Origin of the sequence: Streptomyces sp. LUP47B, assembly GCF_001746295.1 — a bacterium.
Lineage (GTDB): Bacteria > Actinomycetota > Actinomycetes > Streptomycetales > Streptomycetaceae > Streptomyces.
The window spans coordinates 456,160-571,502 of record NZ_MJAH01000002.1 but is presented as its reverse complement, the minus strand read 5'-3'; the positions used below and the strand labels follow the sequence as shown (position 1 = coordinate 571,502).

Sequence of the window (115,343 nt, the reverse complement as noted above, 5' to 3'; positions counted from 1 at the left end):
CGAAGGGCGGGTTCGGCTCTATGTCCCACAGGGTCAGGCCGCGCATCTCGGTCAGGCTGCGGCCCATCACCCGGGTCATGGCCTCGTTGGCCGACACCAGCCGGGCCTCACGGTCGTAGACCGCCACCGGCACGGGCAGCTGGGCGAGCGTGAGGTCCCACAGGGCCTCCGCGTCCGGTTCGACGGGTCCGGCCACATGCTCCGGGGCCGCGGGGGTCACCAGCCACGGCCGCCCGCCGTCGCCGTCCGCGAGCGGTGTCCCCGTCAGCCGTACGACGACCCGGCCGCCGTCCCGGTGCCGCAGCGCCACCTCGGTGGCCCAGCGCCGGCCGACGGCCACATGGCGCCGCGCGGACTCGGGCAGATCGGCCGCGAGCAGTCCGGCCGCAGGACGTCCTACGACCTCCTCGGCCTCGTATCCGAGCAGCTGCCGTGCCCCGGCGCTCCACACCGTGACCGTCCCGACCGCGTCGACGACGACCGCCAGGTCCTCGGGTACGCGTCCGTCCACGGTGCCTCCGGGTGTGCTGCCCCTGCTGTCCATGCCCCCAGCGTCGCGCCGCGCAGCTCCCCGCTCAAGCGATGACAGGAGGCACGCGAGGACAGGAGGCACACGGCGGCTCTGCCGTGCGGAGCCGCAGTCTTGCACGCTTGGCGGGGCTGGGAAACGGAACGGAGCGATCTGGGCACCCGGAGTGCGGAGTACAGGTGTGGAACCTGCTGACCGGCGAGCGGGTGGGGGCCGGGTGGGTGGACGCGAGCCGGACGGGGGTCGGGGGCCGGGTCGTACTCCTGTTCCCGCAGGCTCCACGGCGTCGGCCGTGGTGCCCGGCGGTTCAGCCCAGCGGGGTGTCGGCCCAGGGGAGGGACGCCGACGGGTCGTTGAAGGCCTCCGGGCGGGGCGGCTGGACCTCGTGGCAGGTGAAGCCGAGCCGGGTCAGGGCCCTGCTCACCTCGTTGGCGGTGAAGTCGCGGCGGTCCTGCCGGGTGATCACCTGGCCGACCTGCTTGACCGGGTAGACATGGCGGCCGACGGTCACACACGTGCCGGTGGCGGGTTCGGGCTGAACGCCCTCCATCGACCTCTCGACCTCGCTCATGGTCAGGTCGAAGGGAAAACGTGCGATGACGATGCGCATGGTGCCTCCACGGGGAGCGGTCGGGACGTGACGGTGAGAACGGCCAGGGTGCGGCCCTGTTCGTCTCCTTCTCGACGGGGACGCCGGTGGCGCGGCCACCGGACCCCGTCCGTGGGTCGTACGGCTATCGGCTGGTGGGGGTGGAGCGGCGGCGGCCCCGCGCGGGACGGCCGCTGCGGCTCCGCCCGGGGGCCCCGGAGCGCTTGGGCGGCTCGGCGGCGGCCGGGACCGGGAGGACGACGGGCACGCCGGAGGGAGTGCGGGCTCCGGTGATGCGGTTCAGTTCGGCCTCGCCCGGGCGGACCCGGGTGGTCTGCGCGGTGACGCCGGCGTCGGACATCAGACGGTCCACCGCGCGCCGCTGGTGCGGCAGGACCAGGGTGACGACGGTGCCGGACTCGCCGGCGCGGGCCGTACGGCCGCCGCGGTGCAGGTAGTCCTTGTGGTCGCCGGGCGGGTCGAAGTTGACGACGAGGTCGACGTCGTCGACGTGGATCCCGCGGGCCGCCACGTTGGTGGCCACCAGGACCGTCACCTGACCGTCCTTGAACTGGCCGAGGGTCCGGGTGCGCTGCGGCTGGGACTTGCCGCCGTGCAGCGCCGAGGCCCGTACACCCACCGACAGCAGGTGCTTGGCCAGCCGCTCCGCCGCGTGCTTGGTGTCCAGGAACATGATCACGCGGCCGTCGCGGGCGGCGATCTCGGTGGCGGTGGCGTGCTTGTCGTCGTCGCGGACGTGCAGGAGATGGTGCTCCATGGTGGTGACGGTGCCCGAGGACGGGTCGACCGAGTGGACCACCGGGTCGTGCAGATAGCGGCGCACCAGCAGGTCGATGTTGCGGTCGAGCGTGGCGGAGAACAGCATCCGCTGGCCGTCGGGACGGACCTGGTCGAGCAGGTAGGTGACCTGGGGCATGAAGCCCATGTCGGTCATCTGGTCGGCCTCGTCCAGGACGGTCATCGTCACCTGGCTCAGACTGCAGTCGCCGCGTTCGATGAGGTCCTTGAGCCGGCCGGGGGTCGCCACGAGGACCTCGGCGCCGGCCCGCAGCGCGGACGCCTGACGGCCGATCGACATGCCGCCGACGACGGTCGCCGCGCGCAGGCGCAGCGCCCGCGCGTAGGGGGTGAGCGCGTCGGTGACCTGCTGGGCCAGTTCGCGGGTCGGTACCAGGACCAGGGCGAGCGGATGCCGGGGCTCGGCACGCCGGCCGTCCAGGCGGGCCAGCAGGGGCAGACCGAAGGCGAGCGTCTTGCCCGAACCGGTGCGGCCACGGCCCAGGACGTCACGGCCGGCCAGGGAGTTCGGCAGGGTCGCCGCCTGGATCGGGAAGGGTGTGGTCACTCCCTCGGTGCGGAGCGCGGCCTGCAGGCGCTCGGGCAGGTCGAGGTCGGCGAACGCCTCCACCGCGGGCAGCGCCTCGGTGACGGTGGTGGGGAGCGTGAACTCGCCGCCGGGTGCGGCGGCCGGGCGTGAGCGCTGGTGGCTCGCGCCGCGGGAGGAGCGGAAACGGGACGTGTTGTTCCCGTTGTTTCCGGTGCTGTTCCCGGTGCGACGGGTGCGGTTCATGGGAGCGGAACCCTCCTCGATGCGTGCGGCACGTGTCGAGGAATTCCTCCGGGGCGCGGCGAAACCGCACGAGAATTCGCAAGAAAGAGCCGGGGAGAAACGAAGAATTCAGATTCTTCGGGACAATGGGACAGGGCCCGCACCCCAAGAGTGCGGGCCCCAGCCGTGAAGATACGCGTCAGCGTCAGGCGGGAACGATGTTCTCGGCCTGCGGGCCCTTCTGGCCCTGCGTGACGTCGAAGGTAACCTTCTGGCCTTCCTGAAGCTCGCGGAAGCCGGAGGTGGCGATGTTCGAGTAGTGCGCGAACACGTCGGCGCCGCCGCCGTCCTGCTCGATGAAGCCGAAGCCCTTTTCCGCGTTGAACCACTTCACGGTGCCAGATGCCATATTGAATCTCCCTAGGGGGCAGTGCCGGGACCCGCACTGTACGGACCCCGAGTCGCCGCGATGGACTCCCCTCCGGAAGACCGGAAAGACGCCGGGGAACTTCATAGAAATTCTCCGGAAACCAAAACTGCAACTTTTATCACGGTAACACACGGTAGGTAGGCGGATCTACGCCGCCCCGAATTCTGGTGGGGGCCGGGCTGAAAACTTCGACGCGCCCCGCACGTGAATCTGTTGCCGCCGTGACAGTTATTCGTCCGGCCGTCGACGCATCCGCTCGTTCAGACGGAGGGCCTCGGCGAGCCGGTCCTCCAGGGCGATGATGCGGCAGGCCGCCTCGACGGGGGTGCCCTGGTCGACGAGTTCACGGGCCCGGGCGGCGATACGCAACTGACCCTTGGAGTACCGGCGGTGACCGCCCTCCGAACGCAGCGGCGTGATCAGCTCCGCCTCACCGACGGCCCGGAGGAAGGCGGGGGTGATGCCGAGGATGTCGGCGGCCCGCCCCATCGTGTAGGCCGGGTAGTCGTCGTCATCGAGATTGCCGGCGGGAGAGGTCTCGGCGGGCATGGCACCTTCGTTTCGGGGGCGCGTCCAGGGGCCCGGCGGACTCGGCGCCGATGCGGTCCCCAGATGCTCACAGTGGTCACAACCCTAACGGCGGCGCACATGCATATGTGACGCCACCGGAGCAGACTTTTACGGCCCGCGGAAGACTTCGCGAGTGGCCTTGAGACGTGAGGTGATCCACAACGCATCTTCCGCAGGGGTGATCGCAGGTGCCTCCCTGTGTCCCCCGGCACCCGCGGAATGCCTACGCGCGCCTCCCGATGCGCGGCCGTCGGGGGCACGCACCGGGAGACGAGTGCCGCCGTCACGCCGTCACCGGCACGGCACCGTCCCGTACAGCCTCTGATCTGCTGGTTTCAGTACTCAGAGGTCACCGCAGACGGCTGAAACCGTAGTGAAGCCGTACTGAATCGCCTTGGCCCCACGCTCTGCGGCATGACGACGACGGACCATGAACTCGCGATCGCGGCCAACGGGCTGCGCAAGTCCTACGGGGACAAGACCGTCCTCGACGGCATCGACATCCGGGTGCCCGCCGGGACGGTCTTCGCGCTCCTCGGGCCGAACGGCGCGGGCAAGACCACGGTGGTCAACATCCTGTCCACGCTGATCTCGGCGGACGCCGGACAGGCCAGGGTCGGCGGCCACGACCTCACGGCCGAGGCCCAGGCGGTACGCGCCGCCATCGGGGTCACCGGACAGTTCTCCGCCGTGGACCGGCTGATCACCGGCGAGGAGAACATGCTCCTGATGGCGGACCTGCACCACCTCTCCAAGCGGGAGGGCCGAAGGGTCACCGCCGGACTGCTGGAACGCTTCGACCTCGCCGAGGCCGCGAAGAAGCCCGCGTCCACCTACTCCGGAGGCATGGCACGCCGTCTCGACATCGCCATGACCCTGGTCGGCGACCCGCGGATCATCTTCCTGGACGAGCCCACCACCGGCCTCGACCCGCGCAGCCGCCACACCATGTGGCAGATCATCCGCGAGCTGGTGTCGGGCGGTACGACCGTCCTCCTGACCACCCAGTACCTGGACGAGGCCGACCAGCTCGCCGACCGCATCGCGGTGCTCAACCACGGCAGACTCGTCGCCGAGGGCAGCGCCGAGGAGCTCAAGCGGCTCGTCCCCGGCGGTCACGTACGACTGCGCTTCTCCGACCCGCAGGCCTACGAACAGGCGGCGACCGCACTGCGTGAGGCCGGCCGCGACGACCAGGCCCTCGCCCTGCAGATCCCCAGCGACGGCAGCCAGCGCGAACTGCGGGCCGTACTCGACTGGCTGGACGCGGCCGGAGTCGAGGCCGACGAGCTGTCCGTGCACACCCCCGACCTGGACGACGTGTTCTTCGCCCTGACCGGCAGCGCCGACGTCACCGACCAGCCCAAGGAGACCGTCCGATGACCGCCCCCGCGGCTCCCGCCACCCACGCCCTGCGTGACCACGTCACGATGCTGCGGCGCAACCTCCTGCACGCCCGCCGCTACCCCTCCCTCACCCTGAACCTCCTGCTCACCCCGGTCATCCTGCTGCTGCTCTTCGTCTACGTCTTCGGTGACGTGATGAGCGCCGGCATCACCGGCGGCCCCGGGGACCGCTCCGAGTACATCGCCTACGTCGTCCCCGGCGTCCTGCTCATGACCGTCGGCGGGACCGCCATCGGCACCGCGGTGTCCGTGGCCTCCGACATGACCGAGGGCATCATCGCCCGGTTCCGCACCATGGCCATCTCCCGCGCCTCGGTGCTGATCGGGCATGTCGTCGGCAGTGTGATCCAGACCCTGATGGCGCTCGCGGTGGTGCTGGCCGTCGGGCTGGCCATCGGCTTCCGGCCCGACGCCACACCGGTGGAATGGCTCGCGGCGGCCGGACTGCTGACGCTGGTCAGTCTCGCGCTGATCTGGATCGCGGTCGGTATGGGACTGGTGAGCCCCAACGCCGAAGGGGCCAGCAACCTCGCCCTGCCCCTGATGGTGCTGCCGCTGCTGTCCAGCGCGTTCGTGCCGGTGGACGCCATGCCGGGGTGGTTCAGCTGGTTCGCCGAGTACCAGCCCTTCTCACCCGCCACCGAGACCCTGCGCGGACTGCTGCTGGGCAGCGCCATCGGCACGAAGAACGCGCTGCTCACCGTCGGCTGGTGTGTGGCCCTGACCGTGCTGGGCTACTTCTGGTCGAGGTCCCGCTTCACCCGCGAGCCGCGGACCTGACCAGTTCGCGCAGGGCCTCGGCCCGCAGCTCCTCCCGCCCCAGGGCGGCGTACGCCGTGCGGGCCTCGGCGTACGCCGCCCTGTCGGCGTTCTCCGCGGCCTGCCGGGACCGGGCGGCGGACAGGGTGGGGTACTCCCGCCCGACCAGCATCCGTTCCGCCAGCGCCACCAGCCGTACGGCCGCCGTGTCGCCCCGGGCCAGCCCGGCGAAGCCGAGGGCCAGCAGGACGGTGCCGTAGACCGGGAAGCCGGCCGGAGACCTGTCGTCGGAGTCGGCGGTCAGCATGACCAGCAGCCGTTCGCGCAGCTCGTCGGCGAGACCGGCCACCGGCTCCGGGCGGCCGTGCTGGACGTGGGCCGCGAGCGCGGCCGCGCACACCTCCAGGGACCACGGCTCCAGGAACGGGTCACCGGCGTGCAGCGGTACGGCCTCCCGGGTACGCGCCACCGCCTGGCGCCACAGCCCGAGCCCGGTCTCGGTCAGCCCCCGGGCCAGCGCGAGCTCCGCCCGGGAGGACAGGTCGGGGGTGTAGAGCTGCATGCCCTCCGGCTGCCGGTCCAGAGCGGCGAGCCCCAGCCAGTACTCGGCCTCGTCGACCTCCCCGCGCTGCAGACACGCCTGCACCAGACTCCAGCGCACGCCGATCGAGTCCCACCGGTCGCCGAACGCGTCGAGCGTGCCGAGCAGGGCGCGCAGATGGTCGTAGGCCTCCTCGGCCCGCCCGGACTGGAGACACAGCTGGCTGATCCGGCCGTGGGTGAGCAGCATCATGGACGGGTTGCGGAGCGGGCCCAGCGTGCCGGTCATCCGGCGGGCGCACTCCAGCGCGCGCTCCGGCTCGTGCTCGGACTCCCACACATAGCTGGCGACGCAGGTCGCGACGCCCGCCAGCAGGGGTTCCCCGGCGTCGCAGAGCTCCTGGAGCCGTGCGTAGTGCGGCGGATGCATGTCCGGTACCGCGTTCAGCACCACGTTCACCGCCCGCAGCAGGGTGTCGGGCGGGGCGGGCGGCAGTCGGCGCAGGGTCACGAACTGCCGTACGGCGCGGGTGCCCTGACCCATGACGAGACTGGCCGCGCACGCCGCCGCCGCGCTGCGGGCCGGCTCGACGTCCTCGGGGTTACCGGGGCCGGGGAGGAAGTGCGACAGCGGTCCGCCGGTCTCGGCGGCGAGGGCGGCGAGCCGGGCGTAGTGGGTCTCGGTGGCCCACAGGGAGGCGAGTACGGCGGTGACGGCCGCGGTGGCGGGACCGTCGGCGCGGGCCAGCGCGTGCCGCAGGGCCAGGACGAGGTTGTCCTGCTCGGCCCGGATGCGGATCCGGGCCGGCAACTGGTCGCCGGTGAACAGGACGTCGTGGTGGGCCCGGCCGAAGTCCCGTGCCCAGGCCAGGAACCGGCCGGTCACCGCCTCCGTCCCGCCGGCCTCGGCGAGGCGGGCGGCGCCGAACTCCCGCAGTGTCTCCAGCATCCCGAAGCGGACCCCGGACGGGCTGTCGTCCACCTTGAGCAGGGACTGACCGGCCAGTTGCTCCAGGAGGGCCAGCGCGTCGCCGGTGTCGCCGAGGACGTACCGCGCGGCCTCCTCGGTGAAGCCCCCGGGGAAGACGGACAGCGCCCGCAGCGCCGCCCGGCCCTCGGGTTCCAGCAGGTTCCAGCTCCACTCGACCACGGCCTGGAGCGTGCGGTGCCGCTCGGGCGTGTCCCGGGCCCCGCCCCGCAGCAGCGCGAAGCGGTCCCGGAGCCGGCGCGCGATGTCGGCCACGGACAGCACCCGCACCCGGGCCGCGGCCAGCTCCACGGCGAGCGGCAGTCCGTCCAGGTGCCGGCAGATCTCGGCCACCCGGTCGGCGGGCAGCTCCACACCGGGGCGGGCGGCCCGGGCCCGCTGCACGAAGAGCTCGGCCGAGGTGGCCGGGGACAGCTCCGGCAGGGCGTACACGGACTCGGAGGTGAGGCCGAGCGGGGCCCGGCCGGTGGCCAGGATCCGCAGCTCCTTCGACCGCGACACCAGTGCCTGTACGAGGTCGGCGGCGCCGGCGATCACCTGTTCGCAGTTGTCCAGCACCAGCAGCGCGGGCCCGGTGCCCAGCGCGGCGACGATGCCGCTCACCGCGTCCCCGGTGAACTGCCGCCCTTCCCCCGCCCCCACGGCGGAGGCCACCTCACCGGCCACGTCCTCGTCGGCGGTGACGCCGGCCAGCGCCACGAAGTGCACCACGGGCTGCTCGGCGGCCCGGCTCACCGCGTGGGACAGGCGGGTCTTGCCCAGCCCGCCGGCTCCGACGACGGTGACCACCCTGGCCTCCCGCAGCAGCCCGGCCACCGCGGCGACATCGCTGTCCCGGCCCAGCAGGGGGTTGGGTTCGTGCGGCACGCCATGGCGGACGCGGGGTGTGTCGGCGCTCAGCAACTCCCGGTGCAGGGCCCTCAGTTCATCCCCCGGATCAGTACCGAGTTCCTCGCGCACCCCTCGCCGGTAGGTGTCGTACCGGGCCAGCGCGGCGGCTCGCCCGGCGGTCGCGGCCTCGCAGCGCAGCAGCTCGGCGAGCACCTCCTCGTCCCGGGGCGCCTCGCGGGCCAGCTCGGCGAGCGGCGCGAGCGCCTCCTCCCGTCGTCCCAGCCGGGCGAGCGAGAGCGCGCGGGAACGCACCAGAGCCCGGAAGACCCGCACCCGACCGGTCCGCAGCGCCACCACCGGATCGTGCAGATCCTCGCCCGCTCCGGCGCCCACGCTCCCGTCCCACAGCTCCAGCCCCGCCTCGGCCTGTCTGAGAGCGCCCTCGTGATCCCCGCCCCGCGCCCGCTCGGCGCTCGCCACCTCGTGCAGCGCCAGCGCGGAACTGTCGACCTGCCGCTCCTCAAGCGCCAGCCGGTATCCCGTGGGCGTGCTCACGACCAGGTCGGCCCCGACCTGCGCCCTGAGCCGCGACACCAGCACCTGCACCGCCTTGGCGGGCCGCTCGGGGCGTTCCTCCGGCCACAGCCCCTCCGCCAGCCGCCCCGTGCTGCAGCCGGTCCGCAGATCCTGCGCGAGCAGGGCGAGCAGGCCGCGCAGTCGGGGTGCGGTGATCTCCCGCCCGCGATGGGCGACCCGGGACAGCAGGACCAACTCGGTCGTCACCCCCGAAGGTTAGCCAGCACGGTGTCACCGGCATGAATCGGAACGCCGCCGACCGGTGTTCGATTGTTGGCGTCATGCCATACCCTGCATCTTCGGTGAGCCGGGCTTCTCAGGGGGGACACAGGAACCCGGACCGCGATCCTTCCCTCTTCCTCAGTCGGGCGGGCGGTTTTCTGACGAGCATCTAGTGAAATTGGCCGAAATTGATACAAATGCCACCGCAGATTGATTCGCGGGCGAGACTCTGGGCCGTGGCGGCTGTCGTGGCCCTCGGGTTCTTCGTCGCGCTGGAACTCGCCGCGCGTCACTACGATCTGCCGGGACCGCTCACCACTCAGGCGCGAGAGCTGATATGCCCGCCCAAGTCAGGCCCCATGCTGTACGCCGGCCTGGCCCTGATGATGGTGGTGCTCACCTGGCGGCAACGGTTCGTCGTGACGGGTGCCGCGGTCGGTATCGACCTCGCCTTCGCGGTGGTCCGGTGGATCTTCGACGTCAAGGTGACCCACGGCCACCCCTTCGGCAACGGCGCGCTGTGGGTGCTCCTGGGCTGCGCGGTCTTCGCCGTCGTCCGCCGCACCGGCCGGGAACGCGTCCTGCTGCTGAAGGGCGTCGGGCTGGGCCTGCTGCTGGTGGCCGGCCGCAAGACCGGTGACACCTGGCTCCTCATCACCGCGAAGAGCCGGCCGGAGGTACTGGACCCGTATCTGGCGAACGCCGACCACGCCCTGGGCAACCCGTCGTGGCTCATGGGCCGGCTCGTCACGGCCACCGGAGCGATCGGGTTCAACTTCCTCGACACCATCTACGGCCAGCTCGCGGTGGCCGCGGTGGTCGTCGCGCTGTACCAACTGCGCAACGTGGCGGCGGAGCGCCGCTTCCCGCGCCACCACCTGGTGCGCACCTTCCTGCTGATCGGCCTGCTCGGACCGGCCATCTACATGATCTTCCCGGTGGTCGGCCCGGTCTTCGCGTACGGCACAGGCACCGACCACTGGGCGTCGATAGCCCTGTGGTCGCCGCAGATACCGAGCGACGGGCACTGGGCGGTGGCGAACCTGTGGCCGCAGACACCGCCACCGATATCCGCCCCGCACTCCATACCGTTCGACAAGGTCACCCCCCGCAACTGCATGCCCAGCCTGCACACGGCGTGGGCCACCGCGATCTTCATCCATTCCCGCACGGGCCCCCGCCTGCTGCGCTACGCGGGCACCTTCTGGCTGATCGCCACCCTCTGCGCCACGCTGGGCTTCGGCTACCACTACGGCGTGGACCTCGTCGCCGGCGTGGTGTTCACCCTCACCATCGAGGCGGGACTGCGCTCGTTCGACCGCGGCTGGGACCGGCCGGGGCTCCGGCTGACCGCCTACGGCGCGACGGTCTTCGTCGCACTCCTGCTGTCGTACCGCTTCCTTCCGGTACGCATGGCCGAGTACCCCTGGCTGGCCGGACCGCTTCTCCTGCTGGCGATGGCCTCGGTGATCTACGGCTATGTCCGCACCGTCGCCCGCCGGGAACCGGCGACCGCGCCGGCGCGCCAGCCACAGCCGCAGCCCGAACTGCTCTGAACCGCCGCGTGCGCCCGGGTCAGCCGCCCGATCAGCCGCCCACCCGCTCGATCCACTCGCTGCTGCCCAGCGGATAGTCGTAGCCCGGGCGGCCCGCATCGGCGCTGGTCCGAAACGGCCTGCCGGCGTTGTCCAGGTGGACGGTGCCGCTGCGGTCACCGCTGGACCAGTCCAGGCTGAGGTCCCAGCGGACGTCGTGCGCCTTGGTGTGGGCGGTGACGTAGAAGACCTCCGGGTCGGACTCGCTGACCTTGTACGGGAAGTCGCGCTGGCCGTTCTTGACGGTGACGGTGGGACTGCCGTTGTCCAGGTCGACGTCGAACGTCTTGGTGCCGACACCGCCGCCGCAGCCGACACCCATCGAGTAGTCGTTCCAGGCGAGCGGCGCACCCTTGGTGAGGACGCGGACGTGCAGGGAGTTCAGGACGACGGTGTCCTCACCGGTGCCCTGCACGGTGAGCGCGACCCGCTGCTCGCCGGAGGAGACCGCCCCGTAGGCGGCGGACCAGCGCGGCGCGTTCTCCTCGTTCGCCGGCGGGCCGACCTGCTCGGGGTCGCTGTCGACGAGGAAGTGCTGGCTGCACGGGTCCTCGTAGACATAGGGGCGGACGGCGACGGCGAGGGGGACGGCCGAGGTGGGCCGGTTCGCGCCCCGCGTGCCGTCGCCCTTCGAGGTGCCGGACCCGGCGTCTGCCGAAGCGGCCGTCCCGGTGGGGGAGGCGGAGGCCGATGCGGACGGCTTGTGTCCGCTTCCGCTCGGGGACGGGGTGGTGGAGGGCTGCGCGGGCTCGCCGACGTCCAGGGTGCCGGTGACCGTCGGCGCCGTGGTGTCCCCGGCGCGGACGTACGTCGGACGCAGGGCATAGGCGACGGTACCCAGCGCGGCGACCAGCGCGACGGCGGCGATCACCGCGGTACGGCGACGACGGAGCCACGAGGGACGACGAGCCTGCACGGCCACGCCCGTCGTATCGATGACAACCGGCTCAGTGTTCTCGCCCCCGGCCTCGCCCTGTCCGTCGTCCGCCGTACCGTCCGAACCGGCTTCCTGGACAGGCTCCCGCGTCGCGCCCTGATCCGCCTTGCGCCCACGTGCCGCGTCGGCCAGGATCCAGCGCCGGTGCAGCTCCACCAACTCCTGCGGTGTGGCCCGGCAGACCCTCGCGAGGCGCTCCACCGGGGCGTACTCGACCGGCACCGCGGTGCCGTTGCAGTAGCGGTGCAGCGTCGACGTACTCATGTGCAGACGTTTGGCGAGCGTCCCGTAACTCAGCCCCGACCGGTCCTTGAGTTCCCGCAGCAGCTGCGCGAACTCCTCCGTCCGCTCGGTCCCCGTTTCCTCCGACACCCGTTCCCCTCAACCCCCCGCGTCCCAGTCACGCATTCCAGGGTCACTGAATTCCCCCTGGTCAGAGCCCGTTTCGGCGTTCCAGTGTCCCCAACTGCCCGCTGAACGTGGCGGTCGGGACGGATCACCTCACAAGCTTCGGTCATCCAATCACCACCGCCACCGGAACACCGAAGGGGCACCACACATGTCCAGCCTCCGCACCTCCCGCACCCGTCTCGTCGCGGCCGCCGCCACCGCCGTCCTCGCCACGCTCTCGCTGAGCGCCTGCAACGACGGGACGGGCGCCCAGGACGAGGGCAGCGGGTCGAGCACGAGCCCTTCGTCCGCGACCTCCTCCCCGACCACGGCCTCCGACTCCCCCGCCTCCTCGGGTTCCTCGGGCTCCTCGGCCGGCAAGGCCCCCTCGGCCGCCACGGACTCCTCGGGCGGCGGGTCGGCAGGCGGCGCCGCGACGACGGCGGCGCACACCGCTGCTTCGAAGGCGCCCGTCTCCTCCGGCCGGCCGGTCACCTGCGAGGGCTCCACCACGAAGACGGTCGCGGCCCCGCTGACCCGTCCCGTGAACCACATGCTGCTCACGGTGACCAACACCGGCAGCAAGAGCTGCTACCTGTACGGCTACCCGGTCGTCCGCTTCGGCGAGGCCCAGTCGGTGCCCCCGGTCATCGAGGACTCGCAGCCGCAGGCGGTCGTCACGCTCAAGCCCGGCGAGTCCGGCTACGCCTCCGTGAACCTGTCCGCCACCGACGGCAGCGGCGCGAACGGCTACACCGCGAAGTCCCTGACCGTCTACTTCCAGGGCCGCTCCGGCAACGGGAGCGTCGGCGCGGGCGCCCACCCGCCGCTGCCCGCGAAGGGCATCTACGTCGACGACTCGCTCAAGGTCACCTACTGGCAGCAGTCGATGGACGACGCCGTGAGCTGGTGACACCACCCGGGCGCCCGGCCGCCCTGGATCTCTTACGAGAGTCTGACGCGGACCGCGTTCCCTACAGGCACACCGTTCCCGCTGGCCACTCTGGTGTCGTTCGCAGCCGCGGACGACACCGCACGGACACCGAGGAACGGACATGGGCATGGACTCCGGCAGGCACGGCGACATGGACAACGGCCACATCGAGCACCGCCGCACGAGCCGGTCCTCCGGCACCCGCAGGGGGCACCGCGGACGTTCCAGGACTCGGCGCGTCGTGATCGGCGGTGGCGCTCTCGCGCTCGCCGGGGCGGCCACCGTGGCCGTGTCCCTGGCCTCCGCCAGTCAGTACTCCGGGAAGGCCGCCGGGGCCGATCACGCTGTCTTCGTCCAGGGCAACGAGCTGGCCGGCAACACCATCCACGTGTTCAAACGGGGCGACGACGGCAAGCTCGAACGCGCGGCGGACTACACGACCGGCGGCAAGGGCGGCGACCAGGTGGACGCCCCCACCGACTCGCTCGCCTCCCAGGGCTCACTCGTCTACGACGACCGCTCGGGGATGCTGCTGGCGGTCAACGCCGGCAGCGGCACGGTGACCTCGTTCCGCGTCGAGGGACAGCGGCTCGGCGAGCGGAAGGTCGTGAGCTCCGGCGGACGGTTCCCGTCGAGCATCGCGGTGCACGGCAGGATCGCGTACGTCATGAACGCGGGCGGCGCGGGCAGCGTCCAGGGCTTCAGGATCACCGGCGGCGGACTTCAGCCGCTGCCCGGCTCCCACCGCTCACTGGGGCTGAACAACAAGGACATACCGCGCTTCGACACCTCTCCGGGCGAGGTCGAGTTCACCCCCGACGGACGGAACCTGGTGGTCACCACCAAGGGCAACAACACCGTCGAGGTGTTCCCGATGAAGCGGAACGGTCTCCCGGCCGTCGCCGCACCGGTGGTCAACAAGTCGGCAGGCGGTGTCCCGTTCGCGATCAGCTTCGACCGGAGCGGGAAGCGGATGCTGGTCGCCGAGGCCGAGAAGTCCACGGTCACCACCTACCAGGTGGGGCGCGACGGCAGGCTGAAGGTCCTTCAGCGGCCCCTGGCCAGCGGTCAGGAGGTGCTGTGCTGGCTGGAGCGGGCGGGCGACTTCTTCTACGGCGGCAACACCGGCAACTCCACCGTCACCGGCTACCGCATGGACGGACACGGCAAGCTCTCCCTGACCGACAAGGTGGGCATCGCCACCCCGCCGTCGAGCAAGTCGCAGGGGGTGATCGACCTGGCCGTCACCAGGGACGCGAGGTTCGTCTACGTCCAGAACGCCACCTCCGGCACCGTCGACGGCTTCCGCGTCGAGACCGACGGCGCCCTCACCAAGGTGACGACGGCAACGGGCCTGCCGGCCTTCGGCGAGTCGGGGATGGAGGGGATCGCCGCCTTCTGAACCGCGGTGCGCGGCGGGCCGTATCGCGTCCGTCGGTCAGCCCGAACCCGGCCCGGAACTGTCGGCCGCCGCGTTCGCGGCGCGGCGGTACTCGGCGTTGATGCGCTGAGCTTCCTCGAGCTGGTCCTCGAGGATGACGATGCGGCACGCGGCCTCGATCGGGGTTCCCCTGTCGACCAGCTCGCGGGCGCGGGCCGCGATCCGCAGCTGGTAGCGGGAGTACCGGCGGTGTCCGCCCTCCGAGCGCAGCGGAGTGATCAGACGGGCCTCGCCGATGGCTCGGAGGAAGCCTGGTGTGGTGCCGAGCATCTCGGCGGCCCGGCCCATGGTGTACGCCGGGTAGTCGTCGTCGTCCAGGCGGTTGCCCAGGGGAATATCTGCTGCCATGTCACCTCGTTGTACAACGCGTCGAGGGGCCCTGATGCCGTACGGCACCAGGGCCCCGAAGGGAATTCAACACCATCTGTCGGCCCTCATGCTGCGCCGACCTTCGGTTTCCGCTACCCGGCCCGATGACGGGAGGGGTGCGGGGATCGCGGCTGCGTGACCGGGGACCACCATCCAATCCGGGGTCTTGCGGTACCCGGACCGAGTCTTTCGGGCCGGGCGATCCTGATGGCGTCTGCTCCTCCGTCCTTGCTCCGAACCAATGCTGAACAGGTACTGCGTACTGCGGTACTGCTACCCGCCAGTTCATGTCTGCGGGTCTTGCTCGACCTTGGCTACGAGAAAAACAGTAACCGTGCCGACGGCCAATGTCTACTCTGACAAGAGGAGATTTTGGCGTTCGAGTGACGCAGACATCCTGAGGCAGGCGATACGACAGTGGGGCCCTTGCCGACACGTGTCGGCAAGGGCCCCACTGGGAGCTGAGAGAGAGGACGTCCTAGGCGGCGGAACCGAAGCCGGTCCGTCGCGGTCCGCCGCGGCGTGCCGCTTCGCCCGCGGGGCGGCCCTGGCCGGACTGGCTCCGGCGGCCGCGACGGCCCCGGGACGAGGACGCGGAGGACGCGCCGCGGGGGCGTTCCGGCTGCGGCGCGGCGATGACGACCGGGACCCCGGACGGGGCCTGGGCGCCGGTGATGCGGCTCAGCTCTGCCTCGCCCGAACGCACCTGGGCGATCTGCGGGGTGATCCCCGCCGAAGCCATCAGCCGGCTCATGTCGCGGCGCTGGTTCGGAGTGACCAGGGTGACGACGCTGCCGGACTCGCCGGCGCGGGCCGTACGGCCGCCGCGGTGCAGGTAGTCCTTGTGGTCGGTGGGCGGGTCGACGTTGACGACGAGGTCGAGGTTGTCGACGTGGATGCCGCGCGCCGCGACGTTGGTCGCCACCAGCACGTTGACGTGCCCGGACTTGAACTGCGTCAGGGTGCGGGTGCGCTGCGGCTGGGACTTGCCGCCGTGCAGGGCCGCCGCGCGGACACCGCTGCTGAGCAGGTGCTTGGTCAGCCGGTCCACCGCGTGCTTGGTGTCGAGGAACATGATCACCCGGCCGTCGCGTGCCGCGATCTCGGTGGTCGTCCGGTGCTTGTCCGCGTCGTGCACATGCAGGACGTGGTGCTCCATCGTGGTGACCGCGCCGGCCGAGGGGTCGACCGAGTGGACGACGGGGTCGTGCAGGTAGCTGCGCACCAGCCGGTCGACGTTGCGGTCCAGGGTGGCCGAGAAGAGCATGCGCTGGCCGCCGGGGCGGACCTGGTCGAGCAGGGCGGTGACCTGGGGCATGAAGCCCATGTCGGCCATCTGGTCGGCCTCGTCGAGGACCGTGATGGCCACCTGGTCAAGGCGGCAGTCGCCCCGGTCGATGAGGTCCTTCAGTCGCCCGGGCGTCGCGACGACCATCTCGGCCCCGGCCCGCAGCGCGCCGGCCTGCCTGCCGATGGACATCCCGCCGACGACGGTGGCCAGCCGCAGGCTCACGGAGCGGGCGTACGGAGTGAGCGCGTCGGTGACCTGCTGGGCGAGCTCGCGGGTGGGGACGAGGACCAGGGCGAGCGGCTGTCGCGGCTCGGCACGGCGTCCCGCCGTACGGGCCAGTGCGGCGAGGCCGAAGGCGAGGGTCTTGCCCGAGCCGGTGCGGCCGCGGCCGAGGACGTCACGGCCGGCCAGGGAGTTGGGCAGGGTCGCCGCCTGGATCGGGAACGGTACGGTCACGCCTTCCTGGGCCAGCGTGGCCAACAGCCGTGCGGGCATGTCGAGATCGGCGAACGCCTCGACGGGGGGCAGCCCGGGCGTGATCGTCCTGGGCGGCGCGAACTCGCCCGACACGGCCTGCCGATTTCCGTGCGGCTTGGAACGGCGCGGGCCGGCGGAGCGGCCACGGGTGGGAGTAGTGCGTGTGCGATTCATGCGAAACCTTCCTTGATACGGCGCGTATCAAGGAATTCCCGCAGCCGATGAGCGGCGCAGAGAATCGCGAGAACGAGCCGAAGGCGATGTGTGATGCGCCCTGAAAAATGCCGCGAGCTGGGGCCCGCACCGCACGGTGCGGGCCCCAGCTGCGAAGTATGCGCTGCGGTGCCGGTGTCAGGCGTTGACGATGTTCTCGGCCGTCGGGCCCTTCTGGCCCTGAGCGATGTCGAAGGACACCTTCTGGCCTTCCTGCAGCTCGCGGAAGCCCTGGGCGGAGATGTTCGAGTAGTGGGCGAAGACGTCGGGGCCGCCGCCGTCCTGCTCGATGAAGCCGAAGCCCTTTTCCGCGTTGAACCACTTCACGGTGCCAGTAGCCATGTCATTTCTCCTTCGGAGGCGGTTTCGGAAATTCACCCTGTGTGAATCTCCGTGTCGCCGTGCTGATTAGCCCGTCGGAAAAAACCTTCTGGCAACCACACCTGCAACTGAGATCGACACTAGCACGGGGGGTCGGACCTGCGGTTTCACTGATTCTGAATCCGACCGCTGTTCGAGGAATACTCGCCGGGCCCCGTCTCTATTTCTCACACCACGGGCACAGATATTGCTCTGCGTGCACGAGTGTTCCGGCCGTGCGCCTGTCTCCACAGCCCTGTGACCTCCTGGGACGCGAGATGCCCGGCCGTCACCGGCGTCGGCGGCCGGTGCGCCCGGCAGGACGAAAGTCACATCGGGTCGAGGCCGGTCAGGGCGTCCAGTTCGGCGGCGTAGAGCAGCGCGGGGTCGAATCCCATCCCGTTGAAGTGGCCGGCGAGTTCCAGCGACAGGGTGCCGTGCAGCCGGGTCCAGAAGGTCAGGGCCCGGTGGAGGGTGGCGGCGGGGGCGGGGTGGCCGTCCGCCCAGTCCCGGTGGTCATCCAGGTGGGTGTCGAACGGTGTCGCCGGGCCGTTCGACGGCAGCGCGGTGAAGGCGTCCAGGATCGTCGCCATGATCTCGGACGCGATCGCGGTGATGTCGTCCGGCGCGTGATAGCCCGGGACGGGCGTGCCGTAGATGAGGAAGTAGCGCTGGGGATCCTCCAGGGCCCATGCCCGCAGGGTGTGAGCCAGCACGGTCACGTCGGCGCCGGAGCGGGAGGCGGCGCGGAAGGTGTCGGCGAGGCTGCGGTACGCGTCCCTGACGAGCTCGGTGATCAGCTCGTCACGGCCCGCGTAGTACCGGTACAGCGCCGGTCCGCTCATGCCCAGCTGCTTGGCGATCGCGTTGAGGGAGAGCGCGGACGCGCCCGCCGTGGCGATCTGCTCCCACGCGCGGTCCTTGATCTCCGTACGCACCTGGGCGCGGTAGCGCTCGCGCGGTGTCTTCGCCTCCGTGTTCACCATGGTTAGAGGTTATCACTGAAGTTATTGACACTTCCAAGCTCGGGCGGTTATAACTTCTAACGAACGCGAAGCCGAGTAACCCAGCGTCTCTGTGGAGGTCGTCATGAACACCGAAGAACTCGTCGAGGTCGTCCTGCCGGGCAAGGTCGACCCCCAGGGGCTGCAGATCCGGCACGGAGCCGTCCCCACCGCCGGGCCCGGCCAGGTCGTGATCCGGATGGAGGCGACCGGTGTCTCCTTCGCCGAGCAGCAGATGCGGCGCGGCCGCTACTACGACCAGCCGCCGTTCCCGTTCGTGCCCGGCTACGACCTCGTCGGCACGGTCCTGGCGACCGGCGAGGGCGTGGCGCCGGACCTGGCCGGCACCCGGGTCGCCGCGCTGGTGAAGGTCGGCGGCTGGGCCAGCCATGTGCTCGTGGACGCGGCGGACGTGGTTCCGGTGCCCGAGGGGATCGGTGCGGCGGAGGCGGAGACCCTCGTCGTCAACGGCATCACCGCCTGGCAGATGCTGCACCGCAAGGCCCGCGTCCGCCCCGGGCAGACCGTCGTCGTGTACGGCGCCAACGGCGGTGTCGGATCGGTCCTGGTCCAGCTCGCCCGGGCCGCGGGCGCCCATGTGATCGGTACGGCGTCCCCGCGCCACCACGAGGCCCTGCGGGAACAGGGAGTCGTCCCGGTCGACTACCGCGCCCGCGACCTCGCCGCGCGGATCCGCGAACTCGCCCCGCACGGCGTACACGCCGTCTTCGACCACGTCGGCGGCCGCGGCCTCGTGGACTCCTGGCGGCTCCTGGCCCCCGGCGGCACGCTCGTCTCGTACGGCAGCGCGACCACCCTTGACGCCGAGGGCTCCAAGCAGTGGCCCGTACTGAAGCTCCTGGGCCGGGTGTGGCTGTGGAACGCGCTGCCCAACCGCCGGCGTGCCTACTTCTTCAACGTGTGGGCCGGCCGGGCCCTGGCCAGGAACCGGTTCCGGTCCCGGCTCCGCGCCGACCTCACCCAGGTCTTCGCCGCCCTCCAGCGCGGCGAGGTCACCGCCCGGATCGCGGCCCGACTGCCGCTCGCCGAGGCCGCCGACGCCCTGCGGCTGGCCGAGTCCGGCACCGTCGCCGGAAAGATCGTCCTCAACCCGTAGCGAGCAGGCGCATACCCGGACCGACCATCGCAACGAGGGGAACACCATGTCCATCAGGCTTCGCACGCTCGCGGTCTCGCTCGCCGTCGTCGGCGTCCTCACCAGCACCGTCCCGGTCGCGCAAGCGGCCCACCAGGGCGGGCCTCCCCGGTGCGGCGGACGCGGCGTCGACGCCGACGCCCGGATCCGCTACCGGTCCGACGTCGTGATCAAGGCGCCGCTGAGCACCGTGTGGAAGCTCCAGACGGACGTCGAACGCTGGCCGTCCTGGCAGCCCCCGGTGCTCACGGCCGAGCGTCTCGACCCCGGCCGGCTGGAGAAGGGGTCGCGGTTCCGGTGGACGACCCCGGTGCCGGCCACCCCCACGACCCCCGCCACCACACTCGGCATCACCTCCACGGTCCGCGAACTCCGGCACCACGACTGCATCCTGTGGAGCGGACCCGCGATCGGGGAGGGGCTGAGCATCGACGAGGGGGTGCACCTGTGGACCTTCAGGAAGGTCAGGGGCGGTGTGCACGTCCACACCGAGGAGACCTGGACCGGCACTCAGGTCGAAGCGGACGTCCCCACCGCGACCGCGGCCCTCGGCGCGGGTCTGGAGGCGTGGCTGCGCGACCTGAAGTCCACCGCGGAGGCCGGGCTCACGAGCCGGCCGTGACACGCCGTCGGATGGCTCATCCAGCATGTTCCCGACCTTTCGGGTCATAACGTACCGGATATGATGAGATTTCATATCTCCCGCCTGGCATGCGCCGCGGCGATCATCGGGGCCGTGTTCGGGGCCGCCCCGCCCGTCGCCGCCGACCAGATGACCCACGTGGTCTTTCCCGGACAGTCGATCCAGCGGGCGGTGGACGCCGCCGAGCCGGGAGACACCGTTCTCCTGGCCCCCGGCACCTATCGCGAGAGCGTCGTGGTGAGCACCCCCGGGATCACCCTGACCGGCTTGGGCCGCAGCACCGTCATCGAGCCGGACACGAAGCAGACCGGCAAGTGTGCCGAGGCCGGCAACGGCATCTGCGTGCTCGGGACGAAGGCCCGCGACGTCGAGGGCGTCACCATCGCCTCCCTCACCGTGACCGGCTTCACCGGGAGCGGCGTGTTCGCCATGGCGACCGACGGGCTGACCGTGCGGCACGTGACCGCGGTGAAGAACGGGGTGTGGGGCATCGCCCAGGAGCGTTCCACCCACGGGGTGTTCAAGAGGAACACCGCCCGGGACAACGGTGACGCCGGTCTGTTCCTCGCGAACACGATCAAGGAGGAGGCGGGCGCCGCGGACACCGGGGGAACCGTGGTCGAACACAACCGCCTGGAGGGCAACCGGATCGGCGTCACCGTCCGGCGCCTGAGGAACCTCACCGTCGCGGACAATTACCTCACCGGCAACTGCGCGGGTGTCTTCGTCGTGGGCGACGAGAACAAGCCGAAGGCCGGCGCACTGACCGTGCGCGACAACACCATCGAGAAAAACAACAAGTCCTGCCCGAAGACGGCACGCCTGGACGCGCTGCAGGGCTCCGGCATCGTGCTGACCGGTGCCGAGGACACCCTGGTGACGGGCAACCGCATCACCGGCAACGTCGGTACGTCCCCGCTGTCGGGCGGCATCGTCCTGTTCAAGAGCTTCGTGGGCACCACCAGCGAGCGGAACCGGATCGCCGACAACGTGCTCGAGGGCAACGCCCCGGCGGACCTCGTCAACACGGACACCACCGGCAAGGGCAACACCTTCGAAGGCAACACCTGTGGGGCGTCCCGGCCCGCGGGACTGTGCTGACCGGCCGTGGCCACTCATGAACTCGCAGAAGGAAGAGGGCACATGACAACCGCACAGACCGCCCCACCGCCGTCCATGCGGCTCAGGGAGCTCGTGTTCGGGGCGGCATGTGCGGCCGCCGTCCGCGCGGCCGCCCGGCTGGGTGTCGCCGACGCCCTCGACGACAGCCCATTGCCCGTGGAGGACCTCGCGGCCGCGGTGAAGACCGAGCCGAAGACCCTGCGACGGCTGCTGCGTGCGCTGTCCTGCTACGGCCTCTTCGCCGAGCAGCCGGACGGGACGTTCGCGCACACCGACATGTCCCGGCTGCTGCGCGAGGACGATCCGAACAGCCTGCGCGCCATCGCACTGTGGTGCACCGAGCCGTGGACCTGGGACGCGTGGCCGATGCTCGACGAGGCGGTGCGAACCGGCCGCAACGTCGTGCAGGACCTGTACGGCAAGGAGTTCTTCCAGTACCTCAACGAGGACGCCCCGGAATCGGCCGACGTCTTCAACCGCGCCATGACCACCTCCAGCGTGCAGTCCGCGCGGGACGTGGCACAGTTCCTCGACCTGTCGGGGAGCACCTCGGTCGCCGACATCGGGGGCGGTCAGGGGCATGTGGTGGCGAGCCTGCTGGAGAAGTATCCAGCGCTCCACGGCACCCTGCTCGACCTGCCGCGCGTGGTGGACAACGTCGACCCACGGCTGCGCGCGGGAGGGGCGCTCGCGGACCGGACGCGCCTGGTGCCCGGTGACTGCCGCGAGGCCGTCCCGGTCCGGGCCGACGTGTACATCATCAAGAACATCCTGGAGTGGGACGACGACAGCACGACCCGCGTCCTGCGCAACGTCATCGCGGCGGGCGGGCCGGGAGCGCGGGTGGTGGCCATCGAGAACCTCGTCGACGACTCGCCGTCGATGCGGTTCAGCACCGCGATGGACCTGTTGCTGCTCCTGAACGTCGGAGGGGCCAAGCACACCACCGAGAGCCTGACCGGCAGGCTGACGGAGGCGGGCCTGGTGATCGACGACATCCGCCCGGTCAACCCGTATCTGCACGCGTTCGACTGCACGATCCCCGCCTGACCCCGTCCCCGGACGGAACCGCCTGACCGACGCTCGCCGGGCACGCGAACAGTGCGTGCCCGGCGAGCGTCGTTCCGCGGTGCTCCGCGGCGGTTCAGGAGCCGGCGTCCCGCTCCCAGCGGTAGAAGCACCGCGCCATCGCGTCCTTCGGCGAACGCCAGGTCGCCGGGTCGTACGCGGTGACGTACGCCGACAGCCGTTCGCTGATGTCCCGGAACTCGGGGTGTCCGGCCGCCTTCGCGATGGCCGGCCCGGGGTCCCGCTCGGACTCGATGAGGTGCAGGTACACGTCGTCGAACTGGAAGAGACTGCGCCGGGCGACCCCGACGAGGTGCGGCAGTTCTCCCCGGTCCGACTCCTCGAACACCTTGGCGATGTCCAGGGCCGACTCCGGGGCCATCCGGGCGACGATCAGGGACTGATGCATCGTCATGTTCTCCGTCCCGCTCAGTCGGACATCATCGACACGGGCCGGCGCTCTCCGGCGGCCTGCTCGATGCGGTCCCGGATCAGCTCCATCTGCACCTTGGAGTTCCGGTTGATGTTGTCCGTCATCCAGGCGTCGTCGACCGGTGCGTCCGGCCTCATCGCGAAGTCCTGCGTCCACACCATCCGGGTGCCCTCGGGGACCTTCTCGTACTGCCACACGATGTTCATGTAGGCGAAGGGCCCGGTCTCGACACGGCGCGCCCGCACGGTGAGCGTGTCGCGGTCCGGTTCCCGCTCCGAGACCCAGCTCCACACCTTGCCGTCCTGGTCGGGATGCATGGTCAGCCGGAAGGTGGTCCGGTTGCCCTCCCGGGAGATGATCTCGGCCGAGGCGTACTCACTGAACAGCTGCGGCCAGCTCTCGACGTCGTTGGTCATGTCCCAGACGAGGTCCACCGGGGCCGCGATGGTGATGTCGTTCTGCGTGTGTCCTGCCATGTCAGGCTCCTGCCAGAAGCGCGCTGTTGACGAGTTCGAGGAACTGCCGGGGGCTCTTGCTCTTCTCCGCGTCGGGAGGCATCGGCGTGCCGTACCGGTTCTCCAGCTCGCCCACGATGCCGAGCAGACCGAGCGAGTCGAGGCCGAAGGTGTCGAAGCCGGACTCCTGCCGCTGCTGGAGCTCCTGCGGGGCGACGGTGATCCCGGCGGCCTTCTTCATGAGCTCGGCCAGCTCTTCCACGGTGATTCGGTCACTCATGCGGTTCCTCTCCTTGCTTGGTGTTGTGTGTGCGACGCCTCGCTAGGAGGCGTCGGCGGCGCCGCGCCGTAGCACCAGCGCCGCGTTCGACCCCATGAGTCCTCGGCTGAGGACCAGTGCCGTGCGCATCTCGCTGGCTCGCGCGCGGGCGGTGACGAGGTCGAGGTCGTGGCAGACGTCGAAGACGTTGGGGGTGGGCGGGATCAGACCGTGCTCCATCGCGAGCACCGCGGCGGCGACGTCCAGCAGGGGTGCCGCGCCGCAGGCCCGGCCGACGGCGGTCTTCGGCGCCGTGACGGGGACGCGGGTGCCGTGCCGGCCAAGCGCGTCCGCGATCGCCAGCGCCTCGGCACGGTCGGCCTCCGGGACACCGAGGGCGTCGGCGAAGACGACGTCGATCTCCTCGGGTGCGCACCCGGCCTCGTCGAGGGCGCCCCGGATCGCCTGGGCCAGTCCCTCCCGGGACTGCTCCCAGCGGGAGGCACCGGTGAACGTCGCCGCGTGTCCCGCCAGCGTGGCCCGCACCGGCACGCCCCGTTCCCGGGCCGAGCTCTCGGCCTCCACCACGACCATGGCACCGCCCTCGGCGGGCACGAATCCGCAGGCCGCGGTGGTGAACGGGCGGTAGGCGCGGTCCGGTTCGGCGACGGTGCTCAACTCGTCGTAGCCGAGCTGGCACACCATCGAGTAAGGGGCCAGCGGCGCCTCGGTCGCGCCGGCCACCATCACATCGGTGCCGCGCCGCACGGCCCGCGCCGCGTGCGCCAGGGCGTCCAGGCCGCCGGCCTCGTCGGAGGCGACCACCCCGCAGGGGCCCTTGAGGCCACGCCGGATGGAGATTTGCCCGGTGCTCGCGGCGTAGAACCAGGCGATGGACTGGTACGGCCCGACGAAGCGGCTGCCCTTGCCCCACAGTTGCTGCAGCTCGCGCTGGCCGAACTCGCCGCCGCCGGACCCGGCGGCGGTGACCACGCCCACGGAGAACGGCGCGGCGTCGGTGTCGGAGCGGCTGAGCCCGGCGTCCTCCAGCGCCATGTCGGCCGCGGCCATCGCGAAGTGCGTGAACCGGTCGGTCTGGACGAGGTAACGCTCCTCGATCGCCGCCGGCGGGTCGAAGTCCCGGATCTGTCCGGCCACCCGCAGCGGCAGGTGCTCGCACCCCTCGCGGGTGATCCGGTCCAGGACGACGACACCCTCACTGGTGGCCTTCCAGAAGGCCTCGGTGCTGTTTCCGTTGGGCGCGACCACGCCGATTCCGGTGACGGCCGCGCGCCGGGGATGCGCTGCGCTCATTCGGTCCTCCCTCTCGGCAGGGTCATGATCACCGCGGACTGGAAGCCGCCGAACCCACTGCCCACGGAGAGCACGCTGCGCAGTCTGCGCTCGCGAGCGACGCGCGGGACGTAGTCCAGGTCGCACTCGGGGTCCGGGGTCTCGTAGTTCGCGGTGGGCGGGACGACCTGGCGGGCCAGGGCCAGGGCGCAGGCGACGACCTCGATCGCCCCGATCGCGCCGAGGGAATGGCCCACCATGGACTTGATGGAGCTCATGGGCGTGTCATAGGCGTGCGAGCCCAGCGCCCGTTTGACCGCGGCCGTCTCGTGCCGGTCGTTCTGCTGGGTGCCCGACCCGTGCGCGTTGACGTAGTCGATCGCCGTGGCGTCGAGCCGGGCCTGGCCGAGGGTGTCCTCGATGGCCCGGGCCATTTCCAGGCCCTCACGGGTCAGACCGGTCATGTGGTAGGCGTTGCCGAAGGTGGCGTAGCCGCCTATCTCGCAGTACACGTGCGCGTCGCGGGCCCGGGCGTGTTCCAGCTCCTCCAGGACCAGTACCGCGCCGCCCTCGCCCATGACGAATCCGTTGCGGTGGGCGTCGAAGGGCCGTGAGGCGTGGGCCGGGTCGTCGTTGCTCGGGGAGGTGGCCTTGATCGCGTCGAAGCAGGCCATGGTGATCGGTGAGATCGGCGAGTCCGAGGCGCCGGCGATGCACACGTCGGCCCTGCCCTCCTCGATCGTGTGGAAGGCGTACCCGACCGCGTCGAGCCCCGAGGTGCAGCCCGTGGAGACGGTCTGCACCGGCCCGCGGGCCTCGAACCGCTCCGCCACCGCCGAGGCGAGGGTGCTGGGCGTGAACGCCCGGTGCAGATGCGGGCCGGCCTTGCGGTGATCCACGTCCCAGTGCTGCCCGCGGTCGCTGACCAGCACGTAGTCGTTCTCCAGCCGGGTGGTTCCGCCGACCGCGGTGCCGAGGGAGACGCCGACCCGCCACGGGTTCTCCCCGGCGAGGTCGAGACCGGAGTCACGTATCGCCTCGTCCCCGGCGACCAGGGCGAACTGGAGGTAGCGGTCGCTCCGGGCGATCTGCTCCGCGTCCAGCCCATGGGCCGCCGGGTCGAAGTCGCACTCGGCGGCGATCTGCGAACGCAACCCGGACGGGTCGAAGAACGTGATGCCGCGGGTCGCCGTACGACCGCTGGTCAGCAGATCCCAGAACGCCGGGACACCGATGCCGCCCGGGGCGACGATTCCTATGCCGGTGACCGCCACGCGCCTCCTCATGAGCGCATCCGGGATCGTTCGGCCGGCCCACCCGCACCCGCGTGGGCCGCTTCCGCCGGGATCGGCCTGCCCTCGGCGTCCTCGGTGTCGACGTGCCCGAGCGGCGGGCTCGGCGCCAGCGGGCCGAGGTGGAAGACCATGCGGGCCTCCACGTTGCCGACGTTGCGGAAGCGGTGCCGCATGTGGGACGGGATCAGGAGCCCCTGCTCGGGTTGGAGCGGGTGCGGCTCGCCGTCCAGGTCCACTTCGAGCTGTCCGCAGACGACGTAGATGAACTCCTCGGAGTACGGGTGGTAGTGCTCGGCGATGCGGTCGCCGGGCTGCACGATGGCCACGCCCATGAAACCGCTGGTGGAGCCGACCGTGGTGGGGGTGAGCATGGCGCGCAGATCGCCTCCGCGCCGGGTGTTGGGCTCGACCTCGCTGAGATCCACCACTCCGGGATGACGTTTGATCACGACGTTCCTCCGAACATGTGCTGCTTCGACATGAGGGCGTGGCCGGTCACGGCCCGATGGCGGCGAGTCAGGCGCCGGGCGCGCGGCGGTCGGTGACGAGATCCATGCGGGAGACCGCGAGGAGGTGAGCCGGGGTGCTGTCCTTCAGCGCCCGGCCGTCCAGTCCGAGGGGTTCGCCGTCGAGCAGAGCCGTCAGCTCGGCCGCCCGGCCGTGGTCCGTGAGACCGAGCACGGGACCGGGGTCGGAGTCGAGGGCGCCGCGTACGTCGACCAGTCGCATCACGACGTCGTCGCGCTGGAAGATCGTGCTGCGCAGCACCGGTCCCCGCGGGTCGTCCGCCGCCGCCTCGTCCTGCCGGGCGAGCAGCTCGGCCAGCCGCATACCGCACCCTTCACGGGCCGGGTAGTACAGCGCGTGCCGCTCGGCCTCCGGGCTCTCCTGACCGGTGGTCACATGGTGGACGGCGGGCAGCGCCGCGCGGGTGAAGAAGAGCCGGGCGGACTCGGGGTCGTCCAGGTCCCGGTCCTGCTCCAGATAGGGGTTGATGGCTTCCTCGACGGCCCGCACCTCGGGCTGCCGGGCGACGTGGCGCAGCGCGGCGAGCAGGTCGCCCCGCACCTCGATGGCCCGGACCACCCGGTTGCCGTGCATGAAGAGGGAGGTGCGGCACAGCCGGGTGGCGTCGTCGACCCGCGGCTCCGGTGAGGTGTAGCCGGCGAGGATCTTGGCGACGGTGTCCTCACTGCCCGGCTTGACCGTGAAGGTGAGGGCGTGACGGATCAGCCCGTCACCGATCCTGGGGGACGCCTGGAGCCGGCGCTCGCCGGGCCCGGTCGGCACCGCCGGGCCGCCCGTCTCGCGGACGATGTGGAAGCGCAGCGACCTGGTGTCCCGGACGCAACTGTGCAGCGGCTCCACCATCCGCACGTGCTCCTCGCTGTTCACCCAGGTGAGAAACGGTGGTGCGCTCTCCCACTCACTGGTGATGAGCCACTGGGAGGGGTTCTCGATGGACTGGCACAGCTGGTCGCTGACATGTCCGGGAACGGAGGCGACCTGGCTGCACAGGCTCTCGTACGCCTCGAGGAACTGCTGCTGGGCCCCGTCGTAGACGTCCACCAGCAGGACGACACGGAGCCTGGAGCCGTCGAACACGGACTGGGAGACCCGCTGTGACGCCTGCTGCTCAGGCGCTTTCGAAACACGGTCGGACGTGGTGGTCATCCTGGGTACATCTCCTTCGGGGGCAGAGGCGGACGAACGTCGTTCACGGGGGATGACGTCGGCGTTCCTCGATCGTCAGGCCGCCCCCGCAAGCGCGCGACTCGTATGCACCGTGGGGGTGACCGGCCGGCCCGGCGGCCGGTCGGGGCGGGCTCAGAGGAGGTGGGCGAAGACCACGAGGTTGTCCGTGTAGTCCCGGGCCGAACGGTCGTAGTCACCCGCACAGGTGATGAGCCGGACCTGGGCCGTGGCCGTGTCCTCGTAGACCCGCCGGCTGGGGAAGTGGCCCTTGTCGAACGTCTCCACGCTGTCGACCACGAAGGACGCTCTGCGCCCGTCGGCCCGGTCGACGTGGAAGACGTCGCCTTTCGCGAGTTCTCCGAGGTTCACGAAGACGGCCGCCGACGTCGCCGTGTCCACGTGCCCGGCGATGATCGCCGTGCCCGTCTCCCCGGGCGAGGCGCCCTTGGCGTGCCAGCCGACGAGGTTGGTGTCGTGGGCGGGCGGCGGCTCGAGACGGCCCGAGGGACCGATGGCGAGGTCCGTGAACGGCGCGTCGACCGAGATCTTCGGAATGAGCAGACGCACGGGCCTCGATCGCGGCAGATGCCGGCCGGCCGGCTGTCCGGCCGCCTGCCGGGGTGGCAGAGCCGAAGCGGAGACGGGTGCGGCCGGCGGCGGCGAGGCGTCGGACGACGACTCGTCGTGGCCGCCGAACAGTCCCGCGGCCAGCACCAGGATCGCCACGGCGCTCAGCATGATCCTGGTGTGGGATCCCTGCCCGGTCGGGGCGGGCTCCTCGTGGCCGGGATCGTCTGCGGGGGTAGGGGGAGGGGGAGGGACTGCCATCGGAGACCACCTCACCAGGGGACGGCAGCGGATCGGACGTACGGGGCACGGGGAGGGCCGGCCGGGCCGCCACGCGGCACGCGCGTGGCGGCCACAGCGGCTATCGCGTCCGGCATGGCTCAGGCCATGCTTCCGGCGACCTTCCTACGGCGTGTCGCGTACAGGCCGGTTCCGGCGACCGCCAGCACGGCGAGCCCGCCCGCGGTCATCGCCGGGGAGGCCAGCCCGCCGCCCCCGGTGTGCATGCCGCCGCTGGGCTTCTCGTGGCTGCCGCTCCAGCCGCCGCCGTCGTGCTTGCCGCCGGATTCCTGGCCGTGCTCGTCGCCCTTGTCCTTGTAGGTCTCCGGGTCGTACTTGGGGTCCTTGCTCTCCTTGCTGTAGGAGGAGTCCGACGAATCCCAGTCGTCCCCGGCCGCGTAGGCGCCGGAGGCGCCGAGAGCCAGGACGGCCGAGGCCGCCGCGGTGGTCAGGAGGATGCGAGCAGAGCGCATGTGACGTTCCTTCCGTCGGCGGCCGGGCAGCTGGTGCTTCGTCAGCTAAATGGGCCCTCCCCCGACGTGATCCACCGTCAGCCAGGTGCGTCCCCGCCACCACTCGGGGCGGTCACCCGGGTGAACGCGCCCGGATCGGACGGGAGTCAGACCGACCCCAGCAGCGTGGCCAGGACCTGGCGCAGCGCCGACTCGGCATCCGGGACAGGACCGGGCGACCGCCAGGCCACGAACCCGTCGGGCCTGACGAGTACGGCCCCCTCGGGCGTCGTTCCGTGGACGGCCGACCAGTCCGCGTCGCCCTCGGGAGTCAGCTCGGCACCGGAGCCGTCGCCCACCCGGTACGAGGTCAGCGGGACGGAGGTCTCCTCGGCGAGGCGGACGGCGGCCCGGTGCCAGCCACTTGGGTCGCCGGCAGCACTGAGCAGGACGAAGGACGTCTCGTAGAGGTCCAGGGTGGAGATCCGCTCACCCCGGTGCCGTACGGCCATGTGGGGCGCCCTGCTGCCGGGTGCGCCGGACAGGTCGAGGCGTTCGGGGACGACCGGAGTCGCCGGGTCGGCGCCGACGACGGCGCCCTGCGGATAGCGGTAGCCGAGGGCCACGTTGAGGATGCCGCGCTGTGGGCCACCGCCGCCGCCCGCGCCGGGCGAGGGGGCGAAACCGGGATGGCTGTGCTCGACCGACCGTGCGGCGGCGCGGGCGCTGGTCGCCTCCGCGACGGGGCGGCGCTCGGCGTCGTACGTGTCCAGCAGCGCCTCCCCGGCCCAGCCGCCGATCACCGCGGCGAGCTTCCAGGCGAGGTTGTGCGCGTCCTGGATACCGGTGTTGGAGCCGAACGCCCCGGTGGGGGACATCTCGTGGGCCGAGTCGCCGGCCAGGAAGACGCGTCCCGCGCGGTAGCTCCGGGCGACCCGTTGGGCGGCGTGCCAGGGGGCCCTGCCGGTGATCTGCACGTCGAGGTCGGCGACGCCGATCGCGCGGCGGATGTGTTCGACACACCGCTCGTCGGTGAAGTCCTCGAGCGTCTCGCCGCGTTCGGGGTGCCAGGGAGCGTGGAAGACCCAGTTCTCCCGGTTGTCCACGGGCAGCAGCGCACCGTCGGCCGCCGGGTCGGTCAGATAGCAGACGATGAAGCGGCGTTCGCCCACGACCTCGGCGAGGCCACGGGAGCGGAAGGTGATGCTGACGTTGCTGAACAGGTCGCCGGGACCGCTCTGGCCGATGCCCAGCTGCTCGCGGACGGGGCTGCGGGGACCGTCGGCGGCGACGAGGTAGTCCGCGAGGAAGGTGGTGTGCTCGCCGGTCTCCCGGCTCTTGACCACCGCGGTGACGCCGGAGGGCCCGCTCTCGAACGACAGCAGTTCGGTGGCGTACCGAAGGTCGCCGCCGAGCCGCCCGGCGTGTTCGAGCAGCACCGGCTCCAGGTCGTTCTGGCTGCACAGGCACCATGAGCTGGAGCTGAAGCGGGCCAGTCCGCCGCCCGGGTCGATGTCCCGGAAGAGCCACTCGCCCGCGTCGCCGACGAGGGTGGGTGTCTGCAGGATTCCGTGGTTGTCGGCCAGCGTGGCGGCGGCGTCCCGGATCCCCGTTTCCACGCCGGCCGTCCGGAACAGCTCCATCGTGCGGACGTTGTTGCCCCGTCCGCGGGGGTGGATGGAGGTGCCGGCGTGCCGTTCCACCAGTGTGTGCCGTACGCCCAATCGGCCCAGGAACAGCGAGGTCGACAGGCCGACGAGGGAACCGCCGACGATGAGGACCGGGACCCGGTGGGTCGTGTGGCCGGTCTGGACCTGTTTCTGGTTCATCACTCGCCTCCAGCGCGTCGTGTCCGCCGACTCGTCCGGATACGGCGGGGACCTTCATCCATGCCCCGCGACGCGCACGCGGGCCCAAGCTTCACCCGCTCAACACGCCGGGTTCGCCGACTCGGCAGAGTGCCGCTCGGCCGCTCGGCCCGCACCGGCGTACCGCCGCGTCAGTGTTTCGGCAGCACCGCCTCCGGATTGCCGTAGTAGGCGCCGGGCCCGTGTTTGCGGGTGTAGTGGCGCTCGAGCAGGTGGGCGGGTGGCGGTGCCGCCGGGGAGAGGGACAGGGTGTGGAGGGCGATGTCGGCGACGGCCTCGCAGATGATCGCGTGTTCCAGGGACTTGCGGGCGGTGGTGCCCCAGGTGAAGGGGCCGTGGTTCGCCACGAGGGCCGCGGGGACCTCGACTGCCTTCTGGTCCTCCTCCCCAAGGAGATCCACGATGACGACACCGGTGTTGTACTCGTAGTCCTTCGCGCATTGTTCGGGGGTGAGGTCGCGGGTGACGGGGATGGGGCCGTTGAAGGTGTCGGCGTGGGTGGTGCCGAGGACCGGTATGTCGCGGCGGGCCTGGGCGAAGGCGACCGCGTGGGTGGAGTGGGTGTGGGTGACGCCGCCGATGGAGGGGAAGGCGCGGTAGAGGCAGCGGTGGGTCTCGGTGTCGGTGGAGGGGCGTAGATCGCCGTCCACCACGGCGCCGTCGGACAGTCGGACCGTCACCAGGTCGTCGAGAGCGAGATCCTCGTAGGGAACCCCTGAGGGCTTGATGACGAAGACGCCCGCCTCGCGGTCGACTCCGCTCACGTTGCCCCAGGTCAGGGTCGCCAGGCCGACCTGGGGGATGGCGAGGTTCGCCTCCAGTACCTCCCGGCGCAGGCTCTCCGGGACAGTGGTGGTCATCGGTGTTCTCCTTCGTGCCGGTGAGAGGTCACAGGGCCTGGGCGAGGCGGTGGTAGGCGGCGTTCCAGCGGATTTCCTTGGCGAACTGGTCGGTGCTGGTGTGTTCGTCGATGGTGAGCAGTTCGACGCCGGTCATGGCGGCGTAGTCGGTCAGCGTCTCGACGTCGACGGCCGAGCTGAGCACGGTGTGGTGCGGGGCGCCGGCCAGCAGCCAGCTCTCGGCGGACTCCGCGAGTGAGGGGCGCGGTTTCCACACCGCCCGGGCCACGGGGAGGNAACTGGTCGGTGCTGGTGTGTTCGTCGATGGTGAGCAGTTCGACGCCGGTCATGGCGGCGTAGTCGGTCAGCGTCTCGACGTCGACGGCCGAGCTGAGCACGGTGTGGTGCGGGGCGCCGGCCAGCAGCCAGCTCTCGGCGGACTCCGCGAGTGAGGGGCGCGGTTTCCACACCGCCCGGGCCACGGGGAGGTGGGGCAGGGGTTCGCTGGGGCCGACGACGTCGACGGCGTTGGCGGTCAGTCGGAAGCGGTCGCCGAGGTCGCAGAGGCCGACGACCACGGCGGGGCCTTCGGCGGCGTCGAAGACCAGGCGGACCGGGTCCTCGCGGCCACCGATGGACAGCGGGTGGATCTCGCAGCGGGGCCGGGCGGCGGCCACCGAGGGGCAGACCTCCAGCATGTGCGCGCCGAGCACGCGCGGGGTGCCCGGGCCGAGGTGGTAGGTGTAGTCCTCCATGAACGTGGTGCCGCCGGGCCGGCCCTGGCCCATGACCTTCATCGTGCGCAGCAGTGCGGAGGTCTTCCAGTCGCCCTCGCCGCCGAAGCCGTAGCCGTCGGCCATCAGGCGCTGGACGGCCAGGCCGGGCAGCTGGCGCAGGCCGCCGAGGTCCTCGAAGTTGGTGGTGAAGGCGGTGAAGCCGCCCTCGGTGAGGAAGGTGCGCAGGCCCAGTTCCTGGCGGGCCGCGTACAGGAGGGAGTCGTGGCGGATCCCGCCGGGGCGCAGGGAGGGCACGACGTCGTACGACTCGACGTACTCGGCGGCGAGTTCGGCCGCCGCCTTGTCCTCCACGGCGTCCACGACGGCGACCAGGTCATTGACCGCGTAGGTGTTCACCGAGAAGCCGAACCGCAACTGCGCCTCGACCTTGTCGCCCTCGGTGACGGCGACGTCGCGCATGTTGTCGCCGAAGCGCGCCAGACGCAGCGTGCGCGCCGCCTGGCGGCCCGCGGCGGCTCTCGTCCAGGCGGCGACCCGCCGGATCACACGGGGATCGGTCGCGTGACCGGCGACGATCTTGCGGTCGATGCCGAGCCGGGACTCGATGTGGGCGAACTCGCGGTCGCCGTGGGCAGCCTGGTTGAGGTTCATGAAGTCCATGTCGATGCTCGACCAGGGCAGCGACAGGTTGTACTGGGTGTGCAGATGCAGCACGGGGCGGTCCAGCGCGCTCAGTCCCGCGATCCACATCTTGGCCGGGGAGAAGGTGTGCATCCACACGATCACGCCCACACACGTGTCCGAGGAGGAGGCCTCCTGGCACAGCCGGCGGATCGAGTCGGCGTCGGTGAGCACCGGTTTCCACACGATCCGCAGGGCGATCGGCTCTGCCGCGTCGAGTCGTTCGGCGATCTTCCGTGCCTGGTGGGCGACTTGGCTCAGGGTCTCCTCGCCGTACAGGCCCTGGCTTCCGGTGAGAAACCAGATCTCCTGGCCGGCGGACGGTATTTCGGGAGCGGTCATGACGGAGGTTCCTTTCGAAGGTGGCTACTGGGGAAGGGAGTTGGGGACGGTCATTCAGGCGGAGACCTCGGCTCGCAGACGCCGTAGCCGGTGCATGACCTCATTGGTGCCGCGGCCGAAGTAGTCGTGCAGGAGCCGGTATTCGGCGTAGAGGCGGTCGTAGGCCGCGGCGCGTTCCGGGTCCGGCTGGTAGACGCCGCGGTCGGCCTTGCCCATGGACCGGGCGGCCACCTGGATGTCGGGGTACGCCCCCGCAGCCACCGCGGCGTGCATCGCCGCACCGAGAGCGGGGCCCTGGGCGGAGCCGATGACGCCGAGGGGGCGGCGGGTGACGTCGGCGTAGATCTGCATGAGCAGGGCGTTCTTCGTCAGACCGCCGGCGATGATCAGCTCACCGACCGGCACCCCGGATGTCTCGAACGCCTCGATGATCGTGCGGGTGCCGAAGGCGGTGGCCTCCAGCAGCGCGCGGTAGACGTCCTCGGGCCGGGTCGACAGGGTCAGGCCGACCATCACACCGCTGAGGTCGTGGTCGACCAGGACGGAACGGTTGCCGCTGTGCCAGTCCAGCGCGATCAGCCCGTGCTCGCCCACCCGTTGTCCGGCCGCGAGAGCCGTCAGGTGTTCGTGCGCGTCACGGCCGAGGGCGGCGGCCTGTTCGGCGTACGCGGCGGGGAATCCGGTGCGTACGAACCAGCCGAAGATGTCGCCGACGCCGCTCTGTCCGGCCTCATAGCCCCACAGGCCCTTCAGGATGCCGCCGTCGACGACACCGCACATGCCGGGCACCGTCTCGTGGCGGTCGGAGCTCATCACATGGCAGGTCGAGGTGCCCATGATGGCGACCATCTGCCCCGGCTCCACCGCGCCCGCCGCGGGTGCCGTCACATGGGCGTCGACGTTGCCCACGCAGACCGCGATGCCCTCGGGCAGTCCGGTCCAGGCCGCCGCCTCGGCCGTCAACCCACCCGCCAGGCCGCCGAGTTGGCCGATCGGCTGCTCCAGTTTCTCCGTCACGAAGTCGGCGAAGCCGGGGTTGAGCGCCTCCAGGTAGGCGCGGGAGGGGTAGGCGCCGTCCTGGAGCTGACCCTTGTAGCCGGCGGTGCAGGCATTGCGGACGTACGTCCCGCACAGCCGCCAGACGATCCAGTCCGCCGCCTCCACCCACCGCTCCGTGCGGTCGTAGATCTCGGGGTCCTCCTCCAGCACCTGGAGGGCCTTGGCGAACTCCCACTCGGAGGAGATCTTCCCGCCGTACCGCGGGAGCCACGGCTCCTTCCGTTCGGCGGCCAGTGCGGTGATGCGGTCGGCCTGTGCCTGGGCCGCGTGGTGGCGCCACAGCTTGACGTAGGCGTGCGGGCGGGAGGCGTACCCGGGCAGCTCGCACAGGGGCGTGCCGTCGGCCAGGACCGGCAGCACCGTGCAGGCGGTGAAGTCCGTGCCGATGCCGATCACTTGATCAGGGCGTACACCGGCTGCCGCGAGCGCTGCCGGCACCGCGTGGCGGAGCACGTCGACGTAGTCCGACGGGACCTGGAGGGCCCAGTCCGGGGGCAGTCCCGTACCGTCCGGCAGTTCCCGGTCCAGGACCGCGTGCCGGTACGCGTGCTCGGCCGTCCCCAACTCCGCGCCGTCGCGCACACGGACCACCACGGCCCGTCCGGACAGCGTTCCGAAGTCGACTCCTACGACGCAGGGTTCGGGGTTCGTGGCTGTCTCTTGTCCGGCGTTCACCGGCGGCCTCCTCCACACTCAGGTGTTCGACATATCGATCTGCGTTCGGAGAAAAACGAGCGAAGGGTCCGCGAAGTCACCCACCGGCGCCCTAACTCCGGCTCCTGCCGAAGTAACGAGCGCGCGCCCGGTCGAGCAGGATGGCGACGCCGAGGACCGCTCCCTGGACGACCTGCTGGTCGTAGGGGCTGACCTTGAGGGCGAGCAGACCGTTGGTGATGAACTCCAGCAGGATCGCGCCCGCCGCGATCCCCGCGATACGGCCCTCACCGCCCGAGAGCGACATCCCGCCGACCACCGCGGCGGCGATCGCGGTCAGTTCCCAGCCGGCGCCGACCGAGGGGTCGGCCACGTTCATACGGCCGATCACCAGGATGCCGACCAGGCCGGCGAGGGCCGCGCTGGCGACGTAGGTGGAGGTGATCCGGCGGGCGGTCGGGATGCCGGCCAGCCGGGCGGCCTCCTTGTTGCCGCCGACCGCGTAGATCTGGCGGCCCACGTAGGTGCGCTCCAGGACGAACCAGGCGACGGCCGCCGCGCCGACGAAGAACAGGGCGGGGACCGGTATTTCGCCGAGGTAGTACTGGCTCAGGTTGCTGAACATCGGGTCGAGGTTGTTGATGGGCGAGCCGCTGGTGATCGCGAGTGCCGTGCCCTGCGCGACGGTGTAGGTGACCAGGGTGATCACGAAGGGCGGCACGTTGAGGCGGGTGACCATGATGCCGTGCCAGAGACCGACGCAGGCGGTGATCACCAGCGTGAGCAGGATCGCGAGGGGGGCGGGCAGGCCCTCGTTGACGTTCAGCCAGCCGGCCAGGATGCCGGCCAGACCGGCCAGCGCACCCACCGACAGGTCGATGCCACCGGTCAGGATGACCAGCGCCTCACCGATCGCGAGGATCCCGACCTGCGAGAGGTCACGGCCCATCACCTGGAGGTTGCCCACCGCGGTGTACGTCTCCGCGTTGGCGGCGATCGCCACGAACACCACCACGCAGGCGATGATCACGCCGGCCTCCGGGGAGGCGGCGAGTCTGCGGGCGAGGGTCGATGCGGCCGAACGGGAGCGCGGCGCGACCTCGTTCGGGGCGAGCGTGGTCTGCGCGCTCATGCTGTGGCTCCGTTCGTCACTTGGTGCTCATCGAGGGAATTCGCCGATCGGTGCTCATCGAGCGAGGTGGTGCCGGCCGCGGCCGTCATGATCCGCTCCTTGGTGGCGTCGGCCCGGTCGATGACCGTGACAACCCGCCCGTGGTTCATCACCGCGATGCGGTGGCAGATCCACAGCAGTTCCTCCAGCTCGGAGGAGGCGACCACGATCCCCATGCCCTGCTCGGCCGCGTGGTCGATCAGCTTGTAGATCTCCGCCTTCGCGCCCACGTCCACGCCACGGGTCGGCTCGTCGAGCAGCAGCAGGCGCGGTTCGGCGGCGAACGCCCGGCCGAAGATGGCGCGTTGCTGGTTGCCGCCGGACAGCGAGCCGATCGGCTGTTCCACCGACTGCATCCGCACGTTGACGTTCTCGGTGATCTTCCGTGCCTCGGCGCGTTCCCGGCCCGGTGCGAGCAGACCCCGGGTGCTGATCCGCTTGAGCACCGAGACGACGACGTTCGCCCGGATGGACGCGAACAGGACGAGCGACTGCTCCTTGCGGTCCTCGGGGATCAGCGCGATCCCGGCCGCCACGCCGTCGCCCGCGCCTCGCGGCCGGTAGGGCGTGCCGCCCAGCAGCATCCGGCCGCCGGTCGAGGGCTGTGCCCCGGCGATCGTGTGGACCAGGCGGCTGCGGCCCGAGCCCATCAGACCGGCCACGCCCAGGATCTCGCCCTCGCGTACGTCCAGGTCGACGGGTCCGAGGCCGTCCGCGGTCAGGCCCTCGGCCTGGAGCAGGACCGGGCTCGTCGCGGGCGGTGCCTTCGGTTCGCCCTGCGCGACCTCGCCGCCGACCATCTCCCGGATCAGTCGTTCCTCACTGGCCTCGGCGGGTTCGAGGTCGGCGACCAGCCTGCCGTTGCGCAGGACCAGGACACGGTCGCTGATCTCCCGCACCTCGTCGAGGCGGTGTCCGATGAACAGCACGGTGCCGCCGCGGTCGGCGAGTTGGCGGGCCAGGCCGAGCACCATCCGGGCCTCGACCGGCCCCAGTGAGGAGGTCGGCTCGTCCAGGATCAGCAGCTTGGGTTCGCGGCCCCAGGCCTTGGCGATCTCGATCATCTGGCGGGTCGGCACCGGAAGGGTGCGGACCTCCCGGTTCACCTCGATCGTCTCGGCGGACAGACCGATCTCCGCGAGCATCGCCTTCGCCTCGGCCCGCTGTGCCGTACGGTCCACCAGCAGCCGTCGCTTCGATTGCCGCGGGCGGCGGCCGAGGAGCAGGTTCTCGGCCACCGAGAGCTGTCCGACCAGCGGGAACTCCTGGGAGACCATGGCGATGCCGAGCTGTCCTGCGGCCTCGGTGGACCCGGCGGCGAGGGGCTCCCCGTCGATGAGGATCTCGCCGCCGTCCCGGTGCACCGATCCGGCGAGCGTGCCCATCAGCGTGGACTTCCCGGCGCCGTTCTCGCCGACCACACCGATCACCTGGCCGGCGTAGAGGTCGAGTTCGGGCAGGTCGAGGACGCGCACCGGTCCGTAGGACTTGTGCACCCCCCGCAGCCGCGCGGTGACCGCGCGGTCCGGGGTGATGTCCGGGACGTTCTTCGTGGCCGTCATGCTCAGCCGATCCCGAGCTGCGACTCGAGGGACTGGTACGCGCTCAGGTCGGACTTGGTGACCAGGCCCACGCCGGAGCTCAGGGTCGAACCGTCCTTCTCCAGGTACGGCTTGACGAGCGCCATCGTCTTGTCCTTGCCCAGCACCTTCTCCGCGGCCAGGATGTACGCCCCGGTGTAGCCCTGCTGGTACGGCATCTGCACGACGGTCCCGGAGATCACGCCGGACTTGATGAACTTCAGCGTCTGGGCGTCGGAGTCGTCGGAGACGATGTGCACGGTCGAGGTCTTTCCGGCCGAGGTGACGGCCTGGGCCAGCGCGGGACCGTCGTAGGAGTAGACGCCGTACAGGCCGTTGACGTCCGGGTTGTTGGCGAGGATGGTCTCCGCGTCCGAAGTCGCCGTGCTGGCCTGGAGGTTGTCGTTGACCTTCTGGGCTACCGTGATCTTGGTGCCCTTGAGCGCGGCCTCGAAGCCGGCGATGCGCTGGGTGGCGTTGGAGGCGGTGAGGGAGCCGACCAGGATCGCGACCTTGCCCTTGCCGCCGAGCACCTGCTTCATCGCGGTGCCCGCCTGGAAGCCGGCGGTGTAGTTCGGGGTGCCCAGGTAGAGCGAGGCGGCGTCGGTGCCCGGCAGCGGGGAGTCGATCGCGAGGACGCCGATGCCCTTCTGGACGTCGGTGTGGATGGTCCCCGCGGCCGACGTCGGGTCGATCGCCGAGATCGAGTAGCCGGTCACGCCCTGCGAACGCAGCGTCTCCAGCTCCGAGTTCTGCTCGGTCAGCTTGCCGCCGGGCGGGGCGAAGTAGGTGCACTTGCCCTTCGCGATGCCGAGGTCGGAGCAGCCCTTGAGGAAGCCGACCTGACCAGCCTTCCAGTAGTCGGCGGCCACGTTCACGACCATCGCGATGTCGACCTTGGACAGGTCCTTGCCGGCCAGCGCGGACTTCAGCGCCGCGTCGAGCTTGGCGAGGTTCGTCTGGTTGAAGGTGACCGAGCCGGCCAGCGTGACCGGGGCGGCGGCCTTGGTACCGGCCGAGCTGGACGCGTCGGAGCCGCCCGCGCTCTTGGAGCAGCCTGCGGCGGCGAGCGAGAGGAGCACGGCGGTCGCGGTGACCAGGGTGCGGGACCTTCTGGTGCGGAGCATGGGAATCAGCGCCCTTCTTGGCGTGTCTGGTTGGCGTGTCTGATTGATGTGTCTGATTGGCGTGTCTGGTTGGTGTCTTCGGGACGGGTGGGAACGCGGGGAACGCACACCTGTTCACGGGCATGCCGGTGCCGGGTGGGCGGAGCAGGTGGGGGCCACTTTGAAAGCGGTACGTGGCGGAGGGCGCCGTAGTCGCCGGGCGGGGGGCTCAGGGGGTGAGCGCGGCGAGGGCAGCGAGGGCGCCGGAATGCCTGAGGGAGCCTCAGGACCGGGGAGGAGCCGACCGCTCGGGGCGGTGGGCGGGGTGGAGCCGTCGTGCGTCGGGGACGTCAGGGCCGATCACTCATGGTCGGCACGGTGGCTGCCCGAACGGCACTCGGCTCACAACAGGGCTTGGTGATAAGCGTGTTAACACCGGAGCGGCGGCTAGCAGGGACGGGTCATGTGGGACTTTCCGTTCGGGGTCGCGGGCGGGTCGCCGAGGTCCGCACGACGAGGCTGGGCGGGATGACGATGTGGGGCCTCTCGCCGGATGCCGGGATCCCGGCGTCCGGATCACCGACGAGCTCGATCAGCGCCCGCAGGGCACGGCGGCCGAGTTCGTCGAAGTCCTGGCGGACGGTGGTAAGCGACGGGCCGAAGTACTCGGCCTCCGGCATGTCGTCGAAACCCACGACGCTGATGTCCTCGGGCACCCGGCGCCCTGCCTGCTGCAGGGCCCGCAGCAGACCGAGGGCCAGGTGGTCGTTGGCGCAGAACACCGCGGTGACCTCGGGGTCGGCGGCGATCCGACGGCCGTGCTCGTATCCGGTACGAGCCGTCCAGTCGGCGCCGGCCGACGGTTCGGGCACGGGAGCCCCGCGCTTCTCCAGGGTGGCGCGCCAGCCGGTCTCACGTTCCTGCGCGTCGAGCCAGGAACGCGGTCCGACCAGGTGGTGCACCGTGCGATGGCCGAGGTCGAGCAGGTAGGAGGTGGCCAGTTCGGCACCCGCCTCGTTGTCCACGGCGACCGAGACCAGCGCGGTGTGGGTGCCGCAGCCGACCGCGACGAGGGGCACGTCCGCCGGCACGTTGGCCAGTGCGCCCACCGCGGCGGTCTGCGGCGCGATGACGACGATCCCCGCCACGTTCTGGTCGCGCAGCCGGTCCACGGCGTCCAGCACCGAAGACCGGTCGAGTGAGCCAACTGCCGCCACGGTGACGAAGTACTCGTGCTCCCTGGCCGCCTGCTCGATGCCGTAGAGCATGCAAGCTGGGCCGTACAGCGTGGTGTTGAAGCTGATCACACCCAGGGTGCGGGTGCGGCGGGTCGCCAGGGTGCGGGCGGCGGCGTTGGGCCGGTAACCGAGCTCACGGACGGCGGCGAGCACGCGTTCCCGGGTGCGGGGCCGGACGTTGGGGTGGTCGTTGAGGACCCGGGAGACGGTCTGGTGCGAGACTCCCGCGATCCGGGCCACGTCCGCCATCACCGGTGCGCGATCGCCGTCCATGTCCCGCCTCCTCACACACCGTCGTGTTGTCGTCGATCAGCTGCTTCTCCGGTGGGAGCGGCAGCTGTTGAGCGAATTGTTAGCGCACACATTCTTCGGGGGCAAGGCAGCCCAGACCCCTCGATCACGGGTTTTCCGGTCTTCGACGCGCAGGCAAAGAGCCACGTGACCTGGAAGTTCCGTCCAGCCGGACGTCTCTTCCGGCATCACCGCCCGCCCGGGTAAACAGACGGCACAGCTTTTGTTTCCGCAGTCTTGACTGTTCGACCGTGTTGACCAGGTATTCATCGGGCCGTAAAAAGACGGTGCCACAAGAGCGGCCGTCCAGCTCGCCGACCGCGCGAGAACGGCACCCGCACCAGTCCCTCCACTCCGGACCGATGAACTGCCCTGACCAGCAGTGACACTCCCCACGACGCTGCTCGATCTGCAGATCTCCAGTCCGGCCCTCCCCCTCCCTCCCCCCTCCACCCTCCCCTCGCCCTCCGGTACGGCTGGCACGTGCGCCGATGAGGGCCCCGGATGTTAGCGCCCACATTTCTGTCTCCCGGAGCACATGGCGCCGGACGAGAGAAGAACCCACGACGGAAGAGGTTCACCGTGACAGGCCGAGTGAGTCGAGCGAGTCGAGTGACAGGCCGAGTGAGAAGTCGGGTGGGAAGCCGGGTGGGAAGTCGGCTGCGAAGCCCGCGCCGGAGAGGGCTCCTGCTGACACTGGGCGCGATCCTCACCCTCATCGGGGGCGTCCTGGCCGGGGTCGTAGGCACCGCGGGCACAGCGGCGGCCGCCACCTCCCTGCCCTGCGACATCTACGCCTCCGCGGGCACACCGTGCGCCGCGGCACACAGCACCACGCGGGCGCTCTACGCCTCCTACAGCGGCTCCCTCTACCAGGTCAAGCGCGCTTCGGACGGCGCGACCACCAACATCGGCGTCCTCAGCGCGGGCGGCTACGCCAACGCGGCGGCCCAGGACTCCTTCTGCTCCGGGACGACCTGCACCATCACCAAGATCTACGACCAGAGCTCGCACCACAACGACCTGACCATCGAGGGGCCGGGCGGCAACGGCGGCCAGGATGTGGGCGCGATCGCCGACGCCCTCCCCGTGACGGTCGGCGGCCACGCGGCGTACGGCGTCTTCGTGTCCGCCGGCGTCGGCTACCGCGACAACAGCACCACGGGCATCGCCACCGGCAGTTCCGCCGAGGGCGCGTACATGGTGACCAGCGGCCACCATGTGAACAACCGCTGCTGCTTCGACTACGGCAACGCCGAGACGTCCGGCAACGACACCGGCAACGGCCACATGGACGCGATCAACTTCGGTACGGAGTGCTGGTTCTCGTGTTCCGGCGCCGGATCGGGCCCCTGGGTCGAGGCGGACCTGGAGAACGGGCTCTTCTTCGGAGGGAACGGCGCGAACTCGAACAACAAGGGCAACTCCAGCGAGTACGTCACCGCCTTGGAGAAGAACAACGGCACGACCACCTACGCGATCAAGGGCGGCAACGCCCAATCGGGCTCACTGACCACCTGGTACAACGGGGCCTTGCCCAACCTCGGCGGATACACGCCGATGCACTTGGAGGGCGCCATCGTCCTCGGCACCGGCGGTGACAACAGCAACGGCTCCGACGGCTCCTTCTTCGAGGGCGTCATGACCTCCGGCTACCCGACCGACGCCGCCGACAACGCCGTACAGGCCAACATCACCTCGGTCGGCTACACCACCCCCGCCGCGAACTTCCCGGTCACCGGCACCGCGTACCGCCTGACCAACGCCAACTCCGGCAAGGTCCTGGACGCGGTCAACTGCGGCACGGGCAACGGCACTTCGATCGACATCTGGGCCTCACTCGGCAACACCTGCCAGCAGTGGAAGTTCGCGAGCGCGGGCAACGGCCACTACACGATCTCCAACGTCAACAGCGGCACGGTCCTGGACGACAAGAACTGCGGGCAGAGCAACGGCACGGCCGTCCAGCTGTGGGCCTCGCTCGGCAACACCTGCCAGCAGTGGGACGTCACCAAGGTCGGCAGCCACTACACGATCAGCAACGTCAACACCGGTATGACGCTGGACGTGGCGAACTGCGGAACGGCCAACGGCACGGCGGTCCGGCAGTGGCAGCAGCTCGACAACGCGTGCCAGCAGTGGAACATCGCGCCCTGACCTGACGGTCGGCGCCACCGCGGGCCCGTCGGCTCCCTCCCCGCCGACGGGCCCGCGCTTCACCGGTTCATCCGGGTTCACCTGGTTACCCCTGACACGAAGGAACTGCCGCATGCCCACAGAAGCCGCCGGACCGTCCCGCAGGACCGTCCTGACCGCCATCGGTGTCACGTCCCTGGCCGGTACCTTCGCCGGTTCCGTTCCAGCTGTCGCCGCTCCCGCAGCCGTGGCAGCTCCCGTCGACCTCCCTGCCGCGGCCGCGCACTGGAGCTTCGACGAAGGCTCCGGCACCACCGCCGCCGACGCGTCCGGCAACGCCCACACCGCCACGCTCCAGGGCGCGGCCGGCTGGGACACCGGCAAGGTAGGCGCCCACAGCATGAGCCTCACGGCGGGCGGCAACGCCACCGCGTCCGACCCGGTCGTCGACACCTCGAAGGCCTTCTCGGTGGCCGCCTGGGTCAACCTCGCCCAACTGGGCGGCTACCAGACCGCAGTCAGCATCGACGGCAAGGTCGTCAGCGCCTTCTACCTGGGCCTACGAGACGACACCGGCACCTTCGCCTTCGCCCGACTCGCGTCCGACGCCACCCAGGGAGCCGCCGTCGCAGCCGCCGCCTCCGCCCCGACCGCCGGTACCTGGACCCACCTGGTCGGCGTCAGCGACGCCGCGGAAGGCGTCACCCGCCTGTACGTCAACGGCGTACTGGAAGGGGAGGCGGCCTACACCGCGGGCTGGGCCGGCACAGGGGCGACCGCCATCGGCCGCGCGCTGTACGGCGGCGGACAGGTCGACCAGTGGCACGGCCTGATCGACGACGTACAGCTGTTCCCGACCGCCCTCACCTCGGACCAGGTGGCGACGCTGGCCGGCGTCCCGGTGGAATCGACGACACCGCTGCTGAGCGTGGACGTAGCGCATCCTGCGCACGCGGTCTCCCCCATCCTCCCGGGTCTGATGTTCGAGGACATCAACCACTCCGGCGAGGGCGGCATCTACGCCGAACTGGTCCAGAACCGCTCGATGATGGCCAGCGACACGTCACCGGTCCACTGGTCCGCGGTGGGCGGCACAACGCTGACGTTGGACACGGCGACGCCATTGAACGAGGCGCTGAACCGCTCCCTCAAGGTGGTGCTGCCGAGCGGTACAGGGGCCGGCAGCCGAGCGGGTGTTGCGAACGACGGCTTCTGGGGCATCCCGGTCCGCCCCCGAACCACGTACACGGCCCGCCTGTTCGCGAAGGCGTCGCGCAGGATCGGTCCCCTCACGGTGTCGATCGAGTCGGCGGACGGAGGGACGGTCTACGCCTCGGCGCGAATCCCGCACATCGGTACGGCCTTCCCTGACCGCCCCTTCGAACTGACCCTGCGCACAGGTGCGGGCGCCCCGGTGACGGGCGACGCAAGGCTGACCGTCACCACGGCCAACCCGACCGCCGCGGGCGAGACGCTGTGGCTCCAGCACGTCTCCCTCTTCCCGCCCACATACAACAACCGCCCCAACGGCCTGCGCATCGACCTGATGGAGAAGCTGGTCGCCCTGAAGCCGAAGTTCCTGCGCTTCCCCGGCGGCAACTTCCTCGAGGGCAACACGATCGCGACCCGCTTCAACTGGAAGAACACGATCGGCCCGGTCTGGGAACGCCCGGGCCACATGGACGACGCGTGGGGTTACTGGTCGACGGACGGACTGGGTCTCATGGAGTACCTGCACTGGGTAGAGGACATGAAGGCCCAGCCGGTCCTGGCGGTGTTCGCCGGATACACCCTGAGGGGCGACCACGTCACGGGCGACGCGCTCAAGCCGTACATCCAGGACGCCCTGGACGAGATCGAGTACGTGACGGGCCCGGTCACCAGCACCTGGGGCGCCCGGCGTGCGGCGGACGGCCACCCGAAGCCGTTCCCACTGGAGTACGTGGAGATAGGCAACGAGGACTGGTTCGACGGGTCGGGCTCGTACGACTCCCGCTTCACGGACTTCTACGACGCGATCAAGGCGAAGTACCCGCACCTGAAGCTGATCGCGACGACAACGGTGACAAGCCGCACCCCGGACCTCATAGACGAGCACTATTACCTGGCCCCGTCCGCAGCCCAGGCCGCCACCCACAAGTACGACAACCGCGACCGCGCCTCGACGAAGGTCTTCGTAGGCGAGTGGGCGGCACAGGAGGGCCGCCCGACCCCTGACCTCAACGCGGCCCTGGGCGACGCGTCCTGGCTGGCGGGCCTGATCCGCAACTCCGACCAGGTGTTGATGGAGTGCTACGCCCCGTTGTTCTCCCACGTGAAGAACAACGTCTGGGCGACGAACCTGATCGCCTACGACAACCTCACGAGCTACGTCTCCCCCAGCTACTGGGCCCAACAGATGCTGACGAGCAGGCTGGGCGAGACGGTCCTCCCGGCCACGGCACGCGCACTGCCGGGCTTGGCGACGGTGGCCACGCGCTCCGGGAAGCGGCTGTATCTCGCGGTGGTGAACTACGGGACGGTGAAGGTGGATGTGCCGGTGGAGCTGCGGGGCTTGGCGAAGGGGGTCAGGAAGACCGCCACGGCCACGGTCCTGACGGGCCCGTCACCGACGGCTACAAACACCCTGACCGACCCCGACGCACTCGTGCCCACGTCCAGGACGGTGACCGGCGCGGCGGCGACGTTCACGAGCACGCTGCCACCGCTGTCGGTGACGGTCCTGGAACTCACCTTGACCTGATACCTGTCACGCGTCAGCCCTGCTGGATGTCGGTGATCTCCACGGAGAGCTCCGTGCTGCTCGCCGAAGCGGTGCTGATCAGAGACGGTCTGTAGCTGAGGCTGGTCTGGTTCGTCAGCTCGGCGGTCTGGATGACCGGCCCGGACTCGTCGCCGTGGATCTCGTAGGTGATCTCGAAGACGGCGTCCAGGTCGAGGTCCCCACTGCTGCCCAGGTAGGTGAGCTCCGGTGCCACAGTCACGTTGCAGCCGGCTGATCCGAAGCACTGCCGCGCGGTGGTGCGCAGGTCGATCGAGAAGCTGTCGGCGTCGACGTCGGCGTACGTCGGTTCCGAGTCCGGCTCCCTGATCGGGCTGACGGCGTCCGTGTCCGGGACGCTCGATCCCGCGACGCCGGCTGGCTTGTCGTCGTCGTTCGTGGACTGCACGACGACAACGCCTGTGGTGACGATCGCGGCGATCACGGCGGCGGCCGAGCCGATGACGATCGCGCTGGTGCGGTGCCTCCGCGAGGGAGTCGACACCTCGGGCGGCGGGAAGGCGGGCGGCGGCGGAGTGGTGGTCGGATGCGGCGTGGTGGGTGGTGGCGGAGTGGTAGGCGGTGGCGGAGTGCTGTCGATCATCGTCAGTGCCACCCTCCCAGCAGACCCGGGCTGAGCTGGGCCATACAGATGTTGTAGTCGCCGGCCGCGTGGGCCTTCTTCGTCTTCCCGCCGACCGTGACGGAGCAGTGGATGTCCCCGGACCCCTGGAGCTGCGCGGTGACGTTGAAGTACAGGGCGTCGTCGTCGAGGGGCAAGGTGGCCTCGAACTCGCCGTTCTTGAAAGCGCCGTCGCGGTTGTCGGAGTCGGACCCGTAGGTGATGTTGAGCGGTCCGAGGGCGCCGGCGGGTGCGGTGCCCCACACCTTGAAGACGACGACCTTCTTGTCGGCCTTCGACTCGCTGTCGACCTTCTTGTCGCTGCTCTCGGAGTCGTCGGCCGCCTTGTCACTCTTCGGCGTCGAGCCGCTGGCCTTGGTGGTGTCGGCGCTCTTGGAGTCGTTCGAGGTTGAGCCGCCGCCCGCGACGGCGCTGATGAGGGCGATCAGAACGAAGAGACCGACGAGACCGAGACAGCCCAGGCCGATGACCTTCCCCGCGCCGGCCTTCTTCGGTGGCGGCGGAGCGAACGGCGGCTGCCCGTAGGGCTGTTGAGGGCCACCCGATCCTGGCTGCTGCGGCGGGTACTGCTGCTGGCTCATGGTCCCCCCTGGGGCATTTGTCGTGCAGTGCAAGGTGTGTGACTTGCACAGACCCCGAACGGTTTCCTCAAACCGGATGGATTCACCTGATCGAGGTGCACTCAACGCAAATCGAACATCTTTGGTGTCCGACAGGGAGGGGTCCTGTCGCCGCAGCTGATGGCGAAGCCAGTTGGAAGCTTGAGCAACTTCATCGAGCAAGTCGGCCGCAGACCGGATCACCGACCACCTCGGTCCGCTGCTGACCCTCCGGCAGCGCCCTTTGCAGCCCGGCGCCCTCCTCGCGCGGTCCAGGCCTCGCCCGTCGGCGTCGACGTGTCGGCCGACGGCAGGGACTGCCAGTCGACGATCACCGCCGTCGGCGTGCGGTTGCAGGCGTACACTTCTGAGCAAATAGGCCTTTAATTGCTTTATACGGGCACTTCAGGCAGAGGTGTCGTCAGAACTGTCGGATCCGGCGTCCGATCTGCCTGGGAGGTCTGCAGCGAGTGGCCGTCGGCAGCCTTGGGAGGCGCGGGCGGATCACACAGCGCCAGGAGGAAGATTTCTCGATGACCCGGCGCGATGACGTGCGCACCGCGGCGGCCCGGGTGTTCGCCGAGGGCGGCGCGTTCGGCGAACTGCTGTCCGGGATCGACTGGGCGGCGACGCCGCTCGGGCCCCCCGTCTCCTGGCCGGGGCCCCTGGTGGACACCCTGCGCCTCATGCTCACCTCTGAGCACGGGATGGCTCTGTACTGGGGGTCGGAATTCGCCACGCTGTACAACTCGGGCTCCATACCCATTGTCGGCGCCAAACACCCCTGGGCGCTCGGCAGGCCCTACAAGGAGGTGTTCCCCGAGGTCTGGGCCCACCCCGTGAGCTCCCACTTCCACTATGTGACCGACACCCGCAAGCCCCTGCTGGTCCCGGATGAGCTGCTCATCATGGAGCGCCACGGCTTTTTGGAGCAGTGCTACTTCGACTCCGCCTTCCAGCCCGTGCTCCTGGATGACGGCACCGCCGGCGGCGTACTGCAGATCCTCACCGAGACCACCGGCCGGGTACTGGGCGAGCGCCGGCTGCGCCTGCTGAGCGAGACCGGTACGCGCACGGCCGGGCTGCCCACTCCGGGCGAGGTCGCCCGCGTGGTCGCCGAGGTGGCGGGCTCCTACCCCGACGAGATCCCGTTTCTGGGCCTGTACCTGGCTTCCGAGTCAGGGATGCAGCGGCCGGCGGCCTCCACCGGGCTCCGGTCGGCCCCCGAGACCGTCTCGCTGAACGCGGCCGACGGGTCGGAGGCGGCGGCCCGGCTGGCGCAGGTGGTCGCCGACGGTGCCCCGGCCACGCTGCCGGCCGCCGCGTTCACCGGCGGCAGCATGGCCGGGCAGCACGCTGCGGCCTCCCTGCTCCCGGTCGAGCAGGCGCTGGCCCTTCCGCTGCACAGCGCGGGCCAGGTGGAGGGCGTGCTGGTGGTGGGCGTCAACCCCTGCTTCCCCCCGGCCGGGGCCTACCACGACTTCCTGGAGGTGCTCGCCTCGGCTGTGGCCGGGGCGCTGTCGGCCGCGCTCGCGCACGAGGAGCAGCGCAAGCGGGCGGAGGCGCTGACCGAGCTCGACCGGGCCAAGACCACCTTCTTCGCCAACGTCAGCCACGAGTTCCGCACCCCGCTCACCCTGCTCCTGGGCCCGCTCCAGCAGGCCCTGGCCGACGAGGACCGGCCCGAGCGGCGCGAGCAGCTGGAGCTGGCCGAGCGCGGCGCCCTGCGCCTGCTGAAGCAGGTCAACACCCTCCTGGACGTCGCCCGTGCCGAGGCCGGGCAGACGCGCCCCGCCCTCGAGCCGGTCGACCTCGCCGGTGCCACGGCCGAGCTGGCCGGGGTGTTCCGGTCCGCCTTCGAGGCGGCAGGGCTGACGCTGGAGGTGGACTGCCCGCCGCTGCCCAAGCCGGTGCCCCTGGACCGGGAGATGTGGGAGAAGATCATCCTCAACCTGCTCAGCAACGCCCTGAAGTTCACCTTCACCGGCGGCGCCGAGGTGCATGTGGCCGCGGCCCGCGACCGGGCCAGGCTGACCATTACCGACACCGGCACCGGCATCCCCGCGGACGAGCTGCCGCGCCTGTTCGAGCGTTTCCACAGGGTCCGCGGCGCCCGCTCCCGTTCCCACGAGGGCAGCGGCCTCGGCCTCGTGCTGGTCAAGGATCTGGTGGAAGCGCACGGCGGCACCGTCAGCGTGGACAGCAGCCTCGGCCAGGGCACCACCCTCACCGTGGACCTCCCCTTCGCCACCGCCCAGCGGCCCCGCCCGGCCCCGCCCGAGTCCGGCGCCGGATCCCCCGGCGAGATCCCCGGGGAAGGCGGAGGCGGCCGGCCCGGTCGCACGGCGGCCTACGTGGACGAGGCCCTGGGCTGGCTGGCGGCCGACCCCGCCCCCGCCGCGGCCACCTCCGCGGCACGCACCCCGCACGCCCCCGCGACCCACGACGCCCTCCACAGCCCCAGCCCGCACGAATCCGACCGCCCCCACCGGGCCCGCCTGCTGGTCGTCGACGACAACGCCGACATGCGCGCCTACCTCACCCAGCTCCTGCAGCCCGACTACGACGTGCTGCTCGCCGCCGACGGCCTGGCCGCCCTGGATATGGCCCTGGCGCAGCCGGTGGAATTGGTGCTCAGCGACGTGATGATGCCCCGCATGGACGGCTTCGAGCTGGTCCGGGCGCTGCGCGCCGATCCGCGCACCGCCCGCCTGCCCATCGTCCTGCTCACCGCCCGCGCCGGCGAGGAGGAATCCATGCAGGGCCGGCACGCCGGCGCCGACGACTACCTGGCCAAACCCTTCTCCGCGCGCCAGCTGCTGGCGCGTGTCCGCACCGGGTTGGAACTGTCCCGGCTGCGCGAACAGGCCCTGACCGAGACCCGCAACCAGCTGGCCGTGCTGGCCTCCCTGGCCGACGCGGGCCTGCGGCTGTCCGCGACCCTCGACCCGGACCGGATACTGCAGACCGCCGGTCAGGTCCTGCTGCCCGATTTCGCCGACCAGATCAGCATCCACCTCACCGCTGCGGCACCCGCCCCGGCGCAGTCGCCCCCGCCGTACATAGCCGGCACCCCCGTCCTTGCCCGCGAGGCCCTGGTCACCGCCGCCACCCGCGCGATCAACGGCACCGCCCCAGCCTCAGTCGGCCCGCACCCGGCGCCCGCCGCCGTGCTGGCCCTGCCGCTGCACGCCCACGACCAGACGCTGGGGGCCCTGGTACTGGTCCGGCAGACCGGCGGCTATTCCGCGGTCGAACGCAAGTATCTGGAGAACCTCGCCCACCGCCTGGCCCTGGCCTACGACAACGCCACCCGGTACCACAACGAGCGCCGCCTCGCCCTGACCCTGCAGCGCGCCCTGCTGCCCCACCACCTGCCCCAGCTGCCCGGAGTGCGCCTGGCCACCCACTACCGGGCCAGCAACCGCGGCGCCGAGATCGGCGGCGACTGGTACGACGTTCTCGCCCTGCCCGACGGCGCCGTGGGGCTGGCCATCGGCGACGTCATGGGCCACGACGTGGAAGCCGCCATCCTGATGGGCCAACTCCGCTCCGCCCTGCACAGCCTCGCCCTGGAGGGCGCCGGCCCGGCCCAGGTGCTGACCAGGCTGGACGCCTACCTGCAGTCGCTCACCACCGACCGCTTCGCCACCTGCCTCTACGCGGTCTACGACCCCAACCAGCACCGCCTGCGCTACGCCGCCAGCGGCCACCTGCCGCCCCTCCTGATAGCCGCCGACACCGCCTACCTGGAGCTGCCCCCGGCACTGCCCCTGGGTCTGGGCAGCACCCCGGCCGACCGCGAGGTGCCGTTCCCACCCGGCACCGGCCTGCTGCTGTACACCGACGGCCTGGTGGAAAACCGGGCCCTGTCCCTGGACGATGGCCTGACGGCCCTACGACAAACCTGCGCCGCGCTCCCCGCCACCGCCCGCTCCGACCCCCAGCGAATCACCGAACGGGCCCTGGAACTCCTGAACACCCCCGACCGGGTCGACGACGACGCGGCCCTGCTGGCAGCCACCGCCGAACCATCACGTTGAACCGGCGACTCGCAGACCGACTGAAGTGCCATACAACCGACTGCTACTGCTCGTAGTCGTCGCTGAGGAAGCTGCTGCGTGGAGCACACCACCGCCGGGTACAAGCGGTGGGGGTCCCTCCAGCGATTCACCCGACGGCGCGAGACCTACACCGAGACCCAACTCGCCATCGCCGGAGTCCTCTCCAACCGCTCCACCCGCACGGCGACCCACCGCAAGTTCAGCACCGAACTCGGGCTCGCCCGACAGGCCGCCTGCTGATCACCCAACAGCCGATGCGCCATGCCAGCGCGCCCCGAACCCAATCGCTCCCAAGGTCGCAAGCGTGCCGACGACTCCGGCCGTACGACGGCCATGCGCCGTAGTGAGATGTCGTCGGGTCGAGGCCCTCGGCGAGCTGCCAGAGCGCCTCGTACTGGCCTTCCGGTCAGCATGTCGCCTATGCACTGTGGTGCGAGTGTTGGGCGAAAACCGAAGCATTTCCGTGCCTGTAAGCGAGAGGCCCTATGGTCGTTCTCACGTGCCGCGAAGACATCAACTGCCAAGGGGGACCAGGTTGCAGGCCAAAGAGACGCTGTTCGCCGATCTCGTGCAGGGGAGGGCCCAGCAGTTCCAGGTGCCGCTCTACCAGCGGACCTACTCCTGGACGGATAAGCAGCTCAAACAGCTGTGGAGCGACATCCTGGAGCAGGCCCTGTTGATCGAGCGCGGGGAAACGGCGAACACGCACTTCCTGGGGTCCGTCGTCCTCGCGCCGTCGCCGCAGAACGATGCGACGTTCCCTCGCTGGCTTGTCGTCGACGGCCAGCAGAGGCTGACCACACTCTCCCTCGCCCTGGCCGCGATCCGCGATCACGTCAGGGACGCCCAACCGCGCGACGCCGAGCGCATCGACGAGCAATACCTGATCAACAAGTGGCAGAACGGCAGCGACCACTTCCGGCTGCTGCCGACCCAGGCGGACCGGTCGCAGTTCGCCGCGCACGTCCGCGGCCCGCTCACGGAACAGGCCGCCGGCGGCGGTGTCGCAGCTGCCTACACCTTCTTTCGCCGCAAGCTTGTCGAGGCAGCCGATCCCGCCGCCCCGCAGGATGTGTTCCGCATCGAGCAGGCCATCACCTCCCGGCTGACACTGGTTGCGGTAACCGCCGAACGCGGCGACAACGTGCACCGCATCTTCGAGTCCCTGAACAACACCGGACTCAAGCTCAGCCAGGCGGACCTGCTGCGCAACTACCTGTTCATGAAGCTGCCCACCCGCGGTGAGCAGGTCTACGAGGCCTACTGGCTGCCGCTGCAGGCCAGTCTGAGCAACGAAGAGCTGGAACAGCTCATGTGGCTCCAACTGGTCCTCGACGGCGATGACCGGGTACGCCGCCAGGACCTCTACGCAGCTCAGCAGTACCGCTTCGAGCACGGCAAGGCGAGCGAGGAGGACATCGAGGACTACATCAAGAAGTTGCACCGCAGCGCCGCTCTCTTCCGCCGCCTGCTGCACCCCGAGGAGGAGCCGGACCCATCGGTCCGCGCCCATCTGCACCGCTTGGACGCCTGGCAGGCCCAGGTCACCTATCCCCCGCTGATGCTGCTGCTCGACCGGCGCGAGCGGGGGGACCTGGACTCCTCGGACGCGGCCCGAGCGATGTCGTACATCGAGAGCTTCCTGGTACGCCGGATGATCTGCCGGGTGCCGCCCAACAACCTCAACAGGATCTTCCAGGCCGTGCCCGGGCAACTCCCTCTCGACGTGCCCGTCGCCGACGGACTGCACCAGTTGCTCTCCGCCGACAACCGGTTCTGGCCCACGGACGAGGAGCTCCGCGACAAGATCCGGAAGGCGCCCTTCTACCAGTTCGGACGGCCGCAGCAGCGCAAGATGGTGCTACAGCGGCTGGAGGAGAGCTACGAGCATCCGGAACCGGTGGACTTCGCCGCCGCGCAGCTCACCATCGAGCACGTCATGCCGCAGTCGCCCGGCGACGAGTGGCTACAGATGCTGGGCGAGGATGTGGCCGCCGGAGAGCGCGTGGAGGACCTGCACTCCGGGCTGCAGCACACCCTCGGCAACCTGACGCTCACCGCGGTCAACTCGGAGCTGTCGAACCACCCCTTCGAGCGCAAACAGGGCCTGCTCCAAGGCAGCCACCTGGAGATGAACCGCCGCATCGCCGCCACCGAACGGTGGGGCGCGAAGGAGATCCTCGCGCGCGCCGACGAACTCACTGACCGCGCGGTCGCGTTGTGGCCGGCCCCCCTGCGCGGAGTCGGCCGCGCGGAGCGCAGCCGGGACTGGCACCTGGCACACCAGGTGCTCGCGGCGCTCCCCCACGGCATGTGGACGTCGTACGGGGATCTCGCCGCGTTCCTCGGCTCCGGAGCCCAGGCCGTGGGCAACCACCTGGCAGGAACACCGGGGGTGGCCAACGCGCACCGGGTGCTCACCTCCGAGGGCAGGGTCTCCGAAGGATTCCGCTGGACATCTGAGGATGAGGGCGGCGACGTCCGTTCCCGGCTGACCGCCGACGGCATCCGGTTCACGGCGACCGGATCCGCCGATCCGGTCCAGCGCCTCACCGCCGACGACCTCGCCCTGCTGGTGACTGAGGACGACGACCGGACTGAGGGCGAGGACACCGCACAGCGGACGCCGGGCGGCAGCCAGGGCGAGGAGACGCGCGCCGACCGGTTCTTCCGCCAGCTCGCGGCGGACGACTCCCCCGAGACGGTCGAAGCGGTACGCGCGCTCTTCGCCCACTGGGAGAAGCTCGGCGGCTGGATCGGGCACGGGGCGGGCCAGGTCATGACGAGCGCGTTCCTCATGCTCGGGGAGGCGGGCGCGCCAGGCCGCGGTATCTGGCCGCTCACGCTGTACCCGGGCGGTGGCCGGGGCGGCACGGCGGAGGTGGTCTTCCAGTACCTGGCCGCACGTGACCCGTTCACCGACCGAGCACTGCGCGCCGAACTCCTCACCCGCCTCAACGAATTGGAGGGCGTCGACATCCCGGAGGGCAAGCTGGAGCTGCGCCCCAACTTCCGTCTGTCAGTGCTGGAGAAGGACCGCAACCGCGAACTGCTCGCCGAGACGCTGACTTGGTTCCGGGGCCGCTGGGAGGAGCGGGGCACGGTCTGAGCGCACGGGCTCCCGCTCCTGGTCCTCGTCCGATCAGGAGCGGGCAACGACACGAAAACGGATGCGGACAGTCAGAGCAGGTCGGAGATCGTCCGGGAGCAGCCGGAAGTCGGGGCGACCGGTCAGCGGCCGCATCACGCGGTAATGCCGGTCCGTCGTGAACATGCCCGCCGTCCCGTAGCCGACCTCCAGCGCCACGTTCATGGCGTCCGCGAGCCCCGCCCCCCACCGCGTACATCCGCATGACCGCCATGGCACTACGCAGATGAGGGCGGCGGGAACCGTGAAGCGACACGCTCCGATGAAGTCCAGAGCGTTCAGCGAGGTCCGAGGCACGACGGTCCTCATGGTGCTCGAAACACAACCCGTTGGGCGAGGTTAGAGGGGTCCGCTACGCGGCCAAATGGCGGATTCCCGCCCGGCTCGGAGTCACCGTCGCAGCCTGGATGCCGGTGACCTCGACTGCCACGCCCCACGCCTCAAGGAGCTTGGCCGTCTGTACGAGGGTGATCTGCGAAAACGGGAAGAGCGTGTCGGCGGTGAGGTCGATTCCGTTCTTCAGCAGGATCGCGAAAGTGACCTTCGAAGGCCGGAAGCCTTCCGCCAGCACCCTGCCGGGCCGGGCCATGGCCACCTTGCGAGCGAACCCGTCCATGGCCTCCGGCGAGTGCAACAGGGTCTGCACGGCGACCACGGCCTGGCCGAACAGATGGCTCAGCGCGTCGGACCCCTTGGCCCGCTTCACCATGACCAGGACGTCGTCCGGGCTCAGCAGGTCGCAGATCTCCACGCCGTTGCCCCGGTGCAGCGCGGTCCGGACGTTGTCACGGTCGAAGCAGACGTACCCGGGCCGCAGGTCGGGCACCGACTCGTTGTACGTCCGCTCCGTGTCCCCGAGCACCCAGGCCGGAAGGTCGACCGAGGGCGTGCCGGTGATGAGCCGCTCGACCTGCGAACGGATCGCCGCCAGGTACGCCTCGCCGATCTCGTACCACTGCCCATCCAGCAGGAAGAACCGGTGGCCGCCGAGCGCCACCTCCGCCTCGATCCAGCGCAGCACGTACGACGTCCAGATGACGTCGTCCTTCGCAGCCCGGGAGTGCGAGTAGAGGGTGACTGTGCCGTCCCGGAGCGCGGCGAAGCGCGTTCCCGGCCTCTGCACGCGGGCCCGGTTGAGGACGTACTCCAGGCTGAAGTCGTCGGTGAGGTAGGCGTCCTTACTGTGCACCTTGATGGCGAACGCCTGGGCGGCGGCGTAGTCGTCCCAGTGGTCGGACGGGACGGCGACCGCGATACGTCCGTCCGCCTGCTCGCCGAGCATGCCGTCGAGCCGCTCCTCCAGCCGTGTGACGAGGTCGTCGTCCTTGACCGGGACGATGTGCTCGACGAATTCCAGTGCCGGGCTCGGGGTCTCGTCCCGGAGGACACAGGCGATGGCCCGGATGTCCGCGACCAGGTCCGCGGCGTCGACGCCGAGCCGCATCCGCAGCCCGGTACCGCCCTCGACGCTGGAGATCTTCGTACGGTCGTCCAGGCCGATCGTGAGCCGCATCCCGTCCAGCCGGCCGCCCAGCCGACGCACGATCTGCGCGTGCTCCTGGACGCCCAGGCTCCAGACCGGGGTGCCGCCGGGCACAAGGGTGATGTCGGTCCGTCCGCCGCCCGGCGTATGGGCGACCAGGTCACGGATCTGGGCGGGGTCCACTCTGCGGATCACGAACCTCAGTCCGAACCGCCGGTCCTTGACGCGATCGGGCACCAGGCGGAATCCCTGGTCGTAGCCGATGGCGTACACCTCGCCGTCGACCGCGAGCATCAGCAGCCCGGCCGACCGGTTCACCGGCCGCGACACCTCGCATCCGGTCGTGCGGTTGATCTCGCCGCACCAACTCGCGACCGGCTGCTCGAAGCTGCCCGTGACCAGCAGCGCCGGAATCCCCAGCCGCTCCTCCGGGAACTGCAGTTCCGCGTCGACGGCTTCGAGTTGCTCAGGGGAAAGAACGTCGAACATCGCGTCGACCGTGGGAGCGACACCCGTGAGCCGGTACAGGGTGCGCTTGGAGGTACTGGTTGCCATGGCGCCGCTCCATCCAAAGGAGTTGTGGGCAGGGGGAGGCCTGGGAGTCCCGAGGAAGGCGGGAGGCCGAGTGAAAGCACACCCAGTACATCTCCAACTGAAAGCACTGTCAAACACTTTTCGTCAGTGAGGCGCTGGTATAGAGTGGGACCGTCCAGCCAGCCCGCCTCTACGTCACCGGCAGGAGCCCATGAACCAGCAGGCCAGTGCCCTCGTGACCGCCGCCGACATCTCCCGGCTGGCCGGGGTCACCCGCGCCACTGTGAGCAACTGGCGCCGTCGGCACCCGGATTTTCCCGCCCCGGCCGGAGGCACGGACACCAGCCCCACCTACGACGTCAACGCCGTACGCGCCTGGCTCTCCGCCCGGGGCCAACTCCCCGACGACACACCGGCGGACGAACTCCGCACCGCGCTGCGCAGCCACCCCGGCGGTGGCGAACTGGCCCTGCGCCTGCTCCCCGCGCTGCTCGCAGTCGCCCGACTGGACCGGAGAAAGCGCGATGCTCTCGCCGAACTACCCGACGACGCGCTGCTGCGATGGGCCCGGTCGGCCACGGCCGACGAAGCGGATGACATTCCCGGAATCGACGGCCCTGCATACAGCACCGACATGGCCGGACCCCTGAGAGCCTTGGTGCGATGCGTCGTCGTGGATGGCGCCGAGGCCGCGACGGACGTTCTGGCCGAACGCCTGCTTGAGGACACCGGGGGCACCGGCACCTACCGCACGCCACGCCCGTTGGCCGACCTCATGGCCCGACTTCTGACCGACAGCACGGGCGGCTTCCCCGTGAGCGTTCTCGACCCCGCGTGCGGCACCGGATCACTGCTCACCGCGGCGGCATCCGCAGGGGCGACCGAACTGCGCGGCCAGGACATCCTGATCGCCCAGGCCGCCCAGGCCGCCGTGCGGCTCCGGCTGAGCACCTCCGAGGCGGTGATCTCCGTACGTGCCGGGGACAGCCTGCGCTCCGACGCCTTCAAGGGCCTCACCACGTTCGCCGTCCTGTGCAATCCGCCGTACGGCGTCCGTGACTGGGGGCACGAGGATCTGGCGTACGACCAACGCTGGGCCTACGGTGTGCCGCCCAAGGGCGAGCCCGAACTCGCCTGGGTCCAGCACTCCCTGGCCCACCTTGCGCCCGGCGGCCGTTCCGTGCTCCTCATGCCGCCCGCCGTCGCGGAACGCACCGCCGGCCGGCGTATCCGGGCGCAGCTCGTACGTGACGGAGCCCTCCGCGCGGTCGTCTCACTTCCCCAGGGCGCGGCCACCCCGCTCCACGTCGGCCTGCACCTGTGGGTGCTCGAACGGCCCGATCCACAGGCCGAACCTCCGGGGACGGTCCTGCTCGTCGATGCCGCCGCTTCCAAGAACCGGGATCTCGACTGGGCCGCCATCGACGACACCGTGCTCTCGGCGTGGCGGCTGTACCTCGCCGACCGGGACGGCTTCACCGGAACCCCGGGCATTGCCAGTGCCGTGCCGATCACGGACCTCCTCAACGAGGCCGTCGACCTGACCCCGGCCCGCCACATTCGAACGGCTTCCCGGCAAGCTCTGCGCCCCGCCCTACTGGCCCAACAGGCATCGGAGCTGTACGACCAACTCCACCAAGCAGCAAGGGACCTGACCGCCCTCAGCGCCGAAGGCGACTGGCCACCGGCCGACGACCGCCCCCGCGACTGGCGCACAGCGACGGTCGCGGATCTGCTGCGCGGCGGCGCTCTCAGTCTGCTTCGCACCGCGCCCGCGGGCCGCCGGACTCGTAGCGGCGAACTGCTACCGCAGCCCGAACCAGAACTCGGCGGACGACCGACACTCACGGCAACCGACGTCGTGAAGCACCGACCCGCCTCCGGAACGGAGGACCTTCCCACCGGCGCCGCCCTCCCCTTGATCCAGGGAAGTGACGTGCTGCTCACAGAGACGCTCCGCGTGGGGCACAGCCCCGTGGCCCGGGTCGTCGAGCCGGGCGAGACAGGCTGCTTCCTGGGGCCCCATCTGCTGCTCTTCCGTCCTGATCAGCGTCGGCTCGACCCCTGGTTCCTGGCCGGGTTCCTCGCAGCGGAGCAGAACGTCAACGCTGCAGCCACCGGCACATCCATCATTCGGGTGGACCCCCGACGACTCCGTATTCCTTTGCTCCCACTCGCCGAACAGCAGCGCTACGGCGCCGCGTTCCGCCACCTGCACGAGCTGCGTACCGCCGCACGTCGTGCCGACCAGGCCGCCGAGGACGTCACACGTCTTCTCAGCATCGGCCTCACCGGCGGCGCGCTGTTGCCGCACGGTCACGGATCGGCGTGAAACCTGCGGCCCGGCACCGCGAACGGCCAGACTTGACCTCTCCGTCCCTCGGGGACGGCGAAACTCCGGAAGGACAGTGTTGAACAGCAGTAAGCACACGGAACTGGCGAACCACGCATGGTCGGTAGCCGACCTCCTGCGCGGCGACTACAAGCAGTCCGACTACGGCAAGGTGATCCTGCCGTTCACCGTGCTGCGGCGCCTGGAGTGCGTCCTCGCCCCGACTAAGGACAAGGTCCTAGAGGTCGCCGCCCGCTACGACGGCCAGGACATCAACCCCGACCGCTTCCTGCGCAAGGCGTCCGGCCACAGTTTCTACAACACCAGCACCTACACGCTGAAGGCCATCGCGGGCGACGCCTCGCACGCGGCGAAGTACCTCAACCAGTACTACGGCGCCTTCTCCCCCAACGCGCGGGAGGTCCTGGAGCGGTACGACTTCGCCCAGCAGATCAAACGGCTGGACGCGGCGGACCTGCTCTACCAGGTGGTCGGGCGGTTCGCCGACCTGGACCTGCGGCCGGTGAAGAGGGACGAAGACGGCAATGTCGTGCTCGGCGAGGACGGCAAGCCGGTCGAGATCGTCACCAACCACCAGATGGGCTACATCTTCGAGGAGCTGATCCGGCGCTTCGCCGAGCAGTCCAACGAGACGGCTGGAGAGCACTTCACGCCGCGGGAAGTCATCCGGCTGATGGTCAACCTGCTCGTCGCACCGGACAGCGATGCCCTCGCCCTGCCGGGCACCGTCCGCACGGTCATGGACCCGGCCTGCGGCACAGGCGGCATGCTCAGCGCGGCCGAAGAGCACATCACAGCTCACAACCCGGACGCCACCGTCAAGGTCTTCGGTCAGGAACTCAACCCCGAGTCCTGGGCCATCTGCCGGTCAGACATGATGATCAAGGGCCAGGACCCGGAGAACATCAAGTTCGGCAACTCCTTCAGCGACGACGGCCACGCCGGAGCCACCTTCGACTACCTGCTGGCCAACCCGCCGTTCGGCGTGGAGTGGAAGAAGGTCAAGGACGCGGTCGAGTACGAACACGAACACCTCGGTGAGAGCGGGCGGTTCGGGGCCGGCCTGCCGCGTATCAACGATGGCTCGCTGCTCTTCCTCCAGCACATGATCTCGAAGATGAAGCCGGTGGACGCGTCGGGGGCGGGCGGCAGCCGGATCGCGATCGTCTTCAACGGCTCCCCGCTGTTCACGGGGGCGGCGGAGTCAGGTGAGTCCAAGATCCGTCAGTGGATCCTGGAGAACGACTGGCTGGAGGGCATCGTCGCCCTGCCCGACCAGCTCTTCTACAACACCGGTATCTCCACGTACTTCTGGGTGCTCAGCAATCGCAAGGCCAGGGACCGGCGCGGCAAGGTCGTCCTGCTGGACGCGCGCGACTACTGGCGCAAGATGCGGAAGTCGCTCGGCGACAAGCGCAAGGAACTGGGCGAGCAGCACATCTCCGAGATCACCAGGCTCTACACGGAGGCGCTGGCGGTCCTCGACGCGGCGGAGAGGGGCGGCGGCCACGACCTGGCCGACCGGGCCGGGCAGATCAAGGTCTTCCGCAACGAGGACTTCGGGTATCACCGGATCACCGTCGAACGGCCGCTGAAGCTCCGTTTCGAGGTGACGGAGGAGACGCTGGTGGCCCTCACCGCGTCGAAGCCGATGGGAAGGGTCACAGACGTCGAGGCTTTCGCAGCGGCGCTGCGCCCGCTGGTCGGCAAGTCCTGGACGACGAAGTCCGACGCGTGGATCGACCTCAAGGACGCGGTCGTCGCGGCTGGCCTGCTGTGGCCGACGGGCGCGCCGTTCGGCAAGGCGCTGCGGGAGGCGGTGGGCGTCCGGGACCCGGGGGGCGAGGTACAGAAGGTCAAGGGCGAGCCGGAGCCTGATCCGGAGCTGCGGGACTACGAGAACGTGCCGCTGGAGGAGGACGTGGAGGAGTACTTGCGGCGGGAGGTGCTGCCGCATGTGCCGGACGCGTGGATCGACCATGGCAAGACGAAGGTGGGGTACGAGATTCCGTTCACGCGGCATTTCTACGTGTACAAGCCGCCGCGGCCGTTGGCGGAGATCGACGCGGAGTTGAAGGCTCTGGAGGGCGAGATTCAAGGGCTACTCGGAGAGGTAACTCAGTGAAAACACCTCTTGCCAATTGGTCCAATTCCCGCATCAAACACTTGGCTCAAGTCGATTACGGATTGGGCCAACCTCCCCGATTGAGCGAATCAGGCGTCCCCATTCTGCGAGCAACGAACATCAATCGGGGTAGCATTAGCGAGGCTGGATTGATCTACGCCTCGCTGAGGGACCTTCCTTTGGATCGCGCCCCCCTGCTTAAATCGGGCGAGATCCTGGTTGTTCGAAGCGGCGCGTATACCGGTGACTCTGCCCTCATTACAGACGAGTGGGCAGGGAGCGCACCCGGGTACGATCTACGCATCACTCCGGAGCGCGTGGAACCTCGATATCTTGCTTATTGCCTACTGAGTTCCGTCGCGATGCAGCAAATGGACATCGCCAAGAATAGAGCAGCTCAGCCGCATCTCAACGCAGAAGAGTTGGGAGAAGTGACTGTCGATCTACCGGAGCAGTCTGAGCAGCGCCGCATCGCCGAGTTCCTCGACGCCGAGACCGCCCGCATGGACAGGTTGCGTTCAACCTTGGCTCGGTTCGATGGGGATGTGCACGAAAGAGAGCAAGCCGTACTGGCGCAAATGCTTCACCCGGGCACCGAAAAGCCCGGTGACAGCCTTCCCAATAGCTGGAAGTGGACGCCGCTGGCACACCTGACGGATCAATTCCGGCAAATTATGTACGGCATTGTCTTGCCTGGTCCTAACGTGACAGAGGGCGTTCCCATCATCAAGGGCGGCGACGTGGCAGCCGACAGGTTGTCGCTACGTACCCTGAATCGCACGACTCGAGAGATTGAGTCGGGCTACGCTCGCTCTCGCGTCAAGGGCGGCGACATTGTCATCGCCATCCGTGGAAGCGTAGGCGAGATCGCTGTAGTGCCGGATGAATTGACTGGCGCGAACCTGACGCAAGATGCGGCTCGGATTTCAGTTGCTTCTGAAGTCTCTGCCGATTGGCTACGCCTCGTCTTGGAGTCACCCGCAGTAGTTCATCAAATTAAGCAGCGAGTCACAGGGGCAACAATCAAGGGCATCAACATTTGGGACCTGAAGCGCGTTCTAGTACCGACCCCCAGCTTGGCAGAGCAAGCTTCCCTTGCCGCTTCCGTCAGTCGATCACTGGGTACACATGAGGCGCTCCGCTCGCGAGTTGCACGACACTCCGCTCTCCTCACTGAGCGGCGCCAAGCTCTGATCACCGCCGCCGTCACCGGCGAGATCGACGTGTCCACCGCCAGTGGACGAGGGATCGAGGAATGATCGCACCATGAGTCCCGCCGCGCCTCACCTCCCGATGCCGCTCATCACCCGTCTCCGCGTCGACAACTACAAGTCTATCGCCCATTGCGATGTGGCTCTCGGCCCGTTCACCGTGCTGCTCGGACTTAACGCCGCAGGCAAGTCGAACTTCCTGGACGCCTTGCGCTTCGTCCGCGACGCGCTGTTGGACGGTCCGGCCGAGGCTGTGGCGGCGCGTGGCGGGTGGGAGGAGGTTGTGCGCCGGGTACCTGAGCCGACGACCTCCTGCACGATCGGTCTGGAGTTTTACCTGCCAGCGTTCCCTCCCCATGACAGGAAACCATGGGTGGGATCGTACGAGATCACCTTCGCGCCGACGGCCGCCACCCGGTCGGGCCGAGACACAGGATCTGGAATCCGTATCCAGCGTGAGTTCTGCGAAATGCGCAGCCCTGGCGACCAGAGCGGGACTGACGCCGAGCGATTCGAGGTGCGAGACCGCCCCGAAACGGGACATCGTAAGAGTCGGTTGGAGCTTGCCCGAGTGGCTGACACAGAGCCGTTCTTCAAACTTCACGGGACTCTCGCGGATATGTTCTTCTACAGCCCTGACCTGTCCAGCCTCCGTGCGGCCCGCCCCAACACGCCAATCGCCGGGATGCTGAAGGAGGACGGTAGCGGCCTCGGCCCGGCACTGGCCGCGCTCGGGGAGCGGCAGCGGGAGCGCATCTCGCAATACCTCGGGGCGATCGTGCCCGGAGTCGTGGAGGTCGGCCCCACTGACCCCTCCGCCGACTACATCGCGGCGCGGATCAGCTTCGCCTCTAACGGCGACACCGAACCGCACATCTTCCGGGCCGAGTCCATGTCGGAAGGGACCATCCGAGCCATCGGTCTATTGACCGCACTCTTCCAGCACGACGCCCGCGACGGCTGGATTCCGCTCATCGCCGTCGAAGAGCCCGAACTCGCCCTGCACCCACTCGCGGCCGGGGCCCTCTACGACGCGCTCACGGAAGCCAGTGAGCACGTACAGGTCCTCGCGACCACACAGAGTGCGGAGCTGTTCGACCGTAAGGAAGCCGACCTGTCGGCAATCCGCGTGGTCGCCGCCGAGCACGGAGTGACGGTGATCGGCGAAGTCGACCCGGTGAGTCGGTCGATCGTGGCCGACGGCCTGGCCACCACGGCCGAGCTGCTGCGCTCCGACCAGCTACGCCCGGTCGTCCAGCCCCCAACCCAACCGGACGAGCCGCCGGAGGGTGAGGAGTGAACCAGCCGAGAGTCACGATCGCCTCCGTCGTGGAGGGCGAGGGCGAGATCAGCGCGTTGCCCGTACTCCTCCGGCGGCTGATGTACAAGGCGGAGATCTGGGACGCCGACATCCAGCCGCCCTTCTTGGTCGACCGTGGGCGGCTCGTCCGGGAGGGCGGGCTGGAAGCCGCCGTGGAGGCCCAGGCCCGACGCGTACCCGCCAACCAGCCGGGCGGCATCCTTGTCGTGATCGACGCCGACGACGACTGCCCGGCCAGCCTCGGGCCGTCGCTGCTCGCGAGGGCCGAAGCCACCCGCCCGGACCGCCGAACGGCCGTCGTGCTGGCCAACCGGGAGTTCGAGGCGTGGTTCCTCGCGTCAGCGCCCTCCCTCGGCGGCCGGGCGGGGCTCGCCGAGCACCTGAAGGTCCCGGCCGACAGCGAGACGCGACGCGACTGCAAGGGCTGGCTGACCCACCACCGGCGCGACGGGGTGCGGTACCGCCCTCGCGTGGACCAACCTGCACTGACCCAGGACATGGATCTCGACCTGGCCCGCGCCAACTCACCGTCCTTCGACAAGTTCTGCCGCGACATCACCTACCTAGTCACCGGAAAGCGGGGGGAATAACCGCTCATGTCCGTCCACGACGAAGCAGCATTCGGAAACGCCATAGTCGCCGCCCTGTTGGAGCGCGGTTGGACCGAGGGAAACAAGCAGCACTACCAACCCCAACTCGGCCTGGACACCGCCCAGCTCTTGGAGTTCATCGGCAAGACCCAAGCCGACGACTGGGCCGAACTGGTCGCCCTCTACGGCGGGGATCCCAACACCGCCCAGGCTGGGTTCGCCAAGCGCGTGGATCAGGCGATCGGAACCGACGGTGTTCTGGACGTACTTCGCAAGGGCGTGAAGGACCACGGAGTCCTGATCAGGCTCGCGTACTTCAAGCCGTCACTCGTTGCCTCGGACACCGTCCTGGACGACTATCGGGCGAACCGGCTGACCTTCGTCAAGGAGTTGCAGTACGCGGCGAAGCAGGCCAGCAAGGGCAACGAGCTGGACCTCACCCTGTTCCTCAACGGAATTCCGCTCGCCACCGCCGAGTTGAAGAACGCCCTCACACGGCAGGGGGCGGAGCACGCCAAGGAGCAGTACCGCCTCAAGCGGGACCCCACTGAGCTGATCTTCGCGCGCCGCGTCATCGCGAACTTCGCCATCGACACCGACGTGGTCTACGTCGCGCCCGAACTGCGCGGCAAGCTGACGCGGTTCCTGCCGTTCAACACGGGATCGGAGGGCCCGGGGAAGCCCGGCGGTGCCGGGAATCCTGCGCCCACCGTCCCCGGGACGTACGCGACCTCCTACCTCTGGGAGCAGATCTGGGAGCGGGACGCCTGGCTGGACCTGATCGAGCGGTTCGTGCACCTCAGCAAGGAGAAGGGCCCGGACGGGCGGACGCGCAAGAAGCTGATCTTCCCGCGCTACCACCAGTGGGACATCGTCAAGAAACTCGCCGGCCACGCGGCCCGCCACGGCGCCGGTCACAACTACCTGGGTATGGCCTCCGCCGGTTCCGGCAAGTCGAACACCATCGGGTGGCTGGCGCACCGCCTGTCGTCGCTGCATACGCCCACGGACCCCGCCGAGATCGACTCCGACGCCCTGGCCGCCGGACTCAAGCCCGGTGCGCCCGTCTTCGACAAGGTCGTGATCATCACTGACCGCCGCAATCTCGACGCCCAACTGCGCGAGACCGTCGGCAGTTTCGAGAAGACGGCTGGCCTAGTCGTGAAGATCGACGAGAAGCACGGCGCGAAGTCCGACCAACTCGCCAAGGCGCTGTCCCGCGAGACCGGGAAGATCATCACCGTCACACTGCACACCTTCCCGGCCCTGATCGACTACCTGCGCCGCAACCCGACCGAGATACAGGGCCACAACTTCGCGATCATCGTGGACGAGGCGCACTCCTCGCAGTCCGGCGACGCGGCAACGGCCGTACGCGCGGCCCTGCGTGACCTCGGCCTGGACTCGGACTCCGACGAGGCCGGGGCGACTGAGGTGGAAGCGGCGGCTGCCACCACCGATGCCAAGCTCATCCGCAAGGCCACCCAGCGCAGCAAGGCATCCAACCTCTCCTACTTCGCGTTCACGGCCACGCCCAAGGCCAAGACGCTCGAACTCTTCGGCACCCTGGACACCATCAACGGCAAGCCGACGTACGTCCCCTTCCACACGTACTCGATGCGCCAGGCCATCGAGGAAGGCTTCATCCTCGATCCCCTGCGCACCTACGTCACGTACGACACGTACTGGAAGCTGGTGAACAAGAACCCGGCCGAGCGCGAGGTGGACCCATCCAAGGCGAATCCCCTGCTCGCCCGGTACGCGCTCACGCACGACTCCACGGTGACGCAGCAGGCGCAGGTGATCGTCGAGCACTTCCGCACGCACACCACCGGACGGCTCGGCGGGCGTGCCAAGGCCATGGTGGTGACGGCATCCCGGCACAGCGCCGTGCAGATGGCCCGTGCCATCAGGAAGTACGTCGGCGACAACGCGTACGTCGACCCCGGCGTCCTAGTCGCGTTCTCCGGCAGCCTGACGTACGACGGCGAGGAGACCACCGAGCCGAAGGAGAACGGCGGCCTCGCCGAGTCCGCGCTGCCGAAGGCGTTCGCGTACACGCGCAAGGACGACAAGGCCGTGCGCACCGGCGGGAAGGCGACGCAGCGCGAGTACCGCATCCTGGTCGTCGCCGAGAAGTACCAGACCGGCTTCGACCAGCCGCTGCTCACCACGATGTACGTGAACAAGAAGCTCGCGGGCATCAGCGCCGTCCAGACCCTCTCCCGGCTGAACCGCACCGCCGACCGCAAGTCGCAGGCGGACCTGGCCGTACTGGACTTCGTCAACGACGCCGAGGACATCAAGGAGTCCTTCCGCCCGTACTTCGAGGAGGCGAATACCCTTCCCTCCGACCCCAACCTCCTCTACACCGCGCAGAGCCAGGTCATGCAGCCCGACATCCTCGTCGAGGAGGAGATGCGGGAGTTCGCGGACGCCTATCTGACGGCCGAGGAGAAGGCGGCGGGCTCGGTCGCCCGCTGGGAGAAGCTCCACGCGGAGCTGTACCGACATCTGGCCCCCGCCGTCAAACGGTTCACCGAGCTGCTGGACCGCAAGGACGAGGCGGGCGACCCCGACGAGGAAGCAGCCGAGGCCGCCGAGGAGTTCCGCGCGGATCTCAACGACTACGTACGGAAGTACGGCTTCCTCTCGCAGATCGTGCCCTACCGCGACGCCGACCTCGAATGTCTCTACCTCTACGGCCGCCACCTGCTCAACCGCCTGCCACGACGCGGGGACGGCGGCGTGGACATAGGGGACGTCGACCTCAGCCACCTGCGCATCCAGAAGACCGGCGAGCACGACCTCGCGCTGACCGCCGAGGGAGCGGCGGAGCTGCGCGGCTTCGGCGAAGGTGCGGGCGGGGCCAAGGAGCCGGAGAAGTCGCTGCTGTCGGAGCTGATCGAAAAGTTCAACGACAAGTACGGCACCAGCTTCACCGACCAGGACGTGATCACGCCCTGGTTGGAGGCGAACGCGGACCCGAAGGTGCGTGCCGCCGCCGTCAATGACGAGGAGAACTTCGGTCTCGTCTACGACGAGGTCTTCGAGGACAAGATGGCCGAACACATCGACACCATCGCCGACTTGGGACGGCAGTACTTCAGCCACGACGACAGCTTCAAGCAGTCGCTCAACCAGAGTGCGCGCCGGGCTGCCTGGCGAATGATCCGCCGGGAGGAGAACATCGAAGACGAAGCGGCCTGACCCGCCCGGCCTTCCGTCCCCTCCCTGCCGGCCACTCCCCCTGGTCAGCCTCCGTGGTGGAACGAGAGCCCCGCGATCACGGACGTTCCGCGCGTGGGGCGGGGCCGGACAGTCCAGGCGGTGGCGAGGCTCTCGACGAGGATCAGGCCCCGACCGCTCTCGGAGTCGGCGCCCGGGTGGGCCCGTGCGGGCTTTCCGGCACCCGGGTCGGAGACGGCCAGCCAGTAGTGCCCGTCGGCCGGCCAGAGAACGAGTTCGACGAGGTCCCCGTCCTTCCCGCAGGCGCCGTGCCGGATTGCGTTGGTGAGCAGCTCCGAGGTCAACAGGCCCAGGTCTTCGCCGAGTTGTGGACGGAGGACGTCCGGCAGCGACTCGGCGACGGCGTGCCGGGCACGCCGCACGGAGGCGGGATGGGCGGGGAAGCGCCAGTGGGCAGGGACGAGGGGGATCTCAGGCATGGCGAACTCCACGACTCTGTGAGGGGTTTGGGATCGCCGGTGGCCTACCGCCCTGGTCGCGGGCACACCCGCCCCAGGGCGGACGGGCATGCTCGCGCGGTGCGCTTCCGGCATTGCGGTGTGTAGCGTGCGCGATACTCACAGTAGAACAACGGGGGTACATGTGCTACCAAGTTCCGAAGGTCCGTTGGAACGTACTTCGCTTCGCGGCAAACTGAGCCGCACCCGACGAGAGGGAACACATGCCGCCGAGGAGCAATCCGACCGCACGCCAGCAGCGTCTGGGCGCAGAGCTTCGCAAGCTACGGGAAGGGGCGGGACTATCCACCGAACAGGCCGCCGTGCTGCTGGACACGAAACGGACCGTGATCACCAGCACCGAGGCGGGGCGCCACGGCGTCAGCCCGGAGCGTGTCCGGCGCATCGCCTTCCGGTATGAGTGCACCGACCAGGCCCTGGTGGATGCACTGGTCGCCATGTGCGGCGACCGCACGATCGGCTGGTGGGAGGAGTATCGCGACCTCCTGCCCGCGACCTTCTTGGACATCGCCGAGTTGGAGTGGCACGCCCAGGGCTTGCGCGTCAGCACGATGACGCACATGCCGGGACAGTTGCAGACCGAGGCATACGCGCAAGCTCTCTTCCAAGCTGCCATCCCGACGCTGCCCGCCGACGAGTTCGAGGCCAGAGTCGCCCACCGAGTGCAAAGACACCAGGTCATCGACAGGCCAGGGGCTCCGGACTACGTTCTGGTCATCCACGAAGCCGCCCTACGGATCGAAGTAGGTGGACGCGCGGTGCTGCGAAACCAGCTTGGTCACCTCATGGCAGCCGCAGACCGCGACAACGTCACAATCCAGGCCATCCCCTTCTCCGCGGGGGCGTTCCCCGGTTCGGGCCAGGCGATCCTGTACGCCCTCGGCCAGATGCCCCCGCTCGACACCGTGCAACTGGATCGCACCACGGCAGGAGAATTCCTTTATTCAGACGCCCATTTGTGCAAGTACCGTCTGCAACTCGACGAGATGCAGAGGATCGCGCTCAAGCCTGAGGAGACCCTCGATCTCATGCACACCATTTCCCAGAGCCTTTAGGAGAGTTGGTCATGTCTGACATCAGCTGGGAAGCCCCCTTCTGCCAGGATGCGAGCAACTGCTTCCGCCTCGGCAGCGACGCCGATGGCAACGGCTACATAGCCATCAATGGCCAAGAGGACCGATACCTCACCGACTCCCTCGAAGCCCTGCGCACCCTCATCACCGACATCAAAGCCGGCAAGGCCGACCACCTGCTGTAACTCCTGCCGCGCGCCTCGCCAATAGGTACGGTGTACAGCGATCGACTGACGTGGCATCAGGACGACGGGGGCGCAACGCGTGTCGCAGACAAGGAGAATCGGCGAGCAGGGCCGCTATGAGCTGATCGAGGAGATCGAGTCCGGCGGTATGGGCACGGTCTGGCGGGGCTACGACGCCGTTCTCGACCGAGAGATCGCGGTCAAGCTCATCCGGCCCGACGTCGTCGCATCTCCCGCGCAGGCGCAAGAGTTCGCCCGCCGCTTCGAACGCGAGGCGCGCGTCACCGCTCGGATCGGGCATCACGGGGTACCGCAGGTGTTCGACGCGGTACTCGACGAGGCGTCGTACGACCGGTTGTACCTGGTGATGGAGTACGTGCGCGGGATCTCCCTGCGCAGAGTGCTGGCCGGCTCGGAGGACGGAGCGGTGGCGCTGCTCCCTGTGAGCTGGGCCGCGTCGATCGCGGCACAGATCTGCACCGTCCTGTCGTACGCGCACGCCATCCCGGTCGTGCACCGCGACCTGAAGCCGGACAACCTCCTGATCGCCTCGGACGGCACGGTCAAGGTGCTGGATTTCGGCATCGCGAAGCTGCTGCACACGGACGTCACCCGGCTCACGGCCACCGGCAGCCGGATCGGGACCAGCCGGTACATGCCGCCCGAGCAGATCGACGGCGCGCAGATCACACCGCTGAGTGACCTTTACGCGCTCGGCTGCGTGCTGCACGAACTCCTCGCCGGAGAGCCTGTCTTCAGCGGCGACAACGACTACCAGCTCCTGCACCAGCACATGGACGTGCCGCCGAAGCCGCTGCGCACCCTGCGGCCCGAGGTGCCGGAGGGCCTGGAGGCGCTGGCCCTGGACCTGCTGGCCAAGGTGCCCGAGCAGCGTCCCACCGACGCGTACGCGGTGTACGAGCGTCTGTCGCCGCACCTGCCGCAGCCAGGGTCGGCGGCTGTCCCTGTGACGCTCACCGAGGCTGGCTCCCCTTCGGCGGTTCCCGACCCGACGGTGGTCTACCGACAGCCGAACGCACCCCTGCGGCGGACCACGCCGCCCACGCCCCCGCTCGGGCCGGTGGCTCCCGTACCGATCCCGGCGCGCGTTGACACCGCGCTGCGGGACGCGATCCGGGACGCCTACGCCCGGTCCGCTGACCTCGCCGAGAGCGGGCGGTTTGCCCAGGCCGCGGACGTCCTCAAGGCAGTGATCGCCACGGCGGCCACCACCCTTGGCGCACACAACCCCCGTGTGCTCGGTCTGCGACGGCAACGCGCGGCAGTCCTCATGGCCGGCGAGGACTTCCGGCGTGCCTTACCGGAGTTCGACGCTCTGGCCGCCGTCTACGCCCGTACGGCGGGACCATCCGACGAAAGCACGCTGGAGTGCCGTCGGCACGCCGCACACTGCCGGGCCAACCTCGGTGAGGCCACCGTCGCCCTGCGGGAGTTCCAGGAGGTCCTGGAAGTCGTGTCCGATGCGGCCGGGGATGCCTCTGAAACCGCTCTCGACTTGCGCCGCAGTATCGGCGTGCTCCTCTTCTCCGAAGGCCGCCGCACCGAGGCCGAGGGGGTTCTCGACGCCCTCCACGAGGACATGTGCGTCCTCCTCGGCGAGGACGACGAGGAGACCCGCGAGATCGGCGATCTTCTCGCCCGGCTGCGTGGCCCGGAGGGAACACGATCTTATTGACGCCCTGCCGGTACGGTGCACACGCCGTCAGGCCTCGTCCTCCGCCTCGGCCCCTTCGCTGTGGAGGCGTTGGGCCAGATCCCACAGGCTCAGGCCATCCACCTGCAACCAGCGAGCCGTTTATTACCTCAGCTCCGGAGACTTGTACACCCGTCGCACACCTCTGTGTCCAGGGCAGAGTGACGGTAAGTTAGGTGCCCAGCACAGCGAGGGGCGCATCGGCGAGGGGGCGGCGTGCAGGGCAGCTTGATTCAGGCTCAGGCAATGACCATCGAGGATGTCTTCACCGGGCACCGCTACCGTCTGGACAGCTACCAACGGGACTACACGTGGGGGCGAGACGACGTACGTAGGCTTATCGATGACTTGCGCAACAAGTTCATGGCGAACTGGCGCTTCGAACACGATCGGGAGGAGGTCGCCAGGTATCAGCCGTACTTTCTCGGACCGTACGTCTACCACGAGGCCGCCCCAGTCACGTACCTCGTGGACGGTCAGCAGCGCATCACGACCCTTCACTTGATGCTGATCTACCTGCGCGAGCTTCTCCGTGCGCAAGACCTTGAGGATCAAGCTGCAAGACTCAGTAGTCTGATTCTGTCCCACAAGTTCGGGAAGTCGGTGTATGCGCTCGATATCCCGGAACGCGACCAATTCCTTGAAGTGGCATTCCAGGAAGCTGAGTTCACGCTTCCCGACAACTCATCGGGTGCCCTGCGCCGACTCTGGGAGGCGGCGCTCGTCCTTCAGGAGGAGTTTCCCGAGGAACTGCGTAGTGATGCGCTCCCGTACTTCGTCGACTGGTTGCTCGACGGTGTCAGCATGGTGGGAATCCGTGCGGCCACACCGGAACAGGGATGGGAGATCTATGAGTCGATGAACGACCGCGGGGTGCGCCTCGGGCCCATCGATCTCCTCAAGAGCTTCTTGCTGTCGAAGATCGGCCCCGAGACTTCGGGCGCAGACAACGTGTGGCGCCAGATGGTCTCCGGCCTGGCCAGCATCGACGTGAACGCTCCCAGCGACTTCATCAAGACCTTCTTGATCGGCCGCTACGCAGACGTCAACATGGACTCGAATGATTCCTCGCCGGACGTCAAGCGCATCAACGGACCATTCCACACTTGGGTGAAGGACAGCGTCGGCCAAATCGGCCTGGTTAGACCGCAGGACTACCGAAGCCTAATCGATGACCTCTCCGCGTACGCAGAGCGCTATCGCACGTTGGCGGCAGCAGCGCACACGTACAACAGCGAACTCAAGAGTGTCTTCTTCAACGCCTACAACGGCATCACCTCCCAGGCCGCACCGATCCTCGCGGCGGTCGACCCTCAAGACGACTCCAGCACGTTCAAAACGAAGGCCAAGCTCATCGCCGACTATCTCGACCTCGTCTTCGCTCGGCGCATCGTCAACGACCTGCCATCGTCAAGCATCCACCTCGACCGCGAGGCCGTCCGACTTGTAGAGCGGCTGCGCGACGGTGTCAGCATCAACAGACTCCGTGCCATTCTCGCTGAAGAAGTCGCCGCCCTTGACTACGACTTCACCGGCATGAAGACCTACGGACTACGCTCGAACAACAGCCGCCAGGTCCGCTACCTCCTCGCCCGCCTCACCGGATTCGTCGAGACCGCGTGTGAGCGAGGCGATGAGATGGACAGATACCTCGATACCCAACGCCCATTCGAGATCGAGCACATATGGGCCAACCACTTCGAGAGGTACCAACCGGAGACTGGCACGCGAGCCCTGTTCGACTCCTACCGCAACCGCCTCGGCGCACTGTTGCTCCTGAAGAAATCGGACAACGCCAGCTACCAAGATCTGCCCTACGAGGAAAAGGTCGGGTTCTATCAACGCCAGAACCACCTCGCGGGCTCTCTTCACGTCAACCACAGAGAGCGGAACTCGGCCTTCAACAGATTTGTGAAGACGCACAGACTCGACCGGCTACTCCGGCCCTTCCCGAAGTTCGACAAGAAGGCAATCGGGACACGCCAGGACCTCTACCAGCGTCTGTGCGAGCTCATCTGGAATCCTACGATCTTCGGAAGCCTACTGGCGGCCTCCCCCCAGAGCACTGACCGCTCACGCACCCGAACGCGCGCTCGCTACGACGTCGCGATCACCGACCTCATCGCTAAGGGGGTGCTTCCGACCAACGCAATCATCATTGGCCGACGCCGTGGCGAGCTCTTCCAAGCCGAAATTCTGGATGACGGACGAATCCGAGTCACCTCTGGCGAGACGTTCCGGTCTCTCTCGGCGGCAGGTGAGTTCGTTCTACAGACCAGATCATGCCCCGGTTGGAACTTCTGGCACGCACAACTTAATGACCGGGAGGTGCGTCTCGCCGACATTCGACGGGATGCTTTGGAGAGGGGCATCGTCTGATCTGGCGATGCCATTGCTGAAAATTAGCGAGATCACCTCAACCACATCAGGGAAATCCGCAAACATGGCGGCAGAAAACGTAAAGCGCCACTCTGCTTGGCCACTCACAAATTACGCATTGCGACGACCAGGGGCAAGAATGCCTGCAATATAGGCTCATTTTCCACAAAGGGTTGCGCACGTACTCTTACCGGCAATACCGCGGACGGCCTTCATGGGCCTAATTGTGGTTCGACTGGGTTTCGCCAAGCGGGAACCGTAATGGCAGACGAGTCGGGCTGTACGCCGGGTTCTGTCGCCCGGCCGCCTCGCGGCGGTCGGGGAGACGGCCATCCATCTAGGACCGGCGTTGCCGCCGGTCTCGTGCGGTCTACCCGGGGACTCGGGCGGGCAGCCCTCGAACGTCCCCGCAGGAGCACCGGGGTGCTCCCTTTTGACCTTGCTCCGGGTGGGGTTTACCTAGCTGCTCAGGTCGCCCTGGGCACTGGTGGTCTCTTACACCGCCGTTTCACCCTTACCGAGGACCGAAGTCCCCGGCGGTTTGTTTTCTGTGGCACTTTCCCGCGGGTCACCCCGGGTGGCCGTTAGCCATCACCCTGCCCTGTGGAGCCCGGACGTTCCTCGGGAAGCCCTCCAAGAAGGGACTTCACGCGGCCGTCCGCCCGGCTCGTCTGCCGTGTCGACCATGTTACCGGGCGCGCGCCTCGCCTTTGTCCGGCCGGGGTTCCGGCCCGCGGCCAAGTCCGGAGTCGCTGTGCACGGCCTCGCCCTCCGGGTGGCCCAGCACCGGGCGGGCGGCGGCCCGCTGACCGGACGCGGTCGCCAGTACCGAGCCCGCCAGGATCAGGGTGAAGGCCGCCAGGATGGTCGCCGTCAGTGGCTCGGACAGGAAGATCGCGCCCGCTGCCACCGCTACCGCCGGATTGACGTACGTGAAGACGGTTGCCCTGGTCGGGCCCGCCTCCTTGATCAGCTCCAGGAAAGCCACGAAGGCGGCCGCTGTGCAGACCACACCCAGGGTGGCCAGCGCGATCAGGACCGAGGCGGAGGGCATCGCAGACGGCCAGGTCATCGCCGCCGCCGGGGCGTAGACCAGGGCCGCGAGGGCCAGGCAGGGGGCGATGAGCTGGAGGGTCGGGACAGCCTTGAGGTAGCGCGCGGCGATCAACGGGGCCGTTGCGTAGCCGATCACCGTGATCAGCACCTCGGCCAGGGAGCGGGCGTCGCCGCCCGTCAGGTGCGGGATCGTGAGGACTCCTACGCCGGCCAGGCCCAGGCCGAGCCCGACGACGCGCCGCACTCCCAGCCTCTCCGTTTCGCCGAAGAAGCGGGCCAGGGCCACTCCTACGATCGGGACGCCCGCGATCAGCAGGCCCGCTGTCGAGCTGGACAGGTGGCGTTCCGCGTCGGTCAGGGTCCACCAGGGGCCGATGATCTCGATGCACGCGAAGGCCAGCATCGGGCGCCAGTGGGTTCGAACGGTGGCGGGCAGGCCGCCCTGCCGTATCGCGAAGGGCAGGAGCAGGGCCGCGCCCAGCGCGCAGCGCGTGAACACCACCATGGACGGGGACAGGGGGGCGTCCACCGCCACCTTGATCAGCAGGTAGGGGATGCCCCAGACCACTCCCATCAGGGAGAACAGGAACCAGCCGCGTGCAGTCATGCGGCCATCCTCGGCGCGTCAGCGGCCCGCGTCTTGAACGCTGTTGCGGTATGCCGCCGGGGTCACCCCGAGCACCCTGCGGAACCAGCGCGTCAGGTGTGCCTGGTCCGCGAAGCCCACCAGGCCCGCGACCTCGGCCGGCTTCAGGCCGGAGTCCAGTAGTCCGCGGGCCCGGTGTACCCGGTGCTGCGCCAGCCAGGCGTACGGGGGTATCCCCATCGTCGTACGGAAGGCTCGGAGGAGTTGGTAGCGGGACAGGCCCAGAACGGTGGCGAGTTCGGCGAGGGAGGGGGGCTCCAGGAGGTCGTCGGCCAGGCGGTCCCGTACTGCGTGGGCGATGTGGGCGGCGCCCGACACCGTGTCGCTCGTCGCGCGGGCCGTGGAGTGGCGGCGGGCGAGGGCCGTCAGCAGCCACGGGAGGCGGGACTCCGCCTCCAACGGGTCGGGACAGGCGCTCAGTTCCGTGTGGGCGCGGCTGAGGGCGGTGGCGAGTTCGGGGTCGTCCAGGAGCGGCTCGCGGAAGTACGGGAGGCCGCCGCCGAGGGTGCCTTCGGTGAGGAGGAAAGGGTCGGGGTACAGGGCGCGGTAGGCGTAGCCGCCGTCGGAGGCTGCGGGGCGGCCGGTGTGCATTTCGCCTGGGGCCAGTACGACGATGGAGCCCGGGCCGGGGCGGAGGTGGTCGCCTCGGTAGTCGATGACCTCGGAGCCGCCGACGCAGATGCCGATGCTGAACTGCTCGTGCGTGTGCGAGGCGTAGACGTGGCGGTCGAAGCGGGCGGTCAGGAGGTCCAGCGGGGGGCCGCAGCGGCCCAGCCGTGCCCTGGTCCACATTGCCTGTTCCGCCACGGTCCGTCCCCCTGTCTGTCTAGCTCAGAGGATGCAACGCCGTGGCGGTCAGAGAAAGTCCGCGGTCTCCAGGTCGAAGGAGAAGGGGGCGGGCAGGGCGAGGGGCTTGCCGAAGGGGCGGGTGCAGTGTTCCCGGTAGTCGTCCTTCTCCGGGTCACTGAACAGGGTGACCGACGACGTCTCCCGGTCGACGAGCAGGTAGAGAGGGATGCCGCCGCGGGCGTAGCAGCGCCGTTTGGCCTCGCGGTCGGCCTTGGGCTTCGTGGACGTCACCTCGAGGACCATGGCAACACCGTCGCAGGGCATCCAGGAGTCGGCGCCGCGATAGAGGCGCAGTTCCATGGGGGCGAACGTGCCGTCCGGAATCACGTGGTTCTTCGGACAGCCGCCTCCGCTCTTCAGCTTCAGCCCCTTGTTCCCGGAGAACTGCATATCGGTCCCCGACCGCCTGTACACCTGGCCCACGATCAGCCCGATGTAGTCCTCGTGATCCCCGTCCGGCGGCGGCGTCACAACGATCTCCCCCTCGATCAGCTCCGCCCGGAAACCCTCCGGGGTATCGAGGGCCAGGAAGATCTCCAGCAGTCCCTCAGCCGGCGTGGGCGGCTCATGAGTCACGGCAGTCATGTCACGCCCCTCCTTCTGTCCTTCGCCAGACTGGGACATCGGAAGATCACCTGTCCGAGAGATCGGGAACCGTTCCCTCGATCGTGGCACACGATCATGAGCGACGACGAGCCATCCACTCAGGCAGGCGCGAACCGCACCTTCGCCCCACCGGCACTCGCCGGATCCGCCTGCGTCAGCCGCACCCTCAACCGCTCCCCCAACTCGAGCCCCGCCCCCTCCACCCGCCCGATCACCGCCGGTGTCTCCAACTGCACGGTCCCCACGGTCGGTCGGCGTTCCTCCACGTCCACCACGCAGCCGTCGAACACCTCCCCCACCCGGTCCTTCAGCAGCGCCGCCTCGACGATGTCGACGCACTGCCGTTCGGCGGTCGCGGCGAGGCGGCCGCCCTCGGCCATCTCGCGGGGCAGCGCCTCGAAGGCCGCGAGCACCCAGTCCGGTACGGCCGTCCCCGCCACCGCCGCCAGGCAGATCTCCGACGCGTACCGGTCGGCCAACCGCCGCAGCGGGGCCGTGCAGTGGGCGTATGGGGACGCCACGGCCGCGTGGGTGGTTATGGCCGGCAGGACCCCGTCCCGGAAGACCGTGTAGCCCGCGCCGCGCAGCAGGGTCGTGCACTCCTGGAGGAAGGCAGCGTGGTGGGGGATCCGTGGGTCCAGGGAACGCACCAGCGCCGCGTACGACACATGGTGCGGCCAGTCGATGTGCAGGGCGTGGGCGGTGCGGCGCAGCCGTCCCACCGCGCCGTCCGGGGCGGCGGGCAGGGTGCGGAGGACGCCCGTGCCGTACGAGAGCATCAGGTCGGCTGCCGCCATGCCGGTGAGCAGGGAGATCTGGGCGTTCCAGCCGTCGGCGGGAAGGCCGGCGCGGTACGTCAGTTCGTAGGTGCCGTTCCGCTGGACTATCTCCTGCTCCGGCACGTTCAGCGAGATGCCGCCGCGCTCCACCTCCAGCCGTTCGCGGAGCTCACCGATCTCCTTGAGCAGGAAAAGTGGCTCCTCGGCGACGCCCGAGTCGATCCCCTTCTGCACGCCCTCGTAGTCGAGCCTGGCCCGGCTGCGGACGAGGGCGCGGCGGACGTCGGCGGCGGTCGTACGGCCGTCCGCGTCGAGGTCGATCGTCCAGAGCGCGGCCGGACGGACCTGGTCCGGGAGGAGGCTCGCGGCGCCCTCACTCAGTACCGGCGGATGCAACGCAATCCGCGTGTCCGGGAAGTACAAGGTCAGTACACGCCGGTGGGTCTCCGCGTCCAGCGCCGATCCGGGTACGACGAAGGCGGCGACGTCGGCGATGGCGTACCGGACGCGGTAGCCGGTGCCCCGTCGGGTCAGGTGCATCGCCTGGTCGAGGTCGGTGGAGCCGGGTGGGTCGATGGTGAAGAGGGGGATGTCGGTGGCGTCGTCGTACGTCGTGAGGAGAGGCGGCTGTTCCGCCTCCGCCGTCACCTGGGGAGGGAAGTCCGACGGCACGCCGAGTTCGGTGCGCAGGGCCGTGAAGGCACTCCTGAAGGCGGCGTCGGTCACACGTATGCGGCGGCGGGGCATACAGCGAGCGTAGGACCGGGACCACCGAGGAGCACGCCGTACCCTGTCTCGGAGCTCAACCGAAGGAGATCGATCCCGTGCTTGTCCTGCTGCCTCCCTCCGAAGGCAAGGCGTCCTCCGGTCGTGGCGCCCCGCTGAAGCTGGAGACGCTGTCGCTGCCGGGGCTCACCGAGGCCCGTGCGGCGATCCTCGAGGAACTCGTCGAGCTGTGCGCCGGGGACGAGGAGAAGGCGCGCGACGTGCTCGGGCTGAGCGAGGGACTGCGCGGCGAGATCGCGAAGAACGCCGGGCTCAAGACCGCGGGGGCCCGGCCGGCCGGGCAGATCTACACAGGCGTGCTCTACGACGCCCTCGACCTGGCCTCCCTGGACGCCGCCGCGAAGAAGCGTGCCGGGCGTTCGCTGCTCGTGTTCTCGGGGCTTTGGGGAGCGGTCCGGGTGACGGACCGGATTCCGTCGTACCGCTGCTCGATGGGGGTCAAGCTGCCGGGGCTCGGGGCGCTGGGCGCGCACTGGCGTGCACCGATGGCCTCCGTGCTCACCGAGGCCGCAGGCGACGGGCTCGTGCTCGACCTGCGGTCCTCCGCGTACGCGGCCGCGTGGAAGCCGAAGGGCGAGGTCGCGGGGCGGACGGCGACCGTACGGGTGCTGCACGCGCCGACGCGGAAGGTCGTCAGCCACTTCAACAAGGCGACCAAGGGGCGGATGGTGCGCAGTCTGCTGTCGGCGGGGATCGCACCCAAGGACCCTGCCGAGCTGGTGGAGGTGCTGCGGGGGCTCGGGTACGTGGTGGAGGCGTCGGCGCCCGCGAAGGCCGGACAGGCGTGGGCGCTGGATGTGGTGGTGGACGAGATCCACTAGCCAGACGCCGCCATTGCGGAGGATGCAACGACCTTTGCGCCCTGCGCACCGCTTCGGCAGGATGACGCCATGGCCTCCTCCTCGCCGCACTCCTCGCTGCTCGACATCGCCCCCGTCGTCCCCGTCGTCGTCCTCCAAGACGCCTCCGACGCCGTACCGCTCGCGCGCGCCCTGGTCGCCGGAGGGCTGCCCGCGATCGAGGTGACCTTGCGGACGCCGGTCGCCCTGGACGCGATCCGGGCTATCGCCGGGGAGGTGCCGGAGGCCGTGGTGGGCGCGGGGACCGTCATCACGCCGGATCAGGTGACGGAGACGGTGGCCGCCGGTGCGCGCTTTCTCGTCAGCCCGGGCTGGACGGACGTACTCCTGGAGGCGATGCGGGCGTCCGGGGTGCCGTTCCTGCCCGGGGTGTCGACCACGTCGGAGGTCGTGGCGCTGCTGGAGCGGGGCGTCACGGAGATGAAGTTCTTCCCGGCCGAGGCCGCCGGCGGTACGGCGTATCTGAGGTCGCTCGCCGGGCCGTTGCCGCAGGCACGGTTCTGCCCGACGGGGGGCATAGGTTCCGCCAACGCGCCCGACTACCTGGCCCTCCCCAACGTCAGCTGTGTCGGCGGCACTTGGATGCTTCCGGCGGATGCGATCGCCGCGCGGGACTGGGGACGGGTGGAAGCGCTGGCCCGCGAGGCCGCCGGGCTGAAGACGCTACGGGCGCAGGTGTGACGTGTCGTTGAGCAGCCGTACGCTCGCGTTGCCGTCGGCGTAGTACGCGACCGCCGACAGGGAGGCCGCCGAGAGTTCCATGCGGAACAGGGACTCGGGCGGGGCGCCGAGGGCGAGACGTACGAACGTCTTGATCGGGGTGACGTGGGTGACGAGCAGAACCGTGCGGCCCGCGTACGCCGCCACGAGCTTGTCCCTGGTCGCCGCGATCCGGGTCGCCGTGGCCGCGAAGCTCTCACCGCCGCCGGTGGGTTCGGCCTCCGGGTCGGACAGCCAGGTGTTCAGGTCGTCCGGGTAGCGTTCGCGCACCTCGCCGAAGGTCAGGCCCTCCCAGGCGCCGAAGTCGGTCTCGATCAGGCCGTCCTCGACGGTGACCTCAAGGCCCAGACGCTCCGCCACGGCGGCGGCGGTCTGCCGGGTCCGGGTCAGTGGCGAGGCGAGGATGTGCTGGATCGTGCCCCGGTCGGCCAGGGCTTCGGCGGCCCTCGCGGCCTGTTCCCTGCCGACGTCGGAGAGGGCGGGATCGGTACCGCCGCTGCCCGAGAACCGCTTCTGGGGGGTCAGGGGCGTCTCACCGTGGCGCAGGAGCACGAAGGTAGCCGGCGCCCCCATGTCGGCGGGCCCCCAGCCGGAACCGGCGACAGCTGTGGCAGCCCGTACATCGGCCTCAGCCTTGGCGGGAGACAGTTTCCGTACCGAACTCGCCGACGCCCCCGAGTCCATCGCCTCGTTCGCCAGCCGATCGGCCCGCTTGTTCTGCTCCCTCGGGATCCACTCGTACGTCACCCGCCCCGGCGGGAACACCCGTCCCGCCTCCAGAGCGAGCGGCTTCATGTCCGGATGCTTGATCTTCCAGCGTCCCGACATCTGCTCGACGACGAGCTTGGAGTCCATGCGGACGTGCACGGAGGCGGACGGGTCCAGGTCGTGCGCGGCGCGCAGGCCGGCCAGCAGGCCCCGGTACTCGGCGACGTTGTTCGTGACGACGCCGAGGTACTCGTACGTCTCGACCAGGGTCTCCCCCGTCGCCGCGTCCAGCACCACGCAGCCGTAGCCGGCGGGGCCGGGGTTGCCCCGCGAGCCTCCGTCGGCCTCGACGATGAACTCCCGCACGCCCATGCTCCTCAGAGGCCGGACTCGGACGTGCGCACCAGGATGCGGCGGCAGTTCTCGCAGCGGACCACGGTGTCGGGCGCGGCCGCGCGGATCTCGTTGATGTCGGTGATGGCCAGCTCCTGGCGGCAGCCCTGGCAGGTGCGCTGGTACAGCTTGGCCGCACCGATGCCGCCCTGCTGCTCGCGGAGCTTGTCGTAGAGCTTGAGCAGGTCGGCGGGGACGGTGGCGGAGATGACCTCGCGCTCCTTGGTCACCGAGGCGATCTCGCCGTCCAGCGTTTCGAGGGCCGCGTCCCGGCGGGCGGTGGCGTCCTCGATCTTCGACTGGACGGAGGCGACCCGCTCGGTCAGCTCGGCCGCCCGCTCCTGCGCGGACTCCAGACGCTCCATGACCTCCAGGACGATGTCCTCGAGGTCGCCCTGGCGCTTGGCGAGGGAGGTGATCTCGCGCTGGAGGTTCTCCAGGTCCTTGGGCGAGGTCACGGCTCCGGAGTCAAGGCGCTGCTGGTCGCGGGTGGCGCGCTGGCGCACCTGGTCCACGTCCTGCTCGGCCTTGGTCTGCTCGCGGGCGGTGTCGCTCTGCTCGGTCTGGGCGGCCACGAGGAGGTCGCGCAGCTGGGTGGCGTCCTTGGTGAGCGACTCGATCTCGGCGTGCTCGGGCAGCGACCTGCGCTTGTGGGCGAGCTGCTGGAGGCGGACGTCGAGGTCCTGGACGTCGAGAAGTCGGATCTGGTCGGCGGGCGCGGCGTTCAGTTGGGGGCTCCAGGTGAAGGGGAGTGGCTGGTCCAGGGGTCGGTGACCGTCCTGGAGACGTGCACGCGCAGGTCCCAGCCGTGGCGGTCGGAGATCTCGTCGAGCTGGGCGGCGGCCAGCTCGCACCAGGGCCACTCGGTGGCCCAGTGCGCCGCGTCGAGCAGCGCGAGAGGACTGTGGGCGCGATCCGCGATGAACTCCGACACGGGGTGGTGGCGGAGGTCCGCGGTGAGGAAGGCGTCGACGCCGGCCGCGCGGACCTGGTCGAAGAGGCTGTCGCCGGAGCCGCCGCTGACGGCGATCGTGCGGACCACAGCCGCGGGGTCGCCGGCCACGCGGATGCCCTGCGCGGTGGCGGGCAGGCGCTCGGCGGCCCGCGCGGCGAGCTCGCGGACGGTCATCGGGGGGTCGACCTCGCACACCCGCCCCAGGCCCCGGCACCCCGACGGGTCCGTCGGGTCCGGCACCAGCGGCCGTACGACCCGCAGGTCGAGCGCGCCCGCGAGCGCGTCCGAGACGCCCGGGTCGGCGGTGTCCGCGTTGGTGTGGGCGACGTGCAGCGCGATGTCGTTCTTGATGAGGGTGTGGACGACCCGGCCCTTGAAGTGCGAGGCCGCCACGGTCGTCGTACCGCGCAGATAGAGGGGGTGGTGGGTGACCAGCAGGTCCGCGCCCAGCTTCACCGCCTCGTCGACGATCTCCTGGACCGGGTCGACGGCGAAGAGGACCCGCGTGACCTCCTGGTCGGGTTCGCCCACGACGGTGCCGACCGCGTCCCAGGACTCGGCCCGCTCGGCGGGCCACAGGTTCTCCAGCGCGGTGATGACTTCAGACAGACGGGGCACGGGGAAAGGCTACCTGCCTGGTCTGTCCCGCCGAACCCGAGCTGCCCACGGGTGTCCCGCTCAGCACAGTCGCCCCGGTTTCCTCAGGCGAATCGTTCCTGGGCCACCCCTTTGTGTGAAGGGGAAGCGCGGCCGTCCCACGCCTGTGCGTGCGAAAACTACCTTCGTGGCCGGAGGTGACCGGACGATGACGGCCTGTGCCATCGAACCCGCGGCGGCGAACGAGAAGAACGAGGACGGGGAGACCCCGCGGACCGAGTACGCGATCACCGAGGACGGGGAGCCCCCGCGGACGGAGTGCGCGATCGCCGTGAACGGGAACGAGAACGGGAAGACGCCGCGGACCGAGTACGCGATCGCCGAGAACGGGCAGACACCGCGGGCCGGGAATGGGGAGACCCCGCGGCCGGAGTGTGTGATCACCGTCGACGGCTCCTATGCGGCCCGTCTCGCCCAGGACGGCGGCTCCTGGTTCCCGGAGCGCTGGACGCTGGACGGCCCGGAGCCCTACGCGGTGCCGCTGCCGGGCAACCAGCCCGAGGAGCCCGGCACCGAGGTGCAGCCGATGGGCGACGGGCGGGTGCTGATCAGGCGGTTCGCGGACGGGCGGCACAACTTCTCGCTGCTCTACCCGACCGGCCCGGCCACCGGCGAACTGCCGATGGGCGCGGTCGAGTGCCCGGAGGAAGGGGCGGCCCTGTGGCTGCTGCCGCCGGCGCCGGGTGGTGAGAAGGCGTACGCCCTCGCCGTGGGCCCGCGCTCCAGTGCCGTGTGGCTGGTGGCGGGCGGTGCCTTCGGGCCCGAGCACCTCGCGGAGATCCCGGGGCGCTGCTCGGGCGGGGTGTGGCTGGACCGGACCGGGCGGATGCTGGCCCTGGACCGGGAGGTGGGCGGGCGGACCAAGGCGGTCGTGGTCGATCTGGCGCGCGCCGGGGAGGTGTCGCCGCTGCTGCAGATCGCCGACGGCAGCGATGACCGGCTGCTGCTGGCCGACCCGGACAGCGGGCTGCTGCTGATCTCCTCGGACGCGCCCTCTCCGGGGCGCGCGCGGCTGGGCTGGGGGGTGCTGGGCAGCACGTTGCCGGTGCGGTTCCCGGAGTGCCTGCGGGTGCCGGACTGCGCGGTGACACCGTTCGCGATCCAGCCCGGGCAGGTGCTGACGCCGGAGTGCTGCGGGGTGGCCTTGTGGATCAACGGCCCGATGGGCGGCTGGGTGGGGGTGTGGCGGCCCGCCGCACGGCAGGTCCAGCATCTGCAAGGGCCCGAGGGGTGGTTGGCGGGTTCCGGGCTGTGGACCGAGGCCGGTGAACTGCTCCTGCCGTACGCGACGGCGGACGCGCCGTGCGGGGTGGCGCGGTGGGCGGCGGCACCGAGGAGCGGGGCCCTCACCGGGGAGGCGGAGGGCCCGGGGGGAACGGGGGGAACGGGGGCGGGGGACGCGGGCCCGGAGGATCCCCAGGGCGGCGGCGGTACGGCCCCGCAGGCGCCCGAATCGGGTCCTCCGGAGCCTGTCGTGGCACGTCCTGTGCCCTTGCAGCAAGCCCCGTTGGGCAATCTTGTAACGAAGTAGTGCCGGTTGGCCCGGCCGCCTGGATTCGGCCCGTGGTGCGCCGGTTAAACTCGCCCCGCTGTAAAGAAAGATCATGTTGACGGGGTGAATTTCTTCCATGAGCGACGCCAGCACGAACCAGTCGACTGCAGACGTCCAGGAGTCCACGGGCCACGGTAAGCACCGGGGTCCGGTATCGGTCCAGGACGGCGAGACGGCCCCGCGTGGCCGTCACCGCAAGTCGGTCGAGCAGACCGAGGCCGCGGCCTGAGGACAGACGACGACACACGGCCCGCTCCTTGTTCTGGGAGCGGGCCGTTGCGCGTCTACTCTCTGCTCTACTCCCTTTTGAGTCCCAGCACTTCGGCCGCCGCGAACGTCTCCTCCGCCGGCCGCCGCGCGTAGTGCGGGGTGAGCAGGGCGTCCAGTTCGTCGTAGGTGAAGGTGTCCTGCTTGCTGTCGAACTTGGCCTGCACCCGCGGTCGTTCGACGACCACGACCATCCCTCCGTGGACGACCAGCAGCTGGCCGTTCACACGCTCGGCCGCCGGTGAGGCCAAGTAGCCGACGAGCGGGGCGACATGCTCGGGGGCGAGCGGATCGAGTCCCGACTCGGGCTGCTCGAACCCCGCTCCCGAGAAGACGTCCTCGGTCATCCGGGTGCGGGCGCGCGGGCAGATGGCGTTGGCCGTCACGCCGTACTTGGCGAGCGCGAGGGCCGTCGAGGTGGTGAGCCCGACGATTCCGCCCTTGGCTGCCGCGTAGTTGGGCTGTCCCGCGGACCCGGCGAGGAACGCCTCCGAGGAGGTGTTCACGATACGGCCGTACACCGGCCCGCCCGCCGCCTTGGACCGCTCCCGCCAGTGGGCGGCCGCGAACCGGGTCGTGTTGAAGTGGCCCTTGAGGTGGACCCGGATCACCGCGTCCCACTCGCCCTCGGTCATGGAGAAGACCATGCGGTCGCGCAGGATGCCGGCGTTGTTGACGAGGATGTCGAGCTTGCCGAACTCGTCGATCGCCAACTCGACGAGCCGAGCGGCCTGTTGGTGGTCGGCCACGTCCCCGGTGTGGGCGACGGCCTGTCCGCCCGCGGCCCGGATCTCCTCGGCGACCTGCTCGGCCGGGCCCGCGGAGGCCTCGCCGGAACCGTCCCGGCCCGGCTGTCCGTAGTCGTTGACGACCACGGCCGCGCCGAGCCGGGCCAGCTCCAGCGCCTCGGCCCGGCCCAGCCCCCGGCCGGCGCCGGTGACGATCGCCGCGAGCCCTTCGAGTGGCAGTGGCACGGTCATCGCCGCCCTCAGATCTCGATGCAGGTACGGAGCGAGGCCCCCGTACGCATCTGGTCGAGCGCCTCGTTGATCTCGCTCAGCGGCACCCGGTGGGTGATCAGACGGTCCAGGTCGACGCGGCCGGCCCGCCACAGGGCGATGGTCCGCTCGTAGGAACGCAGGACGTCACCGCCGCCGTACATGGACGGCAGGATGCGCTTCTCGTCGAAGAACAGCTCGAACATGTTGAGCTGGAGGAAGTCGTCCATGGCGCCCGCGCCGACGACGACGAGGGTGCCGCCGCGCCGGGTGGTCTCGTACGCCGTCCTGGCGGTCGCCGACTTGCCGACGACCTCGAAGACATAGTCGAAGCCCTCGCCCGCGGTCACCTGCTGTTTGGCGTCGGCCAGTTCGTCCGGGGAGACGGCCCGGGTGGCGCCGAATTCGAGGGCGGCCTCGCGGCGCGAGGCGACCGGGTCGACCGCGACGATCTCGGCGGCGCCCTTGAGACGGGCCCCCTGGATGGCGGAGATGCCGACGCCTCCGCAGCCGATGACGGCGACCGACGAACCGGCCTCCACGTCCGCGGTGTTGAGGGCGGCGCCGAGTCCGGTGGTGACCCCGCAGCCGATCAGTGCCGCGATGTCGAAGGGCACGTCGTCGGGGATCGGCACCGCGCAGCCCGCGTCGACGACGACCTCCTCGGTGAAGGTGCCGGTGCCCGCGAAGCCGAACACATCGCCGCCGGGCCGCCTGAAGTTGGGGGTGCCCGCGTTCATGAACCCGGCCAGGCACAGCTCGGTCTGGCCGCGCTTGCAGGCTGGACAGGCTCCGCAGGCGGGCAGCCAGCAGACGACGACCCGGTCGCCGGCCTTCAAGTGGCTGACGCCTTCCCCGACTTCGAGGATCTCGCCCGCGCCCTCGTGACCGGGGACGAAGGGCGCCGGCTGCGGGAGGACCCCGGCCATGGCGGACAGGTCCGAGTGGCACAGTCCGGTGGCCCGGACCCGGATCCGTACCCTGCCGGGGCCGAAGCCCACCGCCTCGACGTCGTCGAGGACTTCGAGCTTTTCCTGGCCGATCTCGTGCAGTACGGCTGCGCGCATGGTGCGGCTCCCCTCGTACGGCGTTCTGGGTTCAGGAGTGTTCGACGATGGTGTCGGCGAGGACGGGCGCGTCGTCCCGCTCGACCGCGCCGACGGCAACCCGGGTGGAGTGCGGGCTGTGCCACATACGGATCCGCAGGGTCTCCCCCGGGTACACGACCCCGGCAAACCGGGTGACATACGACCGCACCCGGGTCACGTCGCCGCCGAGCAGCGTGTCGACGACCGCCTTCAGCGTGATGCCGTAGGTGCACAGCCCGTGCAGGATGGGCCGTTCGAACCCGGCGACCTTGGCGAACTCCGGGTCGGCGTGCAGCGGGTTCCAGTCGCCGGAGAGGCGGTAGAGCAGCGCCTGGTCCTCGCGGATGGGTCGCTGCACGGTCCGGTCGGGTTCGCCGGCCGGGGGGTCGAGGCGTGCGGAGGGGCCTCGGTCGCCGCCCCAGCCGCCCTCTCCGCGGACGAAGATCTGGGCGTCGTTGGTCCACAACGGGCCCTCGTCGTCCGCGACGTCGGTCCGCATCACCAGGACGGCCGCCTTGCCCTTGTCGTACACGGCGGCGATGCGGTTCGTGGCGGTCGCGGTGCCCTGGGCGGGGAGGGGACGGTGGATGGTCAGTGACTGGCCGCCGTGCAGGACCTTGGCGAGATCGACGTCGATGCCGGGCATGGACAGACCGCTGATCACTCCCGGCGACCCCGAGCCCGCGACCGTGGCGAAGCTCGGCAGGACGTGCAGCCGGGATTCGAGGGTGTAGCGCAGTTCGTCGGGGTCGGTGGCGGGGCTGGGTTTGTCAGGATGCGAGCCCGCCCCGATGCCGAGGTGGTAGAGCTGGACGTCCTTGGTGTTCCAGGAGATCTCGCCGGTCCGGGGCTCGGCGGCGAGTGCCTTGGCTGCGTCGATGGGCATACGGCTCCTGACAGTGGCGGATCCGACCGTGGCGGAGTCAAGACCTCGGTACGGCCGTCCGCACCGTCGGCCGCACCGAGGTCGTCGCGGGCCGATCTAGAACGCGTTCCAGTCCGGCGCCCTCTGTATAGCCGAGCCAACCGCAGTTGTGAAGACTCCTGACGGAGTGTCAGATGGGGTCGTCGGGTGGGTCCCGCCCGGGTTCCGGCACCGTGACATTTGTACTGCCCAAGTCCGTACACGCACATCTGCCGGGCGGAGTCCGCGATCCGTAGCGTCGTCGGTATGACAACAGGAGACACGAGCGGGTTCGTACGCTGTTCTGGCGTACCGGCAGCACGCCGGGAACCTCTGGGGGGAGGAACGGTCATGTTCTGGTCGCGCAAGCTCTCGTGCCGCGTGGACGAGATCCGCGAGGGGGTCCGCGAGGCCCAGAAACACCAGCGGTACTACAAGGCGAACAAGAAGCGCCTCAACGCCGAGTACAAGGCCGCACAGAAGGCAGGCGAGGTCCCCGCGAACGCGGGCCTGGGCAGCGGCTTCGGTCTGCTGCCGTGGCTGCTGCTGGGGATGGGCGCCTTCTCCAACCTCTTCCAGGGCAACGCCTCCAACCCGTGGATCGGCGGCCTGGGGCTGCTCACCTTCAACTCGCTCTACATCTACGTCGCCTTCCGCGCCTTCCACAAGCAGACCCGGGACGCGCTCTCCACTCGGGTGGCCCTGGTGCTGATGGGCCTGGTCACCTGCGGTCTGGCGCTGGCCTACGGCGGCAACTGGCTGCTGTTCTTCCCGCTGTTCGGCCTCGCGACGGGCGCGGTCGTACGGCTGCCGCACCTGCGGTGGGTGGGTGCGGTGGTGGCCGTGGTCGCCGGCGCTGTCTCCGTCTTCCGTGACGGCTGGGGCGGACTCGACACCGCGTACGCCACGTGGATCTCGACGATGGTGACGGCCGCGATCATGTCCCTCTCGGAGGCGGTACGGCAGTTGCGGGAGGCCCGCGAGGAACTGGCCCGGCGTGCGGTCGAGGAGGAGCGGCTGCGGTTCTCCCGCGATCTGCACGACCTGCTCGGGCACACCCTGTCGGTGATCGTGGTGAAGTCGGAGGCGGCCCGGCGCCTCGCCCCCCGCGACCTGGACGCGGCGCTCGTCCAGGTCTCCGACATCGAGTCGGTGGGCCGCCAGGCGCTCACCGAGATCCGTGAGGCGGTGACCGGCTACCGCGAGGGCAGCCTCAGCACCGACCTCGACCGGGCCGCCTCGGCCCTGCGCGCCGCGGGCATCGAGCCGGTCGTCCACCGCTCCGGCAACCCGCTCGCCGCCCAGACCGAGGCCCTGCTGGGCTGGGTGGTCCGCGAGGCGGTTACCAACGCGGTACGGCACAGCGGGGCGCAGCGCTGCGAGATCTCCGTGCGGGGCTCGGCGGAACGGGTACGGCTGCGGGTCTGGGACGACGGCCGGGGGATGGCGGCGGGCACGGGGCCGACCGTGCGTGAGCGCGGGGGTGAGTGTGGCGGTGAGTGCGGGGTTGAGACCTCCGGCGCGGTGTCCATCCCGGTCGTCGGCGGCACCGGTCTCAAGGGGCTCGCCGAGCGGCTGGCCGCGGCCGGCGGGTGGTTGGAGGCCGGCCCGGGGTCACGGGGCGGCTTCGTGGTGCGGGCCGAGCTGCCGGTCGAGTCGGTGGCGCCGGAGCGGCCCGGGGAGCCGGCGGGGGCGGTGCGCGGGGCCCGGATCGGCGAGGTGGCCGGGTGACGCCGTACGGGTCCGTCCCGTCTTCTGTCCTTTCAGCTCTCAAAGATCCTTCGGTTCTCAAGGAGTCTTCTGTTCTCAAGGATCCTGCGCGTCGGCGCAACGACGTCACACCCCCACCGCTCCCGCCGACGCGCCCTACTCTTGGGCCGTGAACGAGATGCCCCGGGAGCACCGGGCCGCCAAGTCCATCCGCGTGCTGCTCGCCGAGGACCAGGGCATGATGCGCGGGGCGCTCGCGCTGCTGCTCGGAATGGAGGCGGACATCGAGGTCGTGGCCCAGGTCGCGGCCGGGGACGCGATCGTGGACGCGGCGCTCCTCCATCGCCCCGACGTGGCGCTGCTCGACATCGAGCTGCCGGGGATGAGCGGTCTGGACGCCGCCGCCGAACTGCGCGACCAGGCGCCGGACTGCCGCGTGCTGATCCTGACCACCTTCGGACGACCCGGCTACCTCCGCCGGGCCATGGAGGCGGGTGCAGCCGGTTTCCTCGTCAAGGACGGTCCCGTGGAGGAGCTGGCGGTCTCGATCCGCCGGGTGCTGACCGGCGAGACCGTGATCGACCCGGCCCTCGCCGCGGCTGCCCTGAGCGCCGGCCCGAACCCCCTCACCGCCCGCGAGTGCGATGTCCTCAAGGCGTCCACGGACGGCGCGACGGTCGCCGACATCGCCGGCAAGCTCCACCTCTCCGAGTCCACCGTCCGCAACTACCTCTCCTCCGCCATCGGCAAGACGGGCACCCGCAACCGGATGGAGGCGGTACGGGCGGCCCGGCAACAGGGGTGGTTGTGAGCCCGGCCGCCGCTCCCTACCCGATCACCTCCGCCGTCTTGTACTCGGTGCCCTTCGGTGCCAGGCACACGAACCAGTTGTAGGGGGAGCCCTCCGCCGACCGGATCGCCGGGCCGCCGCTGCCGGTCGCGGAGCCGGCCTTCTCCACCACCGTCGCCGTGTCGTTCGTCCAGGTGCAGTTGACGCGCTGGGCGGTCTTGGCGATGTAGCCGACGACGAGACGGACGTCCGCCTTGGCGTCGGGCTGGAGCGGGAGCGAGCCGGAGATGAGGTCCGTGCCGGTCATGGTGTCCGACTTCGGGACCGTGTTCTCCATGATCTTCGTCGTCCTGTCGCCGTAGCCGCGGTACACGAAGTACGTGATCTTGCCGATGAGGTCGGAGGCATCGTGGGCGACCGGCGGGGTCTCACCGCGCAAGGCCATGGCGGCGCGCTGGGCCTCGGCCTGCTCCTCGTCGCGCGGGGCTGACCACACGTCGATCAGGACCCGCCACCGGGTGCCCTGGTCGGTGCCGGTGGCCAGGGTGGTCTGCAGGACCCTGGACGGGTCGGCGTCGGCCGGGACGGACGGCTGGGTCGCCACCTGGCCCCCGTCCCGACCCGGCAGACCCGCCACCGCGAGGGTCGCCGAGGACCCCGCGAGCACCAGTGCCGTCGCCGCGGCCACCGCCCAGCGACGGGCCCGGCGCCTGCGGCCACCGCGGAGCACCGCCTGGTAGGGGGCTATGCCGATCTCCACCTCGTCGGCGGCGTCGGCCAGCAGGAGGGCGATGTCACTGTCGCTCATGTCGTGGTTCCTCTCCCGGTCCGCGCTCATCACTTCCGCCCTCCCTGCGTCACCATGTCGGCCAGTCCTGGTATGGCGCGAAGTTTCGCGATCCCCTTGGCCGCGTTGCTCTTCACCGAGCCGACCGAGCAGCCCATCGCCTCGGCCGTCTGCGTCTCGGTCAGGTCCTCCCAGTACCGCAGCACCACCGCCTCCCGCTGCCGGGGCGGCAGTTGGGCCAGCGCCGTCAGCAGGGCGCCGCGGTCGTCGGCCTGGGCGATGCGGTCACCGGTGTCGGCGATCTCGCGCACCAGGCCCGAGTCGTCCCCCCGTGCCAGGAACTCCCTGAGCTTCCTGCGGTGCTTGCGTGCGTGCGCGTTGATCATCACGCGCCGTACATACGCCTCCGGATCGTCCGCCGAGCCGACCCTGCGCCAGGCCACATAGGCCTGTTCGAGCGTCGACTGGACCAGGTCCTCCGCGGCGTGCTGCTCCCCCGTGAGGAGAAATGCCGTCCGCATCAGCCGCGGCCAGCGGCCGATGACAAAGCTCTGGAACTCCTCGTCCCGAGCCTGTTTCCGATCCCCCATGGGCACCTCCTAGATGATTGAAGGAGTCCATGAGCCGCCCGGACCGTTGCCTCAGTTCGCGGAGATCTTTCTCGGCAGCCAGGCCAGCATCAGCACCACCCCGCCGAGCAGCACCCCCGTCCCCACCCGGAACGCCAGCGCATACCCCTCCGTCAGCGCCTCCGGCGACGCCACATCCCCCGTCCGCGCAGCCGCCAGCGTCGACAGGACGGCGAGTCCCAGTGAGCCGCCCATCGTGCGCGAGGTGTTGACCAGTCCCGACACCAGCCCGGCCTCCCCCGGCGCCGCCCCGGACGTGGCCAGCGAGGCGAGCGGGGTCGTGGCGAGGCCGGCGCCCAGCATCATCAGGATCCCGGGGCACATGATCGCCGTCACATATGCGCCGTCCGCGGTCATCGTCGACTGCCAGGCGAACCCGGAGACCGCCACCGTCGTGCCGAGCACCGCCACCCACCGGGCCCCGAGCCGGCGCATGAAGCGCGGGGCGAGTTTCGAGCCGACCACGATCGCCAGCGAGGTCGGGATCAGGGCGGCTCCGGCGGCCAGGGGTGAGTAGCCGAGGACGTTCTGGGCGTAGAGCGTCATGAAGTACCACATGGAGAACATCGCGGAGCCGCTCAGGAACATCGCCGCGTTCGCCGACGCCACCGCCCGCACCCTCAGCAGCCCGAGGGGCATCAGCGGGGCGGCCGTACGGGACTCGACGAGGAGGAAGCCCCCTACCAGCGCGAGCCCGGCGGCCAGCGGGAGCAGGGTGGCGGCCGCCGTCCAGCCCTCGGCCTCGGTCTGCGAGATGCCGTACGCCAATACCGCCAGTCCCCCGGTGACCAGCAGCGCTCCCGGCAGGTCGAGGCGCCGCCCGTCCCCGCTGCGGCTCTCGGTCAGCCACAGCAGCGAGCCCAGCAGGACCAGCGCGCCGACGGGAACATTGATCAGCAGCACCCAGCGCCAGGACAGGGTGTCCACCAGAAGTCCGCCGACGAATCCGCCCGCGGCGCCGCCACCCGCGCCCACCGCCGTCCAGGTGGCGATGGCCCGGGCCCGCGCGGCCCCCTCCGGGACGGCCGACGTGACAATGGTCAGCGTCGCGGGCGCCAGCACCGCCGCGCCCAGCCCCTGCACGGCCCGCGCGACCAGCAGCTGGGCGTCCCCCTGGGCCAGCCCGCCGGCCAGCGAGGCCGCCGTGAACAGGCCGAGGCCCACCAGGAACATCCGCTTGCGGCCGTAGAGGTCACCGGCCCGGCCGCCGAGGAGCATGAAACCGGCGAAGGCGATGGAGTAGGCGTTCACCACCCACTGCAGGCCGGACTCGCTCATGCCCAGGTCGGCGCGCATGGACGGCAGCGCCACATTGACGACGGACACGTCGAGGACGACCAGGAACTGGCCCGCGCACGCCAGCGCCACCACCAGCCAGGCGGGCGGGACCGACCGGGGACGACGGGGTCTGCGGGCGATTTCAGCGGCTTCGAGCATGGCGGTCATGCTCTCAACCCGGCTCCACTTCCCCAAGAGAATATAAAGAAATCGTTAGTACGCCGAAGCATCGGAATAGTTGCCCATGCATACGTAGTTCAAGCCACACGTAACCCGATCTTCCAGGCCCGGAGGCCTCCCTCACATGACGCACACGCCGACCGACCAGCCCAACCGGAGAGCGTCCGGCGCTGTCGTCCCGGTGCTCGCCTTCGCGGGCATCGTGGTCGCGGTGATGCAGACCCTGCTCGTCCCGGTCATCAAGGACCTGCCGCAACTGCTGGACACCGCGCCGAGCAACGCCACCTGGGTCCTGACGTCCACCCTGCTCTCGGGCGCCGTCGCCACCCCGATCATGGGCCGCCTCGGCGACCTGTACGGCAAGCGCCGCATGCTGATCTTCAGCCTCTCCGTGATGGTCGTCGGCGCCCTGGTCAGCGCCCTCACCAGCGACCTGCTCACGATGATCGCCGGCCGCACCCTCCAGGGCTTCGCGATGGGCGCGATCCCCCTCGGCATCGGCCTGATGCGGGACATGCTGCCCCGCGAGAAGCTCGGCTCGGCCATGGCCCTCATGAGCTCCTCGATCGGCGTCGGCGGCGGTCTCGCACTGCCCCTCGCGGCACTGATCGCCCAGCACGCCGACTGGCACGCCCTCTTCTACGGCGCCGCCGGCATCGGCGCCGTCGCCATCGCCCTCACCCTGATCGTCGTCCCCGAATCCCCGGCGCGCGCCGAGGGCACCTTCGACGTCCTGGGCGCGATCGGCCTCTCCGTCGGCCTGGTCCTCTTCCTCCTGCCGATCACCAAGGGCAGCGACTGGGGCTGGTCCTCCGGCACCACGCTCGGCCTGTTCGCCGCGTCAGCCGTCGTCCTCCTCCTGTGGGGCGTCATGGAACTACGCGTGAAGGCCCCCCTGGTCGACCTGCGCACCACGGCCCGCCCGGCGGTCCTCTTCACCAACCTGGCGTCGATCATGGTCGGTGTCTCCTTCTACGTCGTCTCCCTCGTCCTTCCCCAGCTGCTCCAGCTCCCGAAGGCGACCGGCTACGGCCTCGGCCAGTCGATGGTCGTCGCCGGCCTGCTGGTCGCTCCGCTGGGCCTGACGATGATGTTCACCGCGCCCGTCTACGCCCGGCTGTCCGCGAAGTACGGCCCCAAGTTCACCCTCATCCTCGGCATGCTGATCATCGCGATCGGCTACGGCGCCGGACTGGGCCTCATGAGCGCGGCCTGGCAGAGCCTCGTCATCGCGGTGATCCTCGGCGCGGGCATCGGACTCGCCTACTCCTCCCTGCCCGCGCTGATCGTGGGCGCGGTCCCGGCCTCGGAGACGGGGGCGGCGAACGGGCTCAACACGCTGATGCGGTCCATCGGTACGTCCGTGTCGAGCGCCGTGATCGGCATGGTGCTGGCGAACACGGCGAACAACGTCGGGGGCGTCGCGGTACCGACCATGCACGGGTTCCGGGTGTCCTTCCTGATCGCGACCGGTGCGGTGGCGGTCGGACTGCTGATGGCACTGTTCCTGCCGAAGCCGAACCGGGCACCGCAGCTGCGGGCGAGCAGCGAGGAGGAGACGAACCTGGAGTTGGCCGAGGAGGCGCTGCGGGGCTTCCGTGGCCGTGTCCTCGACGCGTCCGGCGCGCCGGTCGCCCGTGCCAAGGTCACCCTGATCGACCGGCGGGGCCGGCAGGCGGGCGCGACGCTCTCCGGTGACGACGGCACGTACGTCCTCACCGTCCCCACCCAGGGCGCCTACGTCCTCGCCGCCCGCGCCATAGGCCACGGCCCCCTGGCCTCCTCGGCCACCCACGCGGGCGACGACCGCGCGATCGACCTCGACCTGGCCCTGCCGGGCGAGACGGTCACGGCCTGACCAACACGAAGCCGGATCACATCCCCGCCCCATCCCGGGGCGGGGATGTGTTGCGTCGGGGGCGCCCGGAAGGACGTAGGCCCGAGGACGCCCACTCCGATCGAACCCCCGCCCGTCCCGACACCGCGCTCGCGCTCATCGAACCCACAGCCGCAGGCGCCCCCATCCGACCTACGGCCCCCGCCACCCGGCGCCGAGACGCACCGGAACAGACACAGCACGCCCATCGGGCCCGCCCCGCCACCGCGTTCACGCTCATCGAACCCACAGCCGCAGGCCCCCCACCTGGCCGACGGCCCCCGCCACCCGGCGCCGAGGGCCACCGGAACACGCACAGCACGCCCGTCCCGACGCCGCGCTCGTCGAACCCACAGCCGCAGGCCCCACCTGCCCCCGAGTGCCACCGGAACACTCACGGCACGCCCAGCGCGCCCCTCCCTCGCGGCGACCAGCAGCATGCCCTCGCCGCGCCTTCCCCACCCCCTGTCCCCCGCGCGGCGGCGAGTGCGGCAGCATGGGGCGTCCGGAGAGGCGTGCGGCGGGATGGCGGTCGTACGACGTCTGACCCCCACGTACGACCGAGAGGAACCGCATGGCCGCGGCCGCACCCAAGCCCGAGATCCTCGCCGCCTTCGAGGCTGCCAAGGGGTTCATGCCCCTGGGTGAGGGGCTGGCCCTCCATGAAGCCGCTCTGGACGCCGGGCGGCTCGGGCTGCCGCTGCTGGAGGTCGGTACGTACTGTGGCCGGTCCGCGATCCTGCTGGCCGACGCGGCCCGGGAGGCCGGCGTCACCGCGCTCACCGTCGATCATCACCGCGGCAGCGAGGAGCAGCAGCCGGGGTGGGAGTACCACGATCCGGAGACGGTGGACGCCGAGCTCGGGCTGATGGACACGTTGCCCACCTTCCGCAGGACCCTGCACCGGGCCGGGCTGGAGGAGCACGTGGTCGCCCTGGTCGGCCGTTCTCCGCAGATCGCGAAGGTCTGGGGCGCCCCGCTCGGTCTGGTCTTCATCGACGGCGGTCACACCGACGAGCACGCGAACGCCGACTACGAGGGCTGGGCCCCCCATGTCGCCGAGGGCGGGCTGCTCGTCATCCACGACGTGTTCCCCGACCCGGAGGACGAGTTCACCGGGCAGGCGCCCTACCGGGTGTACCTCAGGGCCCTCGACTCCGGCGCGTTCACCGAGGTCTCGGCGACCGACTCGCTGCGGGTGTTGCGGCGGGTGCGGGCGGGGATCTGAGAGCGCGGTTAGAGTCGCAGACGTGTCGTACGAAGGCCCTGAATTCGAGTCCCCCCAGCCCCGCCGCCCCCGGCGCCGGCCACTGACCCTCGCCCTCGCCGTGCTCGTGCCGGGCGCGCTGCTCGGGTGGCTGGTGTACGCGGGGGTGAGCGGGGCTGCCGACGGCGGCGTGACAACGGCCGCGGCGAGTCCGCGGGCGAGCGCTCCACCGACCGTCTCCTCCACCACCATCGAGGACAAGAAGCCGCTCGGCTCGCTACGGGGCAAGGTCGTCGTCATCGACCCCGGGCACAACCTCACCAACTTCCGCCACACGGCCGAGATCAACCGCAAGGTGGACATCGGTACGAACCGCAAGGAGTGCGATACGACGGGGACGTCGACCAACTCCGGTTACGCGGAGGCGAAGTTCACCCTCGACGTCGCCCACCGGCTGCGCACGCTGCTGGAGAGGCAGGGCGCGACGGTGAAACTGACCCAGGACGGCAACCGGCCCTACGGCCCCTGTGTGGACGAGCGGGCCAGGATCGGCAACACGGCACACGCGGACGCCGTCGTATCCATCCACGCGGACGGCGCGAGCGCCGGGCAGCGCGGCTACCACGTGATCCTTCCGGGCCGTGTCCACAAGGGCATCGCCGACACCCGCCGGATCGTCGCCCCCTCCGCCCAGCTCGGCGAGCGCATCGCGCACGACTTCGGACGCGTGACGCGCACCGCCCCCTCCAACTACATCGGCGACGGCACCGGACTGGACACCCGCACCGACCTGGGCGGCCTCAACCTCTCAACGGTGCCCAAGGTGTTCATCGAGTGCGCCAACATGCGCGACAGCAAGGACGCGGCCCTGCTCACGAGCGGGGCCTGGCGGCAGAAGGCCGCGCAGGGAATCTCTGAGGGTTTGGTGAGTTTCCTGCGCGGGTGAGGATCAGCGGGCGGATCCCCTCGTACGCTCCGCCGGGCGGACGATAGGGTCTACCGACGACGAGACGACCTACGAAGGACTTGAAGTGAATATCCGCTCCCTCACTCGAGGCGACGGCGTGGTGATCGGTGCAGCGGTGTTGCTGTTCATCGCGTCGTTCCTTGATCTCTACTCGGTCGACGGAGCCCCCGACGACGCCGACCTCCCCAGCGCCTGGGCGAGCGGTCCGGTCGTGATGGGGGTTGTCCTCGCGGGCATCATCGGTGCCGTTCTTGTCGTTCTGTCGCGCGGCCTGTCGCAGCTTCCCAAGGTGGCGGGGCTCGACCTCGGTCAAGTCGGCGTCGCGTTCACGGTGTTCGCCGCCTGGAGCGCGCTCGGGAACGTCTTCGACCCGCTGAGCGCCGCGGACTACGGCTCCAGTTCGAACTCGGTCAGCGCCGGTATCGGTCTGATCCTCGCTCTCGTCGCCACGCTGGTCATGGCCGCGGCCGCCGTCGCCACCCCGCTCGTTCCCGCCCTCCAGGCCGGTCTCGTCCCGGCTCCGAAGCCGCCCCAGCCGCAGCCCTACGGTGCCCAGCCGCCCGGTGGTTACGGCTACCCGGGTGCCCAGCAGCCGGGGCAGCAGGCCGGGCCGCAGGGTCAGCCCTACGGCGGTCAGCCGCAGCCGGGGCAGCCGTTCGGCGCGCAGCCTCAGCCGCAGCCGCAGGCGCAGGCCCCGCAGCCGCCGGCCGCGGAGTTCTCGCCGTTCTGGTTCGCCGTGCCGGTGCCGCGCCCGCTGTTCGCGGAGGACGGTTCGCCGACGCCGATCGCCGAACTCGCGCCGGGTACCTGGTACCTGGCCGTCGAGCAGCGTGGTCCGGGTCTGGTCGCCCAGACGCAGGACGGCCGTCGTGGTGTGCTGCAGGACACGAGCGGCATCCAGCGCGGCTGAGCCCAGCCTCGCGGTCCTCAAGGTCGTAGGACGGCCCCTCGCCCCTTCCGGGCGGGGGGCCGTTGCCGTACATTCGCGAGCGCTCCCGAAGAGCTGACATATCGTCAGGAGGCGTCGTGCGACTCGGTCTTGCGCTCGGCTACTGGGGCCGCGGCCCCGACCCCCGCCATGTGCCGCTGGCCCAGGAGGCCGAGCGGCTCGGCTATCACTCGGTGTGGACGGCCGAGTCATGGGGGTCGGACGCTTTCACACCGCTCACCTGGATCGCGGCGCGGACGTCGACGATCAGGCTGGGTACGGCCGTTGCCCAGATGGCCGCCCGCTCCCCCACCACGACCGCCATGCACGCCCTGACCCTGGACCATCTCTCCGGCGGGCGGGTCATGCTGGGCCTCGGGCTGTCCGGGCCGCAGGTCGTCGAGGGCTGGTACGGCCGTCCGTTCCCCAAGTCGCCGCTGACCGCGACCCGGGAGTACGTCGACGTCGTACGTCAGGTCCTCAGGAGGCAGGCGCCGGTCGAGCTGGACGGCCGCTTCCACTCCCACCCCTACCGGGGCCCGGACGGCACCGGGCTCGGCAAGGCGCTCAAGCCGATCACCCATCCCCTGCGTGCCGAACTGCCCGTCCTCCTGGGTGCCGAGGGGCCGAAGAACATCGCGCAGACGACCCGGATCGCGGACGGCTGGCTGCCGTTGTACTGGTCGCCGAACCGGCCCGAGGTCTACGAGGCCTCGCTGGCCGAGGCTCCGGAGGGCTTCCTCGTGGCCCCCATGGCCCAGGTGCGGGTCTGTGACGACGTGGCCGAAGGGCTGCTGCCGGTCAAGACGATGCTGGGCTTCTACATCGGCGGGATGGGCCACGCGGCCCGCAACTTCCACGCCGATCTGATGGCCCGCATGGGGTACGAGGAGCAGGCGCGCAGGATCCAGCGGCTGTTCCTGGAGGGCCGCCGCGAGGAGGCCGTGCTCGCCGTGCCGGACGCGTTCGCCGACGAGATCTCCCTGGTCGGGCCGCGCGAACGTATCGCGGAGCGGCTGGAGTCGTGGCGCAAGGGCCCGGTGACGGACCTGCTGGCGCTGGCTCCGGACCGGGAGTCGCTGCGGGTGCTGGCGGAGCTCAACGTGTGACGCAAGCCATGACGCCAGGTTTCGTCAAGGAATTCGCGGCCATTCGAACAACATGTCCACTCATACGCGCCGTGGTGCCAACTCAGCCGGGACGGTCATAGCGGTCGTCGCCGACATCATGGCCCTCATCCTGGGCCTGTGGATCCTGATGTACCTGCTGGACGCCAACCGGGCGAACGACTTCGTGCAGTTCATCCACGATGCCGCCCGCTGGCTCGCCGGCTGGTCCTACGACCTGTTCACCTTCGACGAGGCCTGGGCCCGGGTGGTCGCGGGCTACGGTCTGGCAGCGGTCGTCTACCTGTTCGTGGGCCACGCCATCGCCAACCGCGCCCACCGTCACTGAGACCGGACCGAGCGCTCAGGCGCAGCAGTCCGGGTCGAGCCCCAGCGGCAGGCGCTCGCCGCCGAACACCGCGCAGGTGGCCTCATGGCCACCGAGCGCGGCGACGGCCAGCAGCAGCGATCCCGCCGTCCACGTGGTCAGCTCCTGCGGCCACACCGCCCCGTCCTCGAACACGTAGCCGGTCCAGTACAGCCCGCTCTCCGGGTCCCGCAGATGCTGGATCGACTGGAGGATGTCCAGCGCCCGGTCGGACTCGCCCGTCACCCACAGGGCCAGCGCGAGTTCGGCCGACTCCCCGCCCGTGACCCACGGGTTGGGGACGACGCAGCGCACCCCGAGAGCGGGCACGACGAACCGCTCCCAGCCCTCCTCGATACGGGACTTGGCCTCCACGCCGGTCAACGCCCCGCCCAGGACCGGGTAGTACCAGTCCATCGAGTAGCGGTCCTTGTCGAGGAAGCGTTCGGGGTGCCTGCGGATCGCGTGTCGCAGTGCCCCGACCGCCAACTCCCAGTCCGGCTGGGCCTCTTCGCGCTGTTCGGCGATCGCGAGGGCGCACCGCAGGGCGTGGTGGATCGAGGAGGAGCCGGTGAGCAGCCCATCGGTGAGGTCTCTGCCGTCGTCCTCCCTCTTCCACCCGATCTGCCCGCCCGGCTGCTGGAGTTCGAGCACGAACTCGATCGCCGCGTACACCGTCGGCCACATCCGGTCGAGGAACATGTCGTCACCGGTGGACAGATAGTGGTGCCACACGCCTACGGCTATGTAGGCGACGAAGTTCGTCTCGCGCCCCCGGTCGGTGACCTGCGCGAAGTCGCCGTCCTGGTAGGCCGCGTACCAGGAACCGTCCTCGTTCTGGTGCCGTGCGAGCCATTCGTAGGCCCGCTCGGCCGCCTCGTGCTCGCCCGCCGCGTCCAGTGCCATCGCGGCCTCGGTGTGGTCCCACGGGTCGAGGTGGTGCCCGCGGAACCACGGGATCGCCCCGTCCTCCCGCTGCGCGGCCAGGATCCCGGCGACGGTCGCGGCGGCCTGCTCGGCGGTGAGGACCCCGGGCAGGACGAGGTGTTCTGTCCGGGGAGTGGTCACGACGTGGCCACCCGCGGAAGGTGCGGCTTGGTCGCGTAGGCCACGAAGCTCTTGCCGATCAGCGGGTTCAGTGCCTGCTCGGCGACCCGGGTGGCCAGCGGCTTCTTCATGATGTCCCAGACCAGCAGCTTGTGGTACGCCTGCACCGGCAGCGCCTTGTCGTTGTCGACGCCGAAGGCGCACTTGAGCCACCAGTACGGGGAGTGCAGGGCGTGCGCGTGGTGGGAGCCGTAGGGCTTGAGGCCGGCCTCGCGGATCTTCGCGAGCAGTTCGTCCGCCTTGTAGATGCGGATGTGGCCGCCCTCGACCTCGTGGTAGGCGTCGGACAGTGCCCAGCAGACCTTTTCGGGGCCATAGCGCGGGACGGTGACGGCGATCCGCCCGCCCGGCTTGAGCACCCGGACCATCTCGGCGAGTACGCCCTTGTCGTCCGGGATGTGTTCCATCACCTCGGAGATGATCACGACGTCGAAGGACTCGTCGGGGAAGGGAAGGGCCAGGGCGTCGCCCTCCATCGCGGTGGCGGTGGCCCCTTCCGGTGCCTCGCCCGCCTCCTTCATCGCCGTGAACCACTTCGCGACCTCGCGGATCTCCTCGGCGTTCTGGTCCAGCGCCACGACCTGCGCGCCGCGCCGGTAGCACTCGAACGCGTGCCGGCCGGCCCCGCAGCCGAGGTCCAGGACGCGGTCGCCCGGCGCGAGCGGGAACCGGGAGAAGTCGACGGTCAGCACGTGGCCCTGCTTTCGGGATAGACACCGGTGTCTGTGGTCAGGGGTGCGACACCCCGGGAGGCCGCGGAGCGGCCGGGAAGCGTGGTGGCGGGGCCGGCGATCGCCTCGCGGTAGCGGGCAACCGTGCCCTCCGCGGCTTTCGCCCAGGTGAACTTCGCCAGTACCCGCTCACGTCCGGCCCGGCCGAGTCGCGCCCTCAGCTCCGGGTCGCCCAGCAGACGGCTCAGGGCGGTCGCCAGTGCGCCCGGGTCCCCCGGCGGTACCGCCAGGCAGGTCTCGCCGTCGCGCCCGGCGACCTCGGGGATCGCGCCGCCCGTCGTGGCGACCAGCGGGGTGCCCGTCGCCATCGCCTCCGCCGCCGGGAGGGAGAAGCCCTCGTAGAGCGAGGGCACGCAGGCGACCTCCGCCGAGCGGACGAGGTCGACCAGTTCGGCGTCCGAGATGCCCTTGACGAACTCGACGGCGCCTTCGAGGCCGTAGCGCTCCATGGCCTGGGCGATCGGGCCCTCGGCCGGCCGCTTGCCGACAACTATCAGGTGCGCCCCGGGGTGTTCGGTGCGGACCTTCGCCAGCGCCTCGACGAGGAAGACGAGGCCCTTGAGGGGGACGTCCGCGCTGGAGGTCGTGACGATCCGGCCCGGCACCACCCGCACCGACGGATCCGGCGCGAACTGGTCGGTGTCCGCGCCGATGTGGACGACGTGGATCCGGTCCTCGCGTACGCCCAGGTGCTCGACGATCTCCTGGCGGGAGGTGCCGGAGACGGTGAGCACGGACGGCAGGCGGCGGGCCACCCGCTTCTGCATACGGGTGAAGGCGTACCAGCGGCGCTTGGACAGCCGCTGCCACCGGCCCTCGGCCGCGTCCAGCTCCAACTGCCGGTCCACGGTGATGGGGTGGTGGATGGTGGTCACCAGCGGGGCGCCGACATCGCCCAACAGGCCGTAGCCGAGGGTCTGGTTGTCGTGGACCACGTCGAACTCACCGCTGCGGGCCCGGAGATGACGTCGGGCCCGCAGGGAGAAGGTGAGCGGCTCCGGGAAGCCGCCGGTCCACATCGTGGCGACTTCCAGGGCGTCGATCCAGTCGCGGTACTCGTCGCGTTTCGGGGTGCGGAAGGGATCCGGGGAGCGGTAGAGGTCCAGGCTGGGCAGCTCGGTCAGGCTCAGGCCGTCGTAACCGGGATCGAGTACGGGGTACGGCTGGGAGCCGATGACCTCGACGCGGTGGCCGAGGCGGGCCAGTTCGCGGGAGAGGTGGCGTACATAGACACCTTGGCCGCCGCAGAACGGGTTCCCTTTGTAGGTGAGGAGCGCGATACGGAGCGGTCGCTCGCCGTCGGCGGCCGGGTCCTCAAAGGCCCCTGCCTGACTGGCCTCAGCGGTCACTCTGGGCCCCCTTCTGCCTGCACTGTCCCGCGAGATTACGACGAGAAGGTAATCTAGAACAAGTTTCAGACTTGATCGTTCAGGAGGCTCTGAATCTACCGGCAGGTAGGGGTCCTGTGAGCGGTGGATCAGGTGATTCACGCCACGACCGGCACCCTGGCATGCTGAGTGATCACACATCCTCACGGACTGTCACGGAACCCAAGGTGGACAAGGTGGCCAAGCCCGCCAGAGTGGAAGCCGGCACCGCACGGCCCGACGCACCGCCGCTGACCGAGCGGCAGGAGGCGCGGCGCCGCCGCATCCTGCACGCGAGCGCGCAGTTGGCGAGCCGCGGCGGGTTCGACGCGGTGCAGATGCGGGAGGTCGCGGAGTCCTCACAGGTGGCGCTCGGCACCCTCTACCGCTACTTCCCCTCCAAGATCCATCTGCTGGTCGCCACCATGCAGGACCAGCTGGAACACATGCACGGCACGCTCCGCAAGAAGCCGCCGCAGGGCAACACGGCGGCCGAGCGGGTCGCGGAGACCCTGATGCGGGCCTTCCGGGCGCTCCAGCGCGAGCCGCACCTCGCGGACGCGATGGTCCGCGCGCTGACCTTCGCGGACCGCAGTGTGAGCCCCGAGGTCGACCAGGTCTCCCACCAGACCACGCTGATCATCCTGGACGCCATGGGGCTCGACGACCCGACGCCCGAGCAGCTCTCCGCGGTCCGCGTCATCGAGCACACCTGGCACTCGGCCCTGATCACCTGGCTCTCGGGCCGGGCCTCCATCGCCCAGGTGAAGATCGACATCGAGACGGTGTGCCGCCTGATCGACCTCACGGAACCCCGGGCCCAGCGCCCCGGCACGTGACGGCTGCCCGTTGACGTGCGGCGTCCGGCCCCTGCTCTGAGGGTCCCCCCGGCCGACGGCTGGGGGGAGTGCCGGCCGGAAGTTCTCGTAGGGGATGCGCTTGGGCAATCGCACGAGACGACCCACGAGACGGGTTCCCTTCGCCGGCATGGTCCGGATCAGGTTCTTGGGGTCGCCGTCGAGCCATCCCGCTGCTCTTCGGCCTCTCAGCCCTACCGTCGACGTCGGCCCCGGCGGAAGCCTGCGCCTCTCGCCCAAGTCGGCTACTTCGGTCGGACTCCCTCACTCGCCTCGTAGGCCTATGTCCACAATAGAACGCTCGTGCTGGAATGAACCCATTCACTCCATGATTTTCCCGGCCCCTACTCCTCCGGCGGGAACACCGGCTCCCCGCTCTCCAGCAGTGTGATCATGATGGCCTCCACCGGGCAGTTCTCCGCCGCCGCCAGGACCCGCTCGTTGGCGTCGCTCTCCGGGTCGGCGGGGTGGGACTGGCGGGCGGTGTCCAGGCGGAAGCCGTCGGGGGCGGTGTGCACGCACTGCGCGGAGCCGATGCACAAGGAGCGGTCGACCTCGACGTGCCAGCGGTCTCCCATCGCCGCTCACCCCTCCCAGCCGGCCGGCAGATGGATCATCTTGTGCTCCAGGAACTCGCCGTAGCCCTCCGGGCCGAACTCCCTTCCCAGACCGGAGTTCTTGTAGCCGCCGAAGGGGCCGAGCATGTCGAGGCTGAAGGTGTTGACGTTGTAGGTGCCGGTACGGACCTGGCGTGCGACCTCGATGCCGCGCTCGACGTCGGCCGTCCACACGCTGCCGGACAGGCCGTAGTCGGAGTCGTTGGCGATCTTGACCGCCTCGGACTCGTCGCCGTAGGGAAGGAGACAGATCACCGGTCCGAAGATCTCCTCGCGCGCGATCCGCATCGAGTTGTCGACGTCCCCGAAGAGCGTCGGCTCGACGTACCAGCCGCGGTCCCGGCCCGCCGGGCGCCCGCCGCCGGTGAGGATCTTGGCGCCCTCCTCCTGACCGATTCGGATGTAGTCGAGGTTGCGGCGCTGCTGGCGTTCGGCGACCAGCGGGCCGACCTGGGTGGCCGGGTCGAGCGGGTCGCCGACGACCAGTGAACTCGCCGCCGCGGCAAGGGCCTCGGCGAACTCGTCGTAGCGGGAGCGGGGCAGCAGGATGCGGGTCTGGGCCACGCAGGCCTGGCCGTTGTTCATCCAGGCGGACGGGACGATCCCGGCGACGGCCGCCTCGACGTCCGCGTCCGGGAGGACCACGGCCGCCGACTTGCCGCCCAGCTCCAGGGTCACGCGGGTGAGATTGCGGGCGGCGACCTCCATCACGCGCTTGCCCGCGCCCACCGAGCCGGTGAAGGAGACCTTGTCGATCCCCGGGTGCCCGACCAGGTACTCGCTCACCTCCCGGTCGGCCGGGAGGATGGACAGGACGCCCTCAGGCAGCCCCGCCTCCTTGGTGATCTCGGCCAGGATGTACGCGTCCAGCGGCGACTCGGGCGACGGCTTGAGCACCACCGTGCAGCCGGTGAGCAGCGCGGGCGCGAGCTTGGCGGCGGCGACGAACTGCGGGACGTTCCAGGGCACCACGGCCGCCACGACGCCGACCGGCTCGCGGCGCACGAGGATGCGGCCGAGGACTCCGTCGCGGGTCTCCTCGTACGTGAAGTTCCGCGCGACCGTGATCGCCGAGTCCCACACCATCATCGCGCCGAGGGCCTGTGCGAGGACGCTCCAGGAGTACGGGGAACCGTTCTCGGAGGAGATCACGCGGGCGATCTCCTCGTGCCGGACCGCGATGCCGTCCTTGATCCTGGTGACGACCTCGATGCGCTCGTCGAGCGTCATCCGCGGCCAGGGCCCCTCGTCGAAGGCGGTGCGTGCGGCGGCGACCGCCGCGTCCACGTCCGCACGCGAGGCGTGCGGGACCCGTCCGATGACCTCCTCGGTGTGCGGGGAGATCACCTCGATGACGTCCTCGCCCAGGGGGTCGGTCAACTCCCCGCCGATGAACAGCTGTCCGTGTTCCACGAGCTCGGTCATGGCGACTGCCTCCCCGGGGCGGCTTACTGACGATCCATCAGATACGGAACTGATACCAGTTCCACTCCGAGGAGTCCACGGGCCGCACACCACGGCCGTTGGTGACCTCGGGCTACCGTCGAAACTCGTTCTAGTTATAGTGACTTGAACGCGGTGATTGGGGAGCTCATGGCGCAGGCGTACGACCATGGCGGTGGCGTCCGGTCCGTTCAGGTGCCCATCCCCGACAATCCGCTCGGCCACACCCTCGTGTACGTCGTCGAGACCGACCGGGGACCGGTGCTGGTCGACACCGGCTGGGACGACCCGGACTCCTGGGACACCCTCGCCGAGGGGCTGACCGCGTGCGGGACCGACGTGGGCCAGATCCACGGCGTGGTCATCACCCACCACCACCCCGACCACCACGGCCTCTCCGGCAAGGTGCGGGAGGCGTCCGGCGCCTGGATCGCGATGCACGCCGCGGACTCCGCGATCGTGCGGCGCACCCGCGAGACCCGTGCCGAGCGCTGGTTCACCTATATGACAGCCAAGTTGGAGGCGGCGGGCGCCCCCGAGGACCACGTGGCCCCGCTGCGCACCGCGCGCCGCCGCGAGCTGCCCGGCTTCTCGCCCGCCCTGCCCGACCGCGAGATCGTCCCCGGCGAACTCCTCGACCTCCCCGGCCGCAGGCTCCGGGCCATCTGGACCCCGGGACACACACCGGGCCATGTCTGCCTGCACCTGGAGGAGGAGCACCCCTCCGGACTGCCGGGCCACGGACGGCTGTTCTCCGGCGATCACCTGCTCCCCGAGATCACCCCGCACATCGGCCTGTACGAGGACCCGGACGACGCCACCGTCACCGACCCCCTCGGCGACTACCTCGACTCCCTGGAACGCGTCGGGCGGCTCGCCCCCGCCGAGGTCCTCCCCGCCCACCAGCACGTCTTCACCGACGCGAGCGCCCGCGTAGGGCAGTTGCTCGCCCACCACGAGGAACGCCTCACCGACCTGCAGTCCCTCCTCGCCGAGCCGCTCACCCCCTGGCAGCTCGCCGTGCGCATGGAGTGGAACCGGCCCTGGGACCAGATCCCCTACGGATCACGCAACATCGCGGTCTCGGAGGCCGAGGCGCATCTGCGGCGGCTGGTGAAGCTGGGCCGCGCGGAGGCGGTGACGGGGAGCGATCCGGTGACGTACGTGGCTGTCTAGCCCGGACCCAGGCCCCTGGGCGGCTCTCGGTCGTACGTGGCTGTCCAGCCCGGAACCGGGGCCCCTGGGCGGCTCTCTGCCGCTTTCCTACGGGCGAGTACAGTAGCCAGGTCGTCATCACATGCCGTACAGGGGGAAGCCGGTGCAATTCCGGCGTTTCCCCTGCCCCAGTGCCTCACGGGCCTGGGAGACCGGCCGGTGCGCGGCACCGTCGAGGTATACGGAGCCGAGCCGGTGCCTCACGGGCCTGGGAGACCGGCCGGTGCGCGGCACCGTCGAGGTATACGGAGCCGAGCCGCCCGGGGTCCTCCCGCGCTGCCCGGCTCCCCGCAGGGAGAAGGGCATCCGCCGATCATGAACGTCCGCCGCAGCGCCGCGGTCCTGGCCGCCACCGTCGCCTTCGGCACGGCCGCACCCGCCATGGCCGCCTCGCCGTCTCCGTCGCCGTCCCTGCCCTCGGGGCTGTACGGCAGCGGCGACCCCACGTACGACGGGGTCTGGCGGCAGTCGCTCGCGATCGTCGCCCTGCACCGGGTGGACGTAGAGCCCGCCGACGCTGCCGTCGCCTGGCTGGCCGGGCAACAGTGCGCGAGCGGGGCGTTCCCGGCGTTCCGCGCGAACCCGGCCAAGGCCTGCGACGCCAAGTTGATGGTCGACACCAACAGCACGGCCGCCGCCGCGCAGGCCCTGTCCGCGGTCGGCGGGCACGGCACCGCGGTCACGAAGGCGGTGACCTGGCTGAAGTCCGTCCAGAACAAGGACGGCGGCTGGGGCTACACCCCCGGCGGCCCAAGTGACGCCAATTCGACGTCCGTGGCGATCGGCGCGCTGAAGGCCTCCGGCGACGACCCCGCCAAGGCCCTCAAAGGCGGCAACTCGCCCTACGACGCCCTGCTGAAGCTGTCCCTGCCGTGCGCCGACGGGGGCGCCTTCGCCTACCAGCCGGACAAGAAGGGCAAGCTCACGGCCAACGCGGACGCGACCGCGGCGGCCGTCGTCGGTGCGCTGGGCCAGGGCATGGTCTCGGTGAAGGCCGGCGACAAGAAGAACGCCGCCTGCACCGACGCGGCCCGCCCCACCCCGGCGGGCGCGGCGGCCAACGGCTCGGCCTACCTGGCGAAGGCCGTCGCGAAGGACGGCCACCTGACCTCCGCTCTCCCCGGCTCCGAGAACCAGCCCGACTACGGCAACACGGCTGACGCGGTCGTGGCACTCGCCGTCCAGGGCGGTCCCGCAAAGGCGCGCGAGCCCCTGGCGTGGCTGGAGCGGAACTCCGCGAAGTGGGCCGAGCAGAACGGTCCGGCGGCATACGCCCAGTTGATCCTCGCCGCCGAGGCGGGTGGCGCCGACCCGAGCGACTTCGGCGGCACGGACCTGGTCAAGCAGCTGACCGCGACGGGACCGGGGCCGGTCAAAAGGCACGCAATCACGTCCCAGGACGACTCCGACACGTCCGTGTGGTGGATGGTCGGCGCGGGTCTCGCCGCCGGCGCGGGCATCGGCTTCCTGCTCAGCAGCCGCAACAAGAGGAAGCAGCCGTGACCCGGCGGGCCCTCCTCCTCTCCCTCCTGGCGGGCCTCCTCCTGGCCTCCGCGAGCCCGGCGCACGCCGCCGGGTACCGCTACTGGTCCTTCTGGGACCGCACCGGCTCGACCTGGACCTACGCCACCGAGGGCCCCTCGACGGCCGTCCCCTCGGACGGTGACGTTCAAGGCTTCCGCTTCGCGGTGAGCGAGGACTCGGCGGACGCGGACACGCCCCGCGGGACGGCGTCGTTCACCGCGATCTGCGGGGACACGGCGGCGCGGGACGGCCGTAAGCGCGTGGCGCTGGTCCTCGACTTCGGTACGGCTTCGGACGCCCCGTCCGGCGAGGCGCCCCCGGCCCGGCGCACCGAGTGCGCGGTGGTACCCCGCGACGCGACGACGGCGGAGGCCCTGGCAACGGCCGCCAAACCGCTCCGCTACAACACCAACGCCCTGCTGTGCGCGATCGCGGGGTATCCGGAGACGGGGTGCGGGGAGCAGGTGACGGGGGCGGCGAAGGCGGCGCCCGCCGGGGGAAAGCAGGACGGCGGCCCGTCGGTGGGCCTGTGGGCGGGAGCAGCGGGCGTGGTGGCGTTGGGCGCGGCGGCGGTATGGCAGGCGAGGCGCCGCCGGCATGCGTGACGCACCCGCGCGGCCCGCGGACGGTCGGGCCGCCGCCCCGAGGACGGGCGCCTCCCGGCCGGCGTCGCCGAGCGCACCCACCCGCCCCGCGCCCCTGCACCCCGGCGCCTGGTGGCTGTGGTCCCTCTCCCTCGGGATAGCGGCGACCCGCACCACCAACCCTCTCCTCCTCGCCCTCCTCATCACCACCTCCGGATACGTGGTGGCGACCTGCCGCCGCCCCACGCCCTGGTCCCGCTCCTACGCCGCGTTCGTCCAACTCGCCCTCGCCGTCATCCTGGTCCGTCTCCTCTTCGCGATCACCCTGGGCTCCCCCATTCCCGGCACGCATGTGCTCGTCACCCTCCCCGAACTCCCGCTCCCCCACTGGGCGCAGGGCATCCGGCTGGGCGGCAGGGTCACCGCGGAGTCCCTCGTCTTCGCCCTCTACGACGGCCTGAAACTGGCCACCCTCCTCATCTGCGTGGGCGCGGCGAACGCCCTCGCCAACCCGCACCGCCTCCTCAAGTCCCTCCCCGGCGCCCTCTACGAACTCGGCGTCGCCGTGGTGGTGGCCCTGACCTTCGCCCCCCATCTCATCGCCGACGTCCACCGCCTCCGCGCCGCCCGCCGCCTCCGGGGCCGCCCGGACACCGGCATCCGCGGTCTCCTCCAGGTCGGACTCCCGGTGCTGGAGAGCGCGTTGGAGCGCTCGGTCGCCCTCGCCGCGGCGATGGACGCCCGCGGCTACGGCCGTACGGCCGAGGTCCCGCCCGGAGTCCGCCGTACGACCACCGCGCTCACCCTGGGCGGCCTGCTCGGTGTCTGCGCGGGAACGTACGGACTCCTCACCGCCGAGGGCGGCACATACGGCATCCCCGTCCTGCTCGCCGGCCTGACCGCCGCCCTCGCGGGTCTGCGTCTCGGGGGCCGCCGCACGCCGCGTACCCGTTACCGCCCGGACCGCTGGGACGTCCGGTCCTTCCTGGTCGCCGGTTCCGGCGCGGCCGTGGCGGCGTCGATGTTCCTCGCGGGCGCGACCGATCCGGCGGCCCTGCACCCGGGCGTGGTGCCGCTCGTCGCCCCCACCCTGCCCCTCCTGCCGGCCGCGGCCGTCCTGCTCGGCCTGCTGCCGGCCTTCCTCGCCCCCACGCCCAAGGAGCCGTCGTCGTGATCCGCTTCGAGGATGTCTCCGTGACGTACGACGGTGCGTCCGAACCCACCGTCCGAGGCGTCGACTTCGAGGTGCCGGAAGGTGAACTCGTGCTGCTCGTGGGCCCGTCGGGGGTCGGCAAGTCCACGATCCTCGGCGCCGTCAGCGGGCTCGTCCCGCACTTCACCGGCGGCACCCTGCGCGGCCGGGTCACGGTGGCCGGCCGCGACACCCGTACCCACAAGCCGCGCGAACTGGCGGATGTGGTCGGCACGGTGGGCCAGGATCCGCTGTCCCACTTCGTGACGGACACCGTGGAGGACGAACTCGCCTACGGCATGGAGTCGTTGGGCCTACCGCCGACGGTGATGCGCCGTCGGGTGGAGGAGACCCTGGACCTGCTGGGCCTGGCTCCCCTGCGCGACCGTCCCCTGGCCACGCTCTCCGGGGGCCAGCAGCAACGCGTGGCCATCGGCTCGGTCCTCACCCCGCATCCCCGGGTCCTGGTCCTGGACGAACCGACGTCGGCCCTGGACCCCGCGGCGGCGGAGGAGGTCCTCGCCGTCCTCCAACGGCTGGTCCACGATCTCGGCACCACGGTCCTCATGGCCGAACACCGCCTGGAACGCGTCATCCAGTACGCCGACCAGGTCGCCCTCCTGCCCGCCCCCGGGGAAGCACTGCTCCTCGGCACCCCGGCCGAGATGATGGCCGTATCCCCGGTGTATCCGCCGGTGGTGGACCTGGGCCGGCTGGCGGGCTGGGCTCCGTTGCCGCTGACGGTGCGGGACGCGCGGCGGCGGGCGGGGGAACTGCGGGAGCGGCTGTCCGGGCGCACGCCTGTGGACGACGCACCCGCAGCCGCCGACGGCGAGACCGCCTCACAGGGGCCACCCGCACCCGACGACGAAAGTTGTACGAGTGGTGCGGGTGGGAACAGCATCCCGGCCGAAGGCCGGGCATTCCGCCGTTGGCGTCCCCGCCGCAGTCGCCCCACCCCCGGCACGACCCACCTCACCGCCGAAGTCCAGGCCCTCTCCGTCCGCCGCGCCCGCATCCAGGCCCTGAACCACATCGACCTCACCATCCGCCCCGGCGAGACCATCGCCCTCATGGGCCGCAACGGCGCCGGAAAGTCCACGCTCCTCAACACCCTGGTAGGCCTCGTCGAACCCTCCACCGGCACCGTCCACGTAGGCGGCGCCCAGCCCCACCGCACCGCCCCGCAGGGCCTCGTACGACGCGTGGGCCTCGTACCCCAGGAACCCCGCGACCTCCTGTACGCCGACACGGTCGCCGCAGAATGCCGAGCCGCGGACACCGACGCCCAGACAACACCGGGCACCTGCCGCGCACTGGTCGACGACCTCCTCCCCGGCGTGACCGACGACACCCACCCCCGCGATCTCTCCGAAGGGCAGCGGCTCGCCCTCGCCCTCGCCGTGGTCCTGGCCGCCCGCCCGCCCCTCCTGCTCCTCGACGAACCGACCCGCGGCCTGGACTACGCCGCGAAGGCCCGCCTCGTCCATCTGCTGAGGGAACTCGCCGCCACCGGCCACGCGATCATGTTGGCCACCCACGACGTGGAACTCGCCGCCGAGCTCGCCCACCGGGTGATCCTGCTGGCCGAGGGCGAGGTGATCGCCGACGGACCGGCGGCGGACGTCATCACGTCCTCCCCCTCCTTCGCCCCGCAGGTCAGCAAGATCCTCGCCCCGCAGCGGTGGCTCACGGTGACCCAGGTGAGGAAGGCCCTGCCATGACCCGAGCCGTACGCCTCGGTCCCCGCTCCCTCCTCACCCTCGCCCTGGTCAGCGCCGTGGGCGTCGTCGCGTTCGGCTGGCCCTTCCTCGCCCCGCCCACCTCCCGGGTCGGCACCCACACCCAGGACGCCCCCTGGCTCTTCGCGGGACTCCTCGTCCTGCTCGTCGCGGTGGTCGCGGCGGCGATCGCGGAGTCGGGGCTCGGCCCCAAGGCCGTGGCCATGCTCGGGGTACTCGCCGCCACCGGCGCCGCACTCAGACCGATCGGCGCGGGGACCGCCGGCATCGAGCCGATGTTCTTCCTGATGGTGCTCAGCGGCCGGGTTCTCGGTCCCGGCTTCGGCTTCGTGCTCGGCAACGTCACGATGTTCGCGTCCGCCCTCCTCACCGGTGGAGTGGGCCCGTGGATGCCGTTCCAGATGCTGGCGATGGGCTGGTTCACGATGGGCGCGGGCCTGCTGCCGGGCCCCGAGCGGACCAGGGGCCGTGCCGAGGTCCGCCTTCTCGCGGCGTACGGCTTCCTCGCCGCCTTCGCCTATGGCACCGCCATGAACATGGCCGGCTGGCCCTTCATGGGCGCCCTCGCCTCGAACATCGCCTTCGACCCGCACGCCGGCGTCCCCGCCAACCTGGCCCGGTTCGTCGCGTACTGCCTGGCCACCTCCCTCGGCTGGGACCTCGGCCGGGCCGTGGTGACCGTCGTCCTGACGCTCACCCTCGGTCCAGCCCTCCTCAGGGCGCTCCGCCGGGCCACCCGCCGCGCCGCCTTCGAGGCCCAGGTCACATTCGAGGCGTCGGAGCGGTGAAGCGCCCCACATGACCCAGCTCACCTACTAACGGGAACAGTAGGAACATTTCCGACATAACGCCCACGCGGCACCCCCTCCGACCTGCGCTTTGAGAGCCGGATCACAGAGATGCCCTTTCCCGGCGATTCGACCACAACTAGTAAAAGGGGTCATTGCGGACGCCTTCCGAGCCTGTTTCTGTAGACGACGTCGCACGGCGCCGACAAGCCCACGGGCCTCGGCGCCGCCGCATGTCCCCCGGGTCTGCGAGCGGCACCCACGTCCCCGAAGAAAAGGTTCTCCGTGTCCGTCTCCCGCATCGCCCGCCGCATCTCCTCCCCCAAGAAGGCCATCACCACCGTCGCGATGGCCGCCGCCACCGCCGGCCTGGTCCTGACCGCGGCACCGGCGCATGCGGCCACCACGAACTCGTCCGCCCAGGCCAGGGCCATCGCGCACAAGATGATCCCGAACGCCGCGCAGTACGCCGCGTTCAGCAAGATCGTCGAGCACGAGAGCGGCTGGGACGTCGACGCCATGAACTCCTCCTCCGGCGCCTACGGCCTGGTCCAGGCCCTGCCCGGCTCGAAGATGGCCGCCGCCGGCTCGGACTGGAAGACCAACGCCAAGACCCAGATCAAGTGGGGCCTTGACTACATGAACTCCCGCTACGGCAGCCCGACCGCCGCCTGGTCCTTCTGGCAGTCCAACGGCTGGTACTGAGCCACCGCGCATCACCCCCGGACGCCGTCGAAGAACCGCACCACCTGCGGTGCCGACACGGCGAGGGAGCCGAAGTGATCCACGGCTCCCTGATCGACCACCCGCACCCTCGCTCCCTGACCTGCGAGGGTGCGGGCGCATGTCCGGGTGTTGCCGATGGGCACGTCGGTGTCGCCGGCACCGGCGTACAGCCGCACCGGCACCTGCGGCTTCCAGTCGCAGGTGTGGTCGGCGGCGCGCATCGCGTCCAGCACGGCGCCGGACGGATGCCGCAGACGCTCGTAGAAGGCGGGCGTGAGCAGCTGCTTCACCGAGGGCGCGAGTGCCCTGACGACGTCCTCCTCCTCGTGGCGGCCGTCGAAGAGGCCCTCGACCCGGTTCGCGTACGGCGCGCGGAAGACCTCGGACGGGTCCTGGTAGAGGGGGTGCAGACGGTTCTGCGCGACCAGCCAGTAGGAGAGGTAGAGGACCCCGCTGATGTCGTTTACCCGGCCGTCGAACAGCGCGGGCATCTCCTGGCCCTCGCCATCGTACGGGCCGCTGACCGGCGCCAGCGCCTTCAGCCGGAAGTGCCGGTCGGCGCCCCCGTCCAGCGCGTCGCCGAGCGCCATCGCGACCTGGCCGCCCTGTGAGAAGCCCGTCACGTACACGTCCCCGGTGAGTGGACGCGCGAGCCGGTCCGCGGCCGTCCGGGCGGCGCGCAGCATGTCGAGGGAGGCGGTCAGCGACGAGGCGGTGTCCATGTACGGATGCCGGCCCGGTCCGCTGCCGAGGCCGAGGTAGTCGGGCGCGGCCACGGCACGGCCCGCGCTCGCGTTCAGATACGACGGCACCCGCCCGAAGTCCTCGCTCGCCGAGGGCGCGTAGTCGCGGTGGACCATCGTGCCGTGGGTGTCGGAGACCAGGTCGAGGCGGTGGCCACCGCCCTTGGGCAGCGTCAGCAGCCCGGTCGCGGTGGTGGGTGCGCCCTGCGGGTCGACGGTCCGGTACGTCAGCCGGTAGGCCCGTACGCCGTACCGCACGGAGCCGGTGGCCACGTCCCGCCCGTCCAGGAACGCCCGGACGGCCCCCGCGTCCCGGTCGGCGACCGGGGTGACGGAGATCAGCTCCCCGCGCCCCGTCCGGTGCGCCTGCTCACCGGTGGCAGCCGCGACCGGGGCCGCGGCGAGCGTGGCGAGCAACAGGGCCGCCGCCGCGGCGAGCCTCCGCCGGGTGCGCCAACTCGCCCGTGTCTCATGGGATGTGCGCGTCTCATCACTCATGTGCTCGACGCTAGGGACGCACAGGTCGCGCCGACATCCGAGAGTCCCCCGCATCCGTGGTGGACTTGAGTGCACCCTGCCCGTCGGCCGCCCGGAGACTCGATGAGCGAACAGAGCAGCACCGACCAGAGGACGGCCGGCGATCCCGAGGCGCGCGGACTGCGCCTGGTGGCCGTGCTGTTGGGGCTGACGGTGGTCAGCGGACTGATCGACGCGGTCAGCTATCTGGGCCTGGAGCACGTCTTCACCGCGAACATGACCGGCAACGTGGTCGTGCTCGGGTTCGCCGCGGCCGGGGCACCCGGCTTCTCGGTGCCGCACACGCTGACCTCGCTGGGGTCCTTCGTCGTGGGCGCGGCGGCGGGCGGCCGGGTCGCCGTACGGCTCGGCGGTGGTTCCCGGCGCACCTGGGCCCGGCTCACGCTCGCCGCCGAGGCGGTGCTGCTGGGGATCTCGGCGGTGGCCGCCTTCGCCGCGCCAGGCGCCACGGCCACCGCCTACACCCTCATCGCCGTCACGGCCTTCGCCATGGGCCTGCGCAACGCCACGGTCCGCAAGCTCGGCGTCCCTGACCTGACGACGACCGTGCTGACCATGACGCTGACCGGCCTCGCCGCCGACTCCCGGGCCGGCGGCGGCCCCGGCACCCGCTCCCCCCGCCGTACGGCGTCCGTGATCGCGATGGTCGCCGGGGCCACGCTGGGCGCCTGGCTGGTGCTCCATCACGGCCTCGGGATTCCGCTGGCGATCGCGGCGGGGCTGGTGGCGGTGCTGGCGGTGGTCGCCTCGGGGCGCGAGTGATCCCCTTTTTGAAGAGCCGCCCGAAGCGCTACTTGGCCAGGAAGGACAGCAGCGCCGCGTTGACCTCCTCCGCGTACGTCCACAGCAGACCGTGCGGCGCGCCCTCGATCTCGACGTACTCGGCGGAGGGCAGCAGCGCGTGGAAGGGCCGCCCGGTCGAGTCGATCGGCAGGATGCGGTCACCCGTGCCGTGCACGATCAGCGACGGCACGTCTATCTTCGCCACGTCGGCCCGGAAGTCGGTGATCCAGGTCGGTACGCAGGCCACCGAGGCGTGCGCCGAGGCACCCGCGGCCACGTTCCAGCTGTTGCGCACGGCCGCCTCGCTGATCCGGCTGCCCAGCGTCTCGTCCAGGTTGTAGAAGTCCTGGTAGAACGCGTCGAAGTAGGCGTACCGGTCCTTGGTGACCGCGTCCAGGATCCCGTCGAACACCGCCTGGTCCACGCCGGTCGGGTTGTCGTCGGTCTTCAGCAGGAAGGGCTCGAGCGAGGCCAGGAAGACGGCCTTGGCGACCCGCCCCGAGCCGTACGTGCCCAGGTAGCGGCCCACTTCACCGGTGCCCATCGAGAAGCCGACGAGGACCGCGTCGGTCAGGTCCAGACTGGTGAGCACCTTGTCGAGGTCGGCGGCGAAGGTGTCGTAGTCGTAGCCCGTGGTCGGCTGCGAGGAACGGCCGAAGCCGCGGCGGTCGTAGGTGATGACGCGGTGGCCGGCCTCCAGCAGGACCGGGACCTGCTTCTCCCAGGAGTGGCCGTCGAGCGGGTAGCCGTGGATCAGGACGACGGGCTGTCCGGTGCCGTGGTCCTCGTAGTAGAGCTCGATCGGCGCGCTGTTCTCTTCGCCAACTGCGATGTACGGCATGTCGGTTCGTCCTCTCGTAGCGGAGCTCCCAGCTCACCAGGAGTGACCGCGCGGCACCAGGCAGAAGGACAGGCGAAACTAAGTGGGGGGCGCTTGTTCTAATTGTCGTGATGACCAGACACCCTTCTGAAGTCCCGCAGACCGAGGCGCCCCGCGGCGGCACAGCCTTCGGCGTGATGCTGCGTTCCCTGCGCCGGACCGCCCGGCTCACCCTGGAGGACCTGGCCGGGGCGTCCGGGGTCAGCGTCCGCGCGCTCGGTGACCTGGAGCGCGGCCGCAGCCGGGGACCGCAGCGCCGTACCGTCGACGCTCTCGCCGCCGCCCTCCGGCTCGACGCCGAACAGCGCGAGCGCCTCCAGCGGCTCGCCGACGCCGGCCGGGAACGCGGGGGCCCGCCGAACCCGCCGTATCTCCTGCGCACCGTCCCGGACTTCACCGGCCGGGAACACGAGCTGGCGGAACTGCAGGCCCTCGCCACCGGCACCCGCACGCGTGCAGCGGTGCTCTTCGGGCCGGGCGGACAGGGCAAGACGACGCTCGCGGCGGAAGCGGTACGACGCCTGTCCG

Annotated in this window: 99 protein-coding genes and 1 other RNA gene (2 of these 100 only partly in view); 46 read left to right on the top strand and 54 right to left on the bottom strand. The window is 70.3% G+C overall.

Annotated elements, in window-relative coordinates; genetic code table 11:
* The 5 genes from BFN33_RS09140 to BFN33_RS09120 form a co-directional block, all read right to left on the bottom strand.
* Positions 1–544, bottom strand: partial view of a SpoIIE family protein phosphatase gene (locus BFN33_RS09140; protein WP_069759393.1) — the start only. 1,892 nt of this gene lie to the left of the window's left edge; the window shows 544 of its 2,436 coding nt (coding positions 1–544); the start codon lies at positions 542–544; the stop codon falls past the left edge of the window.
* A 292-nt stretch (positions 545–836) separates the two neighbouring features.
* Positions 837–1,139 (bottom strand): SCO5918 family protein, encoded by a 303-nt coding sequence (locus tag BFN33_RS09135; RefSeq protein ID WP_069759392.1) that lies wholly within the window; start codon positions 1,137–1,139, stop codon positions 837–839.
* 124 nt (positions 1,140–1,263) lie between these two features.
* Complete coding sequence (locus BFN33_RS09130; protein ID WP_069759391.1) at positions 1,264–2,709, bottom strand: DEAD/DEAH box helicase; 1,446 nt, start codon at positions 2,707–2,709, stop codon at positions 1,264–1,266.
* 184 nt (positions 2,710–2,893) lie between these two features.
* On the bottom strand, positions 2,894–3,097 hold the full coding sequence (locus BFN33_RS09125) for a cold-shock protein (RefSeq protein ID WP_007383480.1): 204 nt from the start codon (positions 3,095–3,097) through the stop codon (positions 2,894–2,896).
* A 249-nt stretch (positions 3,098–3,346) separates the two neighbouring features.
* Positions 3,347–3,667, bottom strand: coding sequence for a MerR family transcriptional regulator (locus tag BFN33_RS09120; protein ID WP_069759390.1), 321 nt, complete (start codon positions 3,665–3,667; stop codon positions 3,347–3,349).
* Between the two features lie 435 nt (positions 3,668–4,102).
* Between BFN33_RS09120 and BFN33_RS09115 the strand changes: the two genes are divergently transcribed.
* Complete coding sequence (locus tag BFN33_RS09115) at positions 4,103–5,071, top strand: ATP-binding cassette domain-containing protein (RefSeq protein ID WP_069759389.1); 969 nt, start codon at positions 4,103–4,105, stop codon at positions 5,069–5,071.
* Positions 5,068–5,874, top strand: a complete 807-nt coding sequence (locus BFN33_RS09110; protein WP_069759388.1) for an ABC transporter permease — start codon at positions 5,068–5,070, stop codon at positions 5,872–5,874. Before BFN33_RS09115 ends, BFN33_RS09110 begins: the two co-directional genes overlap by 4 nt.
* Here the strand turns inward: BFN33_RS09110 and BFN33_RS09105 are convergent.
* Complete coding sequence (locus BFN33_RS09105; RefSeq protein WP_069759387.1) at positions 5,852–8,995, bottom strand: BTAD domain-containing putative transcriptional regulator; 3,144 nt, start codon at positions 8,993–8,995, stop codon at positions 5,852–5,854. The genes BFN33_RS09110 and BFN33_RS09105 overlap by 23 nt on opposite strands.
* Positions 8,996–9,246: 251 nt before the next feature.
* Here BFN33_RS09105 and BFN33_RS09100 point away from each other — a divergent pair, with 251 nt between their 5' ends.
* Positions 9,247–10,566, top strand: coding sequence for a phosphatase PAP2 family protein (locus tag BFN33_RS09100; protein WP_069759386.1), 1,320 nt, complete (start codon positions 9,247–9,249; stop codon positions 10,564–10,566).
* A 31-nt stretch (positions 10,567–10,597) separates the two neighbouring features.
* Here the strand turns inward: BFN33_RS09100 and BFN33_RS09095 are convergent, their stop codons facing one another.
* The gene (locus BFN33_RS09095; RefSeq protein WP_069759385.1) at positions 10,598–11,914 is read right to left on the bottom strand and encodes a helix-turn-helix transcriptional regulator; all 1,317 of its coding nucleotides are present in this window, start codon (positions 11,912–11,914) and stop codon (positions 10,598–10,600) included.
* Between the two features lie 187 nt (positions 11,915–12,101).
* Between BFN33_RS09095 and BFN33_RS09090 the strand changes: the two genes are divergently transcribed.
* Together BFN33_RS09090 and BFN33_RS09085 are read left to right on the top strand one after the other, a co-directional pair.
* Positions 12,102–12,845: a DUF4232 domain-containing protein gene (locus BFN33_RS09090; RefSeq protein WP_069759384.1), complete on the top strand. Its 744-nt coding sequence runs from the start codon at positions 12,102–12,104 to the stop codon at positions 12,843–12,845.
* A 142-nt stretch (positions 12,846–12,987) separates the two neighbouring features.
* On the top strand, positions 12,988–14,268 hold the full coding sequence (locus tag BFN33_RS09085; protein WP_256122696.1) for a beta-propeller fold lactonase family protein: 1,281 nt from the start codon (positions 12,988–12,990) through the stop codon (positions 14,266–14,268).
* 36 nt (positions 14,269–14,304) lie between these two features.
* On the opposite strand, the gene BFN33_RS09080 is transcribed toward BFN33_RS09085, so the two are convergent.
* The 4 genes from BFN33_RS09080 to BFN33_RS09065 form a co-directional block, all read right to left on the bottom strand.
* Entirely contained in the window at positions 14,305–14,655 is a 351-nt protein-coding gene (locus tag BFN33_RS09080) for a MerR family transcriptional regulator (protein WP_069759383.1), read from the bottom strand.
* A gap of 499 nt (positions 14,656–15,154) precedes the next feature.
* Positions 15,155–16,618, bottom strand: coding sequence for a DEAD/DEAH box helicase (locus BFN33_RS09075; RefSeq protein WP_069759382.1), 1,464 nt, complete (start codon positions 16,616–16,618; stop codon positions 15,155–15,157).
* 177 nt (positions 16,619–16,795) lie between these two features.
* Positions 16,796–16,999, bottom strand: coding sequence for a cold-shock protein (locus BFN33_RS09070; RefSeq protein WP_069759381.1), 204 nt, complete (start codon positions 16,997–16,999; stop codon positions 16,796–16,798).
* A 347-nt stretch (positions 17,000–17,346) separates the two neighbouring features.
* A complete protein-coding gene (locus tag BFN33_RS09065) occupies positions 17,347–18,003 on the bottom strand; it encodes a TetR/AcrR family transcriptional regulator (protein WP_069759380.1) in 657 nt (218 codons plus the stop codon).
* Between the two features lie 103 nt (positions 18,004–18,106).
* On the opposite strand from BFN33_RS09065, the gene BFN33_RS09060 reads away from it, so the two are divergent.
* Genes BFN33_RS09060 through BFN33_RS09045 form a run of 4 tightly spaced genes read left to right on the top strand, consistent with a single transcriptional unit; the run spans position 18,107 to position 21,992 of the window.
* On the top strand, positions 18,107–19,138 hold the full coding sequence (locus tag BFN33_RS09060; protein WP_069759666.1) for a medium chain dehydrogenase/reductase family protein: 1,032 nt from the start codon (positions 18,107–18,109) through the stop codon (positions 19,136–19,138).
* 46 nt (positions 19,139–19,184) lie between these two features.
* Entirely contained in the window at positions 19,185–19,799 is a 615-nt protein-coding gene (locus BFN33_RS09055; RefSeq protein ID WP_069759379.1) for an SRPBCC family protein, read from the top strand.
* A 60-nt stretch (positions 19,800–19,859) separates the two neighbouring features.
* Positions 19,860–20,921 (top strand): nitrous oxide reductase family maturation protein NosD, encoded by a 1,062-nt coding sequence (locus BFN33_RS09050; protein WP_069759378.1) that lies wholly within the window; start codon positions 19,860–19,862, stop codon positions 20,919–20,921.
* 42 nt (positions 20,922–20,963) lie between these two features.
* Positions 20,964–21,992: a methyltransferase gene (locus tag BFN33_RS09045; RefSeq protein WP_069759377.1), complete on the top strand. Its 1,029-nt coding sequence runs from the start codon at positions 20,964–20,966 to the stop codon at positions 21,990–21,992.
* Between the two features lie 94 nt (positions 21,993–22,086).
* On the opposite strand, the gene BFN33_RS09040 is transcribed toward BFN33_RS09045, so the two are convergent.
* The 18 genes from BFN33_RS09040 to BFN33_RS08960 form a co-directional block, all read right to left on the bottom strand.
* Positions 22,087–22,419 (bottom strand): TcmI family type II polyketide cyclase, encoded by a 333-nt coding sequence (locus BFN33_RS09040; protein WP_057609423.1) that lies wholly within the window; start codon positions 22,417–22,419, stop codon positions 22,087–22,089.
* Between the two features lie 20 nt (positions 22,420–22,439).
* The gene (locus BFN33_RS09035) at positions 22,440–22,919 is read right to left on the bottom strand and encodes an SRPBCC family protein (protein ID WP_069759376.1); all 480 of its coding nucleotides are present in this window, start codon (positions 22,917–22,919) and stop codon (positions 22,440–22,442) included.
* Between the two features lies 1 nt (position 22,920).
* A complete protein-coding gene (locus BFN33_RS09030; RefSeq protein ID WP_069759375.1) occupies positions 22,921–23,178 on the bottom strand; it encodes an acyl carrier protein in 258 nt (85 codons plus the stop codon).
* A gap of 42 nt (positions 23,179–23,220) precedes the next feature.
* A complete protein-coding gene (locus BFN33_RS09025) occupies positions 23,221–24,471 on the bottom strand; it encodes a ketosynthase chain-length factor (RefSeq protein WP_069759374.1) in 1,251 nt (416 codons plus the stop codon).
* A complete protein-coding gene (locus tag BFN33_RS09020; RefSeq protein WP_069759373.1) occupies positions 24,468–25,736 on the bottom strand; it encodes a beta-ketoacyl synthase in 1,269 nt (422 codons plus the stop codon). Before BFN33_RS09020 ends, BFN33_RS09025 begins: the two co-directional genes overlap by 4 nt.
* On the bottom strand, positions 25,733–26,194 hold the full coding sequence (locus BFN33_RS09015; protein ID WP_069759372.1) for a cupin domain-containing protein: 462 nt from the start codon (positions 26,192–26,194) through the stop codon (positions 25,733–25,735). The genes BFN33_RS09020 and BFN33_RS09015 overlap by 4 nt, the downstream gene beginning before the upstream one ends.
* A 67-nt stretch (positions 26,195–26,261) precedes the next feature.
* Entirely contained in the window at positions 26,262–27,419 is a 1,158-nt protein-coding gene (locus tag BFN33_RS09010; RefSeq protein WP_069759371.1) for a SchA/CurD-like domain-containing protein, read from the bottom strand.
* Positions 27,420–27,572: 153 nt separating this feature from the next.
* Entirely contained in the window at positions 27,573–28,268 is a 696-nt protein-coding gene (locus BFN33_RS09005; protein ID WP_079140729.1) for a class F sortase, read from the bottom strand.
* Between the two features lie 119 nt (positions 28,269–28,387).
* A complete protein-coding gene (locus BFN33_RS09000) occupies positions 28,388–28,759 on the bottom strand; it encodes a hypothetical protein (protein WP_069759369.1) in 372 nt (123 codons plus the stop codon).
* A 146-nt stretch (positions 28,760–28,905) separates the two neighbouring features.
* Positions 28,906–30,567 carry an FAD-dependent monooxygenase gene (locus BFN33_RS08995; RefSeq protein WP_069759368.1) on the bottom strand — a complete coding sequence of 554 codons (1,662 nt, stop codon included), beginning with the start codon at positions 30,565–30,567 and terminating at the stop codon, positions 28,906–28,908.
* Positions 30,568–30,737: 170 nt separating this feature from the next.
* Positions 30,738–31,466, bottom strand: coding sequence for an L-ribulose-5-phosphate 4-epimerase AraD (gene araD, locus BFN33_RS08990; protein ID WP_069759367.1), 729 nt, complete (start codon positions 31,464–31,466; stop codon positions 30,738–30,740).
* A 28-nt stretch (positions 31,467–31,494) separates the two neighbouring features.
* Positions 31,495–31,722, bottom strand: coding sequence for a hypothetical protein (locus tag BFN33_RS49590; RefSeq protein ID WP_256122707.1), 228 nt, complete (start codon positions 31,720–31,722; stop codon positions 31,495–31,497).
* Between the two features lie 20 nt (positions 31,723–31,742).
* Positions 31,743–33,205: L-arabinose isomerase (gene araA / locus BFN33_RS08985; RefSeq protein WP_141757957.1), on the bottom strand; the 1,463-nt coding region annotated here is incomplete at its 3' end.
* 54 nt (positions 33,206–33,259) lie between these two features.
* Positions 33,260–34,939, bottom strand: a complete 1,680-nt coding sequence (gene araB / locus BFN33_RS08980; protein ID WP_069759366.1) for a ribulokinase — start codon at positions 34,937–34,939, stop codon at positions 33,260–33,262.
* Positions 34,940–35,030: 91 nt separating this feature from the next.
* Entirely contained in the window at positions 35,031–36,050 is a 1,020-nt protein-coding gene (locus BFN33_RS08975; RefSeq protein ID WP_079140728.1) for an ABC transporter permease, read from the bottom strand.
* A complete protein-coding gene (locus tag BFN33_RS08970) occupies positions 36,047–37,651 on the bottom strand; it encodes a sugar ABC transporter ATP-binding protein (RefSeq protein WP_069759365.1) in 1,605 nt (534 codons plus the stop codon). Before BFN33_RS08970 ends, BFN33_RS08975 begins: the two co-directional genes overlap by 4 nt.
* Before the next feature lie 2 nt (positions 37,652–37,653).
* Positions 37,654–38,796, bottom strand: a complete 1,143-nt coding sequence (locus tag BFN33_RS08965) for a substrate-binding domain-containing protein (protein WP_069759364.1) — start codon at positions 38,794–38,796, stop codon at positions 37,654–37,656.
* Between the two features lie 440 nt (positions 38,797–39,236).
* On the bottom strand, positions 39,237–40,286 hold the full coding sequence (locus BFN33_RS08960; protein ID WP_256122695.1) for a substrate-binding domain-containing protein: 1,050 nt from the start codon (positions 40,284–40,286) through the stop codon (positions 39,237–39,239).
* 666 nt (positions 40,287–40,952) lie between these two features.
* Between BFN33_RS08960 and BFN33_RS08955 the strand changes: the two genes are divergently transcribed.
* Both BFN33_RS08955 and BFN33_RS08950 read left to right on the top strand, forming a co-directional pair.
* Positions 40,953–42,461 carry an arabinofuranosidase catalytic domain-containing protein gene (locus BFN33_RS08955; protein ID WP_069759663.1) on the top strand — a complete coding sequence of 503 codons (1,509 nt, stop codon included), beginning with the start codon at positions 40,953–40,955 and terminating at the stop codon, positions 42,459–42,461.
* A 112-nt stretch (positions 42,462–42,573) separates the two neighbouring features.
* Entirely contained in the window at positions 42,574–45,183 is a 2,610-nt protein-coding gene (locus BFN33_RS08950; protein ID WP_069759363.1) for a LamG-like jellyroll fold domain-containing protein, read from the top strand.
* 13 nt (positions 45,184–45,196) lie between these two features.
* Here the strand turns inward: BFN33_RS08950 and BFN33_RS08945 are convergent, their stop codons facing one another.
* Positions 45,197–45,805 (bottom strand): hypothetical protein, encoded by a 609-nt coding sequence (locus BFN33_RS08945; protein WP_069759362.1) that lies wholly within the window; start codon positions 45,803–45,805, stop codon positions 45,197–45,199.
* Between the two features lie 2 nt (positions 45,806–45,807).
* Positions 45,808–46,425 (bottom strand): hypothetical protein, encoded by a 618-nt coding sequence (locus BFN33_RS54215; protein ID WP_256122694.1) that lies wholly within the window; start codon positions 46,423–46,425, stop codon positions 45,808–45,810.
* Positions 46,426–46,976: 551 nt separating this feature from the next.
* On the opposite strand from BFN33_RS54215, the gene BFN33_RS08935 reads away from it, so the two are divergent.
* The 3 genes from BFN33_RS08935 to BFN33_RS08925 all read left to right on the top strand — a co-directional run bounded on the left by BFN33_RS08935 (position 46,977) and on the right by BFN33_RS08925 (position 53,616).
* Positions 46,977–50,486, top strand: coding sequence for a SpoIIE family protein phosphatase (locus BFN33_RS08935; RefSeq protein WP_069759361.1), 3,510 nt, complete (start codon positions 46,977–46,979; stop codon positions 50,484–50,486).
* A gap of 78 nt (positions 50,487–50,564) precedes the next feature.
* Entirely contained in the window at positions 50,565–50,747 is a 183-nt protein-coding gene (locus BFN33_RS08930) for a hypothetical protein (RefSeq protein WP_069759360.1), read from the top strand.
* A gap of 295 nt (positions 50,748–51,042) precedes the next feature.
* Positions 51,043–53,616 (top strand): DUF262 domain-containing protein, encoded by a 2,574-nt coding sequence (locus BFN33_RS08925; protein ID WP_069759359.1) that lies wholly within the window; start codon positions 51,043–51,045, stop codon positions 53,614–53,616.
* Positions 53,617–54,007: 391 nt separating this feature from the next.
* Here BFN33_RS08925 and BFN33_RS08915 read toward each other — a convergent pair whose 3' ends face one another.
* Positions 54,008–55,693, bottom strand: a complete 1,686-nt coding sequence (locus BFN33_RS08915; protein WP_069759357.1) for a TIGR04141 family sporadically distributed protein — start codon at positions 55,691–55,693, stop codon at positions 54,008–54,010.
* A 190-nt stretch (positions 55,694–55,883) separates the two neighbouring features.
* Here BFN33_RS08915 and BFN33_RS08910 point away from each other — a divergent pair, with 190 nt between their 5' ends.
* The 6 genes from BFN33_RS08910 to BFN33_RS08890 all read left to right on the top strand — a co-directional run bounded on the left by BFN33_RS08910 (position 55,884) and on the right by BFN33_RS08890 (position 66,482).
* The gene (locus BFN33_RS08910) at positions 55,884–58,004 is read left to right on the top strand and encodes an N-6 DNA methylase (RefSeq protein ID WP_079140725.1); all 2,121 of its coding nucleotides are present in this window, start codon (positions 55,884–55,886) and stop codon (positions 58,002–58,004) included.
* A 79-nt stretch (positions 58,005–58,083) separates the two neighbouring features.
* A complete protein-coding gene (locus tag BFN33_RS08905) occupies positions 58,084–60,150 on the top strand; it encodes a class I SAM-dependent DNA methyltransferase (protein ID WP_069759356.1) in 2,067 nt (688 codons plus the stop codon).
* On the top strand, positions 60,147–61,409 hold the full coding sequence (locus BFN33_RS49580; protein ID WP_079140724.1) for a restriction endonuclease subunit S: 1,263 nt from the start codon (positions 60,147–60,149) through the stop codon (positions 61,407–61,409). Before BFN33_RS08905 ends, BFN33_RS49580 begins: the two co-directional genes overlap by 4 nt.
* Positions 61,410–61,416: 7 nt before the next feature.
* Positions 61,417–62,661 carry an AAA family ATPase gene (locus tag BFN33_RS08900; protein ID WP_069759355.1) on the top strand — a complete coding sequence of 415 codons (1,245 nt, stop codon included), beginning with the start codon at positions 61,417–61,419 and terminating at the stop codon, positions 62,659–62,661.
* The gene (locus BFN33_RS08895; protein WP_069759354.1) at positions 62,658–63,272 is read left to right on the top strand and encodes a DUF4276 family protein; all 615 of its coding nucleotides are present in this window, start codon (positions 62,658–62,660) and stop codon (positions 63,270–63,272) included. Before BFN33_RS08900 ends, BFN33_RS08895 begins: the two co-directional genes overlap by 4 nt.
* Positions 63,273–63,278: 6 nt before the next feature.
* Positions 63,279–66,482, top strand: coding sequence for a type I restriction endonuclease subunit R (locus BFN33_RS08890; RefSeq protein WP_069759353.1), 3,204 nt, complete (start codon positions 63,279–63,281; stop codon positions 66,480–66,482).
* A 44-nt stretch (positions 66,483–66,526) separates the two neighbouring features.
* Here BFN33_RS08890 and BFN33_RS08885 read toward each other — a convergent pair whose 3' ends face one another.
* Positions 66,527–66,940, bottom strand: coding sequence for an ATP-binding protein (locus BFN33_RS08885; RefSeq protein WP_069759352.1), 414 nt, complete (start codon positions 66,938–66,940; stop codon positions 66,527–66,529).
* A gap of 242 nt (positions 66,941–67,182) precedes the next feature.
* On the opposite strand from BFN33_RS08885, the gene BFN33_RS08880 reads away from it, so the two are divergent.
* The 4 genes from BFN33_RS08880 to BFN33_RS08865 all read left to right on the top strand — a co-directional run bounded on the left by BFN33_RS08880 (position 67,183) and on the right by BFN33_RS08865 (position 72,330).
* Positions 67,183–68,034, top strand: a complete 852-nt coding sequence (locus tag BFN33_RS08880) for a helix-turn-helix transcriptional regulator (protein WP_069759351.1) — start codon at positions 67,183–67,185, stop codon at positions 68,032–68,034.
* Between the two features lie 11 nt (positions 68,035–68,045).
* Positions 68,046–68,237: a hypothetical protein gene (locus tag BFN33_RS08875; RefSeq protein WP_069759350.1), complete on the top strand. Its 192-nt coding sequence runs from the start codon at positions 68,046–68,048 to the stop codon at positions 68,235–68,237.
* A 79-nt stretch (positions 68,238–68,316) separates the two neighbouring features.
* Positions 68,317–69,933, top strand: coding sequence for a serine/threonine-protein kinase (locus tag BFN33_RS08870; RefSeq protein ID WP_079140723.1), 1,617 nt, complete (start codon positions 68,317–68,319; stop codon positions 69,931–69,933).
* Between the two features lie 264 nt (positions 69,934–70,197).
* Complete coding sequence (locus BFN33_RS08865) at positions 70,198–72,330, top strand: DUF262 domain-containing protein (RefSeq protein WP_141757955.1); 2,133 nt, start codon at positions 70,198–70,200, stop codon at positions 72,328–72,330.
* A gap of 265 nt (positions 72,331–72,595) precedes the next feature.
* On the opposite strand, the gene rnpB is transcribed toward BFN33_RS08865, so the two are convergent.
* The 5 genes from rnpB to BFN33_RS08840 all read right to left on the bottom strand — a co-directional run bounded on the left by rnpB (position 72,596) and on the right by BFN33_RS08840 (position 77,013).
* An RNA gene (rnpB, locus tag BFN33_RS08860) (RNase P RNA component class A) lies at positions 72,596–73,000 on the bottom strand.
* A gap of 18 nt (positions 73,001–73,018) precedes the next feature.
* Positions 73,019–73,993 carry a DMT family transporter gene (locus tag BFN33_RS08855; RefSeq protein ID WP_256122693.1) on the bottom strand — a complete coding sequence of 325 codons (975 nt, stop codon included), beginning with the start codon at positions 73,991–73,993 and terminating at the stop codon, positions 73,019–73,021.
* 18 nt (positions 73,994–74,011) lie between these two features.
* Complete coding sequence (locus BFN33_RS08850) at positions 74,012–74,824, bottom strand: AraC family transcriptional regulator (protein ID WP_069759348.1); 813 nt, start codon at positions 74,822–74,824, stop codon at positions 74,012–74,014.
* A gap of 63 nt (positions 74,825–74,887) precedes the next feature.
* The gene (locus BFN33_RS08845; RefSeq protein ID WP_069759347.1) at positions 74,888–75,466 is read right to left on the bottom strand and encodes a Uma2 family endonuclease; all 579 of its coding nucleotides are present in this window, start codon (positions 75,464–75,466) and stop codon (positions 74,888–74,890) included.
* Positions 75,467–75,585: 119 nt separating this feature from the next.
* Positions 75,586–77,013 (bottom strand): RNB domain-containing ribonuclease, encoded by a 1,428-nt coding sequence (locus tag BFN33_RS08840; RefSeq protein WP_069759346.1) that lies wholly within the window; start codon positions 77,011–77,013, stop codon positions 75,586–75,588.
* Between the two features lie 77 nt (positions 77,014–77,090).
* On the opposite strand from BFN33_RS08840, the gene yaaA reads away from it, so the two are divergent.
* The gene (yaaA, locus tag BFN33_RS08835) at positions 77,091–77,873 is read left to right on the top strand and encodes a peroxide stress protein YaaA (protein WP_069759345.1); all 783 of its coding nucleotides are present in this window, start codon (positions 77,091–77,093) and stop codon (positions 77,871–77,873) included.
* 69 nt (positions 77,874–77,942) lie between these two features.
* A complete protein-coding gene (locus tag BFN33_RS08830; protein WP_069759344.1) occupies positions 77,943–78,593 on the top strand; it encodes a bifunctional 4-hydroxy-2-oxoglutarate aldolase/2-dehydro-3-deoxy-phosphogluconate aldolase in 651 nt (216 codons plus the stop codon).
* Here BFN33_RS08830 and BFN33_RS08825 read toward each other — a convergent pair.
* From BFN33_RS08825 to BFN33_RS08815, 3 genes are read right to left on the bottom strand one after another with little or no spacing between them, the layout of a single operon-like run.
* Positions 78,576–79,706 carry a bifunctional RNase H/acid phosphatase gene (locus BFN33_RS08825; RefSeq protein WP_069759659.1) on the bottom strand — a complete coding sequence of 377 codons (1,131 nt, stop codon included), beginning with the start codon at positions 79,704–79,706 and terminating at the stop codon, positions 78,576–78,578. The genes BFN33_RS08830 and BFN33_RS08825 overlap by 18 nt on opposite strands.
* Before the next feature lie 11 nt (positions 79,707–79,717).
* Positions 79,718–80,461 (bottom strand): zinc ribbon domain-containing protein, encoded by a 744-nt coding sequence (locus tag BFN33_RS08820; protein WP_218108971.1) that lies wholly within the window; start codon positions 80,459–80,461, stop codon positions 79,718–79,720.
* Positions 80,458–81,306 (bottom strand): Nif3-like dinuclear metal center hexameric protein, encoded by an 849-nt coding sequence (locus tag BFN33_RS08815; protein ID WP_069759342.1) that lies wholly within the window; start codon positions 81,304–81,306, stop codon positions 80,458–80,460. Before BFN33_RS08815 ends, BFN33_RS08820 begins: the two co-directional genes overlap by 4 nt.
* A gap of 187 nt (positions 81,307–81,493) precedes the next feature.
* Between BFN33_RS08815 and BFN33_RS08810 the strand changes: the two genes are divergently transcribed.
* Both BFN33_RS08810 and BFN33_RS53075 read left to right on the top strand, forming a co-directional pair.
* The gene (locus BFN33_RS08810) at positions 81,494–82,876 is read left to right on the top strand and encodes a hypothetical protein (RefSeq protein ID WP_088245288.1); all 1,383 of its coding nucleotides are present in this window, start codon (positions 81,494–81,496) and stop codon (positions 82,874–82,876) included.
* Between the two features lie 97 nt (positions 82,877–82,973).
* On the top strand, positions 82,974–83,126 hold the full coding sequence (locus BFN33_RS53075) for a hypothetical protein (protein WP_088245287.1): 153 nt from the start codon (positions 82,974–82,976) through the stop codon (positions 83,124–83,126).
* 67 nt (positions 83,127–83,193) lie between these two features.
* Here the strand turns inward: BFN33_RS53075 and BFN33_RS08805 are convergent, their stop codons facing one another.
* Genes BFN33_RS08805 through BFN33_RS08795 form a run of 3 tightly spaced genes read right to left on the bottom strand, consistent with a single transcriptional unit; the run spans position 83,194 to position 86,136 of the window.
* Complete coding sequence (locus BFN33_RS08805; RefSeq protein WP_069759341.1) at positions 83,194–84,144, bottom strand: 3-oxoacyl-ACP reductase; 951 nt, start codon at positions 84,142–84,144, stop codon at positions 83,194–83,196.
* An 8-nt stretch (positions 84,145–84,152) separates the two neighbouring features.
* Positions 84,153–85,229, bottom strand: a complete 1,077-nt coding sequence (locus BFN33_RS08800; protein ID WP_069759340.1) for a Zn-dependent alcohol dehydrogenase — start codon at positions 85,227–85,229, stop codon at positions 84,153–84,155.
* A gap of 31 nt (positions 85,230–85,260) precedes the next feature.
* Entirely contained in the window at positions 85,261–86,136 is an 876-nt protein-coding gene (locus BFN33_RS08795; RefSeq protein WP_069759339.1) for a MaoC/PaaZ C-terminal domain-containing protein, read from the bottom strand.
* 369 nt (positions 86,137–86,505) lie between these two features.
* Here BFN33_RS08795 and BFN33_RS08790 point away from each other — a divergent pair, with 369 nt between their 5' ends.
* Together BFN33_RS08790 and BFN33_RS08785 are read left to right on the top strand one after the other, a co-directional pair.
* On the top strand, positions 86,506–87,885 hold the full coding sequence (locus BFN33_RS08790; RefSeq protein ID WP_069759338.1) for a sensor histidine kinase: 1,380 nt from the start codon (positions 86,506–86,508) through the stop codon (positions 87,883–87,885).
* A 157-nt stretch (positions 87,886–88,042) separates the two neighbouring features.
* Positions 88,043–88,675, top strand: a complete 633-nt coding sequence (locus BFN33_RS08785; protein ID WP_069759337.1) for a response regulator transcription factor — start codon at positions 88,043–88,045, stop codon at positions 88,673–88,675.
* 16 nt (positions 88,676–88,691) lie between these two features.
* On the opposite strand, the gene BFN33_RS08780 is transcribed toward BFN33_RS08785, so the two are convergent.
* From BFN33_RS08780 to BFN33_RS08770, 3 genes are read right to left on the bottom strand one after another with little or no spacing between them, the layout of a single operon-like run.
* Positions 88,692–89,462: a hypothetical protein gene (locus tag BFN33_RS08780; RefSeq protein ID WP_256122692.1), complete on the bottom strand. Its 771-nt coding sequence runs from the start codon at positions 89,460–89,462 to the stop codon at positions 88,692–88,694.
* A gap of 29 nt (positions 89,463–89,491) precedes the next feature.
* A complete protein-coding gene (locus BFN33_RS08775; protein ID WP_069759335.1) occupies positions 89,492–90,031 on the bottom strand; it encodes a SigE family RNA polymerase sigma factor in 540 nt (179 codons plus the stop codon).
* 51 nt (positions 90,032–90,082) lie between these two features.
* A complete protein-coding gene (locus BFN33_RS08770) occupies positions 90,083–91,516 on the bottom strand; it encodes an MFS transporter (RefSeq protein WP_069759334.1) in 1,434 nt (477 codons plus the stop codon).
* A 136-nt stretch (positions 91,517–91,652) separates the two neighbouring features.
* Here BFN33_RS08770 and BFN33_RS08765 point away from each other — a divergent pair, with 136 nt between their 5' ends.
* From BFN33_RS08765 to BFN33_RS08740, 6 genes are all read left to right on the top strand, one after another.
* Positions 91,653–93,386, top strand: a complete 1,734-nt coding sequence (locus tag BFN33_RS08765) for an MFS transporter (RefSeq protein WP_069759333.1) — start codon at positions 91,653–91,655, stop codon at positions 93,384–93,386.
* Between the two features lie 592 nt (positions 93,387–93,978).
* Positions 93,979–94,632 (top strand): class I SAM-dependent methyltransferase, encoded by a 654-nt coding sequence (locus tag BFN33_RS08760; RefSeq protein WP_069759332.1) that lies wholly within the window; start codon positions 93,979–93,981, stop codon positions 94,630–94,632.
* Positions 94,633–94,654: 22 nt separating this feature from the next.
* Positions 94,655–95,557 (top strand): N-acetylmuramoyl-L-alanine amidase, encoded by a 903-nt coding sequence (locus BFN33_RS08755; protein ID WP_069759331.1) that lies wholly within the window; start codon positions 94,655–94,657, stop codon positions 95,555–95,557.
* A gap of 85 nt (positions 95,558–95,642) precedes the next feature.
* Positions 95,643–96,488 carry a DUF5336 domain-containing protein gene (locus BFN33_RS08750; RefSeq protein ID WP_069759330.1) on the top strand — a complete coding sequence of 282 codons (846 nt, stop codon included), beginning with the start codon at positions 95,643–95,645 and terminating at the stop codon, positions 96,486–96,488.
* Positions 96,489–96,604: 116 nt separating this feature from the next.
* Entirely contained in the window at positions 96,605–97,615 is a 1,011-nt protein-coding gene (locus BFN33_RS08745; RefSeq protein ID WP_069759329.1) for an LLM class F420-dependent oxidoreductase, read from the top strand.
* Positions 97,616–97,667: 52 nt separating this feature from the next.
* Complete coding sequence (locus tag BFN33_RS08740; protein WP_028807437.1) at positions 97,668–97,961, top strand: hypothetical protein; 294 nt, start codon at positions 97,668–97,670, stop codon at positions 97,959–97,961.
* Positions 97,962–97,976: 15 nt separating this feature from the next.
* On the opposite strand, the gene BFN33_RS08735 is transcribed toward BFN33_RS08740, so the two are convergent.
* Genes BFN33_RS08735 through BFN33_RS08725 form a run of 3 tightly spaced genes read right to left on the bottom strand, consistent with a single transcriptional unit; the run spans position 97,977 to position 101,166 of the window.
* Positions 97,977–99,047 (bottom strand): prenyltransferase/squalene oxidase repeat-containing protein, encoded by a 1,071-nt coding sequence (locus BFN33_RS08735; RefSeq protein ID WP_069759328.1) that lies wholly within the window; start codon positions 99,045–99,047, stop codon positions 97,977–97,979.
* The gene (locus tag BFN33_RS08730) at positions 99,044–99,778 is read right to left on the bottom strand and encodes a class I SAM-dependent methyltransferase (RefSeq protein WP_069759327.1); all 735 of its coding nucleotides are present in this window, start codon (positions 99,776–99,778) and stop codon (positions 99,044–99,046) included. The genes BFN33_RS08735 and BFN33_RS08730 overlap by 4 nt, the downstream gene beginning before the upstream one ends.
* Positions 99,772–101,166, bottom strand: a complete 1,395-nt coding sequence (locus BFN33_RS08725; RefSeq protein WP_069759326.1) for a glycosyltransferase family 4 protein — start codon at positions 101,164–101,166, stop codon at positions 99,772–99,774. Before BFN33_RS08725 ends, BFN33_RS08730 begins: the two co-directional genes overlap by 7 nt.
* 161 nt (positions 101,167–101,327) lie before the next feature.
* Here BFN33_RS08725 and BFN33_RS08720 point away from each other — a divergent pair, with 161 nt between their 5' ends.
* Positions 101,328–102,023, top strand: coding sequence for a TetR family transcriptional regulator (locus BFN33_RS08720; RefSeq protein ID WP_069759325.1), 696 nt, complete (start codon positions 101,328–101,330; stop codon positions 102,021–102,023).
* A 362-nt stretch (positions 102,024–102,385) separates the two neighbouring features.
* Here BFN33_RS08720 and BFN33_RS08715 read toward each other — a convergent pair whose 3' ends face one another.
* Positions 102,386–102,619, bottom strand: a complete 234-nt coding sequence (locus BFN33_RS08715; protein WP_069759324.1) for a ferredoxin — start codon at positions 102,617–102,619, stop codon at positions 102,386–102,388.
* Between the two features lie 6 nt (positions 102,620–102,625).
* On the bottom strand, positions 102,626–104,083 hold the full coding sequence (locus BFN33_RS08710; RefSeq protein ID WP_069759323.1) for an aldehyde dehydrogenase: 1,458 nt from the start codon (positions 104,081–104,083) through the stop codon (positions 102,626–102,628).
* Positions 104,084–104,251: 168 nt separating this feature from the next.
* Here BFN33_RS08710 and BFN33_RS08705 point away from each other — a divergent pair, with 168 nt between their 5' ends.
* The 7 genes from BFN33_RS08705 (at position 104,252) to BFN33_RS08675 (ending at position 111,851) form a co-directional block, all read left to right on the top strand.
* Entirely contained in the window at positions 104,252–105,277 is a 1,026-nt protein-coding gene (locus BFN33_RS08705; RefSeq protein ID WP_069759322.1) for an MBL fold metallo-hydrolase, read from the top strand.
* A 354-nt stretch (positions 105,278–105,631) separates the two neighbouring features.
* A complete protein-coding gene (locus BFN33_RS08700) occupies positions 105,632–106,819 on the top strand; it encodes a prenyltransferase/squalene oxidase repeat-containing protein (protein WP_069759321.1) in 1,188 nt (395 codons plus the stop codon).
* The gene (locus BFN33_RS08695) at positions 106,816–107,445 is read left to right on the top strand and encodes an SCO2322 family protein (RefSeq protein WP_069759320.1); all 630 of its coding nucleotides are present in this window, start codon (positions 106,816–106,818) and stop codon (positions 107,443–107,445) included. The genes BFN33_RS08700 and BFN33_RS08695 overlap by 4 nt, the downstream gene beginning before the upstream one ends.
* On the top strand, positions 107,438–108,598 hold the full coding sequence (locus BFN33_RS08690) for an energy-coupling factor transporter transmembrane component T (protein WP_069759319.1): 1,161 nt from the start codon (positions 107,438–107,440) through the stop codon (positions 108,596–108,598). Before BFN33_RS08695 ends, BFN33_RS08690 begins: the two co-directional genes overlap by 8 nt.
* Positions 108,595–110,340 carry an ABC transporter ATP-binding protein gene (locus BFN33_RS08685; protein WP_069759318.1) on the top strand — a complete coding sequence of 582 codons (1,746 nt, stop codon included), beginning with the start codon at positions 108,595–108,597 and terminating at the stop codon, positions 110,338–110,340. The genes BFN33_RS08690 and BFN33_RS08685 overlap by 4 nt, the downstream gene beginning before the upstream one ends.
* Complete coding sequence (locus tag BFN33_RS08680) at positions 110,337–111,146, top strand: ECF transporter S component (RefSeq protein WP_069759317.1); 810 nt, start codon at positions 110,337–110,339, stop codon at positions 111,144–111,146. The genes BFN33_RS08685 and BFN33_RS08680 overlap by 4 nt, the downstream gene beginning before the upstream one ends.
* A gap of 285 nt (positions 111,147–111,431) precedes the next feature.
* The gene (locus BFN33_RS08675) at positions 111,432–111,851 is read left to right on the top strand and encodes a transglycosylase SLT domain-containing protein (protein ID WP_069759316.1); all 420 of its coding nucleotides are present in this window, start codon (positions 111,432–111,434) and stop codon (positions 111,849–111,851) included.
* 11 nt (positions 111,852–111,862) lie between these two features.
* On the opposite strand, the gene BFN33_RS08670 is transcribed toward BFN33_RS08675, so the two are convergent.
* On the bottom strand, positions 111,863–113,113 hold the full coding sequence (locus BFN33_RS08670) for a hypothetical protein (protein WP_069759315.1): 1,251 nt from the start codon (positions 113,111–113,113) through the stop codon (positions 111,863–111,865).
* 102 nt (positions 113,114–113,215) lie between these two features.
* On the opposite strand from BFN33_RS08670, the gene BFN33_RS08665 reads away from it, so the two are divergent.
* On the top strand, positions 113,216–113,914 hold the full coding sequence (locus BFN33_RS08665; protein ID WP_069759314.1) for a YoaK family protein: 699 nt from the start codon (positions 113,216–113,218) through the stop codon (positions 113,912–113,914).
* 28 nt (positions 113,915–113,942) lie between these two features.
* Here the strand turns inward: BFN33_RS08665 and BFN33_RS08660 are convergent, their stop codons facing one another.
* A complete protein-coding gene (locus BFN33_RS08660) occupies positions 113,943–114,776 on the bottom strand; it encodes an alpha/beta fold hydrolase (protein WP_069759313.1) in 834 nt (277 codons plus the stop codon).
* 110 nt (positions 114,777–114,886) lie between these two features.
* Between BFN33_RS08660 and BFN33_RS08655 the strand changes: the two genes are divergently transcribed.
* On the top strand, positions 114,887–115,343 hold the 5' end (the start) of the coding sequence (locus tag BFN33_RS08655; protein ID WP_069759312.1) for a helix-turn-helix domain-containing protein. Its footprint extends 1,808 nt past the window's final position; 457 of the gene's 2,265 nt are visible here — the first part of the coding sequence; its start codon is at positions 114,887–114,889; the stop codon falls past the right edge of the window.

Bases quoted from the DNA above. Each gene is read 5' to 3' on its own strand.
- BFN33_RS09135 (WP_069759392.1), bottom strand. From the start codon at position 1,139: ATGCGCATCGTCATCGCACGTTTTCCCTTCGACCTGACCATGAGCGAG.
- BFN33_RS09130 (WP_069759391.1), bottom strand. From the start codon at position 2,709: ATGAACCGCACCCGTCGCACCGGGAACAGCACCGGAAACAACGGGAAC.
- BFN33_RS09125 (WP_007383480.1), bottom strand. From the start codon at position 3,097: ATGGCATCTGGCACCGTGAAGTGGTTCAACGCGGAAAAGGGCTTCGGC.
- BFN33_RS09120 (WP_069759390.1), bottom strand. From the start codon at position 3,667: ATGCCCGCCGAGACCTCTCCCGCCGGCAATCTCGATGACGACGACTAC.
- BFN33_RS09115 (WP_069759389.1), top strand. From the start codon at position 4,103: ATGACGACGACGGACCATGAACTCGCGATCGCGGCCAACGGGCTGCGC.
- BFN33_RS09110 (WP_069759388.1), top strand. From the start codon at position 5,068: ATGACCGCCCCCGCGGCTCCCGCCACCCACGCCCTGCGTGACCACGTC.
- BFN33_RS09090 (WP_069759384.1), top strand. From the start codon at position 12,102: ATGTCCAGCCTCCGCACCTCCCGCACCCGTCTCGTCGCGGCCGCCGCC.
- BFN33_RS09085 (WP_256122696.1), top strand. From the start codon at position 12,988: ATGGGCATGGACTCCGGCAGGCACGGCGACATGGACAACGGCCACATC.
- BFN33_RS09080 (WP_069759383.1), bottom strand. From the start codon at position 14,655: ATGGCAGCAGATATTCCCCTGGGCAACCGCCTGGACGACGACGACTAC.
- BFN33_RS09075 (WP_069759382.1), bottom strand. From the start codon at position 16,618: ATGAATCGCACACGCACTACTCCCACCCGTGGCCGCTCCGCCGGCCCG.
- BFN33_RS09070 (WP_069759381.1), bottom strand. From the start codon at position 16,999: ATGGCTACTGGCACCGTGAAGTGGTTCAACGCGGAAAAGGGCTTCGGC.
- BFN33_RS09065 (WP_069759380.1), bottom strand. From the start codon at position 18,003: ATGGTGAACACGGAGGCGAAGACACCGCGCGAGCGCTACCGCGCCCAG.
- BFN33_RS09060 (WP_069759666.1), top strand. From the start codon at position 18,107: ATGAACACCGAAGAACTCGTCGAGGTCGTCCTGCCGGGCAAGGTCGAC.
- BFN33_RS09055 (WP_069759379.1), top strand. From the start codon at position 19,185: ATGTCCATCAGGCTTCGCACGCTCGCGGTCTCGCTCGCCGTCGTCGGC.
- BFN33_RS09050 (WP_069759378.1), top strand. From the start codon at position 19,860: ATGATGAGATTTCATATCTCCCGCCTGGCATGCGCCGCGGCGATCATC.
- BFN33_RS09045 (WP_069759377.1), top strand. From the start codon at position 20,964: ATGACAACCGCACAGACCGCCCCACCGCCGTCCATGCGGCTCAGGGAG.
- BFN33_RS09040 (WP_057609423.1), bottom strand. From the start codon at position 22,419: ATGCATCAGTCCCTGATCGTCGCCCGGATGGCCCCGGAGTCGGCCCTG.
- BFN33_RS09035 (WP_069759376.1), bottom strand. From the start codon at position 22,919: ATGGCAGGACACACGCAGAACGACATCACCATCGCGGCCCCGGTGGAC.
- BFN33_RS09030 (WP_069759375.1), bottom strand. From the start codon at position 23,178: ATGAGTGACCGAATCACCGTGGAAGAGCTGGCCGAGCTCATGAAGAAG.
- BFN33_RS09025 (WP_069759374.1), bottom strand. From the start codon at position 24,471: ATGAGCGCAGCGCATCCCCGGCGCGCGGCCGTCACCGGAATCGGCGTG.
- BFN33_RS09020 (WP_069759373.1), bottom strand. From the start codon at position 25,736: ATGAGGAGGCGCGTGGCGGTCACCGGCATAGGAATCGTCGCCCCGGGC.
- BFN33_RS09010 (WP_069759371.1), bottom strand. From the start codon at position 27,419: ATGACCACCACGTCCGACCGTGTTTCGAAAGCGCCTGAGCAGCAGGCG.
- BFN33_RS09005 (WP_079140729.1), bottom strand. From the start codon at position 28,268: ATGGCAGTCCCTCCCCCTCCCCCTACCCCCGCAGACGATCCCGGCCAC.
- BFN33_RS09000 (WP_069759369.1), bottom strand. From the start codon at position 28,759: ATGCGCTCTGCTCGCATCCTCCTGACCACCGCGGCGGCCTCGGCCGTC.
- BFN33_RS08995 (WP_069759368.1), bottom strand. From the start codon at position 30,567: ATGAACCAGAAACAGGTCCAGACCGGCCACACGACCCACCGGGTCCCG.
- araD (WP_069759367.1), bottom strand. From the start codon at position 31,466: ATGACCACCACTGTCCCGGAGAGCCTGCGCCGGGAGGTACTGGAGGCG.
- BFN33_RS08975 (WP_079140728.1), bottom strand. From the start codon at position 36,050: ATGAGCGCGCAGACCACGCTCGCCCCGAACGAGGTCGCGCCGCGCTCC.
- BFN33_RS08970 (WP_069759365.1), bottom strand. From the start codon at position 37,651: ATGACGGCCACGAAGAACGTCCCGGACATCACCCCGGACCGCGCGGTC.
- BFN33_RS08965 (WP_069759364.1), bottom strand. From the start codon at position 38,796: ATGCTCCGCACCAGAAGGTCCCGCACCCTGGTCACCGCGACCGCCGTG.
- BFN33_RS08960 (WP_256122695.1), bottom strand. From the start codon at position 40,286: ATGGACGGCGATCGCGCACCGGTGATGGCGGACGTGGCCCGGATCGCG.
- BFN33_RS08950 (WP_069759363.1), top strand. From the start codon at position 42,574: ATGCCCACAGAAGCCGCCGGACCGTCCCGCAGGACCGTCCTGACCGCC.
- BFN33_RS08945 (WP_069759362.1), bottom strand. From the start codon at position 45,805: ATGATCGACAGCACTCCGCCACCGCCTACCACTCCGCCACCACCCACC.
- BFN33_RS54215 (WP_256122694.1), bottom strand. From the start codon at position 46,425: ATGAGCCAGCAGCAGTACCCGCCGCAGCAGCCAGGATCGGGTGGCCCT.
- BFN33_RS08935 (WP_069759361.1), top strand. From the start codon at position 46,977: ATGACCCGGCGCGATGACGTGCGCACCGCGGCGGCCCGGGTGTTCGCC.
- BFN33_RS08915 (WP_069759357.1), bottom strand. From the start codon at position 55,693: ATGGCAACCAGTACCTCCAAGCGCACCCTGTACCGGCTCACGGGTGTC.
- BFN33_RS08910 (WP_079140725.1), top strand. From the start codon at position 55,884: ATGAACCAGCAGGCCAGTGCCCTCGTGACCGCCGCCGACATCTCCCGG.
- BFN33_RS08900 (WP_069759355.1), top strand. From the start codon at position 61,417: ATGAGTCCCGCCGCGCCTCACCTCCCGATGCCGCTCATCACCCGTCTC.
- BFN33_RS08890 (WP_069759353.1), top strand. From the start codon at position 63,279: ATGTCCGTCCACGACGAAGCAGCATTCGGAAACGCCATAGTCGCCGCC.
- BFN33_RS08885 (WP_069759352.1), bottom strand. From the start codon at position 66,940: ATGCCTGAGATCCCCCTCGTCCCTGCCCACTGGCGCTTCCCCGCCCAT.
- BFN33_RS08880 (WP_069759351.1), top strand. From the start codon at position 67,183: ATGCCGCCGAGGAGCAATCCGACCGCACGCCAGCAGCGTCTGGGCGCA.
- BFN33_RS08875 (WP_069759350.1), top strand. From the start codon at position 68,046: ATGTCTGACATCAGCTGGGAAGCCCCCTTCTGCCAGGATGCGAGCAAC.
- BFN33_RS08865 (WP_141757955.1), top strand. From the start codon at position 70,198: ATGACCATCGAGGATGTCTTCACCGGGCACCGCTACCGTCTGGACAGC.
- BFN33_RS08855 (WP_256122693.1), bottom strand. From the start codon at position 73,993: ATGACTGCACGCGGCTGGTTCCTGTTCTCCCTGATGGGAGTGGTCTGG.
- BFN33_RS08850 (WP_069759348.1), bottom strand. From the start codon at position 74,824: ATGTGGACCAGGGCACGGCTGGGCCGCTGCGGCCCCCCGCTGGACCTC.
- BFN33_RS08845 (WP_069759347.1), bottom strand. From the start codon at position 75,466: ATGACTGCCGTGACTCATGAGCCGCCCACGCCGGCTGAGGGACTGCTG.
- BFN33_RS08840 (WP_069759346.1), bottom strand. From the start codon at position 77,013: ATGCCCCGCCGCCGCATACGTGTGACCGACGCCGCCTTCAGGAGTGCC.
- BFN33_RS08830 (WP_069759344.1), top strand. From the start codon at position 77,943: ATGGCCTCCTCCTCGCCGCACTCCTCGCTGCTCGACATCGCCCCCGTC.
- BFN33_RS08810 (WP_088245288.1), top strand. From the start codon at position 81,494: ATGACGGCCTGTGCCATCGAACCCGCGGCGGCGAACGAGAAGAACGAG.
- BFN33_RS53075 (WP_088245287.1), top strand. From the start codon at position 82,974: ATGAGCGACGCCAGCACGAACCAGTCGACTGCAGACGTCCAGGAGTCC.
- BFN33_RS08805 (WP_069759341.1), bottom strand. From the start codon at position 84,144: ATGACCGTGCCACTGCCACTCGAAGGGCTCGCGGCGATCGTCACCGGC.
- BFN33_RS08800 (WP_069759340.1), bottom strand. From the start codon at position 85,229: ATGCGCGCAGCCGTACTGCACGAGATCGGCCAGGAAAAGCTCGAAGTC.
- BFN33_RS08795 (WP_069759339.1), bottom strand. From the start codon at position 86,136: ATGCCCATCGACGCAGCCAAGGCACTCGCCGCCGAGCCCCGGACCGGC.
- BFN33_RS08790 (WP_069759338.1), top strand. From the start codon at position 86,506: ATGTTCTGGTCGCGCAAGCTCTCGTGCCGCGTGGACGAGATCCGCGAG.
- BFN33_RS08785 (WP_069759337.1), top strand. From the start codon at position 88,043: ATGCCCCGGGAGCACCGGGCCGCCAAGTCCATCCGCGTGCTGCTCGCC.
- BFN33_RS08780 (WP_256122692.1), bottom strand. From the start codon at position 89,462: ATGAGCGACAGTGACATCGCCCTCCTGCTGGCCGACGCCGCCGACGAG.
- BFN33_RS08775 (WP_069759335.1), bottom strand. From the start codon at position 90,031: ATGGGGGATCGGAAACAGGCTCGGGACGAGGAGTTCCAGAGCTTTGTC.
- BFN33_RS08770 (WP_069759334.1), bottom strand. From the start codon at position 91,516: ATGACCGCCATGCTCGAAGCCGCTGAAATCGCCCGCAGACCCCGTCGT.
- BFN33_RS08765 (WP_069759333.1), top strand. From the start codon at position 91,653: ATGACGCACACGCCGACCGACCAGCCCAACCGGAGAGCGTCCGGCGCT.
- BFN33_RS08760 (WP_069759332.1), top strand. From the start codon at position 93,979: ATGGCCGCGGCCGCACCCAAGCCCGAGATCCTCGCCGCCTTCGAGGCT.
- BFN33_RS08740 (WP_028807437.1), top strand. From the start codon at position 97,668: ATGTCCACTCATACGCGCCGTGGTGCCAACTCAGCCGGGACGGTCATA.
- BFN33_RS08720 (WP_069759325.1), top strand. From the start codon at position 101,328: ATGCTGAGTGATCACACATCCTCACGGACTGTCACGGAACCCAAGGTG.
- BFN33_RS08715 (WP_069759324.1), bottom strand. From the start codon at position 102,619: ATGGGAGACCGCTGGCACGTCGAGGTCGACCGCTCCTTGTGCATCGGC.
- BFN33_RS08710 (WP_069759323.1), bottom strand. From the start codon at position 104,083: ATGACCGAGCTCGTGGAACACGGACAGCTGTTCATCGGCGGGGAGTTG.
- BFN33_RS08705 (WP_069759322.1), top strand. From the start codon at position 104,252: ATGGCGCAGGCGTACGACCATGGCGGTGGCGTCCGGTCCGTTCAGGTG.
- BFN33_RS08700 (WP_069759321.1), top strand. From the start codon at position 105,632: ATGAACGTCCGCCGCAGCGCCGCGGTCCTGGCCGCCACCGTCGCCTTC.
- BFN33_RS08690 (WP_069759319.1), top strand. From the start codon at position 107,438: ATGCGTGACGCACCCGCGCGGCCCGCGGACGGTCGGGCCGCCGCCCCG.
- BFN33_RS08680 (WP_069759317.1), top strand. From the start codon at position 110,337: ATGACCCGAGCCGTACGCCTCGGTCCCCGCTCCCTCCTCACCCTCGCC.
- BFN33_RS08670 (WP_069759315.1), bottom strand. From the start codon at position 113,113: ATGAGTGATGAGACGCGCACATCCCATGAGACACGGGCGAGTTGGCGC.
- BFN33_RS08665 (WP_069759314.1), top strand. From the start codon at position 113,216: ATGAGCGAACAGAGCAGCACCGACCAGAGGACGGCCGGCGATCCCGAG.
- BFN33_RS08660 (WP_069759313.1), bottom strand. From the start codon at position 114,776: ATGCCGTACATCGCAGTTGGCGAAGAGAACAGCGCGCCGATCGAGCTC.